Consider the following 86,743-nt stretch of genomic DNA (forward strand, 5'->3'; position numbering starts at 1 on the left):
GGTGTCCCTATAGAGGTGAGAGAATTCTTGCTACGGTTGTTAAAATCCATAAAAATTAAATTGATACCAGGGAATAATGAGTAATCATATAAAGTTCCAGTCCCATTGCATTTATATTTTATTTGAACATAATCATTATATTTGTCAGAAATTATAGCACATTCCCCGTACCATTCTGGTTTGTGGAGTTCACTCATGCTCATTTCCACCTCCCTATCAGTTGATATAAACTAATTATATAATAGTTTTTTAAGTAGTTTAGTTACCAATTAGAAAGAATCACTCTGTGCTTAATTTTTATTTGAGTAATACATCATCGCTCTAATTTATTGGAAAACAAATCATTGTAGAGTTGATTGTGGTAACATTTATTACATGTTATAACAAGATTTAACCTCTTTTCTTTTCCACGCAAAAGCATCTATAGTTTCAACTGTATCATCTTCACCATGCAGAACCAATCAGAAACCGCCATACTGACCTTCGTGGACATCTTTAAGCCGTTTTTAGGGATGTAACGATAGTATGGTTCATCCGCAATCACCTTTGCATTACCCCCGATCTTTGCCGCCAGTTCTTCCACTGCATCGACATAAAAGAACATCTGCGCATCGGCATGGCCTACCTGCCTCATGTACTTCTTTTGCATCATTGCCATGCCTTTTCTGTTCACGGTATCAAAAACAACTTCCATATTTCCAAATTGTCCAATCATACGCAGAAGGGCAATGACCTTATTTTCCTCAAAATAATGGAATAGTCCACTTGCAATAACGAGAATCGGAGTATCAAGCACCTCATCGCGGACTTTTTTGATCCAGTCCTTTGCAAAGGCATTCCCGGAAATATAGCATTCACGCTCCGGTTCGGGAAGAAGCCCTCGCCGGTATTCGATCACATGAGGCAGATCCACAGCATACCAGCGTGCCCTTCCGTTATCACAGCGGTAATAGGTTGTCTCCAGGCCACAACCCAGTTGGACAATCGCACCGTTCGGTCTGCGTTCCAGAAAATCCCGAATAATCCGATCCATATTAGCAGACCGGGAAGCAGAGGCCAAAAGGGTATATTGGTTCTGCTTATTCTGCTCAATCAAGTCCGAGGGTAGCTTATTTTTCAATTCCAATGCTTTTTTATCATATAAAATTTGCGGGCAATGCTCACTGGCATAGATTCTGCCCAGCATAGGGACAAACAGGGTATCCTCCACAACGCCTAATTTTTGCATAACCAGCCCTCCTTTTTCTTTATGAAAGTTTCCAATTCTGGCTTTCTGTCTGCAGTTTTACCATATGGGCATATACACCATTCTTTTCTTCCAGATCCTTTGGTGATCCTTCTTCTGCCACGGTGCCATCAGAAAGGACAACAATTTTATCTGCTCCTGCTACGGTACGCATCCTGTGGGCGATGACCAGAACCGTTTTATCTGCGATCAGACGAGAAAGGGCTGTCTGTATCAGAGTTTCATTCTCCACATCCAGGGAAGCAGTAGCTTCATCTAAAAGAATGATCGGCGCATTTTTCAGAAATGCACGGGCAATAGAGATACGCTGGCGCTCTCCGCCGGAAAGTTCACAGCCATTTTCCCCGATATTGGTATGCCATCCATCCGGCAGTTTTTCCGCAAATTCATCCACATTGGCAAGTTTCGCAGCAGCAATGACCTGTTCATCTGTGGCGTCTTTGTTTCCGATTCGGATATTTTCCAGAATCGTATTGTCAAACAGTGTAACATCCTGGAATACGATGGAATACAGAGAAAGCAGTGTTTCCGGGTCAATTCGGGATACATCCATGCCTCCCACGGTAATCTTTCCTCTGTTAATATCCCAGAACCTTGCTGCCAGCCGGGATACGGTTGTTTTTCCGCCGCCAGATGGGCCGACCAAAGCCGTAACCTCTCCCTGTTTTGCCGTAAAGGAAACATCTTTCAATACGGTTTCTCCGGTATTGTAGGCAAACCCAACATGGTCAAAGACAATATCATACCCCTGATTGGAAAGCCTGTCGCTGCCCTGCTGGATCGGATGATCGAGAATTTCATTCATACGGGCAATGTTGGTTCGTGTACTGATGACTGCCGCAAGATTCTGGAGTGCGCCCTGCAGAGGGTCATATAAACGGGATACTACCAGAAGGAACATAAAGAATGTAAGCACGGAGAGGCTTCCTTGCATGAGCAGAACAGCTCCTGCCAGCGCAACCGTTGCAATACCAAGCTTCAGCACCAGCGATGCGGAAACCACAAAAACAGCAAGGCCGAATTCATTGAGGATGGAACGATGCTCCACGGCACGGATCTTCTTTTCCAGACCTTTTAAATATGCCTGCTCCGCGTTGTTCGCTTTCAGGTCACGAACCGTTTCAATGCACTCCTGTATCCCGTCTGCGCAGGCCATCTTCACATCCATCGCTTTCTGATTCAGATTTTCCTGAATCTTTGCGGAAAATCCCACAATCGCAAAGGCAACCGGCAGAACCCATAAGGCAGCCAGTGCCATTCTCCAGTCCGTAAAGAGCAGACCGATGGAAATCAGAACCGTAGAAATGATCGAACCCGCAAGCTCAGGGATAAAATGCGAAAAACTCTGCTCCAGGAAGGTGCAATCCGCCATAATGGTACTGGTAAGATCGGCTAAATCCTTTTTCCCGAAAAAGGAAAGGGGGATTTTGCGCAGATGCTCTGCAAGGGTAATGCGGCGGATACCGCTTTCTTTGTAAGTGGCAAAATAGGTCGCATTGTATTGAAAGAAAGTGGTCAGCAGAATCAAGCCGATACACACCACGCAGCCTGCCACATAAAATGGAATTTTCCCACCGGGAACACCCCCGTTCATCAGATCGCTGACCAGGTAATATAAAAGTCCCACCGGAAACATAAAAGACAGATTCTGAAGGACACAGGCCAGGCAGCCTTTGATCAGGTCTTTTGCTCCCTGTTCAGACAGGGCATATTTTTTCTGCAGTTTTTTGATCATATCACTGCACCTCCTTTGTTACCTTCCATTGCACGGAAGTCTGATAATTTTTCCACATACGGCTGAAAATGCCGTCTTTTGCAAGCAATTCACGACTGTTCCCGCACTCGGCAACCTGTCCGTCCTGAATGACAAAAATCTGATCCACATTTGTTACGGTAGAAAGCCTGTGGGCAATCATAATCACGGTCTTTCCCTCGGAAAGTCTTGAGAAAGCAGCCTGTACGCGGCTTTCGTTATCCGGGTCAGCAAAGGCAGTGGCTTCATCCAGAATGATGATCGGTGCATTTTTCAGCATTACACGGGCAATGGCAATTCGCTGCTGCTCGCCGCCGGAAAGATAGACACCCTTTGTACCGACAACCGTATCCACACCCTGTGGGAGTTTTTCCAGAATATCATCGCACTGTGCGTGATGAAGGGCAGCCAAAATTTCCTCACGGGTAGCTTCCGGTTTCCCCATACGCACATTTTCCAGAATGGACGCCTTGATCAGACGGCTGTTCTGAAATACGAAAGACACCGTATTCATGAGTTCCTCCTTCGGGATGTCTTTCACATTGACACCACCTATTGTTACCATTCCGCTCTGGGGATCAAAGAATCGGGAAATCAGGTTGGCAAGGGTTGTTTTACCACCGCCGGACGGGCCGACAAAAGCTACGGTTCGTCCTTCAGGAATGGTCAGTGAAATATCTTTTAATACTTCTTTTTCTCCGTCATAGCTGAAATGAACCGATTTCAGTTCCACGGAAGCGTTTTGCGGATGCATTGGGTGTTTGGTTTCCTCCAGAGGCTTCAAATGCAAAACGCTGTCAATTCTCTGTAAAGCGTCATCTACGATCATGGCATTTTCACTTTGGAACATGATGCGTGTCAGTGTAACAGAAATAACCGGCGTAATAATGATATAGAAAATGAGATCCAGTAAGAAACCGGAAGTCACACCGTCTTGTGTCAGCAACAGTCCTCCGGCGATCAGTGTGGCAAAAACTCCGTTGATCGCAGCTGTATAGAACATCATCGGTATCCGAAGCTGCTTGGTATAGGCGATCACCCATACTTTATAGCGGTCAATGGAGTCTTTAAACTTCTTAAAGGAAAAGATCGTCTGGCCAAATGTTTTTACCACCGGAATACCGCGGACATACTCTACCGCTTCGTTGGACATATCATCCAGCGCATTCTGGTATTCTTTCATCTTTTCCTGCATCTGCTTTCCGGTCATTGCCATCATAATCAGAAAGCCCAGCACAACCGGAACAAGGCTCAACAGTCCCAGTCTCCAGTCAAACACGAACAACAGCACCAAAAGACCGCAGGGGGTTGCAATGGCATTGGCTCTGTCGGGAAGCTGATGAGCGAGATAGGTTTCGGTGGCTGCACTGGATTCGTTGACGATTTTGCGCAGTTTTCCGCTGCCAAAACTCTCGGCAAATCCAAGAGGAAGCTTAACAATATGCTCCATGGTCTGGATACGCAGGTTTGTGGCAATACGAAATGCCCCTAAATGGGAACACATAAGCCCGGCTATGTAGACAAGCACCGCCAGGACAGCAAACAATACTGCCATCCAGCCATTGCCAGTCAGGTTCTGTGCCTGGCCAAAATCTGGTGCCACCTCCAGTACTTCCTTGATTATTTTCCAGATGTAATAGAATGGCACCAGAGCAATCAGGGCACTGATTGCAGAAAGCACCCAGGAAGCATAGGTCAGGTACTTATGGCTGCCTGCAATTTCCAGCAGGCGTGATAAATTGGATTGTTTTTTCAAAAAAATTCCTCCTTTTCTTTGTGTTTATGATAAAGAGAACACGTCTATGTTCTTCAATATCCGAATTTATGTTAGCTATAGCTAACTTACAGGCAAAAATTATAAGGCATTACTGCCCCATAATTTTCATCCATCCCGCTGTATAAAAGGCGCGCATTTCTCTAACGTAGTTTTCGGCATCTTTGAGCGGCATTTCGTGGATGATCAATTCAAAAAAAGTATGAAGCATTCCGGTGATCAGAATATGCTCCAGCGAAGGATCGATATGCGGAGAGGGCCGTCCAAGCTGCCTTAAGACATCCTGATAGGCATGCGTCCCATCTACCTCAATCTCCACCATTTCATCAATTAGCCCGGCAAATTTTGTCCCTTCCGAACAGCAGAGGATCAGTTTACATTCCTCTAAATGTTCGTACGCATAATAGAGAATATCGTACATGCAGATTCCCGAAATATCACTCATGACTTCCGGCTGCTGGGCAGCTGGTAGTTCGGCGAACTCCTGCTGTGCCTTTATAAAACGGTTACGAATATATTCATAATGTTCACCAACGATGGCTTCAAAAAGTTCTTCTTTGCTTTTGTAATATCCGTAAAAGGCTCCGGTAGTCATTCCCACGGATTTCACAATATTCCGCAGGGAAGCGTCTTTATATCCTTTTTCTAAAAATTCTTCTTTCGCTGCCCGGTGGATATTTTCTAAAGTCGTTCCATTTCCGTTAATTTTGCACACCTCCTATATAACAGTGATATATAGCACTGTTATAATTATAATCTCTAAAAATCATTTTGTCAAGAGCAGCAAGAAACAGTTGCATAAAAATAGCAATCCAAACGTTACTGTTCACTGGTAATATCCCGCGAGGTGTGAACAGTAACACCGAAAAAGATTTGCATAAATTTAATTTCTTCAACTGGTTGTATATGAATGTAGAATGATGTATAGTATTTGCGAGAGGCACCTTCTTTCGTAAATGTTGCAATGTTTGTTTGGTTACTTTCATTATACAACACAAACGATTTAAAGTGTCTTTCTTTTTATGCAAAATCACGAACTTGCTCATTTATAGCTTATTATATAAGCCTTCCGATTTCTTTGACAATGGAACAAGCGCCAGCCGAATATCGTCAGCAGTCACTTCTTCCATATACATCTCTCCCAGAGGTTTGATGATCTCCGGTGTTTGCGGCTTTAACAGCACCGCATTTTCAATGCCATTCTCGCAATCCAGAGAATACTGTGCTTTATAACGATACATCTTTCGCTCATACGCAGCCTCCGCACGTTCGGCTGCTCGAATAGTCTCCATTACTTCCTCTGTCACATCTACAAAAAAATCTGTTGTATAAACATCAGGATAAAATTCCCGAAGGTTAATTTTCTTCATTCTGTACCTCCATTTCGATTCACGGGTGATTGACGAGTGAATCGAATGGAGGTGGGGAACGACACCGGTATACAGCCGGATTATCTCCGAAAAAAAGGCTACAAAAAACGCCAGATTCCCGCAATGGGAAACTGGCGCGCCAAGAACAGTCATTATTATGCTGAATCACATGGAACGATAATGCCGATGCGATGCTATACTTGCCCGGAGGAGGGGCAATGCTTTTTTTAATTGATGTAGATCATGGGAGCTTTGAAAAAGCAAAAGAGACACGGCAAATTAACCTCCAAGCGGCTACCGTGTCCCTGCAAGTCGTCATTAGTTTGTGTAAACGCAAAGAAACGGCGGCTCTGAAATTGTCCTTCAAAACCGCCGATTGAATTCAAACCTTAAAATAGCGCACGAAATTATCTGCCCCAGTCAACGGTTTTTTTCTTTCCCCGGACGGGGCAGATAACTTATTATGCAGAGCGGAGCCGATGTGCGCTAATCGGTTCCTTGTACTTTCTCCTTCAGCTTTCGGAAAGATGTATCACTGATGGCGTGTTCAATCCGGCAGGCGTCTTGTTCCGCTGTTTCCTGATCGACGCCAGCAGCGACAAACTGCTCCATAAAAAACAAATGGCGTTCATAGATTTTCTCGGCAATCTCCCGACCTATGACGGTCAGATGAAGGAACCCATCATCAGCCACGGTCAGAAAACCTCCATTTTTCAAAACGCCTACCGCATGGCTGATACTCGGTTTGCTAAAGCCCATGTGCCGGGCAAGATCAATGGAGCGGACCATGCCCATTTTCTTTTGTAGAACAAGGATAGCCTCCAGATAATCCTCCCCAGACGCATGAATCTTCATCAGTTCCTCCTTTATGCTTATTGTTGAATCCTCCAGCCCTCAGCCTGTTCCCGAATCTTAATAAATTCCTGATAGGTTCCCCTTTGAGCCAGCAATTCCTTATGGGTTCCTTTCTGCACGACGGTTCCACCATCAATGACAAGAATTTGATCCGCATTTTCAATCGTCGCCAGTCTATGGGCAATCGTTATGATTGTTTTACCATGTGTCAGTGCGGAAATAGCCTCTTGAATCAAATGCTCATTCTCTGGGTCAATGCTGGCCGTGGCCTCATCCAAAATAACAATCGGCGCATCTTTCAGCATGGCTCTGGCAATCGAAATCCGCTGCTTTTCACCGCCGGAAAGAGAAGAACCGCCCTCACCAATGACGGTATCATATCCATCTGGCAAGGCCATAATAAAGTCATGGCAGCGCGCTTTTTTTGCAGCGGCAATCATCTGTTCCTCCGAAGCGTCCGGGCTGCCGAATTTGATATTGTTACGGATCGTATCCCGGAACAGATATACATTCTGGAACACCATACTGATATTTTTTAGTAAGCTGTCACAGGTAAATTCTCGAATATCTGTTTCTCCTAAAGTGATTTTTCCGGCGTCAACATCATAAAAGCGTGCAATCAGGCTGCACAGGGTAGACTTGCCGCTCCCGGAGGGACCTACAATCGCTGTTGTGGTATTCTGCGGAATCGTGAAATTCACATCATGCAATACAGTCCGTTTATCGTAACCAAAGGATACATCCTGAAAAGTAATGTCATACGAGGTCGGTGTAATATCTTTTCCGTCCTGGTCGATATATTCTGCATTTTCCAGAGCTTCCAGCTTATTCATAGCGGAATCTATAAGACCCAGCATGTGAGCCGCGTCGTTAATGTTTTCCACACTTCCAAAGATTACGAAAGAAAACAGAACAAACATCAGGAAATAAGCAAGACTCATTTGCCCGTTAAGTGTCTGCCATGCACAGATAAACACAATCCCCATAGATGCCAGTTTTAAGGAGAACAGATGCAAGCAGTTAAATGGCGTATAGCCTTTTTCTACTTTGATATGAATATTTTTCAAATCCGTATTTGCCTTGCGGAAACTTTCGATAGAAGCCCCTTCCTGTCCGAACGATTTAACGATGGACAGCCCGCGGATATATTCAATCGCAGAGCCAGACATATCCTCCATGGCCTGGTGCGTGATAGCAGCGGTCTTTTCACTATGCCTGCTGATACCATGTAAGGCCAATGAGGAAAAGGCAACGCCGACAACAGAAATCACTGCTGCGGCTGGACTCAGGAAAAGGAAACACAGGAGAATTGCAATAAACTTTGCATATCCGTTGATGATGATGTCAACCATCTTCATTCCCTGCAATTCGAGTGTGGATAGCTCCGTGGTAACACCTGTCAGAATATCGCCCACGCTGTTTTTGGAAAAATATCCCAGAGGAACCCTTTTCAGCACATCGCCTAAATGGATTCGCTGCCCTGCGGCTACTTCATAACCAATGCTTTCCTGCAACACCGCCCGCAAATAAGAGAGTAGAAAGTTAAGCGCAATCGAGCCAACAATAATCCAAAGCATCTGCCAGATCAGGGAGGATTCTATTGTGTTGCCTGCCCAATAAGCTGCGATTGCTTTATCAAGGGCATAAGCGGCAGCCATTGTAGGGATCGCCGTAGACAGGCTGCTGAAAAAGGAAAAAACAGAGCCAAGATAGAGGCGTCCCTTATATTTCCCCGCCCATTTAATGATCCGTTTCATAGACTTAAACATGAGCGGCCACCTCCTTCTTTTCACTCACAGACCAATTCTTCGCCCCGATGTGGGCTTTCCACATATCCGCATAAAGCGGACACCGCTTCAACAATTCTTCCTGCTTTCCGCAATCCACAATCCGGCCTTTTTTCAACACGACAATCTGATCTGCGTTCTGAATGGTGGAAAGGCGGTGGGCGATCACAAGAAGAGTTTTACCCTTTGATAACGCCATGATAGATTTCTGAATTTTATCTTCGTTCTGCGGGTCAGTAAATGCTGTCGCTTCATCCAAAATAACAATCGGAGCATTTTTGAGGATTGCCCTCGCAATCGCAATTCGCTGTTTTTCGCCGCCGGACAGCCTCTTTCCGGCATCACCGGCAGGGGTATCATATCCTTTGTCCAAACGCACAATAAATTCATCACAGCAGGCCGCTTTCGCCGCCGCATATACTTCTTCATCTGTGGCGTTTGGATTTCCAAGACGGATATTTTCTTTCAGGGAGCAATTAAACAGGAAGTTATCCTGTGTCACAAAACTGACCAGTTCGGAAAGCTGGCGTATAGACAACTCTTTGATATTCTTCCCCCCAATGGTAATGTTGCCGCCTGTCACGTCCCAAAACCTTGCAATCAGACGGGCAATCGTTGATTTACCGCCGCCAGACGGTCCTACAAGTGCCGTAAAACTTCCCTCTGGCAATTCCAAGTTTACATCATGCAGTACTTCATTTTGCTCGGAGCCGTCATAGGAAAAGGTTACATGCTCCAACACAATATCATTGCGGGGTATGGATACGATTTTCCCTGAATCCGGCAGCACAGGCAGGTTCAAAAGTTCATTTGCCGCCTCTACTGCATATTCCATAGACTTTGCTTCGTTAATGAAAGTGGTTGCTTTCATCAACGGCCCAACAATGCTGAGGGAAAGAATAATCCCCATTGCAAGCTCTGCGGGGGAAATACTTCCATTCTGTACCAGCAGAAGGCCGACAGGAAGAACCCCCAGTAGCGTTGTGGGCATAATCGCCATCATCAGGTTCATCGTTTTCCATGTGCTCTTAAACCATGCCAGGGTAAACTCTTTGAACGACTGGACAGCATTAACAAATTTTTCATAGGAGCTTGTGCTTTGATTAAAAGCCTTTACAACCTCGATGCCTTCCACATACTCAATAATAATACTGTTGACATGGTTATTTGCCTCCATATAAGCGGCGTACTGACTGTTATAATTCCTCATAAGGAAAAACATAGGAATCATGGCCAGCACCGGAGCAATCAGAACCGCCAATCCCATGCGCCAGTCAATGACCATCATCCAGGTAAAAATTGCAACAGGGAGTAGGAGGTTAGAAGTCAATTCCGGGATCATGTGTGCCAAAGGCGGCTCTAAATCCTCCACCTTATCCATGATGATATTTTTCAGATAGCCGATTCGCCGCCCCATCACTTCGCCGAGAGGCGCTTTCATCAGCCGGTCCGCAATTTTAAGCCGGATTCCTTCCAAAATGGTATAGGCTGAAATATGCGCCAGGATCGTAGAGATTCCATGGCAGGCAACCCGCAGCAGGTAGCCCACTGCTCCAACCAGACACCAAATCAGAATGCCATTCAGGGTCACATTCTGATTGATAAATGCCAGCAGGATTTCATATACAGCCCAAAAAGGAATAAACCCTCCTGCAACGCTCAGAATGGCGCAGAATACCGAAAGAGCCATTTTCCCCTTGCATGGTGCGGCGAAGGAAAACAGAATTTTCACCCAATTATCTTTTTGCTGCTTCATTACAATCACCTTCCTTCTTTTTAGTCAGCAAAGAAAAAAGGATGGGTAGTCTTTGCTAACCATCCTCATTGTAGCAGTATTCAATTCTTCTTTCCTCTCCAAAACGGCATTTATGCACCGTTTAGAAAAAAGATTTTCGGTATTCCATCGGCGTCTGCCCTATCACCTGCCGGAAAGCTGTTGCAAATTTACTGGGGCTTTCATATCCCACAACTCCTGCAATTTCCGCAATCCCTTTTTTGGAATCCTGTCGGAGCATTGTGGCAGCAACGTTCATCCGATAACGGCGAATATAGGAATACATGGAATCTCCGTATATTTCCTTAAAGCAGGTTTTCATCCCCGTCAATGAAATCTGGAATCGTTCAGCTAATTCATCCATCGTGTAATGCTCCTGCAAATTTGCCGTAATAAGATCATGGATCGCTTTGATTTTTTCTACCTGCCCTTTATAGAAATAAGGGCGATCTTCTTTGGAATCAGAAAACTGCAAAGCGTCCAGATATAAAAGCAGCTCCAGGGCTTTTACTTTATAGTAGTCACCTTTGATCTGCTGCGGGACAAAGTAAAGCTCTGAAAAAATATGTTCAATTCCTGGCTCATTATGAATCACAAACGGTTTCTTGTCATTGCAATACTTTTTTTGAAGCTCGTACAAATCAACAGAAAATCCGCCAAAAAAGTCTTTCAGCGCCGGCACAGCAATGTCCAGATCAAATCCCAGGGTCATCCCATGATAGTGGCAGAGTGGAAAGTAGAACCGTCCCGAATGGGAACGCCGGTCATCCACACGCATCTCATTCTCTTGCAAATAGCTATACGCATGATTGTCAATCTCGCTTTCGATCCGTCCCTCCCTGCAATGGTCTATATAGAGAAGCGAACTGTCCGTACTACTCTGAAAGTAGGAGGTACATTCTTTCAGGTGCATATCGCTATACATCACAAAAGCGCCATCAAAAATTTTGTGGGCTGTCATGGTTCCCTCGCCGCTCTCGTCAAAAAGCTGCAGGACAACGCAATCCTCAGTTTCAATGACATTTTTAACATTTGAGCCGCAGTTTATTTTACCATCAAACAGTTTGATTTCCGCCGCCTCCTTCCATCATAAAGAAATTAAATAACCGTTCCCGTCCTTCCGTATCCTGGAGGAAATAGTTTTCTTCCAATCTGCCGTTTTCCAGATGGATCACATAATTGCAGCACCTGAGTATAAATTCAGGATCATGGGTCACAATCACAATGGTTTTTCCTGAATCGGCAAGTCCTTTGACCGAATCGGCCACCTGCCTCATATGAAAGAGATCAAGGCCGCTGGTAGGTTCGTCAAATAGTATAACCGGACGTTCAGAGGCAATCGCAGAAGCAATCGCCACACGTTGTTTTTGCCCTCCCGAAAGCCCCATCGGATGGCAGGCTTTGTACGGGAGCAAATCCATTTCTGTCAAGATAGCCTCTGCCTTTGCCACATTTTCAGGCGATTCATCGGAATCTTTCCCCGGCATACTTAACAGGACTTCCTCTAAAACGCTCTCCGTAAAAAGCTGATGATTTACATCCTGCATGACCATATAGCATATCTTCAGCCGCTGTTTGCTTGAATAGGAAGTACCTTCTTTTTCGAGGATACCTTTACATCTTTTTTCCAATCCGCATAAGCAACGGGATAGTGTCGTTTTTCCGGCTCCATTGTGCCCGATGACCGCCGTTACATTTCCGGCAGGAAGCTCTATATTTTCCAGAGAAAGCGTTTCCAGCTGTTTCCTGTATGCGAAATGGAAGTGGTTCAGTTTCCATATCCCCTGCCCTGAATGTAGACTGGCAGGCTCAATGTCTGCAAACTCACCCAGGCCAAGAGGCCGTAATCCCATTTTAGCTTTTTCCGCCGCCGGAATCAACTGAAATTCCGGCAAAGTATAATCCCCTTGTATTTCCCCGTCGCTTAAATATATGATCCTGTCTGCCAGATCATAAAGATAGTAGAGCCGGTGCTCCGCAATAATAATTGTTTTGCCCTGTGACTTCAATATTTTTAACAGTTTCCGAAAATCAGCGATGGAATAGGCGTCAAGGTTGGAAGATGGCTCGTCCAAAACAAATACATCCGGTTCCACAGCGGCGGCAGATCCACAGGCGATTTTTTGCTTTTCCCCACCGGAAAGGGAGAAAACACTTCTGTCCAGTAGATTTGTAAGGTTCAACTGCTCTGAGACCAGTTTTACCCGCTTTCGGATTTCTGCTTCTTCCAATCCATGGTTTTCACATCCAAAGGCAATTTCGCTGGTCGTATCCACATTAAAAAATTGAGAACGTGGATTCTGAAAAACAGAACCCACTTTTTTTGATATATCAAACAGGGAAAGCCCGCTCATATCTTCTCCATCAAGCATGACAGTGCCTTCCAGCTTTCCATCGTAATAATGAGGAATCAGTCCGTTAAACAGCCGTGTCAGTGTGGTTTTACCGCAGCCCGATGTTCCACAGAGCAGTACAAAATCCCCGTCGTTAATAGACAGGTCAATATTTCTTAATGTTCCGTGTCCTTCCCTGTCCCCAATGTCAGTTTCATTTGGAGGGTAGGAAAAAGAAACTTTTTTACATTCGATCATAGACCTACCTCCCTGTAATCATCGTGACAATAGGAATTGCAAAAGCCACCACACATAGCAGCAGGAAAAAAACATCCTGCACATGAAAGCCGATCTCGCAGATGTTTGTCCTCTTGACCGGACCGCCCAATCCTCTTGTCAGGGCTGCCGCATTTAATTCTTCCCCGATCTTGACGGAACACATGATGACAGGGACAAGCCTGTATTCCAGCATTGCACTGGCTTTGCCCCCGCCAAAACGGATTCCTCTCATTTTCATAGCGTCCCCTATGGCATTATATTCTTCTACAACCGTAGGGAAAAATCGGAATATCACGGACATAGGAATGATGATCTGCTCCGGTAAATGCAGCTTCTTCATGGAGGCAACAAACTCGCTGACCGTCGTTGTCCTGACCGTGATGTATCCCATCATAATCCCCGGCACAAACCGCATAAAGAAACCGCAGATTGCAACAACAAGAAAGTTAGGAAGGCCGGACAGGTGGGGGAGCGCCCATAGTTGCAATATATAGCTGCCGCCATATAAAACAAAATAGATAACCGTTCCCTTCCACGATTTTTCCGTGAGCAGCAGGATCAATGGAACAGCAGCCAAAATAGGAGCAAACTGTTTAGAAGCAGCCCCACCTCCACCGCTCAAGACAAAGAGGGCAATCGTGATAAGCAATGCCAACTTTGTCCGAGGGTCTAACGACAGGCCGGTTTCTTTTTTTTTGCTTGCTAACAATTCACGGCGCATTATGCAATACCCGCACGCTTAAAGTGCTTTTTGAAAATTTTCTGGCCGATCACACCGCCGATCACGCCGCAAACGAACCCGGCAATCAAAAGAAGGGGGAGCGTATATGCCGAGATATAGCTCATAATGGAATCTGCATACTCTTGTCCATAACCGCTGATCAGCTGCTGATAGTAGCTGTCCCGTGTTACAACAATAGGGATGTAGTTTCCGATGATCCACATAGAAAAAACACCATGCGATATGATTCCTTTTTTTGCACTCTTATAATCGCCGGATTTCAAAACAAGATCAGCCAGGACACCGAACACGGCACCGGTAATAATGCTCCAATACCCCATGCCGGTCAGCAACATTAAAATACCGCAGATCAGTCCTGTCAGCGATACCATTCCAAACTTCTGGACTTTAGAATAATACAGCATCATTACGATTCCGCCAATCAGCGGAACCAGCACGATCAGAAGCGGAAGAAAAATAGGGATAAATCCCAGCATGGCAATCGCCATCATCACCACAAAATAGATCGCAGTGAAGATTCCAACATTGATAAGGTCTTTTCCTTGTAGTTTATTCATTATTTGGTCCTCCTGTTTGCTTTTGTGTTAGCACCAACTAACCGCATTTCAGTATAGCAGATATGTCAGTATGTTTCTTCTCCAAAAAGGCATTTTCGCTCCAAATAGACAATTACTTTGCTTTGCTATCTTTACGGGGAGTGATTGCCTGCGTGTGTGCGTGAACATAGAACTATTCAACATTGAACAGAGGCGGTTCTTGCATAATTTGAAATGGAAACAGCCAAAATCTCCGCTTCAAATTGTAGTATTAGTAGAGGGAGAAATAGAAGGTAGGGTTTCGATAGCAAGCACAGCAAGCCAGTACCCGCTTGCGATTTTTCAGATTTTCAGGTCCCTTGCCCGAAAATGAAAAATGCTTGTTGGGATAATCCCAAACCCTTATGAAGAACGGAGGCGGCGCATGGCGAACCGGAAACGGAATATCCAGATGAAATTTTATGTTACAGAGAATAAAAAACGGCTCATAGATGAGCGGATAAAACTGCTAGCCTCCCTACCGCATTCTATATCATTCTCGTTTGGCAACGAACTAAAAGCTGAAATCTGCAATTCATCCTCATAGTTCAATTAGTAGCCGGAAACGCCATAATCATGGAGCAACCATGTTATCAGAAAGGAATCAGCATAATCAGTCCTGTTCTCAAGCACAATAAGGTTATTCCTTTGTGCAAATCGGAACGATAAAGTATATTTGAGGTGAACGATTATGCCGATTGATGATTTAACTGCTTTAGGGCAGAAAATGCGGGAAGCACGAAAGAATAAAGAGCTGACACAGCAGGAACTTTCTGATCTGAGCCATGTTTCTGTAAAGCAAATCGCCAATATCGAAAAAGGGAAAACGAATCCTTCCTATTTGATTTTGAGAGCATTGGCAAAGGTCCTGCACATCTCTTTAGATACGCTTATAAATCCAGATATTTCTCTGGAGGATGAGGGTGTCAATCAGATGAAAATGCTTTATTCCAGCTGTCCGCCAGAAATGCGCGACACCCTGTTGCATCACACACAGGAAACGGTAAAAGAGCTAACAGAGTTGTCCGAGAAATTTGAAATGAATTGAGCCAGTGAGTGAAATTTAACGATTCTCTCACTGGTTCTTTTTATTTCCAGAGAAAAGAGGCAAGCAATGCCTGTTCCAGTTCACCCTCATACACATGGGTATCTGGCTGAATCTGCAAAAATTCCATCACATAAGGATCTTTGATTATTTTTTCATATTCAGGTTTCGGTTCTGTTGTTTGAATTTCTTTTGAAACAGCTTCTTTGTCTTGGCTTGCTAAAATTCTCTGATAGTACATCGTGTTGATCTGCCGTTCTAACTGCCGGACGCTCCACGCAGACTTTACACATTCCTCCATATAAAAGGTTCGTGCCTGTTCATCTGGTACACGCATCAAAAGGCGATAATGTGACCAACTTAAATCGCTCCACAGTGTGGAGCGATTTGGAAAGGTGCAATAAAATTGCCTCATATTACGCAGTCCTTGTACGCTAAATCCCTTCCCAAATTCTGCTGTTAGCTGTTCAGATAAATACTGAAGCAGCTTCTTTCCATATTCTGCTCTGTCATTTTCTCCACACGCTTTATAAATCTGTTCCCCAATCTCCCAATAAGTTATTACCATTGTGGAGTTCACCGCAGCACTTAACCTATGCTGTGCTGATACAATAGACTGGCGAATGGAATGATAGGTCTGTTCTGCATTTTGATTTATTTGCAAATTGTTATCCATTTTGTACCCTCCTTACTTTAGGTGCTATTAAAATATTATACCACGGAATCAATAAAAACTCTCAAATCAATATCTATTGATTGATTTTGCATTTTTTCTGCAAAATCTTCAATCAAAATCTCTTTCGGCTCTTTTTCTGAGTGTCAATGACTTCAATCTGTCTTTTTTTATCATAAAAGCACCTCCAAATACTGCCGTAAAATCTTTTCCACCTTAAACATCCCAGCATATTGCATTAAAGCTCGCAGGTTCTTATCTTTTCTACGAGCATACGCTTTCAATGCCCCCTGAAATGTTTGAATTTCAATTCTACTTCGGCTTCTGAGCAAATCACAGATCGTTCGCTCCATATCATAAACCGGTACGGTATAGATCATCAGCTGCTCATGGAACGGGTACTTGTAAAGGCGGGAAGCAGTGGTGAGAAACCCCGCCCATTCCTGCCAGCTCCCCGTGAGATGTGTTGCCACCTTGTCCGCCATCTGTGCATATAGTTCAGCTTTGGTTGGCATGGTATTCTGTCCTCCTTTCGGTTTTTGGGTAAAAGAAAAGCAGGAAACCTAAAAGATTTCCTGCTTGTTGCTTTATGGCTTCTTATGCAATATTCTTCTTTTTCTTTGCCACAATAAATCCAATTATCATAAGCACATTCAAAACAAATACTACAACACTGCCTTCAATTTTATAAATTCCACCAGATAGCAGTTGATTGCCACCGAATGTCATATTAAACAAATGCGGATAGTCCTCTGCAAGTGATACTCCTCCCAAAATAATCGCTCCTACACTATTCCAGAGAAAATGAACGATTATAGGAGCAACCAAAGAATTTGTATATTCCAAAACTGCTGTCATAAACAAACTCATTGTCAAAACATTCAAAACAGGGAGAATTCCCGCTTCAAAAGCACCTCCATGTGCAAAAGTAAACAGCATGGTAGACACAACAGTTGCCGCAACTGCATTGTAGTTTCTCTTTATCATCTGATATAGATAACCACGAACCAACATTTCCTGCATAATTGTGTTGATAAAGGCTGATAGTATCCAGAGCCAAAGCATAGAAATATGATTAGTATCTTCTATCCGCGCAGACCCGGTAAAAAGCAAAATACCAACAGATATACCTAACCAGCTTAGTCCCACTATCCCTCCTAATGTACTATTATAGACAGGGCGTTGTGTGAGATGTAACTTGGTTTTTTTATGATCTACAAACCCCAAAATGACGGTCATAACAACAATCGCTAAAAACGGTATTAGTTCTGCAAAAAACCTCCACAACGCTGCATTGTCAATATCAGGAATCGGTATAACTGATGCGCAAATTGCCCATCCAACAAAGAAAATGATAGATTTTAATGATACTTCTATTAGCTTTTTCATATTTCTAAAACTCCTTGGTGCTTTCTAATTTACACAAAGTACATTATACATCATCTTGTCAAGGAGCTACATCCTTTTTTAGTAAAACTCTACTTGAAAAAATAGTAGAATAAATAGCTGTCGGTCAGCTCCCTCAGTTCCGTTTCCTCCGGCGAAAGCTCGCCGCGCATTTCACGCAGGCTGTCAATCAGCCCGGTACGGCTGCCGGTATTGTAAATGCACATCAGGTTCATTTCTTCAAAAGTAAAGTTTCCCATATCAAAGCTCCCTTTCCGCACTCTTTTTGGGTGCTGTCTTTTTATGTTTTGCTTTGGGCTGGTTTTTCAGCTGATCCTGCAAGGTCTCGATCATAGACAGGGATGCGTGTCTGAGCAAAGTGCTGTCCGGATCGTTATCATCACAAATCTGGAGAACTGCATTTTTGCGGGAAAGCCCTAGTGTGTCCAGCTGACCGCCATCCAGCTCTTTCATGGACGCGGCATCATAAAGGGTATAGTCCCATGCGGACCACTAAAAATTGGGTGAAATCGGCTCTCGTTATGCCAAATTTGGTTAAACTATATCAGCCCATTTAGGTATAAGAAAACCCCGGAAAACCTTGATTTTCCGGGGTTTGTAAACCTTTTGATATAGTCTGAGCAGTCGATTATCGCTTGCTGAACTGTGGAGCTCTACGAGCTGCTTTGAGACCTTATTGTATAAGCCTTCTGATTTCTTTGACAATGGAACAATAGCCAGCCGAATATCGTCAGCAGTCACTTCTTCCATATACATCTCTCCCAGGGGTTTGATGATATAGTTTGTCATATCCCTCGTATAACCTCTGAGTGTAGACGCAGACACCTTTGCCGACTGCATCAGCAGCCACTTCTCTCCATACTCGGCTACTGTCGGGTGCTGCCGGTGAAAGATAATTTCTTCCACCTGCTTCCGGGCCTCTAACTGCTTCTCATACAATTCTTCACAAGTAGCGGCATACAAACTCAACTCTTTGCCATCTGCATCCGTAATCCTGGTTCTGTAATACTGAATTCCTTTCAATGTAATGGTTCCGTACTTCGGGATCTGTGTTTTCTTTTTTGCCATCTTTGATCGTCCTTTCTTGATAATGTGTAGTCTCCGTATCTACACTCTCTTTTTATCAGAAAGCCTCGATTTAATCAAAGATACGGCTGATGTAAAACAAAGAGCGAGACATCCTTGCCTCGCTCCTGCTTTACTTCCTATTTTATTATTACTGTGCTGCGTCCCAGCTTGCAAACGCGCAGCTCATTGATCTGACCAGCTCATCCGGCCTGTTATACTTAACCTTTGCATAGATGTCCATTGTAATCTTGCTGCTTTCATGGCCTGCCAGGTATTGAACCGTTTTGGGATCTACCGACGCATGAATAAGGTTGGTGATGTAAGTATGCCGCAACTGATGGGGTGTTACCTCAAAGTCCAGGCTGTAAACCACTTTTCCGTTATGAGCGGCCTTTTCTCCCAAGACAGGTGTGACAGTATGCTTTACTCTTTTTCCATCTTCATACCGATAATAGCTCCGTTCCTTGACCGTTCTCGTAACAACATACTGCCACAGCCGCTTAAACTGCGTATAGGACAACGGTTCGCCATCCCGATTTGGAACAACATACTCCGAAGTGGAATTTACCTTTGCTTCTCTCAGGCAGTCTGCCAAGCAGATGGGGAGAGGAATGTTTCTCTCCGCTGCCTTTGTTTTCAATTCATCCGAAATCACCGGTCTGTTATGTTCGGTGTGCCATGCACGCCTTACCGTCAGATATGGAGTATCCGTATCCAGATATACTGAATCCCATTGCAGAGCAAGAATTTCTTCCCGGCGCAGACCCGCATACAAACCGATCATGACAAAGACATAAGGCGGCAAATTTCGGATAGCATCCAAAAGGCGCTCTGCCTGTTCATCTGTCAAAGCCTGACGCTCCTCTTGTGGAACACCGCCACCTTTTGTTGTCAGATAAATCGTTGGGTTATGGTCAATAATCCTGCTTTCCATCGCTGCGCGAAAGATAGACTTGTAAAGGATTACCACAGATTTATAAACCGATGTAGATTTCTTGGAAACTGGAACAAGGGCAAGCTGAATATCATCCAGGCTAACCTCGCCCATCCGTTTATCTCCCAATTCCGCTATAATATGTCGCCTGACCTTTGAAGTGTAATCCGTCAAGGTAGTGGCTCGTACATGAACCGACTGCATCAGCAGCCACTTTTCACAATACTCTGCAACTGTGGGCGTTTTCCGATGAAAAGTAGCATTCTCAATCTGTTCCAACGCAAGAGTTTCTTTGTTATATAGTTCTTCAGGTGTTTTTGCGTAGAGAGCTACGAGCTTTCCATTCGCATCTTTGATTCTCGTCCTATAATATAGGACACCTCTTTTCATAACTGTGCCATATTGGGGAAGCATTATTTTTCTATTTGCCAATTCCTCCACCTCCTAAAAAAGATCTCCAGCGCTGTACCTTTGTTTTATCAAACATCTCTGATTCCATCAAGGATACGGACCGGCTCACGATCTTCCGCTTCGAGGCTTACGGTAGGTTGTGCTTCTCTCAACAGGCTTTGCCCTGTGCGTACATTTTGCGATATACTCCTGAAGACCCGCCGCAGTAAAATACACACAGCCATTCTGAACATACTGCACATAAGAGATCAAGCCGTTGTTACGGGCGGCATCCAGCGTTGCTATGCTGATTCCTAAGATTTCAGCAGCTTCTTTTCGTGTAATAAGTTTTTCCATAGACCATATTCCCTCCAATCTATCAAGGTTATCATCGTGCTTTCAAAATCACATGAATACGCTGGCAGCCGAAACTGCCAGCGCATGGTATCTGATTTTGAATAGAAAGCGACCAACAAAGAAAGTAATCGCTTCCTATTTTAATATGACTCAATTCTCGTCACATTTGCCACGCAACCCTGACGATGGGAACATAACAGGTCTCCGCTGGCGCGGTTGTCATAACTCCGCAACGTCGTTTTACTCGTGCGCCGCAGGGTTCCCCCCAAGTCTTTAGGAGGCCGTGAGGAAGTATCTTTAAGCCCCCGTGCAGTCCTCGCGCCGGATTTGCCACCATCCGCTTTGTGAAATCGTAGATCGCTCCGAAACAGCTTTGTTCATCACCTCCCTGGCTGCTCCATCTTCGCGGCGTTCCACACTCGCTCGTACACGGGTTATGTACCTGTTATGCTGTCTATGAAATTGTCAAAGTGCTGTCGAAGGGGGAAAACTTCTCCTTCTTATTAACTCTGACAAAAAGAGCAAAAAACAGGCGCTTCAAACGAAATTTTATCAAAATATTTTTGTTATAAGATGCAAAACAAGAACTTATCCAGTTTTATCTCCACTCTGATTAGTAGTACAATCTAAGAAAGAACGAAAATAGTTTTTAGCTAAATTTATTCATAATTTGTTTACAATCAAATTCCTAGCCATACAGCAGAAAAATGATGACGAAAGATCATGCAAATGCTATAATGTTTGCATATAGATATGACAATTTGACCATATCGGAATCTTTATTCAAACAGATGATTGGAGATATTGCTATTATGAGAAATCCATGGCCAATTTTCAGCATTGCGGCTCTCTCCGGAGCTGCGTGCCTGATATATGATCACTTTTTTTCTTACGAGACTATGTGGATTGCTGTTGTAGTGTTTCTTGCGCTGCTTGCTCTATGCTTTTTCGCATATTGCAAATATGAACACTGGCTGGCAAAGAAACTTAACCCCTATGTGGTGGCGTATCAAAGCGACCATAATCTTGAGAATTTGAAACAGGGATTGGATCGCTGGCGTCCTTGGGCACTCAGCAAGCATTCCAAAAACATCATTACAGCGAACTGGTTCTCCGCTCTGCTGGAACAACAGCGCTGGACAGAAGCGGAAGAAACTTTGGAGCAGTTTTTGCATCGAGCAAAAAATACGCAGGATAAACTGGGGTATCACCTACTTCGTGAAGATTACGCAAGGGCGATCGGAGACACTGAATTAGAGAAGCAGGAACGACTTCTAAGCGAACAGCTAAAAACCCAGCTTGGAAATAAAAAGGGAGAATCAAGAATACCCGCAAGCGCCAAAGAGAGTAAATATGCTTTCTTTTGCTGGCTCTCTTTCAGCGTTGGTCTGGCACTGTTCGGAATCATCAGCAATATCGCCACCGGGGACTCAATCCTTGGATCGTTTGGAGCCGGAGTTTTTATTTTGGGCTTGTTCTCGTTCCCAGTCTGCTTGATCTGGCTGATTCTCTGGTTGATCCGGCGCAGAAAGGAGGCTGCTAAATGACTTATATCCTCCCGGTACTCTATGTAATTGTGTCTTATACATTCTTTCTTTTGGCAGTTCATTTTGGCAATGCAATCACATTGCAGATAGTATCGATCCTTCTGCCCTTTATTATGGGGATCGTCAATTTGATTGTTGTGCTGACCGTAGGAAGAAAGTGGTCGAGAAAAACATTGCTGAACTGCACTTTGATTATCAAGTATGGACTAATCCCGTTCTACCTGATCGGAGGGAGCATCACTGTATATGTAACGCTGATGGCATTCTTCCCATTGCCGCTGATGGCGTTGTTCGGACTGGTAACCATTGTTTTTTTGATTTTTGGATACGGGATTCTATTAGGGGCAGCTCCCTATGCTATCGCTTATCTGATAAAGTCATGCAAAGACGGCATACATCCGAAATGGTTGGCGGTTTTAGCTGGAATCTGCCAGTTCTTCTTTTCCTTTGATGTACTTGCAATGATGGTTCTGACATTAAAGGAGCGGCACAGGGTCAAAACGACGATTGCCGTTTTCTGTGCAATGTGTCTTGCGCTCCTGCTTATCGTACTCTATGTGGTCATGACGCTGATAGGGGCATAATCGACCTTTATATAGGATATGAGTTGTTCATACATAAAACAAATTTGATAGAATCGCAAAAAGGATTTACGCTTATGAAAAAACAATGGATTGCTTTACTGACAGGATGTGTGCTGGTATGCAGTATGCTGGCCGGATGCGGCTCAAAACCTCAGACATCAGCTCCGGCAGCTGCGGGCAGCGATAAAGGCTGTACGGATGAGGCCATTCTGTCTCAGCTGAAAAATGACGGGACACCTGAGTTCGTACTGGATGGTACTTACTATACGCTTCCTTTGGAAACTTCCCAGCTGATACAAGCCGGATGGAGTTTGGAAACGGAAGAATATGATGCAGCAGAGGTTTCTCTGCAACCCGGCGAGCGTATTTATGGGGAACTTTCCAAAGACGATCAGGAAATAGATGTTGCAATCGTAAATGCCGGGACAGAGCCATGCAAGCCTGCTGAGGGCGGAACGGTGGTAGAACTGGAATACTCTGCCGATAAGGATCAACCAAATCCTGATTTCTTTGTAACGCTCAATGGGATCAACTGTGCGATGTCCAACGCAGCTTTACAAAAGGCGCTGGAAGGTGTAGACGGATATAAACTGAATTCCGCAGGAAATATCGACATCAATCGTACTGTTGATGATGATGAAATTGCTGTTTATAAAGTCATTCTGGATGATGACTACACAGCAATCACGCTTGCTTCGGACAATGTTTTTGAATACAAGGATTATCAGCCGCAAGAGGTAAAAGAACAGGCATCTAATGAAAAGATTGCCGCTTACAAGGATACTACAAAAGCCGAGATGGAGCCGTATGCTCAGGATTTCAATGCGATCATCGAGGGATATGAAGAAAATATGGTCGTTGGATTTTACAGTGAAGGTACTATTTGGGGCGAAGAAGTCGGTGAATATAAATCTATTGCCGGAACGCCGCTCGCTTCGGATGTGTCTCTCTACATCGCAGAGGATACAACCGGCCAGCTCTACTGTATTGCTAACCAGATTTTGAATGAAGATGGTACTGTAAGCACTGCCATTGAGCTTGAGGAAGGCGATCAGGTCAAGGTTTGGGGTTATGCTTCACAGTATCTGGAATTGCAGGAAGGTCTGAAAATCGTCGTGGTTCAGCCTGGTATCATTGAACGCAACGGCGAACTGGTGATCCTGGACAAAAATTTGAAAGCAGACTAATGCTTTTGAACGCCGGGTGCATCTATCAAAGGATTGCATCCGGCGTTCTCAACTTAAAACAATAATTAGGAGGAACAATTATGCTTACAATGAATGAAAAAGATAAAAATGAAATGCTGGAAGCCATTTTGAAGGAAAACGAAGCCTATCAGTGCAAGTTATGGGCGGTCATCATGGCCGGAGCTGATACCTATGCACTGATTGGAGGACTTTCTACACTGACGGGGGGTGCTGCCGCTGCATTAGGCGCACTGAGCAATGCTTACTGCTATCTGGGAGTTACCGAGAAACACCTGAATATGGTCATTGTAAATTCCGTCAATGTCTCAAAAATTGAAAACCGGCTTTCTCTGCCCTTAAGCAGCATAACAAAGGCAGAAGTCAAGGGTGGGCTGCTGCCCGGAAGAAAAGTCGTAATGCTGCATTTTGGAAAAGAAAAAATGAAAATTTCTTTGATGAACAATGCGATTGGCTCTGATATTCAGGGGCAGAAAGAAAATGTTGAGATGTTCTGCCAGATTGTTTCCAAACTCGGATAACCAGTATTATAAAGTGAGAGGAATCAGAGTATGAAAAAAATCTTAATTGTGTTATTAACTATGGTGTTGCTCCTTGCTGGATGCGGCAAAAATGGGGCTTCATCGCCACAATCTCCCTCTGATGAATCTGTGGCGGATCGGCAGAAACCCTCTTCTTCCGAAACCGAAATATCATCTGAAGATCATGCGATTCCCGGAAGTTATACCGTCCCGGAGGGATGGGAGAAATCTGAGAAGCATTCTACTGATTCGCAGATTTTCTACATAGAGGAAGGTCACGAAAATGATGAAAAGCCGGACAACATATCCATCCATGTAGGAAAGAACAAATATAGTCTGGAGGAGCATGAGCAGTTCCGGGATGCGATCGTCCAACAGATTTTGATGCAGCTGGATGGTATTGAAGCACAACTGAACGGGGATGGAACCTATACCGAGCAGGGAGATCTACTGTATATCTTTACTATCGACGAGGGCGATATTGTCACCACGCAATACTATATTGTAAAGGATTACGGGTTCTGCCTGATCCAGCTTACAAATTTCAGCGGATCAGAAACCACCGAACAGGCCGCCAGAGACATGGTAGATAGCTTTGTTTGGGATACAGAAGGATAAATTGACACAGGAACAGTGATTTTATAGGAAAACGACGAAGATGGAGAAACAAAAACTTTCAGGAAAAACAATTTTGAAGCTGGTAGGGGCACTTTTGGCTCTGGCTTATTTGGGATTTTGTCTCTATGCGGGTATTACCGGGAAATTTCCGAATATGCACAAAGCCGAGCATGTGATGCGTTTCGGTGACCTTAAAAACTGGGTGTCTGGCGGGATATCGGCTGTGATGATTTTTGCCCTGTGTATTACTTCTGCGCTCAATGACCTCAATCTCCAGAAGGGACGCAAAAAATCATTTTTACCGTTTTTTCTTACTATGATTTTGCCAATTATCCTTTTACTGCTTTTGGAGTCTTATCTGGATATTGGTTGGATCGGGATTGCCCTTTATGCCGGTATTGCAGTTTTTCTATTTGGAGTTGCATGGACTCCACAACTGTTGAATCAGTGGATCGCCCGCCGACTTTTGCGTGATGAACCTATGAGCGGCAAACAACAGGTACAGATCATTGAATGGATTCATTTTCATCCGCTGAAAAAGCTGCTGATTTTCGGGCTGTGGGGCTTTGGCGTCGTGCTGGTTCTGCGTGGCATCTGGGTAACGGCAACTGGAAAAATCGAAATGGACGGAGAGCTTTTCCTGTTTTTACTTGGTACAGCAGTTCTGGTTGTGGCGCTGTTTCAGAAAATGAGACGCTATATCTGCGCGCCTTACCGGAACATACCGGTACTGAATCAGATTCTCAGCAAAAATCAGCTGGAACAGCTGCTGGATGGAGAACATTTTGAACCAATAGAGTTTGAAGATGAGGGCATGAAAAAGTATCTGGAAATATACCAAAGCCAGAACTGGATGCTGATTGGCGGTAAGCTACTCTCAAAAAAGCTGGCTTTATGGTTCACAATGAATCGGTTCAGGAACCATACTTCCCTGAAGGTACTTTACCTTAACGGCATGACTGCCAAAGCAAAGGTCGATCTGGATATTCGAGGGGACCGGTACACGGAGTTTACTGCTGTGCTGAAAGAATTGATTGGATACGAAGGCACACTTAAACTGTATGAAAAAGAAGAACAGCTGGCACAGAAATTTGCATCCTTTTTCCCAGAGCAAACTTCCGAACAGGACCGTGTCGCTGCTTTTCTTTCTCAGGATGTGATAGCGATCCGGCAGGACTATATTCAGACCTTCTCCCCGCCGCCAGATCCCCGAAAGAAAAAACGGAGTAGACGGGAACGGGAATAAAAGGTTTTCTTCAATTTCAATGGAGAAAGGCTTACGAAAATAAAGAGGATATAACTTGGAGGTTACCTATGAACTATGATATGAATATGATTAAATACCGCAAAAGTGGGTTTTTCAGAATTGCAGCAGCTATTCTGATGATCTGTTTTACACTATTTGGGCTTACCGCTTGCGCCGGTACTACTGACAGCAAAGGTAATAACGATGATAATGCACTGATACAAGGAACATGGGAAATAGATACCGGCTCTGGTGCTGGTTATAAATTCGTTGACGATAAGTTTATGTGGTTAAAATCCATCGAGAATGTTAACGATAACTACTGGTACGGAGATGTTGAGTATTATAACGGTGCTGAAGCAATGGATATAGCAGGACTAACAGAGGAGGAACTTAAGAGCAGCCTGCCAGGTCTTAAACCTGAAAACATTTTTGTAACAAAATTAGATCCTGAAAAAATCATTACCGATGGTGAGGATAAAACTGCTACCAATATGAACGACCAAACCTTATGGACTCGCTTATGGCTTATTGAAGAAAATGAGGACAGTGTTGCTGCGGTAGTGTTTGATTTAGAAACTTTTAGTATGGAGAGCTACACTAAAGTTAAGTAAAACCAGAAATTAGAATTTATATAGGAGCAGATTATGGAAGTAAGAGAACTATTAAATGCATTAGCAGTTGCGGAAAGATTGAAAGACACAACTAGACATTGCTACACATCCAAAGGTAGACATGAAAGTGTAGCAGAACACAGTTGGATGATGACGGTAATGGCATTTTTTATGAAGAATGAATTTCCAGATGCTGATATGAATAAAGTTATTCAAATGTGCATTATTCACGATTTAGGAGAATGCTTTACAGGAGATATTCCCACTTTTATGAAAACAAAAGAACATGAGTGTACAGAAGAAAACTTGCTTAATGAATGGGTTGAATCATTGCCAAAAGCTACTCAAGTGGAAATGAAAGCATTGTTTAAGGAAATGGAAGAAAGAAAATCTATTGAATCAAAAATATACAAGGCAATAGATAGCTTAGAAGCTTTGATTCAACACAACTTTTCTGATATATCAACATGGTCAGAAAATGAATTTTCATTGAATTTAACTTATGCAGACGATAGGGTTGTATTTTCAAAATATTTATCTGATTTAAGAAATGCCATTAGAGAAGATACTATTAACAAAATCAATGAATGAAATTTCTGTTTGCATAACTGGCAGCCCAACCACAATTAAATCTTCACAGCTTTGCTAAGCAGGAAATCTGAAAAGGTCTCCTGCTTTTTTGTACCTCCAAAGCTACTACAATAGTAGGGCGCAAGGCCCTGTGCCAGAAGCACTTTGAGACCTTGCGCCCTTTGCTTATTCTATCCTAAAAATACTTTGCCAACTGCTTCAGACCGCGCCGGATACTGTCACGGACACGGCTTGGGTCTACCTCCTCCGCTGCGGCGATCTCACTCACGCGCATACCCAGGTAATACCGGGCGTAGATCCGCTTGGCCTGCTTCTCCGGCAGAGCCATCACAGCGGCATAGAGCTGCTCCCGCAGCTGCTTTTCCTCCAAAAGTAGTTCCGGTGTTTGGGGCTTCATCAGGATCGCATTTTCAATGCCATTGTCGCAGTCCAGGGAGTAATGCGCCTTATAGCGATACATCCTCCGGTCATAAGCAGCCTCCGCACGCTCGGCAGCTCGGATCGTCTCCAGCACATCTTCTGTTACTTCTACAAAGTGATCATTTTTGTAAACATCGGGATATAAGTCCCTAAGATTGACTTTCTTCATTATGTACCTCCATTTCGATTCACGGGCGATTGACGAGTGAACCGAAAGGAGGCGGAGATCGGCATCGACATACTTCGGGAGCTTTCCCGAAAAATCGATAATAAAAAGCGCCAGCTCCCTGCAATGGGAAACTGGCGCAACAAAAATGACTATGATTCTTCTGTTTTAGTTGGAATGATAATGCCGATAGATAGTCATACCTCCCCGGAGGAGGGGCAAGGCTTTTTTTAATTGGTGCAGCTCATGGGTGCTATGAATAACGAAAATTGACATGGCGGTATCCTCCCATATACCGCCCTCCTGATTGCATAAGCATCGGTCCGAAAAGCAAAAAGAAACGGCGGCTCTGATTTTCTCAAAGCCGCCGCTACATAGGCGCGTGGAAATGTATCTGCTGTACGACGGCTTTTTTTCTTTTGCCGTCGTCCGGCAGATAGCATCTGTATTTAGTTGTTGACTAAGGCTTTTATTTTTTCGACTAAATCAAAATCCGTTTTGCAGCAGAAGTCACCATAGTATAGTTTGGCTTTTTGCTCTAATGCCCTGCTGTTATCGCCAGACATCAGCAGAAAGGGTGTTTTCAAACCTTGTTGACGGATTTTTTCAAGTAAATCCAACCCCGTGCCATCTTTCATATTGAAGTCGGAGCAAATTGCATCTACTGTGATTGTTTGAAGTGTATCCAATGCGTCCTCAACGCCCGTAGCCTTAATCGTTTCAAATTCACCCGATAGCACGGATGACAGGATTTGCAGATATTCCGTGTTATCATCCACTATCAATATTCGTTTCATATCATTCTGCCGCTTACTCCACGGTAATCTGGATTGTGCCTGAAAAGTCTGTACCGATAATTCCGATGTAGTTCGCTCCTGCTTGAAGCTGAACGGCAACACTTCCGCTGGCAGATTCAGAAAGCACTTGCTCCTCTAAGTCCGGGGAAATGTAAATGAGCTGACAGTTTCCGTCAAGGGAATCAAGCTGGTATCGGATCACAATTTCACGGCACTCATTTTCCTTGAGGTCGGTGTCTGCAACTAAAATATCCTGTCCGTTAAATCCAGTTACAGAAGCGTCATAGGTGGCCCGAAAAACATCATTATCCGAAGTTCGGCTACCTTCAAAGGACTGATAAGGAGTTATGAGAGCGTTGCTTTTCCCGATCACCACATCGTTGCTTAATTGCTCTGCTCCATCCTTGAGATTTTCACCTAACCTATCGAGGCCGGAGCAGGCAGTACAGGCCAGCAAAGAAACTGCAATCAGGCAGCACCCAATAATTTTTCCAATTTTACGCATAGCCGTTTCCTCACTGAACGAAAGTAAGGAACAAGGCAAGTGCAATGATTCCCACCATCAGCAGTGCCCAAAAAACGCTGATCGCTGTGGATGCGATATTGATAATGCTACGGCTTTCCTTGCTCCGCACACATACCACTGAAAGGGTCAGACCCAGCAGGACAAAAACGGTATTGGCTCCGGCCCAAGCGGTTCTGATTCCGGCCGACAGCGAAAAGTGCAGGAGTGACGGGGCAAGAGCAGCCAGTGGCAATATGCTCACAATGAGCGCAGCGACACTGACTGATTGAAGTTTTTTCTTTTCCATAGTTTTACCTCATTTCTTTTTTCCCAAATTGGGTGACAGCCAGCGCGAAAAACAGACCAAACACTACAATCGCACACGGCAAGAATGGAAACATCGAAAATGCGGCATCGGAAGTTTCTGCTGTAAAATCATGGAGCGAGCAGGATACGAGATAACCGCTGTAACAGTACGGGTAAACAATCCACAGCGGCGTATTCGCAACCAATACACCGGGAATCACAAATAACAAATTCAATCCCACGGAAAGAAGCGGCTTTTCAAACAGTACGGTGATTGCCCACATAGCCGCAATACATGGCAGCATTGTCAGAAACAATCCCAAGCACCATTTCAACAGATACAGGATCGGTAAGGTTTCTGTTATTCCCATTGTCTGTGTTGCAACCACCCCAGCGATTACGAACACAACAAGAAACACCACCATTTCCATGAATAGATAAAAGGTAAGCACACAAAATTTTGCAATGGATAATGTATAGCGGCTGACCGGCAATGCCAACATTTTCAGAATCCCGTTATTTCCTGTTTCTCTCCCTGCGATCATCACGCAGACTACAATCATGCTGAATGGGAGCAGGTAGTAGGCGTAGACAAGCGCACTTTGAATGAACATGGCAGGCCACGCATTAGTGTATTCCGGCGTAAAATAGTTGCTCAAACTTGCAACCCCGGAAATCACTACCAATAAAGGTGCAATGAAAATCAAGGGTATAATTTTGGAGCGTCTTACTTTCATAAACTCGATTTTGAGTAAATCCAAAAAATTCATTTCTATCATCCCTCCTTACTCGTAGCGTCTGTATTTCGCTAACCACAAGCCTACGGCAAGGAACAACAGTGTTTCTGCCAAAGCAACAAGGGTAACTATCAGATCTGGCTGGGCGCTCATAGCTACCGCCGGTTTCAAAATAATCACAAAAGGATGTACCAGCAAAAGTGCCACCTCCGAATTTGCAAGAGCCATACCACTTAGAAAACCAGCGACACCAATTCCAAGCGGCACCCACATATTTTCAAAACGCGAGGAAATCAACAGCATAAACGACAGTACCGGCATGGATGTAATAAAAGAGTATCCGGCAAAGCGCACCAGCGTACCCATTTCAAATGCTCCGTTCGGTAAGTCTGTCATGCCAATCTGTGCAAGTGCCAAATTTTGCAGCATGATTGCAACCAGAAACATGACCGTCAGAATCAGGAATTTGCACAGGTACATCGCGGGAACGCTTACGGGAAGCATATACATCTTCTTGACAGCGCTTCCCTTAAACTCTATGTTGTAGATCATGCAGGCCGCAACTACGATGCCGAACAGGTTCAGCACCATAATCATGCCGTAAAGCTGGGTCAGCAGGACATCCATCGGAGCCAACGGCAGATTCAAAAGCGTGTCCTTCCGCACAATGAAATTGACAAATGCGTAGGCAGCTCCCAAGATGCCAACAGCCAGCAACACGGGGATTACGCCGGTTCGCTTTTCTTTCCGAAGTTCGATTGCCAGCGTTTTCATAATTTTGCCCTCTGCTTTCTATCCATGTTGTCTTTCTCAACCATAGAAAGGAACACATCTTCCAGATTGTCCGCAGCGAAGCCAGATTGCAGGGCGTATTGACGAAGATCATTCATGCTACCCTCAAACAGCAACCGCCCGTGGTTGAGAATTCCAATGTCATCCGCAATCAATTCAATTTCAGACAGCATATGGGACGAGATCAGCACCGTGCAGTCGTAAAGGCTGGGCAAAGATTTTACCAGATTGCGGATTTCGTGGATGCCGGACGGGTCAAGGCCGTTGGTGGGTTCATCCAGGATCAGAATCGGCGGACGCCCTAACAGTGCCCCGGCAAGGCCCAAGCGTTGCTTCATCCCCAGCGAATACTTCTTTGCCAGCCGGTCGCCAAACTCGGTCAGCCCCACCAACTCCAGAGCATCTTCCACATCGGCTTTTGGCAACCCCAAAATGCGGCGGATAATATCGAGATTTTCCCGCCCGGTCAGGTTTGCGTAGAAAGACGGAGCTTCAATGAAAGAGCCGATCTCTTTGAGAATGGCAATCCGATCACCCAGAAACTGCTTCCCGTCAATGGTAAAGCTGCCCTTTGTCGGTGCAGTCAGGCCCAGCAGCATTTTCATAGTCGTGGATTTTCCCGCACCGTTGGGGCCGAGGAAACCGTAAATGCTGCCCTTGCGAATATGAAGCGAAACATTGTTGACCGAGATGAAATTTTTGTACTTCTTTGTCAACTGTTCCGTTGTAATGATATAGTCCATAGAAACATCTCCTTTCGATGTTTTATGATACAACTTCAACCTGACATCTACATTCTCCTGTCCTTACTTTTACCTTACTTTTTAAGAAGCGAGGCTGCAAAATGGACAGCTTATGATATAATAAAAACAAAGGAAATCAGATTGGAGAGGATGCTATGGATAATTCCTTTTTGCATAGTAAAAGGCTCTTGTTGGTAGATGACGAGCAGGAGTTATTGAAGATGGTATCAGATATATTGAAAGATGCGGGATTTGAAACTGTCCTTACCGCTATGTCGGTCAAGGAAGCTGTTCTGACCGCCAAAGAAGAAACCCCCGATTTAATTGTTTTGGATGTCATGTTGCCGGATGGGGACGGCTTTTCTCTGATGCAGCAGCTCCGCACTTTTAGCAGTGTACCGATTATTTTTCTGACAGCAAAAGACGAAGCATCAGACAAACTATCGGGCTTGGGGCTTGGGGCAGACGATTACATTTCAAAGCCCTTTATGCCGCAGGAATTATTACTGCGTATCTATGCTGTGCTGCGCCGAACCTATAAAGAGGATTCTCCGCTGCTTGTTTTAGATGGGTGTACGATTGATTTCAGTAGAGCCGAAGTCCATAAGGGTAGTGAGGTTATTTCCCTAACTGCCAAAGAACACACCTTGCTGGAAACCCTTGCCCGCAATGCAGGAAAAATTGTTACCGTAGATACTCTTTGTGAAGCATTATGGGGTGATAACCCTTTTGGCTATGAAAACAGCCTAAACGCTCATGTCCGGCGTGTCCGGGAAAAGATTGAAACCGATCCATCAAAACCTGTGTCCCTGATAACCATTAAAGGATTGGGCTATAAGCTGATATCAAGGAAGTGATGCCATGAGATCATTTGCAAGTTATATATCGAAACATCTTGCGTCTTTTGCTGCCTTTATCCTGATATTGCTGTTTCTTAACGCAGTAGTATTTAGTCTAACTTTTCAAAAGATTGTGACTGAGGATTATGGAAATTCTTCCCCGCAATCTATGTTGGAAATGACTGCTGCCGCCGCTACACCGGAGCGATTATTAGACAATGCGGTACAAAAGCTCCGGCAGAATCATATTTGGGCAATTTATCTCAACGCTGATGGACAGTGTTATTGGTCGGTTGATTTGCCCGATGAAGTGCCAGAAAGTTACACTATTCAAGATGTCGCATTGTTTTCAAAAGGATATATTGAAGATTATCCGGTTTTTGTCTGGAACACCGATGATGGACTGTTGGTATTGGGTTATCCAAAAGACAGCTATACAAAACTCACCAGCAATTACTATTCCATTTCAGCACTTCGACGGCTCCCCGTCTTTGTGCTTGGAATGTTGGGATTGGATGTACTGTGCCTCTTTTGTGCCTATTATTTCTCCAAACGCAAAATCATCCGTAATACCGAACCGATTGTGTCTGCTGTGGAAACTTTAGCAGACGGAAAGCCGGTTTCACTTCATATCAGCGGCGAACTATCGGAAATTGCCAATAGCGTGAACAAGGCTTCTTCTATTTTAAACAGACAAAATGAGGCGCGGGCGAACTGGATCAGCGGTGTTTCCCATGACATCCGCACACCGCTCTCCATGATTATGGGGTATGCGGGCCGCATTGCGGAAAATGAATCTGCCAGCAAGACCATCCAAGAACAGGCTGAAATAGTACGGAAGCAAAGCGTAAAAATCAAAGAACTGGTGCAGGATTTGAATTTAGTCTCACAGTTGGAATATGAAATGCAGCCACTTCACAAAGAGATGGTTCGCTTATCCAAATTGCTGCGATCCTATGTAGCAGACCTATTGAACATGGGAATTTCCGATAGCTATAATATTGGAATTGAAATTGCTACTGACGCTGAAAACACTATGTTAGAATGTGATGCCAGATTGATTTCACGAGCCGTGAATAATCTTGTTCAAAATAGTATGAAGCACAATCCGCTGGGATGTAGGATTCTGTTATCTTTAAGACGGACGGAAAATGCCATTCAGCTTATTGTGCAAGACGATGGTATAGGACTCTCCGAAGAAAAACTACAAGAACTAAAAGAAAAACCTCATTATTTAGAAAGCACAGATGAGCGCTTAGATCTTCGACATGGGCTGGGGCTTGTTTTGGTTCGACAAATTGTAGCGGCACATGAAGGGACTATGACCATTGACAGTAAGATTAACTGTGGATGTAAAATCATCTTGACTTTTGACTCTATAGATACAATCCCAAAAGCCCACTTGAGTTAAGTCAAAAACATTTTGGATATTTATCACTAGCACAAAAGAAGCCGGAAATCTAAAAAGGTCTCCTGCTTCTTTTGCATCCAAAGACAACTCTGCGAAATACTCCTCTAAAGCTACTGCAATAGATGGGGCGCAAGGTCCTGTGCCAGAAGCACTAAGACCTCGCGCCCTTTGCTTATTCTATCCTAAAAATACTTTGCCAGTTGCTTCAGACCGCGCCGAATACTGTCGCGGACGCGGCTTGAGTCTACACCCTCCGCTGCGGCGATCTCACTCACGCGCATACCCAGGTAATACCGGGCATAGATCCGCTTGGCCTGTTTCTCCGGCAGAGCCATCACAGCCGCATAGAGCTGCTCCCGCAGCTGCTTTTCTTCCAGAAGTATTTCCGGTGTCTGGGGCTTCATCAGGATCGCATTTTCAATGCCGTTGTCGCAGTCCAGGGAGTAATGCGCCTTATAGCGATACATCCTCCGGTCATAGGCAGCTTCTGCACGCTCAGCAGCTCGGATCGTCTCCAGCACATCTTCGGTTACTTCTACAAAGTAATCAGTTTTGTAAACATCGGGATATAGGTCCCTAAGATTGACTTTCTTCATTATGTACCTCCATTTCGATTCACGGGCGATTGACGAGTGAATCGAATGGAGGCGGAGACCGACACCGGCAGACAACCGGGTCATCTCCGAAAAAATGGCAACAAAAAACGCCAGATTTCCGTGAGGGAAAACTGGCGCGCCAAGAACAGCCATTATTATACTGAATTACATGGAACGATAATGCCGATGCAATGTTATGCTTGCCCGGAGGAGGAGCAATGCTTTTTTTAACTGATGTAGATCGTGTGAGCTTTGAAAAAGCAAACGAGACACGGCAAAATAACCTCCAATCGGCTACCGTGTCCCTGCAAGTCGTTATAGGTTTGTGTAAACGCAAAGAAACGGCGGCTCTGATTTCTCAAAACCGCCGCCAAAGTAAGTAGAGTAAGCGCACAAAATCAACCTGCCCAGCTACGGTTTTTTTCTTTCCCCATTGGGCGGGGCAGGCTCTCGTCGTATATTGAAATAAAAAAGGACCGATAACCACAAGTAAATTTACCTTGTGTATTATCGGCTCTGCGTCTGTGCGTCTGGCTCTTGAACGATAGATAAATTTAGTTTTCTTACCGTAATCAGGGTTTCATGTTTGCATTTAGGACAATATAACGGAAAGTTTTCCAGTACTGTATCATCGCGGATTTTCAATCGCGTTTTGCTGCCGCAAAAGGGGCATAAAATCCATTCTATCTTCATGTTATCTTCCTCTGTGCTTGGCTTTCTTCTTTTCCTGCCGTATGGCAAACTGACGGTCTTTCTCAGCCTCTTTCTGCTCACGGCTCTTGGTTTTCCGTTCCAGCTTACATTGCTCATGCTGGAGTTTCAACGCCTGCTGTGCCTTTGTGCCAATGCCTTTATCTTGCAGTTGACTTTGAATTTCGCGCTGCATTCGTTTGGGATTGATTTTTCGCTCTATGACTACTTCGATCTGGATCGGGGGACTGAATTTCAATTTATGCCAATTCTTCAGCAGAAAATCATAGACCTCATACTATACTTAATTCTATTTTCTATTTCTCGACACTAATAACTCTCTGTGCCCACTCACGATAAAATGCTTCTTCATGTGATACGAGCAATACAGTACCCGCAAAATCCATAAGAGCTGATTTCAATGCTTCCTTTGCCTGAACATCCAGATGATTTGTGGGTTCGTCCATAATTAGAAAATTGCAGGGAATCAGTGTTAGCAAACACATTTTTACTTTCGCCTGCTCACCTCCACTTAATGTTCCAATCGCTTGCATTGCGTGCTTACTGGAAATTCCACACCGGGCTAAATGTTTGCGAACATCTTTTATGACCATATCAGGATGGACATTGGAAACAATTTGAATTGGTGTCTGTTCAGGTTCGTCCCATATTAAGTCCTGCTCAAAATATCCAAGGGTAACTTGATCGGAAAATTTGAAATGACCTTGCATGGACGGGATTTGTCCAATTAATGTCTTGAGCAAAGTAGATTTCCCAATTCCATTAAAGCCAGTGATAACAACTTTTTGCCCGCCTTTTATGCTAAAATCAATATCTGATAGAACTGGATAGTGATAACCAACTGCCAGATGTTTGACCAGCAGATGCTCCGTATTTGTCAGCGGTAAAACAGGAAAATGAAAATGAGGAATAATCTCTTTCTGTTCCAAAGCCTCCATTTTGTCCATTCGATCAAGCTGTTTTTGTCGCCCTCTCGCCATTTTTGCTTTTCGTCCAGCAATATTTTTCCTAATAAACTCCTCTGTTTTTTTGATCTCCTTTTGTTGCGCTGAGTATTGACGAATGTAATCTTCCCGCAACAGTGTCTTTTTTCGCAGAAATTCAGAATAAGTGCCATAATACTTTGTTATTGTGTCATTATCTATATCGCAGATACGATTTGCGATTTTATCCAAAAAGTCAAAATCATGGGAAACAACTAAAAAAGCATTTTCCAAAGAGGATAGGTATTCCGCCAGCCATGCAACATGATCTTTATCAAGAAAATTTGTCGGCTCATCTAATAGCAATACATCTGGTTTTTCAAGCAGTAGCTTTGCCAAAATCACTTTTGCTCGCTGGCCGCCACTCATTTCAGCAATCGGACGGTCAAGGCCAATCGCAAGAAGTCCTAACCCATTGGCGACACGATCAATAGCGGTATCTATCGAATAAAAGTCATGGGCTTCAAGCTGTTCCTGATAACGGGCGGCCAGTTCAAGGCTTTTCATATCACCGTCAGCAGCTTTTTCATAGAGCTGCAACGCCTGTGCCTCCATTTCAAATAACTTTGTGAAAGCGGATTTGAGAAATTCTTTCATCGTTAAGGTATGGTCGATTTCCGCATATTGGTCTAAATAGCCAATCGTAGTATTCGGTTGCCAGACAATGCGCCCGCTGTCTGGTATGATCTGCTCTGTACAGATTTTGATTAAAGTGCTTTTGCCGGTTCCGTTCTGCCCGACAATGCCAATATGTTCTCCTTTATTGAGTGTGAAGCCTGCATTTTTGTAAAGCAGGTTTTCACCAAAAGAATGTGTTAGTCCTTCAATTTCTAATAAGCTCATTTTAAAAAAACCTTTCTTAATATATTTGGAAAAAAGAAAAGGCAGAAAGCAGAGATACACAAGTGTATCCGCCTTCTGCCTTTGGCATAGCAACGCCAAAAACAAAAGGCTATGGACAAAACATTGTCCATAGCCTCGTACACATTATAACTGCATGGAAAGCCATTTTCTCAAAATGGGCATAAAATCCCCTTTATGGCTTCCCGATGAAATCGAAATGCGTCATTTATACGCTATACTCTGCACAATGTTTCATCGGTTTGGATTGTACAGAGTTGATTTTCTTTTTACGCTGATCGGTTAAATGAAAGTTCATATCTTGCTCCCCTTTGGAGATATATTTTTATATAGAATAGCACAAACATTCTTCTTTGTCAATCTTATGAAATAATATATCATGTAATATCAAATCATATTACATTGCCTACGCTAACAAAAAAATTGAAGAACTGGACACCCGACGCCAGACCATTTCAAAGGCAATCGCTGAATTGAGCGTTGAAATCATATCTCCCCAGCAGATAAAGAAGTTATCCTATTATCTCGACAACTGGGACAGCATAGATTTTGACGACAAAAGAAAAGCCGCCGATGGTTTGATCTCTACGATCAAGGCCACCAGCGACCGTGTTCAGATAGAGTGGAAAATCTGACATTTCTGCTCTATCGCCCCTCATTTCTATTTTATCTTGTTTGTACCCCTTGTACACCGATGTTTTCTTCACTCAAAGATAGCTTTACAAAATACACCTCTAAGGCTACTACAATAGGTAGGGCGCAAGGTCTTATGCAGAAGCACTTTGAGACCTTGCGCCCTCTGTTATTCTACCCTAAAAATACTTTGCCAGCTGCTTCAGACCACGCCGGATGCTGTCACGGATACGGCTTGGATCTACACCTTCTACTTCGGCAATTTCATTTACCGTCATTCCCAGATAGTATCGGGCATAGATCCGCTTGGCCTGCTTCTCCGGCAGAGCCATCACTGCGGCATAAAGCTTCTCCCGCAGCTGCTTTTCCTCCAGAAGCATTTCCGGTGTCTGGGGCTTCATCAGGATCGCATTTTCAATGCCGTTGTCGCAGTCCAGGGAGTAATGCGCCTTATAGCGATACATCCTCCGGTCATAGGCAGCTTCTGCACGCTCAGCAGCTCGGATCGTCTCCAGCACATCTTCGGTTACTTCTACAAAGTAATCAGTTTTGTAAACATCGGGATATAGGTCCCTAAGATTGACTTTCTTCATTATGTACCTCCATTTCGATTCACGGGCGATTGACGAGTGAATCGAAAGGAGGCGGGGATCGGCAGCGACATACTTCGGGAGGTTTCCCGAAAAATCGACAATAAAAAGCGCCAGCTCCCCGCAATGGGAAACTGGCGCAACAAAAATGACTATGATTCTTCTGTTTTAGTTGGAATGATAATACCGATAGGTAATCATATCTCCCCGGAGGAGGGGCAAGGCTTTTTTTAATTGGTGTAGCTCATGGGTGCTATGAATAACGAAAATTGACATGGCGGTATCCTCCCAAATACCGCCCTCCTGATCGCATGAGCATCGTTGAAAAAGAAACGGCGGCTCTGAAATATGTTATTTCAAAACCGCCGTAAGGCCACTGTATTTTGTTTTGGCGCATAAATACCCAGTCGCCGAAACAACGGTTTTTTTTATTCCCGTTGGGCGACTTTTTTCTTTTAGATTGTTTTGAGTTCCCGACTATAATAAGCTATACCTGCAATTACAATAAGGGCTATACCTGATCCAATCATAATCCACTGCAAGGGAAGAATATCAGCCAAAGGGCCAAACATAGCCATACCAATCGGTAAAAAGCCAGCATACATCGTGCCAAGTAATCCAAATACACGCCCCTGCATAGAGGTGTCCGTTTTTTCTTGTAACATAGTGGTAATTGCTGTTTGCACCATTGTTAATGCGACTCCATAACATACCATTAGGCCAAGGTAAAAAATAAAATTCTTTGAAAAGCCCATTCCGATTGCAAAAGAGCCAAACGCAAAAATTCCAACTGCCAAAGTTTTTCCTCGGTGCTTAAAACCTCCCCATGTACTCATAATAACTCCGCCTGCCATCATACCTGCGAACCCTACTACTTCCACTGCGGTAAGATACCAGTAAGTATCACCGAATACTCGCCGAACAAGAAGTCCTGCAAGATAGCCTGCTGGAACACAAAAGAAAGTGAATAGTCCGTAGATGATTAAAAGCTTTCCAATTAGTTTGTCTGCAAAAGCGTATTTGACGCCAATTTTCATGTCAGAAAAGACGCTGGCCTTCTCAATGGAAGTATTTTGTTTCGGAAGTGCCAAGCAGGACAATAGGCCCGTTCCCAAGATCGCCGTTACAATGTCTATCATAAGCGTCGTTCTCAATGTGCTGATTGCAAAAACTGCACCTGCCGCCGCTGGAGCCGCAAAATTAACAATAGACTGCATTGTTGCATTGATGCCGTTGTACCGCATAAGCTGATCTTCTGGGACAAGCTGTGGGATAACGGCATTGACCGCTGGAGTTTGTATTCCTGCCCCCAAGGATCGTATGACCGACATAACAAGCAAACCGCCGAGCAAAGCAGGCTCCGATGAAATATGCGGAATTGCCAATACCATTACGAAAGTGACAAATGCAATCAGCAGATCTGCGCCTATAATCAATTTTTTTCTGTGGTATCGGTCTGCCCATACGCCGCCTATAAATGAAATGAGAAATTGCGGCAGATAGGAACAGACTGTAAATGCAGCCACCCACACGCCGCTGGATGTCTGCATGGTTGCATACCAAACGAGCGCCATTTGAACAAGCGTAGAGCCAAAGAGTGTGATACATTGACTGGTTAAGAAAAGGAGTATTCTTTTCTGCCAGCCGGTGCGTTGCGTGTCATCCATGTTGTATATCCTCCTGTTTTTTAGGAGGGAGCACAAAGCGCTGCGTGGGATAGCCAAACTCTGTCAGCAATTCTTTTTCGGCAAAACCAAGTTGCAATAGCATATCTCGATGCCCTGTATCGGCCTTGTCCTGTTCTCGAAAGGTTGTTGTGCTGATTTCCTGACCTGGAAGATATGTTTCCAATAAGGCATCCAAGAATAACTTTTGAAGTCCGCGATTTCGATATTGCGGATGTACGCCAAGAAATTCTATACTGCCTGGAGAATAGGTAAATGCCATAGCTCCAATGAGAATATCTCCCTCCCTTAGCACAAGCGCACGCTTTTCGTCAATACTTTCTTCCAGTTTAGCTAAATAGTCATCTTCATCCATTACAGGATACCCATCAATAACAAGCCGCATTAAGTTCATCCAATCGACAATATCTTTCTTTTCTGCTAGCCGAATATCCTGTATTGTAAATTCCATAGCCGTCGTTCTTCGATGTAAAATGAACCGCAACTGCAAAGGATAAAAGCTCCGTTCTTCACGATACTCCGCAGGTGGCGATTTATACATGGCCTTAAAAGCTAATGAAAACGATTGCTGGCTCTCGTATCCGCAGATAAAAGCAATTTCTATAATAGGTTTATCCGAAAAGACCAGAAGCTTTGCCGCCTCTGTAAGCTGGCGGCGTTGCACATAATCATGAATCGTCATTCCTACGGTTTCGGTAAATAGTCGGTGTAAGTGATATTTTGAATAGTGAACAGCCTCCGCAACCGTTTCTAATTCCAGCTTTCCGTCAAGATGACTTTCGATATAGTCAATGACTGCCTCTATGCTGATAACTGATTGATTGCCCATTTATGTTCCCTCCTATTACAATAAATTTGGACAGGAAAGCCGGGCAGCCAGTCCGGCTTTCTTTCCATCTCGTGCCTAAGCTACAATAAGAGGAGCAACTGGCTGACCCTTGCCTCCTTGGGCTTTTATGTCCGTTGGAAAGACTGTTAGCCATCCTCTTGTTGCAGCGTTCGATTTGAGCAGGTTGAGCCACCGGATGCCGGAGAGTTCGTGTCACCCAATAGATTGAATCGGCAGCGAGAAAAGATGGATTTCCGGTTGCAGATTCTTTGTGTTGGAGGAATGTGAATGAACTGCGTTGGCATCGATGTTTCCAAAGGTAAGAGCATGATTGCAGTCATGCGGCCCTTCGGAGAGGTAGTGGTTTCACCCTTTGAAGTGCGCCACACCGCCAGCGAACTGAGCGAGCTGGCAAGGCTGCTCAAAAACCTGGACGGTGAGACCCGCGTGGTGATGGAATCCACGGGCAATTACCATGCGCCGGTGGCCTGGCTGCTCCACGGCGCGGGGTTTTATGTCTCCGTAGTCAATGCAATGCTGGTGCACGACTACGGGAACAACAGTTTAAGACGGGGCAAGACCGACAAGAAGGATGCCGTGAAGCTGGCCAACTACGGCCTTGACCACTGGCTCACACTTCCGAGATATGTTCCGGAAGAGGACACCCGGCTCATGCTGAAGACCTGCTACCGGCAGTACCAGCAGTATTCCAAAGTACAGACCATGCTGAAAAACAACCTGATCTCCCTGCTGGACACCGCTTTCCCAGACGCAAACCGCCTGTTTACCAGTCCGCCCCGCGCCGATGGCAGTGAGAAGTGGGTGGACTTTGTCGCCACTTTTTGGCATTGCGAGTGTGTCTGTGGTCTGTCTAAGAAAGCCTTTACCGCCAAGTACCAGAAGTGGTGCAGAAAGCACGGCTACAATTTCAGCCAAGATAAGGCGTTGGATATTTATGCCTCTGCCTGTGGACGCTTCGGTGTCATGCCGAAAACAAATACGGCAAAACTTTTGGTAGAACAGGCCATTTCCCAACTCCAGACAACTTCCGCCGCATTAGCTGCTCTCAAGCAGGAGATGCAGTCTCTGGCAGCTTCTCTGCCGGAGTATCCTGTAGTGATGGAAATGTTTGGTGTTGGCCCTACACTCGGCCCCCAACTCATAGCTGAAATTGGCGATGTGCGCCGTTTTCATTCCAAGAAAGCGCTGGTGGCCTTTGCAGGCATTGACGCCCCGCCCTACCAATCTGGCCAAATAGATGTCCGCAGCCGCAGCATTTCCAAGAGGGGATCTGCCTCACTGCGCAGGACACTTTTCCTGGTGATGGGCGTCCTCCTGCAATGTGCCCCAATGGATGAGCCGGTCTACCAGTTCATGAACAAGAAACGCTCTGAGGGCAAGCCATACCGTGTCTACATGATGGCATCCGCCAACAAGTTCTTGCGTATCTACTACGCTTCTGTGAAAGCCTATTTGGATTCCCTGGAACACGACTGATTTCCCTGCGCTATACCATCTGGCTGGCCGCCGTTTCGATTTTGAGTTGCTCAGCGGCTTGATTTTGTGTTGCCTTTTTCGCTGCTCCCAAAACCTGAAATTTCTACTTGACTTTTGTTAGCAGGTCTTTCCACAAAATGTGCAGGGGTGGTGCATTTTCTTCTAAGGCGGGACCACCAGCCGCCGGAGAAAATATTTCTTCATCGCTCCATCCCGCGGCTCTTTTTCTTTACCGGCTTCTTATCCGGCAAATTCCACTCTTCCCGAAACTCTGCCACACCTTTGGGATCAAATACCTTCAACTTCTCCAGATCAAAGGCAACGGCAGAATATTTTCCATAACCGGACTGCACCTGATAGGGAAGCACCTTCCCCAATTTGTTCTCTTTGATGAATCGCAGCAGGTCCTTGCTGATGTCACCGGAAATAAACGCCTCTCCGGGGTCCAGGGAATATCCCGGTAGGTTCACCGTCATATCTGCAAACGGTTCTGCTCCATCTTCTGTATGGGTAATCATGCCGATATAAAGCCGCTGATTATTCGCATACATCCCAAGTTGCAGCGATATGGTTTCTTCCCCATATTCCCACTTGAAGGGGACTTTCTTTTCCTCATTCATATCAGATTCCTCCTATCGTATCTGTTCTTTGTGGTCATAAAACAAATCTCCATTTCTGACCTTTGCATGGCTGAGAATCTTGATCTGCCCCTTTGCCTGACTGTCCAGAGCTTTTTCATAGCCTATATCTGACAAAAACAGGCGGGTTCGTTCTCCTTTCCAGCCCACCGGGGAGTCATTCGTCAGCACATCAAAAATAATCATGTGCCGGATGTTCTCCGCAAATCGCTGAAGATCCATGTAGTCATGGCCGTGATAGTTCTGCGCCCCGGCTTTCTGACGCATTTCCTCCATCAGCTGACCGATTGTTTTTCCTTCCTGCATAAAACCCACTTCCTTTCTGTTCTTATAAGACCAGCAAGATCATCTCCCGCAGCTGAGCAAAATAGAGCTTGCCCTGGGGCGTGACCAGCGTGTAGGAACCGGTATGACCGTGGTTGCAGTAGTCTTTGACGCAAAACAGCCCTGCATTTTTCACATTGGCATAAGGCAGCACATTGCCGGATGCCGTGCGGTACACAAACCGCCGTTCTATCAGAAACCGAACAAACCGGCGCTCCGGGACATCCAACTCTTTGGCGGTAGTCCTGAGATTGGTGCTGTGCTTTAAGTCGATGAACAGGTCATAGAAAGCGGCTTTGCCCTCCAGCTGTGCATTTTCCTTACGCAGAGAAATATTCGCTTCACGCTCAGCCAACAAGTCTGAGCAGAGCTTCATCAGAGCCTCCGGGGAAGTGGCAACCTCCCACAGCTTCTCTTTTGTGAGATAGGCCCCGTGCTTACGAATAGTAGGCAGGACCTCATCGAATACCCACCGTTCAAACCGCTCTGCCGATGGCAATTTGCTGTGAACGATCAGGCGGTACAAATCGCCTTCTGGGATAAAAGTCATACTGATTTTGCGGTCGGGGCTTTGTGGGTGAGGTGCGTCGCGTTTCACGACATACCTACAATGGCGGATAATTGCATCGCGGGGATTACTGTACCCCAGCGCAGCAGCCACATCCGTTCCGCTGAACAAGTATTTGCCGTTTTCCTCAATGACACGGATACTGCCAAACTCCGGGTTTTTGAAAATTTCCATCTGGTTCATGTCGTGCCTCCTTTGGCATGATAAAAGGCGGCCTTTACCAGCCGCCTGCGTGCATATCGTGATTGACCAGTGAAGTGTAGTGGTTATTCATGGTGGTAGGCGCATTGAACAGCACCGCAAGCAGGTACTGCTTCATGTTGCGTACCTGGGTGGTATTCTTTTGCAGACAGTCCATGACAAACTCGATGTGGGAGCTGTCCAGTTTCAAAAAACGGGAACGCACGATCTCGTGAGGGAAGTCTGCCCCAGAGATCCGGGTGGTCTTTCGTTTGGCACAGACCGTTTCGACCAACAGCTCTACGATCTCATTCAGGTCATCCAGGTAGAGAGGATAACGCTGCTTCAAGCAGTCATACTCGATATTCTCCAAAATCAACTCCCGATAATTTTCTATCTCTGTGACAGACATCGCATCCCTTCCTTTCCGTTCCGGCGGTCTTGCCGCCGCTGTTTCCCGGAAGGGAATGGAATCGGTACTTGATCCATAAGTAATTGATTTTTCTGTATTTGATTTCTCTATATTTAATTCTGCGGGCTTTTCCATATCCGGTCTTACCATATCCGGGTTTTCCGTATCTGGTGAAGCCGTATCCGGCTGGGACATATCTGGCTGGGGCTGTTCATAGATGACATACTCGGTATCTGTAATCCGCCCACTTTTATCGCGTCTCTGATGGCGCACGATATATCCGGCTCCTTCCAGTTCACGCAGGGCAGCACCGATGGCATCCACGCCTTCCTTACAGATCTTTGCAAGGCCACGGGTAGTGTAATTCCAGTCCTCTGGCAAAGACAGCATCATGGAAAGCAGCCCCTTGGCTTTTAACGACAGATTTGCATTTCGTAAATGATGATTGCTCATCACGGTATAATCACGGGTCCGTTCAATGCGAAAAACGGCCATCGACCTCACTCCTTCCGAATTTTGGGTACAAAAAAACCGCAATCCTCATTTCAAAGAATTGCGGTGTTCAGCGCTTTTCAAATTTTCTTGCATAGAACCAAAACAGCGACTTTTGGGGACGCGCCTCTGTAAATGGCTCCTCCTGGGCGAAAGGAAGTGTTTGCATCACGCGGTCAATATCCGTTGAATCCATGTCATGCTGAGATTTGCAATCTTCCCGGATTGCTTCTTGAATTTCCTTTACCGTACACATAGTCATTCCTTTCCTTTCGTTGTATGGGTTTATGAGCGGCGGCGTTTTCCCGGTTTGAAATCGAGGATATGTCCCTCAATCACACGAGCGTAACGCTTGATTTTGATCTCCCGGCGCTGTTGACTTTGCAGGGCGGCCTGATACCCGTCCTCAGTCAAAAACAACCGCATTTCATCTCCGGGGCTGCCGTAAGCAGTGCTGGGACGCAGGACGGAAAACTCGATCATCCAGCGGGTATTATCCCAAAACCTCTCTACGGCGAGAATGTTGTGTCCTTTCAGCTCACGGGCTGAAATATCCCTCATAGGCGGCTCCTTTCATCGTTCCTGGTCTCTCTGACGCTTTTTCTGCCATGCCTCCAGCAGCTTGATAATGGTTTCCTGCATCCGCTGGGGCGTATAGCTTTTGGGGAAATATTTCCGCAAAGTGTCGGAGGTAAATGTCACTCGGTCCAGATCACTTTTCTTTTCCTCACCCATGATGACACGCATCATATCGAGGGTCAGATGCCCCTCCTGGCTGTATTTCTTGAGCCGCTGGGCTTGGGAAAGGGAAGGGGTAGCCTGTTCACTGTCCATCGCGTCCAGTAGGTCTATCTGTTCTTCCTTTTTGAGAAAGGACAGCTCATAAGCAGGGTTCAGGGCAATCTTCTTTTCATCCACCATATCCATCAATTCAGGAATCAGCTCTGTCAGACGGATAAATCTCTTAATCTGTGATTTGCTATCTGGACTGTTCTCCGCGATTTTTTCTGCCGCAGTCAACTTCGGCCCAACTTGGGCCGAAGTTAAATCCGTCCTGGCTCCTTGGTGCTTAATGGCATCCAGCTTCATTTTATAAGCAAATGCTCTTTCACTGGGGAGCAGGCTTTCTCGTTGTAAATTGCTGTCAACCATAATGATTGTAGCGGCATCATCATCCAAATCCCGAACAATGACCGGCATGGTCTCCTTTTCTGCCAGTTCACTGGCTCTGTGCCGCCTGTGTCCGGCTACCAGCTCATAACCGCCCTCCGGGTCCGGTCGGGCAATGGCCGGAACCAGAACGCCATACTGCTTGATACTGTCAGCAGTCTCCATCATGGCTTCGTCATCCCTGACTTTGAATGGGTGGTTCTTAAACGGATGCAGTTCAGACAACGGAATTTCCTGAATCTTTTCCAGCTTTGCATCCTGGCGGCCTTCTTCGGTGGAGAACAGATCATCTACCGATGCCAGCTCTATTTTTTTCGCGCTGCTTTTCAAGTTTCAACACCTCCTTCGTCAGATTTTTGTAGCCCTCTGCCACCTTGCCGCCGGGATCATGGGCAAAAATGCTTTTTCCCTCGGCGCTGATTTCCTTTGCCCGGACAGAATGGGGAATCTCTGTGCCGAATACTTTGATCTTGCTGCCATAGGTCTCTCGCAAAAGTGCGGAAATCTCTTTGGCAAAGTTGGTTCGGCTGTCAACCATCGTCAGCAGGATACCGTCTATCTGGAGCTTGGGGTTGATCTGCCGCTTTACCTTGTTTACCGTGGAGAGCAGCTGTTCCAGCCCTTTGGCGGGCAGATACTCCGCCTGAACGGGAATTATGATCCTGTTTGCAGCGGCCAGCGCATTGACTGTGAGCATCCCCAGGGAGGGCTGGCAGTCGATGAGGATATGGGAGTATTGCCCCTTCAGCGTGTCCAGATATTGCCGCAAGATAGTCTCACGACTCATGGCATTTACCAGGGATACTTCCATACCGGATAACTGGATGTCCGCAGGCATCAGGTCTACACCCTCTGGGTGGTGCAGGATACCCTCGCCGGGACGAAGCGGCTCATCCATCAGGATACGCCCCATAGCGTCCGACAGCGTAAAGGGCAGCTTGTCCGGTTGTGGATTGCCCAGGCTGATAGTCAGGCTTCCTTGCGGGTCTCCGTCGATCAGCAGAACTTTCTTTCCGGCCTGCGCCAAACCGATTCCAAGATTGGCACAGGTGGTGGTTTTGCCAACGCCGCCCTTCTGGTTGGCAATGGCAATGATTTGCGTGTTCATTGACTTCACCTCATTTCTAATTGTTTCTGTTGCTTCTGGAAATAGAAAAAGCCGCCACTCCAAAATAAAAAGTGAAGTGACGGCTCTTTCTATCGCCGGAATACGAGTTCCTGAAATGAAAAAAGCACCCAGTCATTTTATACTGAGTGCTGTATCAAATTCATATTCAATTATTCAAATTAGGTCAAACTATGCCAAACTGCCACAGCCAAAAACGAGGGGAAAGAGGGCTGAAAAGTAGCCCCCAAAACACCCACAAAATCGGCTCTCGGTTAACCACTTTGGGCACCACTTGACCCTCTTTTTGCCCTCTTTTTGGCCGGTTAACCACTTGCGGACCACTAAAAATTGGGTGAAAACGGCTCTCGTTTTGCTAAATTTGGTCAAACTATATCAGCCCGTTTAGATACAGTAAAACCCCGGAAAACCTTGATTTTCCGGGGTTTTTGAACCATTTTGATACGGTTTGAACAGCAGATTATCTCTTGCTGAACTGAGGCGCGCGACGTGCAGCCTTGAGACCGTACTTCTTACGTTCTTTCATACGTGGATCACGTGTTAAGAATCCAGCAGCTTTAAGAACTGGTCTGTAATCGTTGTCTGCCTGAAGAAGGGCTCTTGCAACACCATGTCTGATGGCACCAGCCTGTCCTGTGTATCCACCACCATGAACGTTAACTAATACGTCGAATTTGCCTTCTGTTTCTGTTGCAGTTAAAGGCTGACGAACGATAACTTTCAGTGTATCTAATCCAAAATATTCATCGATATCTCTTTTATTGATTGTGATCTTACCGGTTCCAGGTACAAGATAAACTCTTGCGATTGATTTTTTTCTTCTTCCTGTTCCGTAGAATTTTGCGCTAGCCAATGTTTTCTACCTCCTAATTAAAATGTTAAAGCTTCTGGTTTCTGAGCTTCATGTTTGTGTTCCGGTCCTGCATATACGAAAAGTTTCTTGTACATGCTTCTTCCTAAAGGTCCTTTTGGAAGCATACCTTTAACTGCGAGCTCGATAACTCTCTCAGGTTTCTTTGCTAACATTTCTTTTAATGTGGTTTCTCTCATACCACCTACATAATCGGAGTGATTGTAGTAGATTTTCTGCTCTAATTTCTTACCTGTAACTTTGATCTTGTCAGCGTTTACGATGATTACATAATCACCTGTGTCTACGTGTGGTGTAAACTGTGGTTTATTCTTTCCTCTTAAAACGCTTGCTACTCCGGAAGCCAGACGGCCAAGAGTGCATCCATCAGCGTCAACTACATACCATTTTCTTTCGATTTTATCTGGATTAGCCATATAAGTCTGCATGGTTTTACCTCCTGTTATTTATCAACGATAGTTTAATTAACCGCGGAATTTCCCGCGAATATAAGTTATTGGAAACGCCGGTGCTAAAAAACGCGGAAATGTCCGAAACCGCTGATAAATACTTTCGCCTGGGCTATTGGCTTAAGCATTTCGCACTACGTCACATTTGGTTATTATATTATAATGACCTGTTTCTGTCAATAGATTTTATGTCGTTTTTTCAACTTTTTTCGTTACTCCCCCTTTTTTTATTTTCTAGTCAAAAAATTCAATTCCCATTAATGTGAGTCCCTGCGCCGGTGCTGTCGGGCCTGCCATTTCGCGGTTGCAGGCTTCCAGGATCGTTTTTACTCTTTCCGGCGGGTACTGTCCGTTTCCTACCTCAATCAGGGTTCCGGAAATGATGCGGACCATGTTGTAGAGGAATCCTGTTCCTGTCACACGAATGGTTACGATGTCTCCATCACGCCATACATCAATTCCTGTCACTGTACGGATGGTGGTTTTCACCTGTGCTTTTGCGCCGCAGAAAGAGGCAAAATCATGCTGTCCGATCAGATATGAGGTTGCAGCCTTCATCTTATCTACGTCTAATTTGTAGTGATAGAAATAGGTGTATAACCGCTCTGTAGGAACCGGAAATTTACGATTCAGGATGCGGTATTCATATGTTTTCTCGCTGTCACAGTAACGAGGATGGAAATCCGGTTCTACTTCTTCAGAAAGCTGAATACGGATATCCTCAGGAAGCCGCTGGTTAAGTGCATAAGAAATTTTTTCTCCGGGGATACGAGTGTTAGTGTCAAATACCGCCACGTTTCCCATAGCATGAACACCTGCGTCTGTACGGCTTGCGCCAATCGTTTCTATTTTTTCACCAAGAAGTTCTGACAAGGTATCATTTAATACCCCCTGCACGGTAATTCCGTTTGGCTGTGTCTGCCATCCACAGTAATTTGTACCGTCATATGCAACTACAAGTCCAATTCTTTTCATCTGTTTTCCTCCAATAAATTCTGATAGAGATGACACAAAATTTTATCCAGAAGTTTTTATCGTATCTGGTATAAACAATATGCTGCAACCCTTTCTATAGGATCACAGCATATAAATTATTATGATGTCAAACTCAAAAACTTTTCAAACATGCCTGCTGGAGCATACTTGAAAAAAATCTGAAAAATTTGACACAATACCATTTTTTAAATTCCAACGATTCTAAATACAATCGCAATTCCCAGATAAGCAAACATCACCACATACGCAATATAGTCTCTGCTTTCATAATGCAGAGGTTTCATCTGGGTTCTGTTGTCTCCGCCGTGATAGCATCTTGCTTCCATCGCCATTGCCAGATCGTTGGCTCTGCGGAATGCGGAAATAAACAGCGGTACCAGAAGTGGAATCATGTTCTTAGCTTTCTGGATCAGATTTCCGTTTTCAAAATCTGCGCCACGTGCAATCTGTGCTTTCATGATCTTATCTGTCTCTTCAAGAAGAATCGGGATAAATCTTAATGCAATGGACATCATCATGGCAATCTCATGGATTGGTACATGAAGTTTATTCAGTGGTCTGAGCAGACGTTCCAAACCGTCTGTAAGCTGATTTGGCGTGGTTGTCAGTGTCATAACGGAAGAACCAATCACAAGATAAGTCAGGCGGATAGCCATTCTTCCGGCAAGTTTCAGGCCTTCTTCTGTTACATGAAAGATTCCCCACTGCCAGAGAACTTTTCCTGGAGTCAGCAGGATGTTAAATACTACAGTGATCATAAGCAGCATTACGATTGCTTTCAGTCCCTTGAACATGAATTTCGGCGGAACTTTTGAGATTATGATCATGCCTGCCAGAAATAAAGTTGCTACTGCATATCCCGGAAATGTATGAAATACAAATACAGAAATAATAAATACAAGTGTACCTACCAGCTTCGCTCTTGGGTCCATTCTGTGAAGAACAGATTTGGCAGGATAGTACTGTCCTAATGTAATGTCTCGGATCATGCTTCCTGTCCTCCCTTATTTTCCTTCTCATCTGTACGGAGCAGCTTCTCCGGAGCAGTCTTTTTCAGCACTGCCAGAATATTCTCTTTCGCTTCCTCCACCGTAGTTGCGGTCACATCTACATCCAGTCCTTTTTCTTTGAGAGCATGCATGATATATGTGATCTGAGGAGCTGCAAGTCCCATAGCTTCCAGTTCTCTGTAATGGGCAAATACTGCCTTCGGCGCATCATCATAGGCTATTTCTCCATCATTGACTACGATCAGTCTCTCCGCATATTTGGCAATATCCTCCATACTGTGAGATACAAGGATAATCGTAATTCCTCTTACTTTATGAAGCTCTGCAATCTGATCAAGGATATCATCCCGCCCTTTCGGATCCAGACCTGCAGTCGGCTCGTCCAGAATGAGAATTTTCGGGTTCATAGCCAGAACTCCGGCAATCGCAACTCGTTTCTTCTGTCCACCTGAAAGTTCAAACGGGGATTTGCTATAATTTTCTTCCTTAAAACCTACATGCTGCAATGCTTTCTTAGCTTCTACTTCTGCCTCTTCTCTGGACAGTCCCTGATTCATCGGTCCAAAGCAGACATCAGAAAGGACATCATTCTCGAAAAGCTGATGCTCCGGATACTGAAATACCAGGCCTACCTCACTTCGCAGTGCACGGCGGTCGTATTTCTCTCCCCAGATATCCTCTCCATTGTATGTGATCGTACCGGAAGTCGGACGGATCAGTGCATTAAAATGCTGGATCAGGGTAGACTTTCCGCTTCCTGTATGCCCGATAATTCCAATAAACTGTCCATCCGGAATAGAAAGATTTACATCTTTTAGTGCATGGATTTCATAAGCAGTTCCCGGACTGTAAGTGTATGTTACATTCTTTAATTCTATAGACATAAGGCATTCACCAGCTCCTCTGTAGTCAGTATTCCCTCCGGAATATCCACTCCGGCTTTATGAAGTTCATGTGCCAGAAGTGTTACCTGTGGCACATCCAGTCTGTATTCCTTCAGAGTCTCCACCTGAGAAAAAATCTCCTTCGGTGTTCCCTGCATCACTACTTCTCCGCTGTCCATCACATATACTTTATCTGCGCGTACAACCTCTTCCATATAGTGTGTGATCAGAATTACAGTCACTCCCTCTTGCTTATTAAGATCACTGACTGCCTCCAGAACTTCCTTTCGTCCATTCGGATCAAGCATCGCAGTTGGCTCATCCAGAATGATGCATTTCGGACGCATTGCCATCACACCGGCAATAGCAACTCTCTGCTTCTGACCTCCGGAAAGCTTATTCGGAGAATGATAACGATAAGAGGTCATGCCTGTCTTTTTCAGGCTCTCATCTACTCGCTCCCAGATTTTCTCTGTCGGCACTCCCATGTTCTCCGGTCCGAAACCTACATCTTCTTCTACCACAGTTCCTATGATCTGATTGTCAGGATTCTGAAAAACCATGCCCGCTTTCTGGCGGACTTTCCATAATTCCGGCTCTTTAGACGTGTCAATCCCATCTACCCATAACGTCCCTTCCGTCGGAATGAGAAGCGCATTCAAATGCTTTGCAAGAGTAGATTTTCCAGAACCATTATGTCCCAGAATAGCCACGAATTGTCCGGCTTCAATGTCCAGGTTTACATCATTGACAGCACGCTGCGTATCCTGCACGTTGCCATCTTCATCATACTTGAGATAGTCAAATCCCAGCTTGAACGCCTTGATAATTCCCATAATATTTTTGTCCTCGTATTTGTATTCACTGTCCATTTTATTCTCAGAAAATGTACTCTGCAATCAACGGACAGCAACTATTCAGTAACATTTTATTTTCTCAGGCTTCTTCAGTAGCTGCCAGTCCGGTCAACTCATCGATCAGAGTCCAGATTTCATCTCTTCCCTGCTTTGTTTCAGCGGAAAAAGGAATGATGATGCCATCTTTGCTCAGCTTCAGCCCTTCTTTGATTGCTTTGATATTCTTCTGAACCTGGCTTCGTTTGAGCTTGTCAAGCTTGGTCGCTATAATGATCGGCTCATAACCATTATTCAGGATCCAGTCATACATCATCTTGTCATTTGCAGATGGATCATGACGGATGTCAATGAGAAGAAAAACAGCTTTGAGATCTTTGGATGTATGAAGATATCTCTCGATCATCTTGCCCCATTTTTCTTTCTCAGACTGTGAAACCTTTGCATATCCATAGCCAGGCAGGTCTACCAGATACATAGTTTCATTGATATTGTAAAAGTTAATGGTCTGTGTTTTTCCCGGCTGCGCACTTGTTCTGGCAAGAGATTTCCGATTCATCAGTCCGTTGATCAGAGATGATTTTCCTACATTTGATTTTCCTGCAAATGCAACCTCCGGTCTGTTGGTATCCGGAAGCTTACTGGTGATGCCACAGACGATATCTAATGATACATTCTTAATAACCATTGATTTCCTCGCTTTTATTTTCACAGCAAAGAGTCAGTCATTTCCCAGACTGGCTCTTTGTTTGCTGTTCACTTCGATTCTGAGTAATGCTCTTTATCATTACTGTGTTATCAGGATACAAGTGCTTTATTCAGTACTTCTTTCATAGAACTTACAAATGTGATAGTAAGTCCGTCTGTGATTTCTTTATCTAATTCCTGAATATCCGGCTTATTCTCTGCCGGTACTAATACTTCTTTGATCTTCGCATATTTTGCGGCAAGAAGTTTCTCTTTTAAACCACCGATTGGAAGTACTCTTCCTCTCAGTGTAATCTCACCGGTCATGGCAAGGTCTGCTCTTACCGGCTTCTTGATAATAGCGGAAAGAATGGCAGTTGCCATGGTAATACCCGCGGATGGTCCGTCTTTTGGCACTGCTCCCTCCGGAATGTGCACATGAATATCGTTTTCCTGGAAAAATTCCGGTTCTACTTTATAATCTGAAGCAATGGAGCGAATGTAAGTGATTCCCGCCTGTGCAGACTCCTTCATCACATCGCCAAGCTGTCCGGTAAGCATCAGCTCGCCTTTTCCTGGCATTACATTGACCTCGATCTGAAGTGTATCTCCACCTACCTGTGTCCATGCAAGACCACGTGAAATACCAATCTCATCTTTCTTATTTGCCATAAGATAATTGAAATGTTCTTTTCCAAGAAAATCTGACAGGTTCTTAGAAGTAACTGTGACTTTTTTCTTATCTTCTTCCATGATCAATCGCGCAGTTTTTCTGCAGATCTGACCAATGGTTCTCTCCAGATTTCGAACTCCGGCTTCTTTTGTATAATTATTGATGATCTTCTTAAGGGCTGCTGTCTGAATCGTCAACTTTCCTTTCTCGATACCATTCTCTTCCATCTGTTTTGGAATCAGATGTTCTTTTGCAATGTGCTCTTTCTCATTCTCTGTGTAGCCTGCGATCTCGATCAGTTCCATACGGTCAAGAAGAGGTCTCGGGATTCCCTGAACATCATTTGCAGTGGCAATAAACAGTACCTCTGAGAGATCCTGTGGAACTTCTATATAATGATCCAGAAATCTGCTGTTCTGCTCCGGATCAAGTACCTCAAGAAGCGCTGCTGAGGTATCTCCTTTGTAATCACTGCTGGTCTTATCGATTTCATCAAGAAGCATCAGTGGATTACTTACGCCTGCCTGCTGTAATGCAGCTGTGATTCTACCTGGCATAGCACCTACATAAGTTTTTCTGTGACCACGGATCTCTGCCTCATCTCGTACACCGCCCAGACAGATGCGCACATATTTCTTATGCATAGCTTCTGCAATGGACTTGGCAATAGATGTCTTACCTGTTCCCGGAGGTCCCACGAGACAGAGAATCGGGCTTTTCCCTTTATGTGTCAGTTTACGGACAGAAAGGAATTCCATCACGCGCTCTTTTACATCTTTTAATCCGTAATGACCATCCTGGAGTACTTTCCAGGCTTCTTTCAGATCATCGGAATCCACAGATTTCTTATCCCATGGAAGCGACAGCATTGTCTCAATATAACCACGGAGTACCGCATTCTCAGAAACATTGGTGTTGGTATTCTTAAATCTCTCGATCTCCTTGCTGATCTTCTCTTTTACTTCATCACTGGCCTGAAGCTCCTGAAGCTTCTTCTTAAACTCCTCTGCATCATCTGCAGTATTGTCTTCTCCCAGTTCTTCACGGATCAGTTTCAGCTGTTCTCTTAGAATATATTCTCTCTGATTCTTATCGACTCTGGCTTTCACTTTCTTCTGAAGATCTCTGCCAATCTGCATGATCTCAATCTCATTACTTAAGATCGCACCCAGAACTTCATAGCGTTCTTCCAGTGTCAGTGCTTCCAGAATCTTCTGTTTATTCTGATAAGACAGCGGAATATTTACCGCGATCTGCTCAACAAGTTCCTCTATATTCTCTATATTTAAAATCTGTGCTACCAGCTCTTTGCTGACTTTTCCATTCTCCATGCAGTATCTGTGGAATAATTCTTTCAGACTTCTGTGCATGGCTTCCATCACTGGCTCAGGCATCTGCATTTCTTCTTCATCAACCGGTGTGATCTCAGTTTTGATAAATGGAAATTCCTGCTCAAATTTCACAAGTGTGGCGCGTCCTGTTCCTTCTACGAGTACGCGCAGAAGGTTCTGAGGAAGTTTCACAACCTGTTTGATATAAGCGACAGTTCCCACGCGGTACACACCTGCCAGATCCGGTGTCTCCACCTCAGGATCAATCTGTGTTACCAGAAAAATCTTCTGGTCATGAAGCATGGCTGCTTCAATCGCCTTGACAGAGCGTTCCCGGCTTACATCAAAATGAACGATCATCCCCGGAAGAATCGTTGTTCCCCTGAGGGCGATCGCCGGCAGCACCATATTCTGATTTGTCATTTATTGTTCAGTCCCTTTCATCAGGCTGTTTCCGGCTTGTCTTTCTTATGTGTCCGGGACGATCTTCTGCTTCCGGCTGTCTTCGCCTTTGCAGGAGCTTCTCCGCGGACGATCTCCGGCTCACCGGTGCCTTCTACTACATCTTTTGTAATTATGCACTTACGAATTGTATCATCTGACGGAATCTTATACATCAGATCCATCAGTGAACCTTCCATGATTGCACGAAGTCCTCTGGCTCCAGTCTTACGTTCCAGAGATTTCTTCGCAACAAGCTGCAGCGCATCATCTTCGAAATTAAGCTCAACGCCATCCAGCTCAAATAATTTATGATACTGTTTGGTAAGTGAGTTCTTCGGCTCTTTCAGAATGCTGATCAGTGCATTCTCATCAAGCGCATCCAGAGTTACAACTACCGGCACACGTCCGATAAACTCAGGAATCAGACCGAATTTGATAAAGTCTTCCGGCATTACATCCTTCAGAACTTCTCCTACATTCCTCTCTTCTTTTACGGAAACTTCTGCTCCAAAACCGATAGACTTGGTGTCCTGTCTGGACTCAATGATCTTCTCGATTCCGTCAAAAGCACCACCACAGATAAACAGGATATTGGTCGTATCAATCTGGATGAATTCCTGATGCGGATGCTTACGTCCACCCTGCGGAGGAACGCTTGCAACTGTTCCCTCAAGGATTTTTAAGAGAGCCTGCTGTACACCTTCTCCTGAAACATCACGTGTAATAGATGCATTTTCAGATTTTCTCGTGATCTTATCAATCTCGTCGATATAGATAATTCCATACTGTGCACGCTCAATGTCATAATCTGCCGCCTGAATGATCTTGAGAAGAATATTCTCAACATCTTCACCTACATAACCGGCCTCTGTCAGTGTTGTGGCATCTGCGATAGCAAATGGTACATTCAGAAGTCTTGCAAGTGTCTGGGCGAGTAATGTCTTACCGGAACCTGTTGGGCCAAGCATCAGAATATTACTCTTCTGAAGCTCTACCTCGGAATTTCTGGATGCAAGGATTCTCTTGTAGTGATTATAAACAGCAACGGCAAGAGCTTTCTTCGCAGCATCCTGTCCGATTACATAATCATCCAGAACTGCATGGATTTCTTCCGGTTTCAGAAGATTGATATCAGAGTTCATGATTTCACTGTCATCATAAGGATTTAATTCCTCTTCCATGATTTCTGAACAGATCCCAATACATTCATCACAAATGAATGCTTTACCATCCGGACCTGCGATCAGTTTTCTTACCTGGTCTTCTGTCTTCTGGCAAAAGGAACATCTTATTTTTCCTTCTCTCATCTTTTCTGCCATGAATTTATGTCTATCCTTTCTAAATTTGATTTAAAAAAGAATCCTGCTTTGCAGGATTCTCCGCCTGCGGCGGGTCGCTTTAGTGATATAATAAGACTCCTGTGATGATTCACAGGAGTCTTATCTTTCGCATTATTTATGCATGACTACACCGTCAATCAGTCCATATGCCTTTGCTTCTTCAGCAGTCATATAGTTGTCCCGATCTGTATCACGCTCAACAACTTCTATCGGCTGACCGGTATTTGCAGCCAATAATTCATTTAAAGTTCTCTTTGTCTGTGCGATATGATCCGCCACGATCTGGATCTCTGTTGCCTGACCCTGTGCACCACCGGATGGCTGATGGATCATGATTGTAGAATGCGGAAGAGCAAATCTCTTGCCCTTTGCACCTCCTGCCAGAAGAAATGCTCCCATGCTGGCAGCCATTCCAAGACAAATGGTGGAAACATCGCATTTGATGTACTGCATGGTATCATAAATTGCCATGCCGGCTGTTACGGAACCGCCCGGGCTGTTGATATACAGCTGGATATCTTTACCAGGATCTTCTGCTTCCAGGAAAAGAAGCTGTGATACGATCAGTCCTGCACTCACATCATTTACTTCCTCACCCAGAAAAATAATTCTGTCTTTCAGAAGCCTTGAATAGATGTCGTAGCTTCTCTCTCCCCTGCTTGTCTGTTCAATGACATAAGGTACTAAACTCATATAAACGCCTCCATTTTCGCGGCTGACTTTTTTCCGGGAAGAAGAAACAGATAAGTCTGCCTCTCTCCCGTATTAAAATTTGATTACTTTAAAATTAAACTTCTTTAGCAGCGTCAGCGATAACAGTAACTGCTTTCTGAACAGCCATGTCTTTCTTCATCTGCTCAAGTTCACGCTCTCCAAGTAATTCTTTTAACTTGTCAGCTTCCATTTTGTATGCTTCAGCCATCTTGGAGATTTCTTCATTTACTTCTTCCTCTGTTGGCTGAATGTTCTCAACTTCTGCAACTTTCTCAAGAACCAGTCTTGTCTGGATTCTCTTTAATGCCTGTGGTTTCATGTCTTCCATCATCTTCTCAGCTGTCATGCCTGTGAACTGGAAGTACTGATCCATGGATAATCCCTGAGACTGCATTCTTCTGCTGAAGTCATCAAGCATCTGACGGCACTGTGTCTGAAGCATAGCTTCCGGAATATCCATCTGTGCATTTTCGATTGCTTTATCTACTGCAGCATCTTCTTTTGCACGTTTTGCTTCGTTTTCTTTTCTTTCTACAAGGTTTGTCTTAATGTGTTCTTTGTACTCTGCAAGTGTATCGAACTCAGAAACATCTTTTGCAAAATCGTCATCCAGTTCCGGAAGTTCTTTTGCTTCGATTTTCTTAACCGCGCATTTGAAGATTGCTTCTTTGCCGGCAAGTTCTTTTGCCTGATATTCTTCAGGGAATGTAACTTTAACATCTACATCATCGCCAACTTTAGCGCCAACAAGCTGATCCTCGAATCCCGGGATGAATGTGTTGGAACCAAGTGTCAGAGGATATTCTGTAGCCTGTCCGCCGTCAAATGGTACTCCGTCTACGGATCCTTCGAAGTCGATTGTTACAACATCCTGTAACTGAGCTCCGCGGTCTTCTACGTTGATTGTTCTGGAGTTTTTCTCCTGCTCTTTCTTGATCTCAGCATCTACGTCTTCATCTGTTACTGTGATCTCAGTCTTCGGTACTTCTACACCTTTGTAGTCACCTAATGTAACTTCCGGTTTAGTAGCTACTTCTGCTGTAAAGATAAATGCTTTTCCCGGCTCAGCCTGTGTGATGTCGATTGTTGGCTGGGAAACGATCTCAAGTTCGCATTCAGCTAAAGCTTTGCTGTAGTGTTCCGGAATCAGAGCGTTAACAGCATCTTCAAGGAATACTCCTTTTCCATACATCTGCTCGATCATTTTTCTTGGAGCTTTTCCTTTACGGAATCCAGGAATGGAGATTCTTCCTTTTGCTTTCTGATATGCGTTCTGCATAGCTTTCTCTAAATCTTCAGCGGCAACTTCGATAGTAAGTTTCGCCATGTTTTTTTCCATTTTTTCCACCTGTAAACTCATGTTACGTGTTCCTCCTTAATTTTCAGGTTATAATTTGCGACTGGTTTTTTCAGCTGCGTTATATCATTCACAGTTTTTACCTATTTCTATATATTCAAGTCTAAGCTCCGCTCCCACCATTTACAGAAGCGGGAGAGTCACTGTTCACTCCGTGCCCAGTAACACGCTTCGCGATGCACAGAATTTATGCTATCGCATAAATTCGCGCGATATGTCTCGGGTTTTCCGTGAACTCCGTTCACAAAAAACACCTTGCGGAATATTCCCCGTGGACAGTAACGCAAAAGGCCTGTCTATAACTTAATTATATATTTACAGTCATTGTAGCAGTATAGCACAAAAAAACTAAAAGTGCTAGTGTTTTTTCGCAGAAAATTCGCGGAAATACAAGGTTTCTGCGGATTCTTTAGCGTTTGTATACTATGGACTCTGCGATTTCGTCTGCTTTTTCTTTGCTTTCAAGCTGTTCGATGATGGAAAGTGCGAAATCTATGGCTGTTCCAAGACCTCGGCTGGTAGTGATATTTCCATCTGTTACTACACTGTCTTCACTGGTCTGGGCGCCATCTTTGGCAATGACTTCCATGAATGACGGGTAGGATGTGGCTTTTTTGTCTTTGAGGAAACCAAGTCCTGAGAATACGCTTGGAGCTGCGCAGATGGCTGCGATTTTTTTGCCTTTGTTGTTGAAATCTGTCAGGAGGTCGGTGAGTGGTTTGTATGCTGCAAGGTATTTTGTTCCTGGCATTCCACCTGGGAGAACGAGGATATCGGCATCGGTGAAGCTGGTTTCTGTAAATGTTGTGTCAGTGAGCATGGTGATGCCGTGGGATGTCTGGATCTGGGTGGTTTCTTTGATGGATACGGTTTTGATGTCAATTCCGGCGCGGCGGAGAAGGTCTACTACGGTGAGACCTTCGATGTCTTCGAATCCGTCGGCCAGGAAGATGTATGCTTTTTTGCTCATTTTTTGAGGTACCTCCTGGGTGATTTTTATTGGATTGTTCTATAGCAATTCTATTGTATTTTCTATTGTATTTCTGAAAAGGATTATAGCATTTTTTATGTTTAGTTACAATGTTTTAAAATCTACCAGATTTCTGGAATCAGATCTTCAGGTAAGGGGTTTGGATATGTTTCTCCATCTAAGGTCTCTATCAGCTCTTTTTTAGCATCTTCTACCAGTTTTGGAGTTTGCAAGAAATCTATAGCGGTGAGAGCCATGATTTTGGCGGCATAGAGCATTCCTTTGTGGGCAATGGTGGATCTGCCCTGGGCGACTGCCTGCCAGGAGTGAAGAGCGGTTCCTGCGGCGAATGTAGGAATATTGAGGTGGACGGTTGGAACAATCCAGCTTACGTCACCTACGTCGGTGGAGTATTTGAGGTCGCTGTATAAGTTTTGATACGCGATTGGCTCAAAGATTGGTTTTTTCATTGCTTCGGTTGCATTCGGACCGAAGTAATCCCGGGCGATGGCCGGGAGTTGTTTTTTGTCCTGATCTGAGAGGGCTTGCTGGAAGTTTTGGGCGTAGGTATATTCTTGTTCGGTATAAGTGATTGGGCCGAGTTTTTCGAGGTATGTGTTCATGTGGTCTGCCAAAATTTTGTTGGAGATCAGGTTAGAATATGCAGCTACCTGGCGGATTTCTACGGTGGTTTCGGTCATGAGGGCGGCACCTTTGGCTATGTTGCAGACACGGTTGTAGAGCTCTTTTACCTGGGTAATCTTTGGGGCACGGATAGCGTAGAGTACCTGGGCTCTGGACTGGACTACATTTGGCGCGTCTCCGCCTGTGTCGGTGATGGCGTAATGGATTCTGGCTTCGTCTATCATGTGTTCGCGCATGTAGTTTACGCCTATATCCATCAGCTCTACTGCATCCAGTGCGGAACGGCCGAGTTCCGGGCACATGGAGGCGTGAGCGGGGGTTCCGTGGAATGTGAAAAATACCCGGAAGTTTGCTTTGGTGCTTCCGTAGCATGCTCTCCGGCCCTGTTCCGGGTGCCAGCAAAGGGCAAGATCGCAGTCGTTGAAATAACCGTCGCGGACAAGAAATGCTTTGCCGCCGGCGTTTTCTTCTGCAGGACAGCCGTAGTAGCGGATTGTGCCTTTTAAGTTGTGTTTCTGCATGAAGTTTTTCAGTGCTATGGCAGATGCAAGGGTTCCCGTACCAATGAGCTGATGTCCACAGCCGTGACCACAATTATTAACGCAGGCTTGCATATTGTCATTATTATCCGGCTTTTTATGAGCGTTGTTTGCTTCCGATTCCTGTGATTCACTCTTACCTGAGCCAGATGAATGTTCCACCTGTATTCTTTCTATTACATCTGCTTTCTGTGAAAGTCCCGGCAGTGCATCGAACTCTCCCAATAATCCTATAACTGGTTTTCCAGATCCATATTCTGCAATAAATGCAGTTTCCTCACCTGCCAAATTGGATTTAACAGAAAATCCTTCTTTTTTCAGTGCATGTTGTAGTAATTCTGAGGATTTGTATTCCTGAAATCTTGGCTCGGCAAACTCCCAGATTTTGTTGCTGATTTCGGCATAGTATTCTTTTCGGCTGTCGATTTCTTCTGAAATTTCTTTTATATATTCATTTGTATATCTGTCTTCCTGATTCATTTTATCTCCTGCTTTCTTATTGTAAATGTAAAATACTTTCTGCCGTTACTGTTCACTTCGTTCTCAGTAATATAGCCAAAATTCTTTCCATATTTTTCTATTTATGCTATCATCAATTATAGCACAAAATAAAATATGACACCATTTTACTCATTGGAGGAACCCGAAATGGAAATCGAACGTAAATTTTTAATTTCTAAAGAAAATCTACCAGAAAATCTTGGCTCTTATCCACACCATAAACTGGAACAGGGATACTTATCCACTGCACCGGTGGTTCGTATCCGCAAAGAGGATGATAACTACTATCTCACCTATAAATCTAAGGGACTTATGACTCGTGAGGAATACAATCTTCCTCTTACCAAAGAATCCTATGAACATATGCGTCCCAAAGCCGACGGCATTCTTATCTCAAAAACACGCTATCTGATTCCTGAAAAAGATGGACTTACCATTGAGCTGGATGTATTTGATGCTCCGTATAAAGGGCTTTATCTTGCAGAAGTGGAGTTTTCTTCTGAAGAGGAAGCACTTAGCTATGCACCACCGGCATGGTTTGGAGAAGATGTCACAAATTCCGGTAAATACCATAACAGCCGTTTAAGTCAGGGAAATCTGTAAAATTTAATTGCCTGGCATAGTCAATCGGATATTCGCAATCCGCTTTCGCTACTTGCTCATAACCAAATAACTGCTTCGCAGTTTATCAGAAGGGGCTTGTACCCCTTCTGATACAAGCAAGTCCCCACCCACTGCTTATTGCTCTTCGCAATTGAAGCAGGGGACTTACTTGATTTGGTTAAATTTTACAATAATACTTCTTTCCAAAATAAGGAGACTGCAGTTTTACAAAACACAGTCTCCTCACCTTTTAGCCAAATAAACTAAGTCATCTATTTTAATTGCGATAATTCACCATTCTTCCATGCTTAAAAACTTTCTGATATTTTTATGTTTAATCCCATTCTGACTCATATCGATTTCATCCATTGTGACAACATATTTAGGAAAATTATCACGTACATAATCATACACGCCAAATTCTCTTTGAATCGTTTCCGGAACAGCTAACAGATAAGTAACTTGTATTTTTGAAAGAAATCTACATTTTTTTCCCTTTTTCAGCCGCCCCATTCAAAGCTTCAAAAACAGCGCTTCTAAACCCATTCTTCTCCAGAATCCGTACACCTTCAATAGTCGTACCAGCCGGTGAACATACCATATCTTTCAGTTCTCCCGGATGCATCCCTGTCTCCAGCACCATCCTTGCACTTCCAAGTACAGACTGCGCCGCAAACTGATATGCCTGTTTTCTCGGCATTCCCTGCGCTACTGCTGCATCTGCCATTGCTTCTATAAACATAAAAACATATGCCGGTGAGCATCCGCTTACAGCTCCAACCGCATCCATCAGACGTTCCGGAACTACCTCTGTACGTCCAAAGCTGTTGGTAATCTCACAAATCTGTGCCAGCTCTTCTGCAGACACTTTCCCATTGGTACATACACCTGTCATACCTTCCCCAACCTGAGCTGGAGTATTCGGCATCATTCTTACCACTTTCAAAGGCTGTCCACATTTTTCTTCTAACCAGGCAAGAGTTTTCCCCGGTGCAATACCTACAACTGTGTGTTCCGGTGTCAGTTCACCTTTTACTTCATTCAACACTTCTTCATAAAACTGTGGTTTCACTGCCAAGAAAACCAGTTTTGTATTTTTTACCACCTCATGGTTATCCAAAGTTGTAACCACTCCCAGTTTTTCTTTGCTTCGTTTGCTTCCTTCTTCTGAAAGATTGGAAACAATAATCTCATCTTTTTTATAAAGTCCTTTTTTCAGCATACCACTGATCATGGCAGAAGCCATATTTCCGCATCCGATAAATCCGATTTTCATAAATCTGCTCCTCTCTTGCAATTCCTGTTGCTTTCTGATAATTTATAACTGCTTTTTTCATATCTATAGCATTATAATTCATTACTGTCCAATATGACTGTAAAGGGACCGTCATTCACAAGCTCTACTTTCATATCTGCCCCAAATTCTCCCTGCTCAACAATATCAATGTATTCTTTGCATCTGGCAATTATGTATTTGTACAGATTTTCAGCCATATCAGGGGCCCCTGCTCTTATAAAAGAAGGTCTGTTTCCTCTTTTACAGTCAGCATATAATGTGAACTGGGAAATAAGCAGAAGACTTCCGCCCACCTCCTTCAGGCCAAGATTTGTCTTACCGTTTTCATCTTCGAAAATACGAATATTAACCATTTTATGGATCATTTTATCTGCGATTTCAACGGTATCTTCCTCTCCTACTCCGATAAGAACCATAAAGCCCTTACCTATCTGACCTCGTACTTCACCATTAATTGTCACTTTTGAATGCATTACTCTCTGAATTACAAAACGCATAATTCCCTCTCCTTAATCAATGGATTTCTGTCTGTTGATAGATAGCATAGCACATTTTTATCCGTTTTTCTATTGTAAAGTATCCCTTACGGCTGTTATCTCAAAATTTTATTACTCGCACTCGTCACTCCATTCTCAGTAATGCTGCACAATTTCCTTCATCATCTTATAATAAACCGGAATCAGAAGTGCACAGGCTCCGATCCATGCCATTGGGCTGGCAATACATACAGATGTATATCCGATAATTCCGGAAAGACCTACTGTTGCAGCGATTCGCATAACCAGTTCAATCATGCATGCAGCAAAAGGTGCTTTGCCATTCTGCATGCTCTGGATGGATGTACGGTATACTGCCAGCAGTCCAAGCACAAAGTAAAAGGGAGCTACAATCGTCAGATACATATCTGAATAGTGATAGATTTCTTTTGTGGGATCTGAGAGAAACATTCTTACAATCGGATGTCTCAGCAGCAGAATTCCAATACACATGATCAGATTAAATACTTCTGTCTGGATCAGGCAGGCGCGCACGCCCTGACGGATACGATCCCATCTGCCTGCACCAAAATTCTGAGCCACATAGTTGGAAATTGCGGTCATCATTGCATTGTTTACCAGTACAGAAAGCTGGTCTGCTTTCGATGCTGCGGTATATCCTGCAACTGCTGCAGTACCCAGTGAGTTTACCACTGCCTGCATGGCAAGCTGTCCGATACACATGACAGACATCTGGAATCCCATAGGAAATCCGGTCTTCAGGTGCAGGACTGCCGTGTCTTTTAAATCTGTAAAATCTTCTCTGTGCAGATGCAAAATCGGAAAATTCTTCAGTCCTACAACCAGACTCAGCACTGCGGAAAGGAACTGTGACAGAATAGTCGCCCATGCAGCACCGGCCACCCCCATATGAAACGGTACAATAAACAGAATATCAAGAAAAATATTTAATACAGATGAAAATACCAGGAAATACAGTGGTGTTTTACTGTCTCCCAATGCGCGGAGCATATTTGAGATCATGTTGTAGAAAACGGTAGCACCTGTACCAAGCAAAACTACAAACATATAGTCGTATGCTTCACCGGAAATATCAGCAGGAATCTGCATCCAGCGCAGAATCTGATGAGAAAGCAGACAGCAGATCAGTGTCAGTACTACTGTAAAGGCAATACTCAGAAGTGCGGAAACCGCAACGCTCTTACGCATTCCTTTTTCATCCTTTGCTCCACATTTCTGTCCCAGACAAATACCAAAGCCACCTGTGAATCCATTGATAAAACAGAATACAAAATAAATAATAATACTGGTGGAACCTACTGCTGCCAGGGAGTCTGCGCCCAGCGTTTTTCCTACGATCACAGAATCTGCCAGTGTATAAAAAAGCTGAAACAGGTTTCCCAGAATTACAGGGATCGCAAATTTCAGCAATGACCGGAATGGATTACCTGTAGTCAGATCCATCTCTTTTGATCTTGCCATGTTTCTTACTCCTCTCCTTGCGCGATGTGCATACCAACGTTATAATTGTGGTTATAATAAGCATTGTAAATGAATATATCCTGTGATAAATTGTCAGATCATGTTGATGATCATGCTTCTGTGAGCAATTCATCACAGCGTACATATAATAAAATCGGAGAACTGTAATATGGCTATGCGTAAAATTCTTGTAGATGAAACCAACCGCGAACTTTGTGAACATGGAACTGTCGGTTTTCCCATGACCGTTAATCATGATGACCTGTGGGCATTTGAGGGAAAAAACGTACCTATCCACTGGCACAATGACCTGGAGATCAGTCTTCCCAGAGAAGGAGAAGCTATCTATCAGGTGTATCAGAAAAGCTACACTGTAAGACCTGGAGATGTTCTTCTTCTGAACCGTAATGTACCTCATAGCTGTCATTCACCTAATAACAGTCATGCCAGATACAGTACCTTTCTGGCACGTCCGGATTTCATATATGGCGAATACGGAAGTGATGTGGAACGCAGATGTTTTCGTCCTTTTCTCCAGAATTCTTCTGTTCCCTGCATCCTTCTTACTTCCAGAAACTCATGTACCCGGACCGTAATCCAAAAGCTCAATGAAACAGAAGCCCTCTTTAATCAGAAGACCTTCTGTTATGAGTTGAAGATTAAGGGGCTTCTCTGTGAAATTTTCGGTATGATTCTCTGCGAACACCAGAATGATCTTGCAAAATTTGTTCCAGCCAACCAGCTGGAACTGGAAAGGCTGGAACAGATGCTGAACTATCTTAATACGCATTTTGAATCCATCATCTCTCTGCAGGAACTGGCAGACCAGGTTCATCTGTCCAGAGAGGTCTGCTGCCGCCTGTTCAAAAAAATGACCGGCAAAACAATTACCGGCTATCTGGAAGAATATCGTGTCAACCAAAGTCTGCCTCTGGTTCAGAGCCGCCAATATTCTATGATCCAGATTGCAGATATGACCGGTTTCAGCAACGCCAGCCGTTTTGCCCGGGCATTCCGCAGACAATTCGGATGCAATCCCGGTGAATACAATTCTCTTAAGCTGCAAAAGTGCTAATATGGTTATCCTTCTGCCGCATAGATATTATATTAGGATTCTGTGTCAGAAACCATTCCGGTATTGATTTACATGATACAGATATTGACTTTTTCAGACCTATTGTTTTCCAAAAAAGGACAGCCCCTTTGACTTATTATGCGTCAATGAGGCTGTTCTTTTTATTTGTGTTCAATTGAAGCAGGGGACTTACTTGATTTTGTTAAAGTCCCAGCGTATCATTTACCAGAATCACATGGATTCTGTCTTTATGTCTGGAATATCTGGTGATCAGGAACTGACAGCAGATGGTATCCGGAGATTTGCAGTCAAAGCATTTTCCGGTTTCCTTACATGGAGTTTTGATATCAAATCTCTGTGCATTAGCTGTGGCAGCCACATTTCTGGCACGCTTCATTGCACTGTCAAGATCCGGACAGACTTTGTTTATACCTACAATAAAAATTACTTTTTTCGGGCCCTGGGCAATGCAGGATACACGGTTGGAATTGCCGTCAATATTGACAAGGACGCCATCATCTGTGACTGCATTGGCACTGGATAAAAAGAAATCTGTATCATAGGCTGCCATAAGTCCCTCACGAGGTTCAAGCTTTGCGCGGTCAATATAATTATAATCTCCATCCTGCAGAGCTTTGACCAGACCGATCTCATGTGCACTCATGCATCCACCCATGGCGATTGTGCTTCCGTTTGGGATCAGTTCCAGGGCCTGCTTTAATGCTGTTTCTTTATCTTTTGCATAATACCCGGACATATTGCGGGATTCCAGTCCCTTGATCACTGTTTTTGCCAAAAGTTCGTTTCTTTTTTTCATGTTTGCATCCATTGTTGTGTCCTCCTTAATGTCTGGAGCATGCAGATTGTAGAAATTATTTTCAAACACGCTCTGGTTTTAATTGTTGTCCCAATCATACCATATTTCCGGTTTCATTTCTATTTCAACCAGATAAACACTGCACTTTTTATTACGGTTTATTCACATTCTCCAATACCACCAGGAAACGTAGTAGATGATCCGCCCTGTACTCTTTGTACGACACTGCCATCTCGTGCATCGATTGTGAGAAGCGGTACACCGATGCGATCCATAGTAACGCTGTCTATACCCATTTCATCACCGCCATCTGCATAGGCCGGTTCCTGGGAATTCCAGGTTCCATAGAAATCCCACACCGGAATCAGACTTCCCTCTGTGCTGCTGTTGCCCTCCCGCACGCGCATATATCCAAGCTGGACTTTTGTTATCATCATCTCAACACTCTGTGCATCAATAGAGGGATAACGGCTGAAACTTATGCCACCTACTGCCGGCAGACGGTTTTCCTGTTCTGTCATAATCTGCATGGTGATTGTTTTTTCGAAAATATCTTTGATTTCATCAAATGGCAGAAGAAACAATGCTTCGTCCGAAGCATCTGATACCTCAATTGGATCACTGTGTTGGAAACTCTGAAGTGTTCCGCTGCAGAAAATCATTGTCAGCGATTCATTATCCCACACATCGCACTTCGCTTCATGAAAATTATCGTCTTCATCTATCCAGGGACGGGATAATTCATCATATGGCAGATAAGAATTCCGTATATAATTAACAGGTACACCATCGACCATTCTTTCAAAGAAAAAAGAGGTCTCTTCCAAAGTGCAGTTTTCTTCTGTGAGTTCTTTTGATGCACTGTCAAACAGGTGCCATTCTCCAGAAACAATATCCTTTACATAATTTTCTGCGCCGTCATCAGTCATATTCTGCTTTCCTGCTTTTATATAATTCTGAAATCGTTCTGCTCTTTGTTTTTTCTCATCCTGAGACATATTTTCTTCGTTCACATCATCAAACGCAGCATATTTTTCCCAAAAACTAAATGCTTCTAAATCGGGGAATGTACCTGTATACTGGTACGTCAGTCCATCCACCTCATATGTTTCTGCCAATCCATCATAGTCTTGTTTCAACAATTGCCCTTTGGCAAAAGTATCCAGTACTTTCTGTGGCTCTTCTTCAGAAATTGTCACTTTTTTTACATTTTTCAGGCATATGGCATCCACATCCGGCACTTCTATCGGAGCATCGGCTGTCAGGGTAAATTTCATAGGATTTTCCTGATCTGTTCGTTCTGCGGATCTTAAATCGGACTGGATGGTTGTCTGGTAGGTTTTCGGAGCCTGCACCTGTTCAGTGACTGTTTTCTGAACTGTTTCTTTCTCTTTGTTTTCCTCTGTCTTTACAACAGTCTTATCCTTTTCTTCTACAACGGCAGAATGAACGACCTTGTCACATCCTGATATTGTTAAAAGATTCATACATAAAAGAGCTCCCACAAATATTTTTATTTTCTTCATTTCTTTCTCATCCTTTCGCATATGTAGCTGAACAGATAAAATATTTTCTTTGCTGCTTAATTTGGTCTGTCAGATAAAATTATCCGCATTCGCTACGTTCCTGATTCATTAAAAAAGGTACCCTCTTCTTATAAGAAAAGAGTACCATACTGTACTTCTAATGTATTCATCAAGATGTAAACAAGTTGTAAATTTCATCTGTTTAATATTGTCCATGTAATAACGAGTGAATCCGTCTGGATCGGTCAGTTATTCATAATTGAAGCAGAATATTTGTTTGATCAGGTTAAATCCTTATCTTTTTTTATCAAATATTACTCTTACTTTCGTTCCTGTTCCAAGCTGGCTTGTGATGTCCAGTCTGCCTCCATGAACTTCTGCGATTTTTACACATAACGCAAGTCCAAGTCCTGCTCCGCCCTCCTGGCGGCTTCTGGATTTGTCTACCATGTAAAAAGCTTCCGTAATTTTTCCCAGTTCTTCCTGTGGGATTCCCCGACCGTTGTCTGAAACTTCCAGAATTTTCCTACCCGATTCTTTATATGCTTTTACGGTAATACGACCTCCTGCTTCTGTAGCACGGAGAGCGTTATCTATCAAATTTACAAGAAGACTTTCCATTAATTCATCATCCATTTTCATAGAAAAATCTTCGTATTCTGTCTGTAATTGTATCTGTCTCTGCGCTGCCTGTTCTGCCTCTAGCTGAACTACATGTTCCAGCAGTTCTCCTATAGAGTGTGACTCCATTTTTATTGAATCATTCTGATGGAGCCCCAGCATCTGGAGCATTTTTCCGGAAAGTTTTTCAAGTCTTTTTCCCTCACGGCTGATATGTTCCAAGGCACGGTCTTTTTGTTCATCGTTTAGTTTTACATGCCGCAGAGTGTCTGAATATCCAATAATAGAAGTAAGAGGTGTTTTCATTTCGTGGGCAAGTGCTCCCATAAGCATTTCCTGTTTTCCGGCTACTTCCTGCAGTTTTTCCATTTGCTGTACGGTCCGCTTCATCATTAGATAGATAAACAGACCAGCAATGCAAAATACTGCCAGATAGATTCCCAGGAACCAGGCTGCCGTCTGTCTCAGTTCCGTAAACATAGAAGTAACATCACGGACTGAAAGTATTTCGTAACCCTCTGGATTTGTAAGCAGCGCATGCTGTAAAAGTAAGTATTTGTGATTCAGTTTCTGGATTTTGTACTCATAGGAATCCGTTTTGTTGTTTAAACCGAGATTATCCATGCTGACAATCTCATAATCTGTGCGGTTTACTACAGCTTCTTTACTTTCGGAATTAATGAGGAGCATTTTCTCACCGCAGCATCTCAGAAACTGGAATTCCAGATAAGATTTTTTTCCTGTTTCTGACATCTGCTCATATTTACTGTTGTCCCAGAATTGTTCCAGGAGATTTTTTCCATTTGCAAGCTGTCGTCCATAGGTTTCAGCAGCATTATTCAGGCTTCTTTTTCCTGTGACATACAGGCTCAGGACACCGACCGGTATCAGAGAGCACAAAAGTGTTATCAACATAAGTGCTACTGTCCGTTTCCACAACTTCATAGCGGTTAGTCCTCCAGTCGATAGCCAAGTTTTGGGATTGTTTTTATTTCATCGTACAACTCCAGTTTCTTGCGGAGCTGGCCGATATGCACGTCTACAGTTCTGCTCTCTCCCAGATATTCTTCGCCCCAGACACGTTTTAATAGTTCTTCTCTTCCAAGTGCGATGTTTTTGTTCTGTAAGAGCAGGATAAAGAGATCGTATTCCAGTGGTTTCAGGTTTACGGGAATCCCATCTTTCAGAATCTGATGGCTCTGGAGATCTGCCTGAATATTTTTGATTGTGAGAATTCTCTTTGCACGGCCGGTTCTTTCAAGGATTTTTTCAATCCGTACAAGAAGTTCCAACATTTCGAAAGGCTTTACCATATAATCTTCTGCACCGAGTTTCAGGCCTTTTACTTTGGATGCTACGTCATCTTTTGCAGTAAGGTAGATCACCGGGAGATTCTTTGCGCGGAAATCTTCCATCAGAGCAAAGCCATCTTTGCCGGGAAGCATAATATCGACAACTGCAAGGTCTGCATCTTCATTCCATAGCAATAGGCGCTGGGCTTCTATTCCGTCGTAGGCGGCTACTGTTTCGTATCCAGCTATGGTTAGGTTCATACATAATAATTCGGAAATTGCTCTGTCATCTTCGATTACCAGGATTTTGTTTTTCATTTTGGGATCACCTCGATTAGTTTATGGAAATAGTATAACGTTTCGAAGATGTAACGTCTACAAAGATATATATTTTACTTCATTAGTCATACTATTCTATCCACTCATATACCAGATAATCAACCCCTGCATCTATCATAACAGGAGCATCTGAATGCAACTTAGTTATAATCGAACAGTATCCTACATTATGGTACAAATATTCCAGACGTTTGCGGGGTAATTTTGTAATTTTCTTGGTATTCTGGCGTATATAGCATTCTTTATTTAAGATTCGTTTTAAAGTTTTACTACACTTATATACAGAAAAGTCTTCTGGATTACTTAGATGATATTTCAAAATCAAATTCCTGATGTTTGGGCTAAGTTTTCTGACAGAATCATAATAGGATGTATCATTGTCAAAGGTAAATATTAGCCATTTGTGCTCTATACGGATTTTTTTAATTATACAATCATGTGGTACCGGGATTGTCGGCAGAACATCTTTGTTTAAATAATATGTCTTCTTCATTTTCATCTTATCTGTACTGTAAACTTGTCTCCTATTGGTATTGCGTCATCTGTGGGGCTTTCTCCCTCATTATATACATAGCCTGCAGATTCTACGTAGACATCATCTGAGGAATCTTTATCTGTTTTTTCTTCGAATACCTGGTGGGCTGTATCGTTTTTTACTTCATATAATTGTAATGTGATTAATTTTGCTTCCGGAGAGATTTCTTTGTAGCCGGTGAATTCAGGGTCTATGGTTTGTTGGAATGCAGTTTCTTCGCCATTTCTTCCTGTCTCCTGATAGCAGATTTTGTTTCCCTGATCGTCTGTTCCGATCAGATAATAGTCACTGTCAATATACACTGTTCCATCATATGTTCCGTAAATTGTACTTTCGAATGGATTCCATCTGAATTCTGTAAGGTTGAGAATGTTGGAATCGAATTTAATGTTCTGATCCAGATTTATATCTACGGTGTTTTTCTCCAGCTCTTCTTTTGATGTTGTGAGTTTAAATGTATAAGGTTGTGTATTGGCCTGTATTTTCTGGATGTTTTCCCATGTTTCGGCATCAGACATTGCGATCGACCATACTTTGAACTCTATGTTTACAGTTCCCTCTGTGTTGATTTCTTCTCCAATTGTAAAGTCTTCTACTGTTATTGGATTTTCTGACAAAGCATTGTTATTGACTGTTCTTTGACCCAGACCTTGATGGATTTCCTGACCATTAATTCGTACTTCTGTAAATAAGATTTTGTCCTCTATTGTATTCTGTGTATCTGAGTCTGTGTCCTGAGAGGTCAGGTCTTTTTTCGTTTGTTCTTTTCCGGTGTGATTCTTGTCGTTTAAGTCTTCACTGTCGGAATATGCAATCCATAGATTTTTGCTGTCCATTACAATCTCATTCAATGTTATGGTGATTCCATCTCTTGAGATGCTTTTTCCTACAACATTTGTATAAGAATCGGTGTCACCGTTCTCAATTCCCAGTGCCTGTCCGATCCAGGAGGTCACTCTCTGTAATGCTGCTTTTACATCTTCCTGATACTTCAGTGTACATCCTGCAGTGATAAGCAGTATGATTCCGGCTGCTGCTATTTTCCACTTTCTCTGCATCCGTGAAAAGCGGTGCTGTTTTTTCCATGGTTTAGAAGCTTCATATATGTATTTATCGTCCAGATCACCGATCAGTTCTAATGTTTTAAATCCTTTTTCCATATAAATGCTTCACCCTTTCCCATAGTTTTTTTCTGCTTCGATAGAGGCTGGATTTGATTCTGCTTTCTGAAATTCCATGACGGGCTGAAATTTCGCTGATGCTGTCCATATACCAGTAGCGTCGTATAAAAATGTCACAGTCACCTTTTTTCAGGGATTCCAGAAATTTTTCAAGAATTTCCAGAATCTCTTTTCTCTGAATTTCATCATTCAAAGAATATGCTGTTACATCCTCTATCTCTTCCAGTTCTTTGCATAATTCTAATATGTGCTCTGTTGACCGTTTTGCAGCTTTTTTCCTGCGAAAACAGTCAATTGCCAGGTTCCGGGTTATTTTTCCAAGAAAAACAGACAGAATTGCCGGTTTTCTGGGTGGTATGGAGTTCCATGTGGCTAGCCATGTATCATTGACGCATTCATCGGAGTCTTCCTTATCATACAGAACATTCCAGGCAATACTGAAGCAGTACCTGCTATACTTTTCTTCGGTCGCCTGTATGGCTTTTTCCGATCTGTCAAAATACAGATTGATAATTACTGTATCTTCCACTTTTTTCACCTCACGTTTCTTTTATTTTGTCTTCATAAGATAAGACGGATTTTGAATGGTAAAGTTGCAGTTTTAATAAAAATAATTTTCTTTTTTCAGAGTAAACAATATACTGTCGAAAAGTCAACATGTCTTTTCGCTATCTTTTCACAATTTCTGACTGGAGAAATGAAGTATGTTCTGATAAAATGAGCATATAAAGGAGGACAAGCTGATTCCTTACAAATGATAAAAACCAAAAGAACAGCCGAAGACATTTTCAAGGTACGAATGAGGACTATACTTAACGAATAAGGGAGTACCTTATGGCAAACGCTAAACACGAAGATGCTGTTATGAAGATGGGCTTCGACTATTTTCGGAATACGATTCTTAAGACTCTGGGAATTGATTACCAGTATGAAGAAATCGGACCAACAGAGCTGGTGGAACTGACAATTCAGTCTTTGTATATGGACTTTACCTTTCTGACTACGGGTGGGTTCTATATACATACAGAGTTTCAGACTACGGATAAAAAAGAAGCGGATTTGCGAAGATTCCATGCATATGATGCAGTATATTCCAACAAGACAGGGAAGAAAGTTATTACTTACGTCATTTATTCCGGCGGGATTACGAATGTGAAATCTGAACTGGACTGTGGATTATATACTTACAGAGTGCAACCGATTTATCTGAAAGACAAAAATGCAGATGAAGTATTCCGGAAATTAAAGCAGAAGCAGGATAACGATGAAGCTTTTACTGAAGATGATTACGCAGCTCTTTCCCTGACACCATTGATGTCCGGAAAAATGAGCCGCAAGGATATGTTTAAAGAAGCTATTCGTCTGGCAAAGCCCAATATTGAGCTGAGTGCTGAAAAGGCAACCGCCATGTTGTATACACTGGCTGACAAGTTCTTAGACAGAGCTGAGTTAGACGAAATTAAGGAGGTAATGCGAATGACCAGACTTGGACAGATGTTAATGGATGAGGGAATGGAAAAGGGTATTGAACTTAAAGAAACCGACTCTATCAAAAAACTTATGAAAAATATGAACCTGACCATTGACCAGGCAATGAACGCCCTGGAAGTTCCGACAGATAAACGTGAAAAATACCGCAAGACAATTACTCCTGACAATTAATGGATAAAAGTACCGCCATATTGACTTATCACAATCAATATGGCGGTATTTTTCCTTAATACAGTTTTTTGCATTTTCTATCTGTTCATTTCATTGTACTGCACGATTCTTCTCATATTTCCAACCAGAAGCAATGTCAGTACAATGGTTATGATTTTCAACGGAATATTCATATAAGCCTTGCACAAATCCCAATATATGGCAATGCACATAACAGCAACAGTGCCTCCTGTCAATATGCACATAGACATTTTTGAGACATACAGAGCTTTTCTCGCTTTGGTTTTATCGAATTTGAAACCTATTTTCAGATGCCGTGGATAGATATTTTTATATCTGTATGTACTCAATACAATCCCCATCAGTCCATACGAAACTATAATGCAGCTTCCTCCTGCTGATAAAAAGGGAAGAAATGTTACTGATTGTGGAAATACACCCAGATTTTCCAGGATATTTATGGAAAAGTTTATAAGGAATACAATTCCGCATCCACATCCCATCATCATTCCAAGCTGATTCTTCTGCCTCATGGCAGTGTTAAAAACTGCGAAAATCAAAACTGCCAGAACACAGCATAAAAGTATGACTGCAATTGTTCCATATACAGATGACAGATAGGTCAAAATATAATCCGCATTAAAGGCCGGCAGATTTCCCATTACATCTGATCCACTTTTCCCTATCCATTTATTCTGCTGCCAGAATGAGTGCAGCATTCCGGTGAAATAATCCTCTTCTCCACCACCTGAAAAAATAGCCTGTATACGTGAGATCTGATATTCTGTCAGGCTGCTGCTCAGATACCTGATCAGAAAAGCTGCCACAGGCATAGCCAGAAAACCAGCCCAGATTCCGCAGATGGCTTTCTTTTTTCTCACAGTAAACCAGTTCTTTTGAATTGCGATTGTCAGCATAACCAGCATAGATACCAGCATCATGCAAGCCGGCATAAGCGCAGGCATGGCATAGACCAATATAACCGGTGCAATCATCCATATGATTGCTCTCATCAAGCCCTTATATCCCCATCCATGATATTTATACAAAATTGCTCCATATATGGGAACATAAAACAGCATCAGAGTCTGCATGGATATTCCTCTTCCACCTGGCAGCACAATGAAGTATCTTGCTCCATTTAACTGATAGCCACCCAACAAAGTAACCAGGCAGGCAAACAGTAAAATGACGGCAATTATTTTCGAAAATCTTGCCAGTACAGTGTAATCCAGAAGATATAAAATCATCATAACTGCAAGTCCGATCACAACATGGAACACATATCTGTCCGAACCGGCCGCAGCGTTCTCACTGATTTTTCCGGCAATCCCTGCATGTATCAAAACGCCTGCAATGCTGATAAGAACGATTATCCCCAGAAGTTTCCATGCAACCTGAGGCCTGTGGACACTGTCAAGAGAGATTCCTGTTTCCACAGGATCTCCCATATCCCGGACAGCTTCCCTCTCTGCCTGTTCACGATCCATGCCTGCCTGCATATTTGCCTCGATCTGATCTTCTATATGATCCTGAAATTCCTGTTTTACATAGGGCCGCGCTTTCTTACAGCGAATCTGTTCCAGTAATGTTTTCAGATATTCGTCCATAGATCACACCTCCATTACAAGCACATTGCTCACTGCTGCAGAATACTCTTTCCATTCTTCTACTTTCTTTTCCAGAAATCCCCTTCCCTGTCTGGTCAGGCTGTAATACTTTCTGGTCTTTCCGGCTGCCTCCTGTTCGTATACTGTCAGAAATCCTTTATCCTCCAGACTGTGCAGTAATGGATACAAAGTTCCTGCTTTCAGTTCAAACACATTCTGAGATTTCTGCCGCAATGTATCGATCATCTCATATCCATACATGTCCTTTTCTGACAGCAATTTCAGTATAAGCATTGTCATACTCCCGGAAACCAGTGATTTTTCAATTGCCATAGTATTCACCTCCTATTGTATAGGTTGTCTATATATCGGTTATCTATATAATATAAGAATCTGTATACTATGTCAACTGTTTCCGGGATATTTTTAAAAACTTCACTGCTACGGCAACCGAGTTCAGGTATCTACATACTTTTTCGGACAGAAAAACCACCGCATTGTCATATAGTAACACAATGCGGTGGTATAAATCTCTCAAAACAGATCCAGCATACTGTCCAGATAGATTTTTTCTCTGACATGTATCTGGTATTCCGGCTTGATCATGTAATAGAGCAGAAATTCCAGTATCAGGGCACTGCCGAGTCCTCTTCCTTCTATTTTAAAATTTGAAAATCCCATTGGCAGATAGATATCCCGGATATCATTGATTCCAATAAACCCTGGATTCTCCATAGCTTTTGAAAAAAGATAGCCCCTCGACCCGTCCGGTGCCTTGCAGTGATGCTCCGGACAGTTTTCGCCCAGATTCTTGCGGCTGACCGTTTCATAGCAGGCTTTTCTGTCCCTGCAGCCGAACCAACAGCATTCATTGCAGAGAAATTCTACTTTGTCCTTCTCAGCCTGAGACAATGTATTTAACTTATCAAAAGCCTTGTTTAGCCGGAAATCCGGCACAACATAACGGAAATCTTTTCTCCGGATTTCTTCTTCAAACTGTGTAAAATCTGTCAGAACCTTGGTAGTGGTGGAAACAAAATAGAGTCCCGGATACTGCTCCTTAAGATATTCCAACAGCAGTTCTGAATAAATGATCACGCCGTTTTGCGGTTCTCTGTTTCTCTCAAACAACCGGCACAGTGCATTGCATTTTCTGTCTGAAAGGTGCTCCTGGCGAAGCAGGGAATTGCTGAAAGTCAGCCGGGCAGAAATCCCATATTCCTGCATTAGTTCAAGAACCTCCTCCGGATCATTCTCTCCGAAGCCAGCCCTGCCTCCACCCCAGATACAATCTGCCGGAGCACCATATATGGAGCCAATTCCACACCAGTCGTAAAAATATTCCCTGTGTTCCCGGAATAATGGCAGAAACATCCGGTACAACTCATAAAACTCAAACAGCCCGGGCAGGTGAAAATATGCATTCTCCTTCATTAATCTTCCAGTACATCCTCTATGGTTTCCGAAGCATCCTCAAGAGCGTCCAGGGCTTCGATCAGTTCATCTGCTTTTCCTGTGTGTGTCTCCTCTTCTTCATACTCATCGATCAGTGCTGTCAGCTGATCTTTTATTTCTTCCAGACCTTCATAGATTTCCTTTAATTTTTCTTCCCGTTTCATTACGGATGAAAGCTTTACAACTTTAGACATTCTGGTACCTCCCATATCGCATTTTCTTTAGGAAAAATTATAACACTGCCCTCTTTTTGTGTCTATATGATCCTGGAGCGTGTTTGAATAACTGCGCATCGCATTCTCGTTACTTTAGTGATGAGTTAGACGCGCAAATTTTTTACTCAAAGAAAGAACGCACGTTTACGGGTCTTCCCTTATCCGAACAATTGGCTAACAAGCCAGAAAAATCTAATTCCTCCATCACTTTTTTAGGGTATAGACTGGATCGTCGTTAGGTAAACTCAATTCGAAGAAACTAAAGTTAATTTTCAGTTGCCCTAATTCAAAAAAATCATTATAATAATTATTGGTTAGCACAGTTACATTATAACATATAACGGAGAGAAAGATGGTTGTCGTTAGCCATCTTTTTTTTCTTTTTTCAGATAAATTCAGGGAGGGTATGACTCGTTGTGAGTCATGCCCTCCCTGTTTCGGAACTATCTATTTCCCGACGCCCCATAAAAATACCGCTACATCATAGCTTTATTCATGTTTGTAACGGTATTTTTCTAATACATTTTTCCAAATACACTTTAACGTGTCAGATCTTTTACCCATTTATATTTTCGGAAGTGATGAAGTACCCATGGCAGTTTACCGACTTCATCAATACAAGTGCAGGCGTAAACTACCACAACTGGCCAATGGAAATAATAAGTTCCTGCTGCCGCCAGTGGAATTGCCAGGCACCACATGCATACTGCCAGGCTGTACATATCAAACAATGTATCACCACCTGCGCCAAAAATTCCATTAATCGTTACATCATTAATCGCACGTCCGATCATATAGACAGCAATGACTCCGAACATCCCTTTCAAATATGTAGTTGCCTGCGGTGTCAGCTTCACGAAATGCAACACAATCGGTGCTGTCACACACATTAAAAGGGCTGCCACAACTCCACATATGCAGGAGATTTTCAGAAGACGGATACCGTATTCCTTTCCTCGCTTCAGATTTCCGGCTCCAAGTTCATTTCCAACCATAATTCCGGTTGCACCGGAAATTCCCGCGCTCAGACAACATACCACATCTCTCACAACGGCAGCAACAGAGTTCGCCGCAGCTGCATCTACTCCAAGATGTCCCATAAAGGATGAATAGGAAGTAAATCCAATTCCCCAAAACAGGCAGGCACCAAGGAGCGGCATCGCACACTTGGAAAAATCCCTGGACAATTGTTTATTTCTGTGAAATAAAAAATACATCTGTGGATGAATATACCCTTTTCTGTAAGATATTACAACCGAATAGGTCAATTCCACGATTCTTGCAATCAATGTTGCAAGGGCTGCTCCCCGGACTCCCATCGCCTCAATTCCAAAAGCTCCATAAATAAATACTGCATTCAAAATAATATTGAGGCAGACAGTTGCAGAACTGATCGCAGCTGTTGTTCTGGCATGTTCGCTTGTTTTCATGATAACCAGATAACACTGCGAAATTCCTGTCAGTAAATAGGAAAAGCCTGCTATACGAAGGTAGCTTACACCATAATCAATCAGGACACTCTCATTTGTGAAGATCAGCATGAGGTATCTGCCGCCAAATACACAGGCTGCAAAGAATATTACTGATACCAGTCCACAAAGCCGCAATGCCATGCAGAAAATCTCGTCCAGAGTCTTAACATCACCTTTTCCCCAGTATTGCGCTCCCAAGATACCAAGGCTGGCTGTTGCAGCGGACAGAAACATATTCTGGATAAACTGAATCTGTGTTGCCAGCGACACTGCAGACATATAATTCTGATCCATGCCGCCAAGCATAAAAGCATCAGCAACGGCGACCAGTGCAAGCATCAGATTCTGCAATACAATAGGGAACATCAACCCCCATAGTTTGTGATAAAACACATCATTGTTTGTTCTTTTATTCACTTTTTCTTCTCCATTCTACTACAATACTCTCTCGGAATCTCTAAGCCGTTATTTATCTGGCTTCTTTTTTATGTTCTTCAGATACATTATCTATAGAATTATACTTCTGTCCAGTATATCAGAATTCATCTTATTTTTATACCCGTTTTTATTTTATGAGGTAAAGTTTATCAATCATCCTACCCAGAGGGCTTTTGTATCATAGGAACATTACGGGGTAATTCTTTATGATATAAAAAATAAACACAGCCGTATAATTCTTTATATCAATACGACGGTGTTTATTTTTATAAAATCTGGCAGACATTCTTTATTCTGCTATCCTGATCAGGCAGATAAAATCATCCGTTTTCGCTATTTGATTCGGTTAAATACTGAAAGGTTACCGTTTTATTTTTTCTCATCCAGCAGCATCACACCCTGTGCAGGGTTGTGGTCAATGGCTCCTACGATTGGATGCGGTACATACATTTCTTCCAGATATGCAATGTCTTCTGCCGTAAGTTTTACATTCAGGGCACCGGCTGCATCGTCAAGGTAGGAAGCTTTTGTGGCACCGATGATTGGGGAAGCGATGCCTTTTGCCCACTGCCATGCGATTGCAATCTGGGACATTTTGCAATTATATTTCTGTGCAAGTTCATTGACACGATTAACGATCTTCATGTCATATTCTTCCATCCGGTCGTATTTACCCATGGCAACTCTGTCGGTTTTGCTTCTGAGAGTATCTGTATTCCACTGTGGTCTTGTGAGATGTCCGGCTGCAAGAGGGCTGTATGGCATTAAGGAAACATTCATCTGTCTGCAAATTGGGATCAGTTCCCGTTCATCTTCGCGGTAAAGAAGATTGTAGTGATTTTCCATGGTAGAGAACTGTGTCCAGCCATGTTCTTTTGCAGCAAGCTGCATATTATAAAACTGATAACCGTACATTGCAGACGCGCCGATAGCTCTGACCTTGCCTGCTTTTACCAGATCATGAAGTGCCTCCATGGTTTCTTCGATTGGGGTATCGAAATCAAATCTATGGATAATATATAAGTCAAGATAGTCTGTTCCAAGACGGCTGAGAGTGCCGTCAATTTCTCTCATGATCGCAGGACGGGAAAGGCGGCCTTCATTGAAATAAACCTTTGAGGCAATGACGACTTTATCTCTCGCGATATTTTTCTTTAAGGCTCTGCCAAGATATTCTTCACTTGTTCCTGCGGAATAGCCGTTGGCTGTGTCAAAGAAGTTAATACCCAGATCAAGGGCATGTTTGATTACCTTTTCACTGTCGTTTTCGTCCAGTGTCCAGTCATGCATCGTACCTGCTTTTCCGAAACTCATACAGCCTACGCATAACTTTGATACTTCAATATCAGTATTTCCAAGTTTTGTGTATTCCATTGTGTCCTCTCTTCCTGCTCTAATGATTATTTCAGTTTCCCATATTCTTCATCAGAAACTGCTTCGCACCATTCATTGGAGCCTTCTTCTCCCGGAACCTCAACTGCCAGATGTGAGAACCAACTGTCCGGTGCTGCGCCATGCCAGTGTTTTACTTCTGCCGGAATATTGATGCAATCGCCCGGTTTCATTTCGATTGCTTCTTTTCCCTCTTCCTGATAGTATCCGCGTCCTGCAACGCATACCAGAATCTGACCACCGCCACTCTTTGCATGGTGGATATGCCAGTTATTTCTGCATCCCGGTTCGAAGGTTACGTTGAAAATTCCAACCTGACTTGTGGATACAGGTGCAAGATAGCTCTGTCCTACGAAATACTGGGCAAAAGCATCGTTTGGTGCACCGATTGGGAATACCATGGATTTGGCATGTGCTCTCATGGCTTCATCTTCATATGAAAGGTCTCCTTCGCCATTCTGCCAGATTTCTTTTGCCAGATTAAATACCGCCCAGCCTTTTGGCCAGCCTGTATAGAATGCTACATGAGTAATGATCGCTGCGATTTCTTTCTGTGTAACGCCATGATCTTTTGCGTTCTGTAAATGGAATTTCAGAGAAGAATCTGTGATTCCGGATGCCATTAATGCTACAACTGTGATAATGCTTCTTGTTTTTACATCGATATCCTGATTATTCCAGTTTTCTCCGAAAAGTACATCATCGTTGAAATGTGCAAATTCCGGAGCAAATTCTCCGAGTGCGTTTCTGCCTGCGGTCTGTACGATCTTTGCCATTATAATTACCTCCAGCTTTATGTTATCAATTCTGTTGTCTTATGATACCAGGCTCAAAAAGTCTTTTGACCCTAACCTCATTATTTGCCTGTTTGATTCTTATAAAGATTTAACCCAGTTCTCAATTGCCTGCTTGCTTCCGTCATTGAGAAGTTTGCCTTCACGGATTTCTGCGCCCGGTGCGGATGGCTGTAATTCCTGTACTGTTTTTCCAAATCCGCTTCCACCAGATGTTGCAAAAAGTGTGATCTTCTTTCCTGTGAAATCATAAGCTTCCAGGAATGTATTGATAATTGTCGGTGCTACATACCACCAGATTGGGAAGCCGATGAGAATTTCATCGTAATCTGCTACTTTTGCGTCCGTTGGTTTGATTTCCGGTCTGGATGTTTTATCTTTCATTTCCACACTGCTTCTGGAAGTTTTATCCATCCAGTTTAAGTCTGCTTTTGTGTATGGTACAGTCGGTTCGATTTCATACAGATCTGCACCTGCTGCCTCGGCAACCATTTCTGCGATTCTCTTTGTTGTTCCGCTTGCGCTGAAATAAGCTACTAATTTTTTTGACATGATAAAATTCCTCCTTGTAAGCTTTACTTTGTAAAAAGAATCCTGCCTACAGAATCTCTCACCTGCGGTTAGTAGTTTTAATCTGATTCATTTCTGCCGCAGTGCTATCCCGTCCGAAAGACTTTTGTATTATAAGACTATTTCGGTATAATTTTTTGTACTAAAAACACAATAAAAATCTGATTATCCGCTAAAACACAGTATCTATCAGCATTTTCAAGAAAACAAATACATCAATTTACTACTTATTTACTACTAACGAATGAGCCTTGATACGCAAGTTTTCCTAGATATGCAAAGATATGGTACAGCACATCAGTATTAAAATAAGAAAAAATTGAATAACTCATAGACTATGGAACGCCTAACATGACGTTCCTTTTCTATTTCCAGCCGTTCTTATTGGACGGCTATTTTATTACCCAAAATGAAAGGAGCATTAGATTTATGAAAAAGATGTTAAAACGATTGTGTACGGGCTTCTTAGCTCTTGCAACTGTCGTTACTGCTTTACCGACTACACCCGTCCATGCAGAAAGTAAGCAATACTGGACGGAAAGTGCAGAGCGTGTCGGTATCATTGAAAAAGTAATGAATGACGGTTCTATCGGTTCGACATTCAATGAGGGCTATATGAAAGTCGAGGGCGAAACTGCCTATTGTATCGACATTAACACAAACTTTAAGAACGGTTACAAGACCAGAGCTGACGCAAGCTCACGCATGAGTGCTGACCAGATTTCAGATGTGGCGTTATCCTTAGAGTATGTCAAACAGTATGGCGAAGCTCACAAGGAACTGAACTACAAACAAGTCTATCTGTTGGAACAATGTGTAGTCTGGCAGAGATTGAGCGTACATTTTGGCTGGCAATGTGATAACGTGCGAGCTTCTTATGATGAAATTCCAAAGGCAACACAGGACGAAGTTTTCTCTGGTGCAAAAGCCTTTATCAAAGAAAATAAAGGACGCTATGAATGTGGCGGTTATATCTACTCTGGCGAGGGGCAGGAATTAGGACAATTCTGGGCGAAGCTGAATGTCGGAAATGCGAAACTGCAAAAGACTTCCAGTAATACCAGCATTACCGACGGTAACGGGAATTACTCTATTGCAGGTGCAACCTATGGTGTCTTTTCTGATAAGGACTGTACGAAACAGCTTGCCACCCTTACGACTGATGAAAACGGAAATACAGATGTTGTAGAGGTAAAGGCTGGCACAGTTTATATCAAGGAGTTATCCGCACCAGCAGGATATAAGGTTGATACAAATATATATTCCTTAAAGGTTGAAGCTGGAAAGACAGCAATTTTGAAAGTATCAGATACGCCAAAAGTAACGGACACTTTGATTGAGCTTTTCAAGATTGATATGGAAACACAGAAAGACAATCCGCAAGGGAACGCTTCTTTAGCAGGTGCGGAATTTACATGGAAGTATTATGCAGGCTTCTATAATAAAGACAATCTCCCTGCCGAAGCTACTCGTACATGGGTTACAAAGACAATCGCTGAAACAGACAGCGACGGGACAACTCACTACATCGCAAAATTAGCGGACGCATACAAGGTATCTGGCGATAGCTTCTATATGCAGGACGGCAAGGCGGTTCTTCCACTTGGAACGCTAACCGTTGAGGAAACGAAAGCTCCAAACGGCTACTTGTTAGACGGTGCATATATGCAGGCTGGCGATAAGTCCGAACAGATAAAAGGCTTATATGTAACACAGATTACAGAGGACGGCGACCTTGCCGTACTTACTGGAAGTAACCAGTTTTCTGTATCAGACAAGGTTATCCGTGGTGGTGTGAAAATTCAGAAACGAGATTTAGAAACGGGCGATACAAAGCCACAAGGAAGTGCTACCTTGAAAGATACTGCTTTTGACATCATTTCCTTAAATGATAATGCGGTATTGGTTGAGGGCAAATTATACAAGAAAAATGAAGTGGTAAAAACAATCCATACCGATATTGAGGGTGTCGCTTCTACTTCTTCTGACCTTTTACCTTATGGAAAATTCCGTATCGTTGAAAGTGAAGCTCCCGACGGTTACTTAACTGACGGTGCAAAGCCGATTGATTTTACAATCACAGAAAACGGAAAAATCGTGGACTTAACCGACGAAGCTCATTCTATCTATAATCAGATTAAGCGTGGAGATATTGAGGGTGTAAAAATCGGTGCAGGTACACACAAGCGTCTTGCTAATGTTCCCTTTAGGATCACAAGCAAGATGACGGGCGAAAATCATGTCGTGGTAACTGATGATAACGGGCAATTCTCCACTTCTGCTGAATGGGCTTCTCATAAGCACAATACAAACGCAGGAAAGACCAGCGAGGACGGTGTGTGGTTTGGAACTTCTGAACCAGATGACAGCAAAGGTGCGTTACCTTATGATACCTATATCATTGAAGAATTACGCTCTGATAGTAACAAAGGTTTTGAACTTATCCCACCTTTTGAAATCGTGGTATCAAGAAATAACCTTGTGATTGATTTAGGAACGCTGACTGATGAATACGAAAAAGAAATCTCTATCCATACCACAGCGACCAGCAAAGACGGCGAAAAGACTATCCTTGCAGGAAAAGAGATTACGATTGTTGATACTGTCAAATTAGACGGACTTACAAAAGGCACAAAGTATCAGTTAAAAGGCTGGCAGATGTTAAAAGAAGAAAATGTAGAACTTCTTATCAATGGAAAACGTGTGGAAAATGATTATACCTTTGTCGCTGATGATGAAGAAATGAAAGTGGAAATTTCCTATACATTTAATGCGTCTGCTTTAGGTGGCAAAAACCTTGTTACCTTTGAAGAATTGTATGATTTAAGCAATCCAGACGAACCCGTAAAAGTTGCGGAACATAAAGACATTGAGGACGACGGACAGACGGTACTTATCACAGAGCGTATCGTCAAAATTCATACGACTGCTACGGATAAGGACGGCAACAAAGAGCTTGAAGCTGGAAAAGACGTTACAATCATTGATACCGTAATCTTAGAGGGCTTAGAAGTCGGTACACAGTACAAACTTGTGGGCTGGCAGATGTTGAAAGAAGAAAATGCAGAGCTTCTTATCAATGGAAAACGTGTGAAAAGTGATTACACTTTTACTGCTGACAGCGAAACTATGAAAGTGGAAGTTGCCTTTACCTTTGACGCTACTTCTCTTGACGGCAAACAGCTTGTAACTTTTGAAGAATTGTACGATTTAAGCAATCCAGACGAGCCGAAGAAAGTTACCGAGCATAAGGATATTGAGGATAAGGGACAGACGATTACCTTTAAGGAAAAAACCAAAGTCCCAGAAGAACCAAAGAAACCCGAAACACCACAGACACCAGATACACCGCATAAAACAGACAGTCCAAAAACTGGCGATAGCACAAACCTTTACGGACTGCTTGCACTTCTTTTGACTTCTGGTGCTGGACTGGCAGGTATCTTCTTCTGCAAACGCCGTAAAATGAAGAAATCATAAGGCGGTAACGGTATGAGAAAAGAAAAATCACGTTCTCCGCCGATACCGTGTCGGCAGACTTCCGCTTATTCTGGATTGTCTGCTACTTACCTGCAAGAACACGGATAGTCAAGGGTGCGTAAGCATTGATTTTACCCTTTACTATCTGGGGGATTGCTGGTACTTCCCAAACCGCCAGAATAAGAAATCACAATCAAAAAACTTATCAAAAATAGAAAGAAATGAGGTAAAACACTATGGAAATGAAATATGTCGTGCCAGATATGGCACAGTCTTTTGGAACTCTTGAATTTGCAGGCGAAAGTGAGCCAGTCTTTGAAAGAGATAAAAATAACCGCAGGGTCTTAGCCAGACGAAGCTATAACCTTTATTCTGACGTACAAAAAGGCGAAAATGTTGTGGTAGAAATTCCCGTGCAGGCTGGCGAAAAGCATTTCAAGTATGAACAGAAAGTAAAACTTGTCAATCCGAAGTTATATGGCAGAGGTTACGCAATCGGGGATATGGGACATACCGATTATGTGTTGCTTGCTGATGATATTGTAGCAGTTGAAGAAAAGTAAAGGAGTGAAGAATTTATGAGATTATCAAACGGGTTTGTTATTGACAAAGAGAAAACATTTGGAGAATTAAAATTTACAGCGGTGCGAGATGTGTTCTTGCAGAATGAGGACGGGACACCGAGTACCCAGCTTAAAAAGCGTATCTATGATTTGAAGTGCAGTCTGCATGGTGGAATTATCCCCGTGTCCGTACCGCCAGAAGTACCGTTAAGGGAATTTCCGTACAATGCGGTTGTGGAGCTTGTCAATCCAGTAGCCGATAC

General features: G+C 43.6%; 87 protein-coding genes and 8 pseudogenes. 21 read left to right on the plus strand and 74 right to left on the minus strand.

Features of this window, described 5'->3' with window-relative positions:
* From WKT11_RS14335 to WKT11_RS14360, 6 genes and pseudogenes are all read right to left on the minus strand, one after another.
* Positions 1-203, minus strand: a pseudogene (locus tag WKT11_RS14335) (hypothetical protein); the annotation flags it as partial.
* A 218-nt stretch (positions 204-421) separates the two neighbouring features.
* A complete protein-coding gene (locus tag WKT11_RS14340) occupies positions 422-1,228 on the minus strand; it encodes a class I SAM-dependent methyltransferase (protein WP_117677311.1) in 807 nt (268 codons plus the stop codon).
* Positions 1,229-1,247: 19 nt separating this feature from the next.
* A complete protein-coding gene (locus tag WKT11_RS14345; protein ID WP_117677312.1) occupies positions 1,248-2,981 on the minus strand; it encodes an ABC transporter ATP-binding protein in 1,734 nt (577 codons plus the stop codon).
* A 1-nt stretch (position 2,982) separates the two neighbouring features.
* On the minus strand, positions 2,983-4,755 hold the full coding sequence (locus WKT11_RS14350; protein WP_117677313.1) for an ABC transporter ATP-binding protein: 1,773 nt from the start codon (positions 4,753-4,755) through the stop codon (positions 2,983-2,985).
* Between the two features lie 109 nt (positions 4,756-4,864).
* Complete coding sequence (locus WKT11_RS14355) at positions 4,865-5,488, minus strand: TetR/AcrR family transcriptional regulator (protein ID WP_117677314.1); 624 nt, start codon at positions 5,486-5,488, stop codon at positions 4,865-4,867.
* A gap of 406 nt (positions 5,489-5,894) precedes the next feature.
* Positions 5,895-6,143, minus strand: a pseudogene (locus tag WKT11_RS14360) (sigma-70 family RNA polymerase sigma factor); the annotation flags it as partial.
* 218 nt (positions 6,144-6,361) lie between these two features.
* Between WKT11_RS14360 and WKT11_RS14365 the strand changes: the two are divergent.
* Positions 6,362-6,523 carry a hypothetical protein gene (locus tag WKT11_RS14365; protein WP_015529866.1) on the plus strand — a complete coding sequence of 54 codons (162 nt, stop codon included), beginning with the start codon at positions 6,362-6,364 and terminating at the stop codon, positions 6,521-6,523.
* A 106-nt stretch (positions 6,524-6,629) separates the two neighbouring features.
* Here WKT11_RS14365 and WKT11_RS14370 read toward each other — a convergent pair whose 3' ends face one another.
* The 7 genes from WKT11_RS14370 to WKT11_RS14400 form a co-directional block, all read right to left on the minus strand.
* Positions 6,630-6,998, minus strand: coding sequence for a metal-dependent transcriptional regulator (locus tag WKT11_RS14370; protein ID WP_117677316.1), 369 nt, complete (start codon positions 6,996-6,998; stop codon positions 6,630-6,632).
* Positions 6,999-7,015: 17 nt separating this feature from the next.
* Complete coding sequence (locus WKT11_RS14375) at positions 7,016-8,767, minus strand: ABC transporter ATP-binding protein (protein WP_118138061.1); 1,752 nt, start codon at positions 8,765-8,767, stop codon at positions 7,016-7,018.
* Entirely contained in the window at positions 8,760-10,541 is a 1,782-nt protein-coding gene (locus tag WKT11_RS14380; RefSeq protein WP_117677318.1) for an ABC transporter ATP-binding protein, read from the minus strand. The genes WKT11_RS14375 and WKT11_RS14380 overlap by 8 nt, the downstream gene beginning before the upstream one ends.
* A gap of 121 nt (positions 10,542-10,662) precedes the next feature.
* Positions 10,663-11,520, minus strand: coding sequence for an AraC family transcriptional regulator (locus WKT11_RS14385; RefSeq protein WP_181977732.1), 858 nt, complete (start codon positions 11,518-11,520; stop codon positions 10,663-10,665).
* Positions 11,521-11,614: 94 nt separating this feature from the next.
* Positions 11,615-13,150, minus strand: a complete 1,536-nt coding sequence (locus tag WKT11_RS14390) for an ABC transporter ATP-binding protein (protein ID WP_117677320.1) — start codon at positions 13,148-13,150, stop codon at positions 11,615-11,617.
* Between the two features lie 4 nt (positions 13,151-13,154).
* The gene (locus tag WKT11_RS14395; RefSeq protein WP_117677321.1) at positions 13,155-13,892 is read right to left on the minus strand and encodes an energy-coupling factor transporter transmembrane component T; all 738 of its coding nucleotides are present in this window, start codon (positions 13,890-13,892) and stop codon (positions 13,155-13,157) included.
* Entirely contained in the window at positions 13,892-14,470 is a 579-nt protein-coding gene (locus WKT11_RS14400) for an MptD family putative ECF transporter S component (protein ID WP_117677322.1), read from the minus strand. Before WKT11_RS14400 ends, WKT11_RS14395 begins: the two co-directional genes overlap by 1 nt.
* A gap of 709 nt (positions 14,471-15,179) precedes the next feature.
* Between WKT11_RS14400 and WKT11_RS14410 the strand changes: the two genes are divergently transcribed.
* Positions 15,180-15,536, plus strand: coding sequence for a helix-turn-helix domain-containing protein (locus tag WKT11_RS14410; protein WP_117677323.1), 357 nt, complete (start codon positions 15,180-15,182; stop codon positions 15,534-15,536).
* A gap of 40 nt (positions 15,537-15,576) precedes the next feature.
* Here WKT11_RS14410 and WKT11_RS14415 read toward each other — a convergent pair whose 3' ends face one another.
* The 8 genes and pseudogenes from WKT11_RS14415 to WKT11_RS14450 form a co-directional block, all read right to left on the minus strand.
* A complete protein-coding gene (locus WKT11_RS14415) occupies positions 15,577-16,209 on the minus strand; it encodes a DUF1016 N-terminal domain-containing protein (RefSeq protein ID WP_242986909.1) in 633 nt (210 codons plus the stop codon).
* 170 nt (positions 16,210-16,379) lie between these two features.
* Positions 16,380-16,580: pseudogene (locus WKT11_RS14420) on the minus strand (type IV toxin-antitoxin system AbiEi family antitoxin domain-containing protein); the annotation flags it as partial.
* Between the two features lie 223 nt (positions 16,581-16,803).
* Positions 16,804-17,595 carry a CPBP family intramembrane glutamic endopeptidase gene (locus tag WKT11_RS14425; RefSeq protein ID WP_117677325.1) on the minus strand — a complete coding sequence of 264 codons (792 nt, stop codon included), beginning with the start codon at positions 17,593-17,595 and terminating at the stop codon, positions 16,804-16,806.
* A gap of 110 nt (positions 17,596-17,705) precedes the next feature.
* A pseudogene (locus tag WKT11_RS14430) lies at positions 17,706-17,852 on the minus strand (transposon-transfer assisting family protein); the annotation flags it as partial.
* A 31-nt stretch (positions 17,853-17,883) separates the two neighbouring features.
* Positions 17,884-18,102: pseudogene (locus tag WKT11_RS14435) on the minus strand (LPD16 domain-containing protein); the annotation flags it as partial.
* Between the two features lie 129 nt (positions 18,103-18,231).
* Positions 18,232-18,681 (minus strand): annotated as a pseudogene (locus WKT11_RS14440) (tyrosine-type recombinase/integrase); the annotation flags it as partial.
* A gap of 148 nt (positions 18,682-18,829) precedes the next feature.
* Positions 18,830-20,047, minus strand: coding sequence for a tyrosine-type recombinase/integrase (locus WKT11_RS14445; protein ID WP_117677328.1), 1,218 nt, complete (start codon positions 20,045-20,047; stop codon positions 18,830-18,832).
* 84 nt (positions 20,048-20,131) lie between these two features.
* Positions 20,132-20,362 carry a helix-turn-helix domain-containing protein gene (locus WKT11_RS14450; RefSeq protein ID WP_002571063.1) on the minus strand — a complete coding sequence of 77 codons (231 nt, stop codon included), beginning with the start codon at positions 20,360-20,362 and terminating at the stop codon, positions 20,132-20,134.
* A 737-nt stretch (positions 20,363-21,099) separates the two neighbouring features.
* Between WKT11_RS14450 and WKT11_RS14455 the strand changes: the two genes are divergently transcribed.
* The 8 genes from WKT11_RS14455 to WKT11_RS14490 all read left to right on the plus strand — a co-directional run bounded on the left by WKT11_RS14455 (position 21,100) and on the right by WKT11_RS14490 (position 27,288).
* Positions 21,100-21,909 (plus strand): ribonuclease III, encoded by an 810-nt coding sequence (locus tag WKT11_RS14455; protein WP_340285121.1) that lies wholly within the window; start codon positions 21,100-21,102, stop codon positions 21,907-21,909.
* The gene (locus WKT11_RS14460; RefSeq protein WP_117677330.1) at positions 21,906-22,493 is read left to right on the plus strand and encodes an ABC transporter permease; all 588 of its coding nucleotides are present in this window, start codon (positions 21,906-21,908) and stop codon (positions 22,491-22,493) included. Before WKT11_RS14455 ends, WKT11_RS14460 begins: the two co-directional genes overlap by 4 nt.
* Positions 22,494-22,567: 74 nt before the next feature.
* Positions 22,568-23,680 carry a hypothetical protein gene (locus WKT11_RS14465; protein ID WP_004613374.1) on the plus strand — a complete coding sequence of 371 codons (1,113 nt, stop codon included), beginning with the start codon at positions 22,568-22,570 and terminating at the stop codon, positions 23,678-23,680.
* An 80-nt stretch (positions 23,681-23,760) separates the two neighbouring features.
* Positions 23,761-24,219, plus strand: coding sequence for a hypothetical protein (locus WKT11_RS14470; RefSeq protein ID WP_002592082.1), 459 nt, complete (start codon positions 23,761-23,763; stop codon positions 24,217-24,219).
* A gap of 30 nt (positions 24,220-24,249) precedes the next feature.
* Positions 24,250-24,837, plus strand: a complete 588-nt coding sequence (locus tag WKT11_RS14475; protein WP_013378569.1) for a hypothetical protein — start codon at positions 24,250-24,252, stop codon at positions 24,835-24,837.
* 40 nt (positions 24,838-24,877) lie between these two features.
* Positions 24,878-26,083: a hypothetical protein gene (locus WKT11_RS14480; RefSeq protein ID WP_340285133.1), complete on the plus strand. Its 1,206-nt coding sequence runs from the start codon at positions 24,878-24,880 to the stop codon at positions 26,081-26,083.
* A 68-nt stretch (positions 26,084-26,151) separates the two neighbouring features.
* Entirely contained in the window at positions 26,152-26,697 is a 546-nt protein-coding gene (locus WKT11_RS14485) for a hypothetical protein (RefSeq protein ID WP_117677332.1), read from the plus strand.
* Positions 26,698-26,730: 33 nt separating this feature from the next.
* A complete protein-coding gene (locus WKT11_RS14490) occupies positions 26,731-27,288 on the plus strand; it encodes an HD domain-containing protein (protein ID WP_117677333.1) in 558 nt (185 codons plus the stop codon).
* 175 nt (positions 27,289-27,463) lie between these two features.
* Here WKT11_RS14490 and WKT11_RS14495 read toward each other — a convergent pair whose 3' ends face one another.
* Positions 27,464-27,877: an RNA polymerase sigma factor gene (locus tag WKT11_RS14495; protein ID WP_117677334.1), complete on the minus strand. Its 414-nt coding sequence runs from the start codon at positions 27,875-27,877 to the stop codon at positions 27,464-27,466.
* Between the two features lie 36 nt (positions 27,878-27,913).
* Here WKT11_RS14495 and WKT11_RS14500 point away from each other — a divergent pair, with 36 nt between their 5' ends.
* Positions 27,914-28,108, plus strand: coding sequence for a hypothetical protein (locus tag WKT11_RS14500; protein ID WP_117639760.1), 195 nt, complete (start codon positions 27,914-27,916; stop codon positions 28,106-28,108).
* Positions 28,109-28,323: 215 nt separating this feature from the next.
* Here the strand turns inward: WKT11_RS14500 and WKT11_RS14505 are convergent, their stop codons facing one another.
* The 6 genes from WKT11_RS14505 to WKT11_RS14530 are packed head-to-tail and all read right to left on the minus strand — an operon-like array spanning position 28,324 to position 31,754.
* Positions 28,324-28,653 carry a response regulator gene (locus tag WKT11_RS14505; RefSeq protein ID WP_340285137.1) on the minus strand — a complete coding sequence of 110 codons (330 nt, stop codon included), beginning with the start codon at positions 28,651-28,653 and terminating at the stop codon, positions 28,324-28,326.
* A 31-nt stretch (positions 28,654-28,684) separates the two neighbouring features.
* Entirely contained in the window at positions 28,685-29,176 is a 492-nt protein-coding gene (locus WKT11_RS14510) for a hypothetical protein (protein ID WP_006775162.1), read from the minus strand.
* A 10-nt stretch (positions 29,177-29,186) separates the two neighbouring features.
* Positions 29,187-29,483 (minus strand): hypothetical protein, encoded by a 297-nt coding sequence (locus tag WKT11_RS14515; RefSeq protein WP_006775163.1) that lies wholly within the window; start codon positions 29,481-29,483, stop codon positions 29,187-29,189.
* A gap of 4 nt (positions 29,484-29,487) precedes the next feature.
* A complete protein-coding gene (locus tag WKT11_RS14520; RefSeq protein WP_039892263.1) occupies positions 29,488-30,252 on the minus strand; it encodes an ABC transporter permease in 765 nt (254 codons plus the stop codon).
* 15 nt (positions 30,253-30,267) lie between these two features.
* On the minus strand, positions 30,268-30,993 hold the full coding sequence (locus tag WKT11_RS14525) for an ABC transporter permease (protein WP_006775165.1): 726 nt from the start codon (positions 30,991-30,993) through the stop codon (positions 30,268-30,270).
* Entirely contained in the window at positions 30,990-31,754 is a 765-nt protein-coding gene (locus WKT11_RS14530; protein WP_006775166.1) for an ABC transporter ATP-binding protein, read from the minus strand. The genes WKT11_RS14525 and WKT11_RS14530 overlap by 4 nt, the downstream gene beginning before the upstream one ends.
* Positions 31,755-31,909: 155 nt before the next feature.
* On the opposite strand from WKT11_RS14530, the gene WKT11_RS14535 reads away from it, so the two are divergent.
* Both WKT11_RS14535 and WKT11_RS14540 read left to right on the plus strand, forming a co-directional pair.
* Positions 31,910-32,611 (plus strand): response regulator transcription factor, encoded by a 702-nt coding sequence (locus tag WKT11_RS14535; protein WP_006775167.1) that lies wholly within the window; start codon positions 31,910-31,912, stop codon positions 32,609-32,611.
* Between the two features lie 4 nt (positions 32,612-32,615).
* The gene (locus tag WKT11_RS14540; RefSeq protein ID WP_006775168.1) at positions 32,616-34,004 is read left to right on the plus strand and encodes a HAMP domain-containing sensor histidine kinase; all 1,389 of its coding nucleotides are present in this window, start codon (positions 32,616-32,618) and stop codon (positions 34,002-34,004) included.
* Positions 34,005-34,186: 182 nt separating this feature from the next.
* Here the strand turns inward: WKT11_RS14540 and WKT11_RS14545 are convergent, their stop codons facing one another.
* From WKT11_RS14545 to WKT11_RS14570, 5 genes and pseudogenes are all read right to left on the minus strand, one after another.
* The gene (locus WKT11_RS14545) at positions 34,187-34,600 is read right to left on the minus strand and encodes a sigma factor-like helix-turn-helix DNA-binding protein (protein WP_006775169.1); all 414 of its coding nucleotides are present in this window, start codon (positions 34,598-34,600) and stop codon (positions 34,187-34,189) included.
* A 507-nt stretch (positions 34,601-35,107) separates the two neighbouring features.
* A complete protein-coding gene (locus WKT11_RS14550; RefSeq protein WP_117510411.1) occupies positions 35,108-35,293 on the minus strand; it encodes a cysteine-rich KTR domain-containing protein in 186 nt (61 codons plus the stop codon).
* A 1-nt stretch (position 35,294) separates the two neighbouring features.
* Positions 35,295-35,588: pseudogene (locus WKT11_RS14555) on the minus strand (YjdF family protein); the annotation flags it as partial.
* Between the two features lie 19 nt (positions 35,589-35,607).
* Positions 35,608-37,137, minus strand: a complete 1,530-nt coding sequence (locus WKT11_RS14560; protein WP_005342725.1) for an ABC-F family ATP-binding cassette domain-containing protein — start codon at positions 37,135-37,137, stop codon at positions 35,608-35,610.
* Between the two features lie 830 nt (positions 37,138-37,967).
* Positions 37,968-38,381 carry a sigma-70 family RNA polymerase sigma factor gene (locus WKT11_RS14570; RefSeq protein WP_024739072.1) on the minus strand — a complete coding sequence of 138 codons (414 nt, stop codon included), beginning with the start codon at positions 38,379-38,381 and terminating at the stop codon, positions 37,968-37,970.
* Between the two features lie 36 nt (positions 38,382-38,417).
* On the opposite strand from WKT11_RS14570, the gene WKT11_RS14575 reads away from it, so the two are divergent.
* Positions 38,418-38,612, plus strand: coding sequence for a hypothetical protein (locus WKT11_RS14575; protein WP_024739073.1), 195 nt, complete (start codon positions 38,418-38,420; stop codon positions 38,610-38,612).
* Between the two features lie 221 nt (positions 38,613-38,833).
* On the opposite strand, the gene WKT11_RS14580 is transcribed toward WKT11_RS14575, so the two are convergent.
* Both WKT11_RS14580 and WKT11_RS14585 read right to left on the minus strand, forming a co-directional pair.
* Positions 38,834-40,045 carry an MFS transporter gene (locus tag WKT11_RS14580; RefSeq protein ID WP_024739074.1) on the minus strand — a complete coding sequence of 404 codons (1,212 nt, stop codon included), beginning with the start codon at positions 40,043-40,045 and terminating at the stop codon, positions 38,834-38,836.
* Positions 40,038-40,892: a GNAT family N-acetyltransferase gene (locus WKT11_RS14585; RefSeq protein WP_117552926.1), complete on the minus strand. Its 855-nt coding sequence runs from the start codon at positions 40,890-40,892 to the stop codon at positions 40,038-40,040. The genes WKT11_RS14580 and WKT11_RS14585 overlap by 8 nt, the downstream gene beginning before the upstream one ends.
* 288 nt (positions 40,893-41,180) lie before the next feature.
* Between WKT11_RS14585 and WKT11_RS14590 the strand changes: the two genes are divergently transcribed.
* Complete coding sequence (locus WKT11_RS14590) at positions 41,181-42,389, plus strand: IS110 family transposase (RefSeq protein ID WP_007862439.1); 1,209 nt, start codon at positions 41,181-41,183, stop codon at positions 42,387-42,389.
* 200 nt (positions 42,390-42,589) lie between these two features.
* Here WKT11_RS14590 and WKT11_RS14595 read toward each other — a convergent pair whose 3' ends face one another.
* From WKT11_RS14595 to WKT11_RS14695, 21 genes are all read right to left on the minus strand, one after another.
* The gene (locus WKT11_RS14595; protein WP_006775630.1) at positions 42,590-43,009 is read right to left on the minus strand and encodes a DUF4313 domain-containing protein; all 420 of its coding nucleotides are present in this window, start codon (positions 43,007-43,009) and stop codon (positions 42,590-42,592) included.
* 12 nt (positions 43,010-43,021) lie between these two features.
* Positions 43,022-43,333: a DUF5720 family protein gene (locus WKT11_RS14600; RefSeq protein ID WP_117677243.1), complete on the minus strand. Its 312-nt coding sequence runs from the start codon at positions 43,331-43,333 to the stop codon at positions 43,022-43,024.
* A gap of 22 nt (positions 43,334-43,355) precedes the next feature.
* A complete protein-coding gene (locus WKT11_RS14605) occupies positions 43,356-44,102 on the minus strand; it encodes a BRO family protein (protein WP_006775628.1) in 747 nt (248 codons plus the stop codon).
* A 34-nt stretch (positions 44,103-44,136) separates the two neighbouring features.
* The gene (locus tag WKT11_RS14610; protein ID WP_006775627.1) at positions 44,137-45,006 is read right to left on the minus strand and encodes a DUF6017 domain-containing protein; all 870 of its coding nucleotides are present in this window, start codon (positions 45,004-45,006) and stop codon (positions 44,137-44,139) included.
* A 67-nt stretch (positions 45,007-45,073) separates the two neighbouring features.
* A complete protein-coding gene (locus WKT11_RS14615; protein ID WP_445291949.1) occupies positions 45,074-45,265 on the minus strand; it encodes a hypothetical protein in 192 nt (63 codons plus the stop codon).
* A 23-nt stretch (positions 45,266-45,288) separates the two neighbouring features.
* On the minus strand, positions 45,289-45,564 hold the full coding sequence (locus WKT11_RS14620; RefSeq protein ID WP_006775625.1) for a DUF5720 family protein: 276 nt from the start codon (positions 45,562-45,564) through the stop codon (positions 45,289-45,291).
* Between the two features lie 12 nt (positions 45,565-45,576).
* Complete coding sequence (locus WKT11_RS14625) at positions 45,577-46,503, minus strand: ParB/RepB/Spo0J family partition protein (protein WP_006775624.1); 927 nt, start codon at positions 46,501-46,503, stop codon at positions 45,577-45,579.
* Positions 46,460-47,281, minus strand: coding sequence for a ParA family protein (locus WKT11_RS14630; protein WP_024738648.1), 822 nt, complete (start codon positions 47,279-47,281; stop codon positions 46,460-46,462). Before WKT11_RS14630 ends, WKT11_RS14625 begins: the two co-directional genes overlap by 44 nt.
* Before the next feature lie 478 nt (positions 47,282-47,759).
* The gene (gene rpsI, locus WKT11_RS14635; protein WP_117677245.1) at positions 47,760-48,152 is read right to left on the minus strand and encodes a 30S ribosomal protein S9; all 393 of its coding nucleotides are present in this window, start codon (positions 48,150-48,152) and stop codon (positions 47,760-47,762) included.
* A gap of 17 nt (positions 48,153-48,169) precedes the next feature.
* A complete protein-coding gene (rplM, locus tag WKT11_RS14640) occupies positions 48,170-48,598 on the minus strand; it encodes a 50S ribosomal protein L13 (RefSeq protein WP_117677246.1) in 429 nt (142 codons plus the stop codon).
* 255 nt (positions 48,599-48,853) lie between these two features.
* Entirely contained in the window at positions 48,854-49,594 is a 741-nt protein-coding gene (truA, locus tag WKT11_RS14645) for a tRNA pseudouridine(38-40) synthase TruA (RefSeq protein ID WP_008705977.1), read from the minus strand.
* Between the two features lie 206 nt (positions 49,595-49,800).
* Positions 49,801-50,604, minus strand: coding sequence for an energy-coupling factor transporter transmembrane component T family protein (locus tag WKT11_RS14650; RefSeq protein WP_117677247.1), 804 nt, complete (start codon positions 50,602-50,604; stop codon positions 49,801-49,803).
* Positions 50,601-51,509, minus strand: a complete 909-nt coding sequence (locus tag WKT11_RS14655) for an energy-coupling factor transporter ATPase (protein WP_117677248.1) — start codon at positions 51,507-51,509, stop codon at positions 50,601-50,603. Before WKT11_RS14655 ends, WKT11_RS14650 begins: the two co-directional genes overlap by 4 nt.
* Entirely contained in the window at positions 51,500-52,345 is an 846-nt protein-coding gene (locus WKT11_RS14660; protein WP_117677277.1) for an energy-coupling factor transporter ATPase, read from the minus strand. The genes WKT11_RS14655 and WKT11_RS14660 overlap by 10 nt, the downstream gene beginning before the upstream one ends.
* Positions 52,346-52,445: 100 nt before the next feature.
* On the minus strand, positions 52,446-53,051 hold the full coding sequence (gene yihA, locus WKT11_RS14665; RefSeq protein ID WP_117677249.1) for a ribosome biogenesis GTP-binding protein YihA/YsxC: 606 nt from the start codon (positions 53,049-53,051) through the stop codon (positions 52,446-52,448).
* A gap of 110 nt (positions 53,052-53,161) precedes the next feature.
* Positions 53,162-55,477: an endopeptidase La gene (gene lon / locus WKT11_RS14670; protein ID WP_117677250.1), complete on the minus strand. Its 2,316-nt coding sequence runs from the start codon at positions 55,475-55,477 to the stop codon at positions 53,162-53,164.
* Positions 55,478-55,497: 20 nt separating this feature from the next.
* Positions 55,498-56,817, minus strand: a complete 1,320-nt coding sequence (clpX, locus tag WKT11_RS14675; protein ID WP_117677251.1) for an ATP-dependent Clp protease ATP-binding subunit ClpX — start codon at positions 56,815-56,817, stop codon at positions 55,498-55,500.
* A gap of 132 nt (positions 56,818-56,949) precedes the next feature.
* Positions 56,950-57,531 (minus strand): ATP-dependent Clp endopeptidase proteolytic subunit ClpP, encoded by a 582-nt coding sequence (gene clpP, locus WKT11_RS14680; protein WP_008705991.1) that lies wholly within the window; start codon positions 57,529-57,531, stop codon positions 56,950-56,952.
* A gap of 94 nt (positions 57,532-57,625) precedes the next feature.
* Complete coding sequence (gene tig, locus WKT11_RS14685) at positions 57,626-58,912, minus strand: trigger factor (RefSeq protein WP_117677252.1); 1,287 nt, start codon at positions 58,910-58,912, stop codon at positions 57,626-57,628.
* A gap of 406 nt (positions 58,913-59,318) precedes the next feature.
* Positions 59,319-59,879, minus strand: a complete 561-nt coding sequence (locus WKT11_RS14690; protein ID WP_117677253.1) for a DJ-1 family glyoxalase III — start codon at positions 59,877-59,879, stop codon at positions 59,319-59,321.
* A 122-nt stretch (positions 59,880-60,001) separates the two neighbouring features.
* On the minus strand, positions 60,002-61,543 hold the full coding sequence (locus WKT11_RS14695) for a M20 family metallopeptidase (RefSeq protein WP_117677254.1): 1,542 nt from the start codon (positions 61,541-61,543) through the stop codon (positions 60,002-60,004).
* 168 nt (positions 61,544-61,711) lie between these two features.
* On the opposite strand from WKT11_RS14695, the gene WKT11_RS14700 reads away from it, so the two are divergent.
* Positions 61,712-62,167 carry a CYTH domain-containing protein gene (locus tag WKT11_RS14700; RefSeq protein WP_117677255.1) on the plus strand — a complete coding sequence of 152 codons (456 nt, stop codon included), beginning with the start codon at positions 61,712-61,714 and terminating at the stop codon, positions 62,165-62,167.
* A gap of 481 nt (positions 62,168-62,648) precedes the next feature.
* Here WKT11_RS14700 and proC read toward each other — a convergent pair whose 3' ends face one another.
* The 3 genes from proC to WKT11_RS14715 form a co-directional block, all read right to left on the minus strand.
* On the minus strand, positions 62,649-63,443 hold the full coding sequence (gene proC / locus WKT11_RS14705) for a pyrroline-5-carboxylate reductase (protein WP_117677256.1): 795 nt from the start codon (positions 63,441-63,443) through the stop codon (positions 62,649-62,651).
* A gap of 71 nt (positions 63,444-63,514) precedes the next feature.
* Positions 63,515-63,961: a D-aminoacyl-tRNA deacylase gene (gene dtd, locus WKT11_RS14710; protein WP_117677257.1), complete on the minus strand. Its 447-nt coding sequence runs from the start codon at positions 63,959-63,961 to the stop codon at positions 63,515-63,517.
* A 135-nt stretch (positions 63,962-64,096) separates the two neighbouring features.
* A complete protein-coding gene (locus WKT11_RS14715) occupies positions 64,097-65,443 on the minus strand; it encodes an MATE family efflux transporter (protein ID WP_117677258.1) in 1,347 nt (448 codons plus the stop codon).
* Positions 65,444-65,612: 169 nt separating this feature from the next.
* Between WKT11_RS14715 and WKT11_RS14720 the strand changes: the two genes are divergently transcribed.
* A complete protein-coding gene (locus WKT11_RS14720; protein ID WP_117677259.1) occupies positions 65,613-66,518 on the plus strand; it encodes an AraC family transcriptional regulator in 906 nt (301 codons plus the stop codon).
* A 202-nt stretch (positions 66,519-66,720) separates the two neighbouring features.
* On the opposite strand, the gene WKT11_RS14725 is transcribed toward WKT11_RS14720, so the two are convergent.
* The 6 genes from WKT11_RS14725 to WKT11_RS14750 form a co-directional block, all read right to left on the minus strand.
* Positions 66,721-67,347, minus strand: a complete 627-nt coding sequence (locus WKT11_RS14725; RefSeq protein ID WP_340285173.1) for a lactate utilization protein — start codon at positions 67,345-67,347, stop codon at positions 66,721-66,723.
* Positions 67,348-67,493: 146 nt separating this feature from the next.
* Positions 67,494-68,861, minus strand: coding sequence for a DUF6034 family protein (locus WKT11_RS14730; RefSeq protein ID WP_117677261.1), 1,368 nt, complete (start codon positions 68,859-68,861; stop codon positions 67,494-67,496).
* 294 nt (positions 68,862-69,155) lie between these two features.
* A complete protein-coding gene (locus WKT11_RS14735; protein WP_117677262.1) occupies positions 69,156-70,427 on the minus strand; it encodes a sensor histidine kinase in 1,272 nt (423 codons plus the stop codon).
* Positions 70,428-70,432: 5 nt separating this feature from the next.
* Positions 70,433-71,092, minus strand: a complete 660-nt coding sequence (locus WKT11_RS14740) for a response regulator transcription factor (RefSeq protein WP_025581106.1) — start codon at positions 71,090-71,092, stop codon at positions 70,433-70,435.
* Between the two features lie 516 nt (positions 71,093-71,608).
* Positions 71,609-72,808 (minus strand): DUF4179 domain-containing protein, encoded by a 1,200-nt coding sequence (locus tag WKT11_RS14745; RefSeq protein WP_117677264.1) that lies wholly within the window; start codon positions 72,806-72,808, stop codon positions 71,609-71,611.
* The gene (locus WKT11_RS14750) at positions 72,792-73,358 is read right to left on the minus strand and encodes an RNA polymerase sigma factor (protein ID WP_055058379.1); all 567 of its coding nucleotides are present in this window, start codon (positions 73,356-73,358) and stop codon (positions 72,792-72,794) included. Before WKT11_RS14750 ends, WKT11_RS14745 begins: the two co-directional genes overlap by 17 nt.
* A gap of 305 nt (positions 73,359-73,663) precedes the next feature.
* Here WKT11_RS14750 and WKT11_RS14755 point away from each other — a divergent pair, with 305 nt between their 5' ends.
* The gene (locus WKT11_RS14755) at positions 73,664-74,491 is read left to right on the plus strand and encodes a hypothetical protein (RefSeq protein ID WP_117677265.1); all 828 of its coding nucleotides are present in this window, start codon (positions 73,664-73,666) and stop codon (positions 74,489-74,491) included.
* A 77-nt stretch (positions 74,492-74,568) separates the two neighbouring features.
* Here the strand turns inward: WKT11_RS14755 and WKT11_RS14760 are convergent, their stop codons facing one another.
* The 9 genes and pseudogenes from WKT11_RS14760 to WKT11_RS14795 form a co-directional block, all read right to left on the minus strand.
* Entirely contained in the window at positions 74,569-76,101 is a 1,533-nt protein-coding gene (locus WKT11_RS14760; protein WP_117677266.1) for an FtsW/RodA/SpoVE family cell cycle protein, read from the minus strand.
* A gap of 3 nt (positions 76,102-76,104) precedes the next feature.
* Positions 76,105-76,434 (minus strand): PadR family transcriptional regulator, encoded by a 330-nt coding sequence (locus WKT11_RS14765; protein ID WP_117677267.1) that lies wholly within the window; start codon positions 76,432-76,434, stop codon positions 76,105-76,107.
* Between the two features lie 201 nt (positions 76,435-76,635).
* A complete protein-coding gene (locus WKT11_RS14770; RefSeq protein WP_117677268.1) occupies positions 76,636-77,535 on the minus strand; it encodes a hypothetical protein in 900 nt (299 codons plus the stop codon).
* Positions 77,535-77,750 carry a hypothetical protein gene (locus WKT11_RS14775; RefSeq protein WP_117677269.1) on the minus strand — a complete coding sequence of 72 codons (216 nt, stop codon included), beginning with the start codon at positions 77,748-77,750 and terminating at the stop codon, positions 77,535-77,537. Before WKT11_RS14775 ends, WKT11_RS14770 begins: the two co-directional genes overlap by 1 nt.
* 172 nt (positions 77,751-77,922) lie before the next feature.
* A pseudogene (locus WKT11_RS20080) lies at positions 77,923-78,092 on the minus strand (transposase); the annotation flags it as partial.
* A gap of 218 nt (positions 78,093-78,310) precedes the next feature.
* The gene (locus WKT11_RS14780) at positions 78,311-79,609 is read right to left on the minus strand and encodes an MATE family efflux transporter (RefSeq protein ID WP_117677278.1); all 1,299 of its coding nucleotides are present in this window, start codon (positions 79,607-79,609) and stop codon (positions 78,311-78,313) included.
* A 441-nt stretch (positions 79,610-80,050) separates the two neighbouring features.
* Positions 80,051-81,055, minus strand: a complete 1,005-nt coding sequence (locus tag WKT11_RS14785; RefSeq protein ID WP_117677270.1) for an aldo/keto reductase — start codon at positions 81,053-81,055, stop codon at positions 80,051-80,053.
* Between the two features lie 26 nt (positions 81,056-81,081).
* Positions 81,082-81,849 (minus strand): carboxymuconolactone decarboxylase family protein, encoded by a 768-nt coding sequence (locus WKT11_RS14790; RefSeq protein ID WP_117677271.1) that lies wholly within the window; start codon positions 81,847-81,849, stop codon positions 81,082-81,084.
* A gap of 99 nt (positions 81,850-81,948) precedes the next feature.
* A complete protein-coding gene (locus WKT11_RS14795) occupies positions 81,949-82,419 on the minus strand; it encodes a flavodoxin (protein WP_117677272.1) in 471 nt (156 codons plus the stop codon).
* A 447-nt stretch (positions 82,420-82,866) separates the two neighbouring features.
* Between WKT11_RS14795 and WKT11_RS14800 the strand changes: the two genes are divergently transcribed.
* From WKT11_RS14800 to WKT11_RS14810, 3 genes are all read left to right on the plus strand, one after another.
* Entirely contained in the window at positions 82,867-85,917 is a 3,051-nt protein-coding gene (locus WKT11_RS14800; RefSeq protein WP_340285174.1) for an SrtB-anchored collagen-binding adhesin, read from the plus strand.
* Positions 85,918-86,153: 236 nt separating this feature from the next.
* Positions 86,154-86,480, plus strand: a complete 327-nt coding sequence (locus tag WKT11_RS14805; RefSeq protein ID WP_008792581.1) for a YdcP family protein — start codon at positions 86,154-86,156, stop codon at positions 86,478-86,480.
* Between the two features lie 15 nt (positions 86,481-86,495).
* Positions 86,496-86,743: YdcP family protein (locus tag WKT11_RS14810; protein ID WP_117964071.1), on the plus strand; the 248-nt coding region annotated here is incomplete at its 3' end.

Source organism: Blautia sp. HCN-1074 (assembly GCF_037890165.1).
Lineage (GTDB): Bacteria > Bacillota > Clostridia > Lachnospirales > Lachnospiraceae > Blautia_A.

Bases quoted from the DNA above. Each gene is read 5' to 3' on its own strand.
- WKT11_RS14515 (WP_006775163.1), bottom strand. From the start codon at position 29,483: ATGGAAAAGAAAAAACTTCAATCAGTCAGTGTCGCTGCGCTCATTGTG.
- WKT11_RS14520 (WP_039892263.1), bottom strand. From the start codon at position 30,252: ATGAATTTTTTGGATTTACTCAAAATCGAGTTTATGAAAGTAAGACGC.
- WKT11_RS14735 (WP_117677262.1), bottom strand. From the start codon at position 70,427: ATGAAGTTGTGGAAACGGACAGTAGCACTTATGTTGATAACACTTTTG.
- WKT11_RS14370 (WP_117677316.1), bottom strand. From the start codon at position 6,998: ATGAAGATTCATGCGTCTGGGGAGGATTATCTGGAGGCTATCCTTGTT.
- dtd (WP_117677257.1), bottom strand. From the start codon at position 63,961: ATGCGTTTTGTAATTCAGAGAGTAATGCATTCAAAAGTGACAATTAAT.
- WKT11_RS14475 (WP_013378569.1), top strand. From the start codon at position 24,250: ATGAAAAAAATCTTAATTGTGTTATTAACTATGGTGTTGCTCCTTGCT.
- WKT11_RS14655 (WP_117677248.1), bottom strand. From the start codon at position 51,509: ATGTCTATAGAATTAAAGAATGTAACATACACTTACAGTCCGGGAACT.
- WKT11_RS14425 (WP_117677325.1), bottom strand. From the start codon at position 17,595: ATGAAAAAGCTAATAGAAGTATCATTAAAATCTATCATTTTCTTTGTT.
- WKT11_RS14410 (WP_117677323.1), top strand. From the start codon at position 15,180: ATGCCGATTGATGATTTAACTGCTTTAGGGCAGAAAATGCGGGAAGCA.
- WKT11_RS14690 (WP_117677253.1), bottom strand. From the start codon at position 59,879: ATGAGCAAAAAAGCATACATCTTCCTGGCCGACGGATTCGAAGACATC.
- WKT11_RS14525 (WP_006775165.1), bottom strand. From the start codon at position 30,993: ATGAAAACGCTGGCAATCGAACTTCGGAAAGAAAAGCGAACCGGCGTA.
- WKT11_RS14385 (WP_181977732.1), bottom strand. From the start codon at position 11,520: ATGACAGCCCACAAAATTTTTGATGGCGCTTTTGTGATGTATAGCGAT.
- WKT11_RS14780 (WP_117677278.1), bottom strand. From the start codon at position 79,609: ATGTTCCCTATTGTATTGCAGAATCTGATGCTTGCACTGGTCGCCGTT.
- WKT11_RS14760 (WP_117677266.1), bottom strand. From the start codon at position 76,101: ATGGACGAATATCTGAAAACATTACTGGAACAGATTCGCTGTAAGAAA.
- WKT11_RS14695 (WP_117677254.1), bottom strand. From the start codon at position 61,543: ATGAATCAGGAAGACAGATATACAAATGAATATATAAAAGAAATTTCA.
- WKT11_RS14745 (WP_117677264.1), bottom strand. From the start codon at position 72,808: ATGGAAAAAGGATTTAAAACATTAGAACTGATCGGTGATCTGGACGAT.
- WKT11_RS14650 (WP_117677247.1), bottom strand. From the start codon at position 50,604: ATGATCCGAGACATTACATTAGGACAGTACTATCCTGCCAAATCTGTT.
- WKT11_RS14605 (WP_006775628.1), bottom strand. From the start codon at position 44,102: ATGAACCAGATGGAAATTTTCAAAAACCCGGAGTTTGGCAGTATCCGT.
- clpP (WP_008705991.1), bottom strand. From the start codon at position 57,531: ATGAGTTTAGTACCTTATGTCATTGAACAGACAAGCAGGGGAGAGAGA.
- WKT11_RS14340 (WP_117677311.1), bottom strand. From the start codon at position 1,228: ATGCAAAAATTAGGCGTTGTGGAGGATACCCTGTTTGTCCCTATGCTG.
- WKT11_RS14720 (WP_117677259.1), top strand. From the start codon at position 65,613: ATGGCTATGCGTAAAATTCTTGTAGATGAAACCAACCGCGAACTTTGT.
- WKT11_RS14480 (WP_340285133.1), top strand. From the start codon at position 24,878: ATGGAGAAACAAAAACTTTCAGGAAAAACAATTTTGAAGCTGGTAGGG.
- WKT11_RS14390 (WP_117677320.1), bottom strand. From the start codon at position 13,150: ATGATCGAATGTAAAAAAGTTTCTTTTTCCTACCCTCCAAATGAAACT.
- WKT11_RS14800 (WP_340285174.1), top strand. From the start codon at position 82,867: ATGAAAAAGATGTTAAAACGATTGTGTACGGGCTTCTTAGCTCTTGCA.
- WKT11_RS14600 (WP_117677243.1), bottom strand. From the start codon at position 43,333: ATGCAGGAAGGAAAAACAATCGGTCAGCTGATGGAGGAAATGCGTCAG.
- WKT11_RS14495 (WP_117677334.1), bottom strand. From the start codon at position 27,877: ATGAAGAAAGTCAATCTTAGGGACTTATATCCCGATGTTTACAAAAAT.
- WKT11_RS14585 (WP_117552926.1), bottom strand. From the start codon at position 40,892: ATGGGCAATCAATCAGTTATCAGCATAGAGGCAGTCATTGACTATATC.
- WKT11_RS14715 (WP_117677258.1), bottom strand. From the start codon at position 65,443: ATGGCAAGATCAAAAGAGATGGATCTGACTACAGGTAATCCATTCCGG.
- WKT11_RS14560 (WP_005342725.1), bottom strand. From the start codon at position 37,137: ATGAGCTTATTAGAAATTGAAGGACTAACACATTCTTTTGGTGAAAAC.
- WKT11_RS14580 (WP_024739074.1), bottom strand. From the start codon at position 40,045: ATGGATGACACGCAACGCACCGGCTGGCAGAAAAGAATACTCCTTTTC.
- WKT11_RS14465 (WP_004613374.1), top strand. From the start codon at position 22,568: ATGAAAAAACAATGGATTGCTTTACTGACAGGATGTGTGCTGGTATGC.
- WKT11_RS14730 (WP_117677261.1), bottom strand. From the start codon at position 68,861: ATGAAGAAAATAAAAATATTTGTGGGAGCTCTTTTATGTATGAATCTT.
- WKT11_RS14375 (WP_118138061.1), bottom strand. From the start codon at position 8,767: ATGTTTAAGTCTATGAAACGGATCATTAAATGGGCGGGGAAATATAAG.
- yihA (WP_117677249.1), bottom strand. From the start codon at position 53,051: ATGGTTATTAAGAATGTATCATTAGATATCGTCTGTGGCATCACCAGT.
- WKT11_RS14805 (WP_008792581.1), top strand. From the start codon at position 86,154: ATGGAAATGAAATATGTCGTGCCAGATATGGCACAGTCTTTTGGAACT.
- WKT11_RS14620 (WP_006775625.1), bottom strand. From the start codon at position 45,564: ATGAGGGATATTTCAGCCCGTGAGCTGAAAGGACACAACATTCTCGCC.
- WKT11_RS14415 (WP_242986909.1), bottom strand. From the start codon at position 16,209: ATGGATAACAATTTGCAAATAAATCAAAATGCAGAACAGACCTATCAT.
- WKT11_RS14380 (WP_117677318.1), bottom strand. From the start codon at position 10,541: ATGAAGCAGCAAAAAGATAATTGGGTGAAAATTCTGTTTTCCTTCGCC.
- WKT11_RS14460 (WP_117677330.1), top strand. From the start codon at position 21,906: ATGACTTATATCCTCCCGGTACTCTATGTAATTGTGTCTTATACATTC.
- WKT11_RS14630 (WP_024738648.1), bottom strand. From the start codon at position 47,281: ATGAACACGCAAATCATTGCCATTGCCAACCAGAAGGGCGGCGTTGGC.
- WKT11_RS14790 (WP_117677271.1), bottom strand. From the start codon at position 81,849: ATGGCAAAGATCGTACAGACCGCAGGCAGAAACGCACTCGGAGAATTT.
- WKT11_RS14540 (WP_006775168.1), top strand. From the start codon at position 32,616: ATGAGATCATTTGCAAGTTATATATCGAAACATCTTGCGTCTTTTGCT.
- rplM (WP_117677246.1), bottom strand. From the start codon at position 48,598: ATGCAGACTTATATGGCTAATCCAGATAAAATCGAAAGAAAATGGTAT.
- WKT11_RS14740 (WP_025581106.1), bottom strand. From the start codon at position 71,092: ATGAAAAACAAAATCCTGGTAATCGAAGATGACAGAGCAATTTCCGAA.
- WKT11_RS14395 (WP_117677321.1), bottom strand. From the start codon at position 13,892: ATGCGCCGTGAATTGTTAGCAAGCAAAAAAAAAGAAACCGGCCTGTCG.
- WKT11_RS14795 (WP_117677272.1), bottom strand. From the start codon at position 82,419: ATGTCAAAAAAATTAGTAGCTTATTTCAGCGCAAGCGGAACAACAAAG.
- WKT11_RS14545 (WP_006775169.1), bottom strand. From the start codon at position 34,600: ATGAAGAAAGTCAATCTTAGGGACCTATATCCCGATGTTTACAAAACT.
- proC (WP_117677256.1), bottom strand. From the start codon at position 63,443: ATGAAAATCGGATTTATCGGATGCGGAAATATGGCTTCTGCCATGATC.
- lon (WP_117677250.1), bottom strand. From the start codon at position 55,477: ATGACAAATCAGAATATGGTGCTGCCGGCGATCGCCCTCAGGGGAACA.
- WKT11_RS14345 (WP_117677312.1), bottom strand. From the start codon at position 2,981: ATGATCAAAAAACTGCAGAAAAAATATGCCCTGTCTGAACAGGGAGCA.
- WKT11_RS14700 (WP_117677255.1), top strand. From the start codon at position 61,712: ATGGAAATCGAACGTAAATTTTTAATTTCTAAAGAAAATCTACCAGAA.
- WKT11_RS14535 (WP_006775167.1), top strand. From the start codon at position 31,910: ATGGATAATTCCTTTTTGCATAGTAAAAGGCTCTTGTTGGTAGATGAC.
- truA (WP_008705977.1), bottom strand. From the start codon at position 49,594: ATGAAAAGAATTGGACTTGTAGTTGCATATGACGGTACAAATTACTGT.
- WKT11_RS14455 (WP_340285121.1), top strand. From the start codon at position 21,100: ATGTTTGCATATAGATATGACAATTTGACCATATCGGAATCTTTATTC.
- WKT11_RS14765 (WP_117677267.1), bottom strand. From the start codon at position 76,434: ATGGCAATTGAAAAATCACTGGTTTCCGGGAGTATGACAATGCTTATA.
- WKT11_RS14490 (WP_117677333.1), top strand. From the start codon at position 26,731: ATGGAAGTAAGAGAACTATTAAATGCATTAGCAGTTGCGGAAAGATTG.
- WKT11_RS14660 (WP_117677277.1), bottom strand. From the start codon at position 52,345: ATGGGAATTATCAAGGCGTTCAAGCTGGGATTTGACTATCTCAAGTAT.
- tig (WP_117677252.1), bottom strand. From the start codon at position 58,912: ATGAGTTTACAGGTGGAAAAAATGGAAAAAAACATGGCGAAACTTACT.
- WKT11_RS14365 (WP_015529866.1), top strand. From the start codon at position 6,362: ATGCTTTTTTTAATTGATGTAGATCATGGGAGCTTTGAAAAAGCAAAA.
- WKT11_RS14610 (WP_006775627.1), bottom strand. From the start codon at position 45,006: ATGGCCGTTTTTCGCATTGAACGGACCCGTGATTATACCGTGATGAGC.
- WKT11_RS14510 (WP_006775162.1), bottom strand. From the start codon at position 29,176: ATGCGTAAAATTGGAAAAATTATTGGGTGCTGCCTGATTGCAGTTTCT.
- WKT11_RS14550 (WP_117510411.1), bottom strand. From the start codon at position 35,293: ATGAAGATAGAATGGATTTTATGCCCCTTTTGCGGCAGCAAAACGCGA.
- WKT11_RS14615 (WP_445291949.1), bottom strand. From the start codon at position 45,265: ATGACTATGTGTACGGTAAAGGAAATTCAAGAAGCAATCCGGGAAGAT.
- WKT11_RS14770 (WP_117677268.1), bottom strand. From the start codon at position 77,535: ATGAAGGAGAATGCATATTTTCACCTGCCCGGGCTGTTTGAGTTTTAT.
- WKT11_RS14785 (WP_117677270.1), bottom strand. From the start codon at position 81,055: ATGGAATACACAAAACTTGGAAATACTGATATTGAAGTATCAAAGTTA.
- WKT11_RS14470 (WP_002592082.1), top strand. From the start codon at position 23,761: ATGCTTACAATGAATGAAAAAGATAAAAATGAAATGCTGGAAGCCATT.
- clpX (WP_117677251.1), bottom strand. From the start codon at position 56,817: ATGGCAGAAAAGATGAGAGAAGGAAAAATAAGATGTTCCTTTTGCCAG.
- WKT11_RS14570 (WP_024739072.1), bottom strand. From the start codon at position 38,381: ATGAAGAAAGTCAATCTTAGGGACCTATATCCCGATGTTTACAAAACT.
- WKT11_RS14755 (WP_117677265.1), top strand. From the start codon at position 73,664: ATGGCAAACGCTAAACACGAAGATGCTGTTATGAAGATGGGCTTCGAC.
- WKT11_RS14450 (WP_002571063.1), bottom strand. From the start codon at position 20,362: ATGGAAAAACTTATTACACGAAAAGAAGCTGCTGAAATCTTAGGAATC.
- WKT11_RS14485 (WP_117677332.1), top strand. From the start codon at position 26,152: ATGAACTATGATATGAATATGATTAAATACCGCAAAAGTGGGTTTTTC.
- WKT11_RS14595 (WP_006775630.1), bottom strand. From the start codon at position 43,009: ATGAATGAGGAAAAGAAAGTCCCCTTCAAGTGGGAATATGGGGAAGAA.
- WKT11_RS14530 (WP_006775166.1), bottom strand. From the start codon at position 31,754: ATGGACTATATCATTACAACGGAACAGTTGACAAAGAAGTACAAAAAT.
- WKT11_RS14725 (WP_340285173.1), bottom strand. From the start codon at position 67,347: ATGGATGCAAACATGAAAAAAAGAAACGAACTTTTGGCAAAAACAGTG.
- WKT11_RS14590 (WP_007862439.1), top strand. From the start codon at position 41,181: ATGAACTGCGTTGGCATCGATGTTTCCAAAGGTAAGAGCATGATTGCA.
- WKT11_RS14775 (WP_117677269.1), bottom strand. From the start codon at position 77,750: ATGTCTAAAGTTGTAAAGCTTTCATCCGTAATGAAACGGGAAGAAAAA.
- WKT11_RS14400 (WP_117677322.1), bottom strand. From the start codon at position 14,470: ATGAATAAACTACAAGGAAAAGACCTTATCAATGTTGGAATCTTCACT.